This is a genomic window from Psychrobacillus sp. 05T411 (genome assembly GCF_056396485.1).
Map to the genome: position 1 here is coordinate 173,015 of NZ_JBFTLO010000001.1, position 115,343 is coordinate 288,357.

Below are 115,343 nucleotides of genomic sequence, written 5' to 3' on the forward strand. Positions count from 1 at the left end.
GAATAAATAGGTTCCTTCTTTTGTATAAATAATATAATGACCGATGGATTTTTTTATGTCTGTTGTTGAAATCACTTTTTCTCGTGTTGTACTTTCAACTTTGGTTACTGCTTCTTTATATGTATAAGTTGGTAAAGACCAAAAAAAGAGAACAATTAGCAGAATTAGGCCAATTATGTAAGTAGTGATTACTCGTTTCCATTTTATATTTCCAACAGAAAAACAAGTAAAAATAATTCCACTTATACCTAAAAGGAATACCCCTATTCCAAATTTCCCAGTATTATCAATAAAGACGTACTTACTTGCAATGTAAAGCATCCATATAGAGAGTAATACGCAAATTCCACTTATACTGTACACATATTTATTTTCCATAGATTCCCTCCATTTATAATGGTTCTACTTAGAGACTCGAAAGTCCTTCTAATAATAGGAAATAAAAAAGACCAAACGCATGCAAACGTTCAGCCTTCCATTATTTTTTATGCCCACCAAGTAACCCAGCACGTTTCCTAGCCGTACCCGCTTCCGTGTAGGAAACGGCGCGTAATATTGCATTGGATCCGTATTTACTTCGGAGGTAATCCATTGTTTTTCCCAGTTCTCGAACTTTCCATTCGTCTTCTTCAAACAGGCTTAGTTGCATGGAATACTCGGGTTCTAAATTGGTAATAGAAATCGCAAGCTTGCGAATGGGCCGATGATCGTAAAATTCATCAAAGATTTGTTCGCATACTTTGTAAATGGTCATCGTGGCATTCGTCGGCTCATCGATTGAACGGGAGCGGTTAAACCCGCCACCAAGTGCATCTTTACTGTAACTTATGGAGAGATGGACCGTTCTTCCGACCATTTCAGCTTCGCGGGCACGTCTTGCCACGTCTTCACACATTTCTAATACGACTGTCATGATTTCCTCTTTTGAACGATAATCACGAAATAGTACTTGCCCTTTGCCATAACTAATTTGTCCTTCTGCTAAAGGAGCACCAAGTTCTGACAAGTCTATTCCCCACGCATGATGATACAACTGACTTCCCATGATGCCAAACTTAGCTTCTAGTGTCGCAAGCGGTGTGCTTGCTAGTTGCCCAACACTTATAATTCCCATATTATTTAATGTTTTTTCTAAACGAGAGCCAATTCCCCACATTTTGGAGAGGGGCGTAATTGGCCATAATTTTTGGGCTACATCTTCATAGGTCCATTTCGCAAAGCCTGTTTTTTTCGCTTCCAAGTCCAGTGCAAGTTTCGCCATTAGCATATTTGGCCCCATTCCAACTGCACATGGTAATTGAAACTGGTTATACAGTCCATCTTGTATGTGCTTAATCGTTCTTTCTACGGGTCCCCATAATTTTTCGGTTCCTCCCAAATCAGCGAAGCATTCATCGACGCTATACACATGAATGGCTTCGCTCGGAACGAATTGATTTAGGTAACGTGTGATTTCCATGGAAACACGAACGAAAAACTCCATCTTCGGCTCGATTAAATGGATGGACGGATGATCAGGAATTTCAAAGAGCCGAGTTCCTGTCTTCACTCCAAATTTCTTTTTCATCATGGGAGATGCCGCAAGCACAATACTTCCTTTTTGTTCTAAATTTCCGATTACCGCAATTGGTGTGCACATAATGTCGAGCCCTGCATCCGCTGCCGCGCAGCTCGCAAAAAAGCTCCGTATATCAATGCATATAATTTTTCGATTTTTTAACCCTTCATGCATTTTTCTCTTCTCCTTCTCAAAGGAACGTTTGTTCTTATTATATGCCGAACGTTTGTTTTTATTCAAGAAGGTTTTATTGGTAATAAACCTAAATAACTGGAAAATTGAAATGTTTTTTACATAAAAAACGGCTTTGTATCGATACAAAGCCGTTTAATATCAAAGTAATTTACTTAATTCTATAGCGTCCCGAATGAATTGAATCCCTTCATCAATTTTATCTTCAAGGAAGGTTCATATAAAAAGCTTTATATATTTAACGAAGTGACAGGTGGGATTCTTGCATAACTATGTGCAAGCTGTACATTTCTGTTTTGAACAACTTGCACATTCGGCAATCGAATTATCACATTTTATTATTACTTTTACTCAGGTTGCCTATTATATATACTTACAACCAAATCAAAAAAATAATTTATACAAAACATATCCAACTATAATAACAACGATTAATATTCCTGTACCTTTCCAGCCCATACCGCCTGTTAAATCAGTTAAATTTCCATTACTTCCTCTATTGAATGCATCATTAAAAGAACCAGTTGGATTATTTTTTAATTCTGTTTGTCTTAATCGTTCTCTTTTTTCTTCAGGCGTTTCATAGTGATTATTCAAACTAAACACTCCCTAAGAAAAGTCTTTGTTATCAATATTCAATAATTTATCGCCTATACCTTCTTAAATAGCCATCTATGTAGCTAACAAAGCTGTACCATAGAGCCCGCTGACTTCAACGATCACAGTGCATCAGAGATAATCGCCGTAAATTGAGTAGCACTTATGGGGATAGTTATTGCACCAGCCTGGCCTTTTTCTAAAAAGAATGAAGTTGGTTCATAATTTGCCTATCATGTCAAAATAATCATTCTGAAGGCTTAGCATTTTTTACTAATTTGATAAATCTACAATCATTTGTTGTACAAAAACCGCCGTGCCTGTTATTGCTATTTGTAACTGTTGTTCATTGTTAACGTGGACAATGACTCTTCCATCTTTCTGCAACTCCTGACCTTGTTCCACAACAAGGGAGTAGTTTGTTTTCTTGTGCGGTTCAACATATTTTGCATAATATGCACCCATAACTCCTGAACCTGTCCCTGTAACTGGATCCTCAATTGTTCCGGAAAAGGGTGATGAAAAATGCCGCGCATGCATATCCGCATCAGATGAAAGTGCCTTCAAACTAAATGGGTGAACGGAAGACTTCGGCATTTCTTTTAATATTTGAGGGAAATCCTGATTATTAGGTTTCATTTGCTCAAAAGCTTCAAAATTAGAAATTGGAATACATAATGTCCATGCTCCAGTGCTACCATAGACAATTGGATATTGTGAATCAATATCGTTTTCTTGAATGCCAATCGACATAGCTAATGCTGCTTTAGATCCATGAAACGGAATAAATTGAGGTTCAGCATGCGCCATTTGGATTTGATAGCTTCCTTCGTTTTTTGTTACCGCTATCGATAAAATGCCAGCGAGCGTTTCGATTTTGTATAAGTCTTTTTCGACAAGCTTATTATTTTCCAGTAACGCAACAATACTGGCCATTGTCGCATGTCCACATAAAGGCATTTCATGTCCTGGCGTGAAATAACGAATTCGAAAATCAGCAATTTCTGATTTCACAGGGAATGCACACTCATTAAATCCAACTTTTTCTGCAATTTGTTGCATCATTTCCCCGGTTAATAAATCACCATTTAATACAATGCCAGCAGGATTTCCTTTACCTGGTATTTTTGTGAAAGCATCATAGTGGTACACCTCAATTAGACTCATTAAATAAACACTACCTTCTAAAATAATTTTTACACCTCTTAATAGGAGCTACTTCGAACGTAAATATTCTAAAGTGATTGCTACTCTTTCTTGTAAAAGGAAATAACCGTCTATGTTGAAGCACAAAACACAGAAACAGTTTTGTTTTGGTTAATACCAACCGGTAACGCGCAAAAGGTTGAAAGACAACTTATAGGCTATGACATAAAAAATGACGGGGATAATAATTTCTCCTTGACTTGGCAAATAGAACGACCTTTACTTGACCATTTGGAAGTGCAAGTATTAGGAGAAAATGAAATTACAAATGAACTATTGAATATAATCTCAACGCCTTAAATCTTAATCCCATACTTTGAAAGACATCCTCCTATTGCTTCGATATTTCAATCTCTTCCTTTTTTCAAACTAAAAAGTTCCCTAATAAAAGCCCCTATAATAGCGGATAGAAAAATTGTACTTATTAGGTTTATAACTTTCACAAATGCATGTGGACTATAAATGATTTGAATACACTGGATTATAACAAGTACACTAAAAATGCTACACATGATAATTATATTTCTAGGTGTTGTTTCTTTTCGCTTATTCATTAATCCTTCTCTGCCTTCACAATTAAAAAATGTGGGTTTTTCATTAATCTTTCATATTTTTCCGGTTCCTTCAATTGAAATTCTTTAGTGGGTTGAGGCTCTACTATTTTCCCTAAAGAAAAGTATCCTAGTGTTTCGTTCAGTATTTCTTGTAGTGGTCGACGATAAAATGGAACATCGATCAGTTTCCCTTGTCTTTCCCATTGATCGACAATATATTCAGTTGAAAAGTAGTCGCTATTCTTGGATAATTTTATATCCATCAATGGATGATGAGTAGAAAATAGCAATGTCCCATTCGGTTTTAATATTCGACGAAACTCGCTAAAAGGCTTACTCCAGTCTTTTATGTAATGCAGCACTAAAGAACTCACAATGAAATCAAAAGATTCATCTTCAAAAGGTAGTTTTTTCTCTAAATCGCAACATAATACTTCCGCCTTTTCTCCGATGCGCCTCTTTGTTGCCTCTACCATCTCGGGACTAATATCAGTTGCAGTGACAACAGCGCCTAAGTTAACGAATTGAGATGTATACCAACCAGCTGCACATCCAGCATCCAAAACACGCTTATCTTTTAAATCTTTCGGAAGTAACTTCATCATGGCAGGTCGTTCATATTCGGTGTTAAATAGACTTTTTGTATCCACATTATGTTCATAATCATTCGCGAGTTGGTTATAGGCTTCTTTTACTTTATCGTTCATAATTTCACCTCAAAAAGTTTAATATATTACATCAGATGTATTCTTGCAAAAATCTTGAATATTTGAATGGATATAATAACCGTCTATCAATACTCCACCTCTACTAAATAAGTAAAAACTAATTATTTCATCAGATGATGTTTCAAGATTTATCGTATGTTCCACAGAAATATCCCATTCTTCCGTACCTTCTCGCCTGCTCTTATTGATGTCTTTAATAATTTCATCAATAAGCTTTTCGTCAGTAATGTCAATTATATTAGCATTCTCGCAAGTAATAGATATCGAGCTAATCTCTGCTATTATGATGGGTTCTAGTGAATGACAAGAGCTTAATACTAGTAAAATAGGAATTAGTAGAAAGTTTTTTGACATGCAGTTCATCCTAGATATCTGGAAATTTCTCTATTCCACTTCTACTTCGACTTTTTTGAGAATACTCCTGCTTATTCTGTATTTCATTTAATTTTCTAATGAAAAAGGTCGGTGAGGAGTCTACAATTGATACGCTAGATGATTTACGCCATCTTTCACCGATATATCTACTCACCTTTCCTTTTCATTCTTTTCATACCAAGTAATAGTCGGCCCAAACCACTTGAGGTGCATCATCTACTTCATTTTCTTTCTGGTTATTTGTTTAAAAACTTGTTATGATTATTCAATCAGTGTGTGGAGATATTGGTATTAGTTTTGACTTGCCAAAAATATATGTCGCATGATACGTCTACCGTCTGAAATATTAATTTCGGAGGAAAAGTAAATGTATAAAGAAGACAGACTGCCTCAAAACGCTAAGGAAGGCATATTATTTTTATTGATTATTTCGATCATTTCAGTAAACACGATTGCACCGATTATTACAGGGTTAGAACGTGGATTCAGCAAAGAAGTTTATTTCGATACGTTAAAGATTATTCCGATTATGTGGATAATAGTTATTTTGTCAGTAAGGTTGGTTGCTGGGCCTCTAGTTGGCAAGGTGTTACCAAAATGCATAGGACATACAGATGGATTTAATGCCAGAATTTTATTAAATACTCTATTGAATGTTACGGTTTTATCCATACTTCTGACAATTATAGGAACTTGGGTCGGTACACAAAAAATAAGCCTAGAACCATTTCAAAACTTCTTTCAAGCGTGGTTTAGAAATTTCGGTGTAGCATTTTGGATTGAGTTGATGGTTGCACAGCCAATAGCAAGATTTGTAATGAAAAAATTACACTTAAGACAAGCAACTAAAGCAGAGAGTCTAATTTCGTAAAATTGTATGGCTGATTGATTTAAGAAAAATCAGTCGGCTTTTTAATGTAATGCAATCTCTGTCTAAGTTTTCCAAGCAAAGCCCTCCTAGCGAACCAACATTTTTAAGTTGTGTAATATATTTTAATAAAAGGAGGAGAGCTTAGTTGAGTAGTATAATTGCACTTATACCCGTACTTATTTTCTTTGCTTTTTGGATATTTATTATTTGGTTTGTAGTTACACTTGTAAAGTCTAGTAATGAACGCAATCTGCTCCTAAGGGAGATTTCTAGGAAACTAGATGGCCTACAGAATAATAGTAAAAAAGAATAATTCATGGGGTGATAAACATCATTCAATCTTAACTAACTATCCTATTTAGAGAGTAGCATATCACCCCTAATAGTTTTAACTCTACACTTTAAAAACTATTTAGAGCATGTGATAGTTTCTCCATTATTTCTATGTGGACGATAATATTCCAAATAATAAATATAGCAAAGCATAAAAAGTATAATACAATATACATTTTCAAGTTTTTGACCGGCCAAGAAGACTTGTAAAATAAGACTGCTATGAAAGTTGAGAGTAGATATATGTTGAGCTTCCACATGTCATTCGCTTCGTTAATTGGTAACAATATTTTTATTGCTTGAATTGGAGTTACTTGCGCATTGTATATTTCTTTTAGTACAAATCCCTTTTCAATCGTTAACTACATAGATTCCTCATTCAAATAATAATGATAACCAGTTAGGTTGAAGTTGGTTATCATCGTAAAAAGTAAAAGTACTGATACAAATGAAAAATAAATCAATAAAGGAAATAATGTTTTTTCTAATTTTGGAATGGCTACCCCTCCCAATTGACGTACTTATAGAAAAATTTTATTAATATTGATACGTACTTCACGAACGATAAGTTTCAATAATCCGCAATATAAAGCTTTCCACTATAATATGCTCTGCGAATTGACAGGTGCGATTCCTTATTGCTCACTCACATCCAAAGCTGATGGTCTCGTATAAAGGCAGCTTTAAGCTGACATTAAATAGAACTAAGCTCTTCTATTTTTCCAACGTAGAATAAAACCAATGACGATTAATATAATAATTAGTAATGGCAGAGCTTATGCCATTAAATTCATCCAATGAAAAGGTGCAGCATCAACATAGACGGCTTTTAGTTTTGTTTTTACGCATATAAAAGCTACTTAGACATCTTTTAGAAAAAGACCTTTCTATTCAACTACGAGAAGGGATCACTCTTCCCGGTTTCCTCACTATAGTTGAATAAGTAGGACCCTTAAACCTCTCCCATATAGACGATTGTTTCGTTTGGAACAAGAAGCATGCCGTCAACAGCATATTTATCAAATAAATTACCCAGCTCTGTTAGATAGAGATCATATTGTGCATCGTTTTCTTTTAAAGAATAGGAAGCAGATAGATTTCTTTCGATAAACTTGGACTTATCAAATGGTAAATTGTTTGGGAAACGATATACGGTAAAGTTGCTATAGAAATTCTGAATGCTTTCATCCATATATCCAATGCCGCCGCTGAAACCTTTGAAATCTGGACAATATCTCCGGAAAATTTGTTCATTCTCTTTTACTAACGAGCTTTCCATTATACGGGAGTTCCATATCAACATCACCTTTCCGTTATCTTTGATAATTCGCTTACACTCCAATTTGAACTTCTTTGTATCAAACCAATGAAATGCTTGCGCCACTGTGATAAAATCTACACTTTTATCACGCAGTGTTGTATTTTCCGCTGCTCCATTCACAGGATGAAAGGCAGTAAACTGCGCCAATTTCTTTTCAGATTCTTTACGCATATCCTCATTAGGTTCCACTCCGTACACGTGGCACCCAAGATCGAGCAGAACGTTCGAAAAAATGCCTGTGCCAGAACCAATATCTGCAACAAAGGAATCGTTCCCAACTCCATTCTCCAACAAAAGGCGAACCAACTCATTTGAATATCCAGGTCTTGCTTTTGCATAAATCGCAGCTTTGCCGTCAAATTTCTGGGTATTGTCCATTCTATGTTCTCCTCCACATTACATTTTTAGCCTAGCAACCAAGGAACCATGCACAATTCATTTATTTTGGATAAAATAAGGCCCACATTCGCTTTCATGTGTCATGATAAATGTCCATTTAAAATACGCATCTACTACATATATATCACCATAATCCGAGTGATATTGATTATATGGTAATTCTTCAATTGTAAGTGTTTTAGCATTTTCAAGAAGATACGCCTCATCAATAAACTGGTAAAAAATATAACACTTTTCTTTCAATAGTTTTTTAAAGACTGCTCTCGCTTCTTCTTTCTCTAAACAACCAACTTTTTCCCAGCTGCATAAATGCCAAAAAAACCGTCCATCCCGATTGAATTTTGTTCTTCAGTCGAAAGATGACTTGCAAAATTGCCACACCATTGCTCTCGCAAATAATGTCCCCACTGTGGTATTTCCTGCATCTTTAATTCTTTATATCTCAATATATTTTTCCTCATTCTCTATAATATATATCTAAATAGTATACCATTCTAATTATTAAAAAAAGACAGACTAGTAACAGTCTGCCTCATCCATCCCTTATTCAATTAAAACAAACGATTCAAATTTGCCATTTCAATTGCAGACACCGCAGCATCGTAGCCTTTATTTCCAGCTTTTGTCCCCGCACGTTCGATTGCTTGTTCAATTGTTTCTGTCGTTACAATACCGAACATAACCGGGACACCCGTTGTTAATCCAACACTTGCAATCCCTTTAGCAGTTTCATTACAAACATAATCATAATGCGTTGTAGAACCACGAATAACAGAACCTAAACCGATAATAGCATCATATTTTTTCGTTTCGGCCATTTTTTTTGCGATAAAAGGTACTTCAAACGCGCCTGGTACCCATGCAACATCGACATTATCTTCTGAAACACCGTGACGTTTCAAGCCATCTATTGCACCATCCAATAATTTACCATTAATAAATTCATTAAATCTACCTACTACTATCCCAATTTTTAAATCTGTTCCGATTAATGTTGCTTCAAATACTTTACCCATTCTTCATCTCTCCTCTTTTTCATTTTTAAGCGAATACTTTAGTCTCTTGTTTCGAACGGTAATTCACTAACGCTTCAATTGTTACAAACTTCAAATCATGTACTTCCGCAATTGTATGTAATTCTGGAACTCTTGCCATAGTACCGTCTGCACTCATAATTTCACAAATAACACCAGCTGGTTGAGCCCCACAAAGTTTGGCAAAATCGACAGCTGCTTCTGTATGCCCTGGACGCTCGAGTACGCCCTTATCTTTTGCGATAAGCGGGAACACATGCCCAGGACGACGGAAATCTGAGCTAACCGATGCAGGATTCAACAACTGTAAAATCGTTTCGGAGCGCTCAAAAGCACTAATGCCGGTTTCGGTCGTTTTGTAATCAATGCTAACCGTAAATGCCGTTTGATGATTATCTGTATTACGCGCAACCATCGGATGTAAGTCAAGTCGATCAGCTAGTTCTTGTGTGATTGGCGTGCAAATTAGCCCTCGACCATATGTTGCCATAAAGTTAATATTTTCTGGCGTCGCATAATCTGCCAATACAAGGAAATCTCCCTCATTTTCACGACTTTCATCATCTACAACGATAATGATCTTCCCTTTTTTTAAATCCTTGATTGCTTCTTCAATTGTATGGAACATATAAATTACCTCCTTTAACCTGTTAAAATCCATTTTGTCTTAAAAAGTCCATCGTAATCGGCGAATTTTCTTTCTTTCGTTCCAAATGATTGATCACATATTTGCCTAGTAAATCATTTTCAATATTGACGACATCTTGCTCTTTTTTTATGCCTAATATTGTTTCACTGAATGTAAGTGGGATGAGCGAAACAGTAAGCTGTCTCGGCTGAACATCGAAAATAGTTAAGCTAATTCCATCGATTGCCACCGAACCTTTTAGCATGCAGTATTTACTGAGTTCTTCACTAATGCCAATATCCACATATACCGCATTCTCTACTTTTCTTTTCCGAAGAATAACGCCCGTTCCATCTACATGTCCGGAAACAAAGTGACCGCCAAATCGACCGTTTGCAGGCATGGCACGCTCCAGATTAACGACATGCCCAGTTTGCAGAGAACGAATGCTTGTAGACTTCACCGTTTCCGGCATCACATCGACCGTAAATAGATTGCCTGAAAATGAAATGACTGTTAAACATACACCATTTACCGCGATACTATCACCTAAGTGAATATCTTCTACAATCTTTTTAGATTCTAATGTCAACTGCATACTATTTGGTCCGCTTTTCATCGACTTAACCTTGCCTAAATCTTCTACAATTCCCGTGAACATACAAAACACCTCTTTTCTGTTAGGAAATTTTGTTCAAAAAGAAAACCCCATAGATCGGCTCTACGGGGTTAGTTTGGGAAATTATGTTTTACGCATCGACAAATAAACCTTTTAGGGGTGTTGTTTTACCCCATAAGGAAAATAAGCTTGCTCGTACATCCTTCTCCCATCCAGACTATACTGTCGGCTTTGGAGTTGCACCAAATCCTGCCCATCTTTAAATAAAGTAAGGCTCACGGGCTTAGAATTGCTTCATCACCGTCGATTGGGAATTTCACCCGACCCCGAAGGAATACACTTTTATGAAATTTTTCAGTTTTATTGCAAAAATAAAACCCCATAGACATATCTCTACGGGGTTGATTAGGAAATTTATGTTGAAAGCATCACTAAATAAACCTTTAATGGTGGATTTCACCCCATAAGGTAATAATACTTACACATCCTTCTCCCATCCAGACTATACTGTCGGCTTTGGACTCACACCAAATCCTACCTAAAAATAAGGCTCACGGGCTTAGCAATCTCTGCATCACCGTCGATTGGGAATTTCACCCGACCCCGAAGGATTATTCATCTATAAAACGTAGTATAACACTTGGAGAATAAAAATTCACTTAAAATAACTTACACTACATTGCATTTAACAATTATTCGTTAGCTGACACTAGTTTAACCATATAAGACATTGTTTCATTTAAATTAACATTCTCATGATACTCCCAAGTTTTGTAGTTCATCGCACCACCAGGTTTAATATCAACAAGCCTTAGTCCAGTATCTTTTAATAACATTTTTAAATCTTGAGGAGAATAACATCTTAAAGATTGGCTAACTTTTTCATCTCCATCAAACCATGTATCTAGCATACGACTACCCATATAATCAAAATCATATTTTCGTAGTCTATTTCCGATCCTCATCTCTTGACCCGCAACTCTTTCCCAATACCAAGGCGTATAAATATCTATTAGTACACATCCGTCTGGTTTTAGCCAATTGCTCATTCGTTTTAATAATTTTCGTTGATCTTGATCTTCACCAATACCAAATCCATCTATATAGCAAATAACATCAAAGGACTTAGAAAGCCGGACTTCATAAAAGTCCCCTTCAATAATTTCAAAATCACCGATTAAATTATGTTCACTTTTCAGCTTTTTCATATAGTCAACTCGGGATGGTACTAACTCAACTGCAGTTACATCATACCCTTTTTTAGCAGCCGTTATGGAAAATTCTCCGCCTCCAGCACCCAACTCCAAAACAGACTGGTAAGGTTTAGATACCAAACTCTCTATTTTCGTCAATATTTCCTCATGCTCTTCGTTTGGACCTGTTAAGCCTTCTTTATATAATTGAAATTGTTTATCGTAAAAGTTCTTTACCCATTCCATATCGAACACTCCTTATTCAACATTTTTTATTCAATAAGGTCGATCGGAATGAATCAATTGTAAAGCAACATTTATTATCCTCCAATAACATGTAATTCAATACATTATAACACAGATTATTCAGAAATCTATACTAGTTAATAAAATATGCAATCCATCTTTTAACTCTTCCAAAGAAGCGTAAGCATAGGAAAGTCGAATATGATACAAATCGCTCGGATCGTATATATAACCAGGATTGATAAGTACATTTGTCTTTATTAGCTTTAAAAATAGTGCTTTATTTACAACAGGTTCATTAAATCTTAGCCATATATAAAAGCCTCCCATGGGTTTCTCCCATGTAGCAATTTGACCAAAATCTTTTTCAAGAATAGCCTCCACGAACAAGGCACGCTCTTTTAATTGCTGGCGCAAGCTTACTACATGCCTCTCATATAAATCAGTAGAAAGCCAGTGGGCGACAATTTCTTGGGAGAAGGCACTCGATCCATAATCCGTCTGCATCTTAATATCTGCCAGTCGATTAATAACAGGTTCAGGGGCAACAACCCACCCGATTCTTAGTCCGGGGCTTAATGTTTTCGACACACTTCCAACGTACAAAACTTGCCCGGTTTGATCCATAGATTTCATGGCTGGCATCGATTTCTCAAACAATAATTCATGATACACATCATCTTCAAGTATTGGTATTTGTAGTTCTGCACATATTTCCAAAAGTCTATTGCGGTCCTCAAGCGTTAGATTACTCCCAGTCGGATTATGCAAAGTCGGCATTGTATAGAAAAGGGATTGTTTTTTCCCTCTTGCAGCTTTTAACGTTTCAGCTAAGTGTTCATTCTGCTCAACGGATACCATTTGCATACCAGCTGATTGAAATGGATGAACCGAATTTAAATAAGATGGATGCTCTTGAAAAACAATTGATTGCTGCTCCAGTAACCCGACGGAGATTAATTGCAACGCTTGTAGAGCTCCTGAAACTATTAAAATGCTTTCAGGCGAAGTATGTATTCCTCGCTTCTGCAAATGACTACTTAAAATTATTCGTAGTCTTTTACTTCCTTTAGGCTCAGAATAACCGATATCTCGTGCGTTTAAAGAAATGGATTGAAGGGATCTTTCTAAAAGTTTCGTAGGTAATAATTCAGGTGAAAGTTCTCCAGTACCAAGCCTGATCATTGAGGAATCTTGCTCATATTCATTAATGAGTTGGATTGTATGATAATTTGGTTTATGAATACTTGCTTGTATGTGCTTTTGCCAATTTGGCTGTGATTTATTCAGTAATATATTCCATGAGTTATTGGATACAACGGTGCCAGCCCCTCTTTTCGATTCGAGTAAGCCATCTGCTTTTAATTCGTCCAGGACTTCAATAATTGTACTTCGATTCACTCCTAATAGCTCAGCTAACTTCCGTTGTGGAGGTAGTTTCGTTCCTACTGTCCATTCCCCTTGCTCTATACGCATTTTCATCCAGTCAACAATTTGGACATGTAGTGACAGATGTGAATGTCGATCTGGTTTCCAATTCAAAGTATCTCTCCTTAAATTGGTTGGTTCAAAAACCATCCAATTGGTTGTTTTCTTTTAGTTTTAACATAGCTAAACTAGTAATGGAAGGGAGTTTTTAAAATTGGAAGCGATATTACATGGTATTTTATTAGCATTTGGACTTATATTGCCTTTAGGCGTACAAAACGTTTTTATCTTTTCACAAGGTGCAACACAGCCAAGTTTGTTGAAGGCTTTTCCTGCTACTATCACAGCTGCGATTTGTGACACCTTACTAATTGTTCTTGCAGTATTTGGTTTGTCCGTCATCGTCTTGCAATTGGAGGGCTTGCGATTAGGGCTAATGATTGTTGGGATTATATTTCTACTGTATATGGGGTATTCCATTTGGAAATCAAAACCTGCTAATCTAGAAACGGGGAAAAGTTTAAAACCAAAGAAACAAATTGTCTTTGCAATGTCTGTTTCTTTGTTAAACCCACATGCTATTTTGGACACAGTTGGCGTTATTGGGACTAGTGCACTAAAGTACGTTGGGACAGAGCAATTGTTATTTACAACGGCTTGTATCGTTGTATCCTGGTGCTGGTTTTTGGGTTTGACAGTCGCTGGAGCCACGATGAAAAAGCTCGATGGAACGGGTAAGCTGATGACTATTTTTAATAAATGCTCCGCTGTTTTTATATGGTGCACGGCGGTATATCTGTTAATGGGTTTGCGTTAAGCTTGCGGTTTTCAAGTGTGATTTTGCAATTTAAGGTCCCTATCTTGCGATTTTGCTCCTAAGTGGTGCGAATCACATCAAAATAGTGCAGCATTTTTAAATACACAAATCCAGAAAATGGCTTAGGGCAATCAATCGATCATGGAGAGCAACCAATTCTATTCGGAAAGCAACAAAATCAGCGCGAAAGCAACCAATTCTTATAACAGTAAGTTTACTTGAAGTGAGACAGACTATTGACGCTCATCTAGTTTAGCTTTCTTATAGGCTAATGGTGTCATATGCATCGATTTTCGGAATTTATCGATGAAATAGCTTGTACTATTGAATCCTACTTGGTAGGCAACTTCTGTCACATTGGATTCTGCATCTTGTAGTAGTTCTAAACTTTTTTGAATTCGATATTCCATTACATAACTTAAGGGGCTTGTCTTCAGTATTCTTTTAAAGTATCGACAGCATTCGGCACGGCTTAACTTTCCTGCTCCTGCGATATCATTTAGCATAATTTTCTCTGCGTAATGTGAATGTATCCAGTTTAACATTTGCTTCATTCGTTCATTCTTTTTCATTTCCATCTGATCATATTCTAGTTTAAAGCCATTCATAAGTAAGTTTTTCCAGATGAACGTTATTTGTCCAGTAATTTCAATTTCATAATATGGTAACTTTCGTTGAATGTATTCGTTAACTTTTATACAAGCCTCTAAAATGTTTCTTCCCCATGTCTCTGCTGCTTCTATATTTAAATAAGGTATATTAGTAGCCTGAATATAGGGATATACATAGGTAGCCCTAAGCTCTTGTGGTAAAAGAAAATGAGGATTTATATTTAAGCAAATATATACACATCCAGATTGGTTCTTATCCTCAACCATATGGAGACAACCGCTATTTATAAATAGACCGTTGCCTTTTTGCACGACCAGTTTCTCTTCATTTATATGAAAGACTGCCTCCCCTTCTAATATCAGAACAAATTGAATCTCCTCATGCCAATGTAGCGGTATATTCCCATGAATATTTTGAGCAATAGTTGTTTCATAGCAAGCAATCGGAAGCACCACTGTATGATGTTTCGTTAAATCTTTTAAGGTTTCATCCATTTGGAAATCTTTCATTTGCATCGTATCACCTCAATATATTTATACTTTTTTATTCAGTTTAAGTATTAATAAAACATTTTTTCACTTATTATCATACTATTATTATATTTAAAAAGGTGATGAAATAATGAATAGACCTACTAGAAATACTGGATTATTTCTCGTGATAACGGGTGCGATATTTTGGGGAGTTGGTGGAACCGTTGCACAAAAGCTCTTTCAACAATTCGCTATGGAAGTCAATTGGCTCGTAACGATACGATTATTAATAGCCGGTTGTTTACTTTTACTCGTTCAATTTTTTGTAAAAGATCGTTCTCAAATATTAGGCGTTTGGAAAGACAAAAGGGCAGCTGCAAAACTCATTATTTTCGGTTTACTCGGTATGCTTGCAGGTCAATATACATATATGGCATCCATTAAGCATGGCAATGCTGCAGTGGCAACCCTATTACAATATTTAGCTCCGGTTATGATTATTGTTTACTTAATTTTACGAAGACAAGCTGTTTTAACAAGGCAAGATTTGTTAACTGTTTCCCTTGCATTAGTCGGGTGTTTTTTCCTTTTAACAAATGGCTCACTTTCTCAACTTTCAGTGCCCTCTCCTGCAATCGTTTGGGGGATTTTATCTGGATTAGCTGTAGCATTTTATACCCTATATGCAGTTCCCTTACTAAAACAATATGATTCCTTAGTCATCGTTGGCTGGGCAATGATTATCGGTGGTTTTGCATTAAGCTTCATTCACCCACCTTGGCGATTGGACTTTTCTTCTTTAACGCTGGAAGCCTACTTTTACTTAATATTCGTTACCATTTTCGGTACGATGATTGCATTTTGGTTTTATATCGAAAGTTTACAAAGTCTCTCCCCTAAAGAAACAAGCCTATTAGGAAGCTTAGAGCCACTTGCTGCTGTTTTAACAACCGTCATTTGGTTAAAAGAACCTTTTGGAGTATTTCAGTGGATAGGTACAGCTTGTATCATTGGGATGATCTTATTAATGACAATAAACAGAAAATCGCCTTAGCACCTGAAACATGGATGTTATTTATCTTTAAGGTTCTAACTCTCCAAGCTCATCATAAAATAGAAGAATTCTAACTTTTAGAAATGATAAATAGCTGAAAAAGGGGACAAGAAGATGTTTGCTGTTCATTTTTATGAAAACAAGACAAAAGTTCTAAACCAAGCGTTAAGAAGTATACCTTCAGTAGATGAAGCGATAAAAATTAAAGGGAGAAAAGGAAAAGTTATTAACGTGATCGAAATCGATGAGAGCACATATCACGTATTTATTGAGTTTGAAAAAATAGTAGATAAAAATAAAGCAAGCACGAAAGACCTTGGGAAGAAAAAAAGAAGATAAGGTCTTGAAGAATAAAACCTCCAAAAGAAAGCACACTAGATTCTAGGAGGCGAACGTCCATGTTTAAAAATAGCAAAAATAACATCAATAATAATATATATGAATGGCGGGAGTTATTTGAACTCTCGCTTTTTTATGGAGTTTTCCCTTAAACCATAGACTCCCTATCATCTTTCCCCTATAATTACGATTATAATTGCTAAAAACGAACAATGAGGTGTAGTTTATGAATAAATATGCGCAAGTTTTTCAAGGGACTGCTTTTACTAGCAAGTCACCAAAAGAAATAAAAATCTTAAAAGACTATCTTTTTTGCATTAATGACAAAGGAATGATTGAGAAAGTTATAGCGCCAACAGATGCCGACTATACAGTTTTACTAAATTCATATGAAGGAACAGAAAACTTTAACCGCTTAGCTGATGGTGAGTACCTTCTACCAGGTTTTGTCGATTTACATGTGCATGCTCCGCAATGGGCACAGTCTGGAACGGCACTAGATATTCCACTCTATAATTGGTTAAATACATATACGTTCCCAATTGAGGCAAAGTTTTCGGATTTAGAATTTGCGAAAAATGTTTATGAAGAAGTAGTAAACACGCTACTAGCAAATGGAACGACTACGGCTCTTTATTTTGCAACTGTGCATAAAGAAGCAAGTTTTATGCTAGCGGAAATTTGTGCAAACAAAGGCCAACGCGGTCTAGTGGGGAAAGTTGTCATGGATAATCCCGATCAAAATCCGGACTTTTATCGAGATGCTAGTACCGAGACTGCATTAAAAGATACAGAAGAATTTATTGTAGCTGTAAAAGAACTGGCAAAGTCCACTAAACAAGGTGTGTATCCAGTAGTTACACCTCGTTTTATCCCGAGCTGTACGGATGATGCTTTGAAAGGTTTAGGTGAACTTGCTGCTAAACATGATACCCATATTCAATCGCACTGCAGTGAAAGTGATTGGGAGCACGGCTATGTACAAGATCGATTCCAAAAGAACGATGCCTTTGCCTTGAATGATTTCGGTCTATTAGGGGATAAGTCTATAATGGCACATTGTAATTTCTTAAATGATGACGATGCACATCTGTTTGCTGAAACAGGAACTGCTGTTTGCCATTGTCCAATATCTAATGCTTACTTTGCCAATAGCGTCATTCCAATCGCCCATTTGCATGCAAAAGGTGTAGAGATTGGTTTAGGCTCTGATATTTCCGGTGGTTTTTCCCCTAGTCTTTTCGATAATGCTAGACAGGCTGTCATCTCATCTAGAATGTTAGAAGATGGTGTGAATACCAAGCTTCCTGCTAGTGAACGCGGGGTGCCAAATTCACGTATTACCATTAACGAGGCATTTTTCTTGGCAACTGCTGGCGGAGGAGAAGGTTTAAGCCTTCCAATTGGACGGTTAGCAGAAAATTATGCATGGGATGTACAAATAATCGATACGAAATTGGCGACTGCAAAATTACCTATTTTTAACGATGAGGAAGATTTGCATGATGTCTTCCAAAAAATAATGTATTTAGTTCGACCAGAAAATATTCGGGAAGTCTGGGTTCAAGGCGAAAAAGTTCATTCACGTATATAGACAAGTAGGGAGTGCTAACACAGCTAGCACTCCCTACTTGTTGTATTAATCGGAACTCAAGGAGCGTCTTGCTCCTTGAGTTCTTTTTCATTAGCAACGCTAGTTATCCTTTCTAACATCGTCGGATGACCATAACGAAACCATTTGACAAGTAATGGCGGGTTCACTTCATTTAATCCAGCCTTGGTCAGTGCCTGAAAAGTACTTACAGCTGCCTCCGGATCATTTACTAATTCCATCGCATATTGATCTGCTCTAGTCTCTTGGTATCTAGAAACATAATTTGAAGCTGGACTTGAAACGAACAATAAAAACGATGTAATAAGTAAAAATAATGGCAACGAATGAATGGCATTTAGTTGCTTTATTTTTAATACACGTCCAAAATGTTTGATGAACCAAGGCATTAGTTTTGCCGTCAACCAAAGCCCTATTAGCGTTGTTAAAAGATAGCCAGCGATTCCGAAATAGATATGTTTCTCCACATAATGCCCCATTTCATGTGCCATAATGAAGAGAATTTCATTTTCAGATAATCGGCTTAATGTCGTATCCCATAATACAATTCTTGCATTACTTCCAATCCCCGTCACATAGGCATTTAGCGCATTTGTCTTTTCCGCCATATTCACTTCATATACATGCTCTGTCGGAATCTTTGCTTGTTCTGCTACCGACAGAATTTTCGTCTCTAATTCTTTATCCGTCAGCGGATAGAAATCATTATATAATGGGTCAATGACTACCGGTTGTATGAACATAATGAATAATGTAAAAGGAATCATCAGTAGCCAAGCATGAAGCCACCATCTCTTTGTGCTTTTATTGATTAGCCAATAAAGAACGGTAACTATTAGTACAGTTTCTCCAAAGGTAATCCAAAAATCTATGACATTATCTCGCATCCATGATGAAAAAGCTTGCGTACTTATCCCGTAGTATTTGCTTAAATAATATCGGTAATAATCTATTGGAAATAATGCGATAAAAAGGAAAACAGACAGCAAAAATAAATAGACTGCATTTTGCACGATGGCCCATTTGTTTTTTAATGGAAGCCACTTTTCAAACACTTGGGAAAGTCCAGTAATCAGTATAAAAAAATAGATAAGCCATTCAAGCGGAGTAATCACAAAAAAGAGGAAATTTCTTATTTTGGAATATTCCTGACTTAAATACAGTTCTCCCTCTGTCATGAAAACTTTTGGATCCGCAACGGTACCTTTCAACTCTACTGGTATATCCCCACTTCCACTATGGAAGATATAAAGGTACATAGCTAAAGCGTATAAACCAAATAACAATAGAGCGGTTGTTCCCCATTTTTTCKCCAAATCCTTGTCCCCTCCATACACTCTTTCTTACATTAAGTGTAATCAAAAAGGACAAAGATAGAACCACTTTTTTAAAATATGCTAGAAACGACATAGAAAATTCATATATATAATATCCTAGATATGATAAGGTAAACTATCTATAACTAATGATTAGAAGGTGAAGACCATGCTAGAAGTAAGTGAAAGTAAATTAGCACAGTATGTCGTTCATAATGTAAGCGATACGCTTGTTTTAGGAGAAGAGGCATTTACTCAGCCAGAAGTATTGCTAGAAGCAGCCTTTACACAATTAGCTTTTAATAAAATGGATTTGGAGCAGCAATACGAATTTTTTCACGAAACAAATATCGGCTTAAATGAAATGTATACATATGTGACATCCATTTTCGATAATAACGATAGTTTTTTGGAACAATCAAAACATATTGCAGCACATTTACACAGTGTATCTGGGCATCCCAATATTAAAAGTGGCGACTTGTTTATTGGACTGTTCGAAAATTGTTTATTGTCTACGGAAGTAAAAAAGGTAATCGCCATCGTAAAAATAGAAGATAAAGAAATGTTTTTAGATGTGAAAAACGAACAAAACAAAATGATTGTCAATGGCGTAGACGGTATCAATGTAAAGAAACTCAATAATATGGCCATAATCGTGGATATGGGAGCGGATCAAGCACCCGCTGTCTTTATAAAAACAAAAAAGAAAGAAGATGTGATTTACTGGCAAGAGCGCTTTTTAAAAATTAAAGTCGTAGATGAACATTACCATAAAACGAATTTAGCATTAACAGAATGTAAAAAATATATATTAAAAGAAGAGAGTTTTACAAATACCGAGAAATTAGGATTTTTAAACAAAACGCTCGATTATTTTAGAAGCGAAGAAGAGTTTCAAGTACATGATTTTATTGATACTGTATTTAAAAAAGCAGATCCAGTACAAAAGGAAGTCATCGTAAACTCGGTAAAACCATACGAAACAGTAATTTCCGAAAGTGCAATCGAAAAAGTAGAAAAAACGTATAAGCGTAAAATTAAACTTGATTCCAACATTGAAATTCAAGTAAATGTTCGCGATATCGAACAAGTAGATGAACTAATTGAAGTAGGCTATGATGAAGCAACCAACCGAAAGTTTTATAAAATCTACTTCCAAGAAGAAGTATAATTAAAAAAACTAGAATCCCGCAGCCCATGTATAGGGTTGCGGGATTTTAAATAATCTGCCCTATACAAGCTCCTTCATTCAAATGTGAAGGAGCTTGTATTTTAAAAAGAATAAGGCTAGTATCCAAGCTCTGTTATTATTTTGCAAAGTGACTAATTTCATCTGTATATGGTCCTTTAACGGAAACTCTTAATAGCATAGACGTCATTTGCTCGGAAGAATATGGGTAATTATTTCGTATCCACCAAATGATACTTTCTAAATAAGCACCGGTTACATAACTTGTAAGAAGAGTAGCTGGTACGACAAGTTTTTCTTCCGTTGGTGTCGAATATTGTAAACCAAAAGCTATAAATTCTTCTAAAATATCTTTCACTTTATTTGTAAAATATGCATCGTGTTTTAAAATTAGAAATGTTTCGTAAAAAATATGATGCTCTTGAATATGATTAAATAATGCAATCATATTGATTGGTAGATCAGTAATTTCTACGTCTTCAATTAGTATTTTTTCTTTGATAATCAGAGAATCCTTTAAGCTTTGTAATACCTCTTCGGACATACTATTCATCAAAGAATTCACATCATTATAATGCTTATAAAATGTCGGACGCGTTATACCTGCCTCTTCACAAATTTCTTTCACTGATACTGTTTCTTTTGACTTAGCTAATATTTTTAGTAGCGCCTCGTATATTTTCTTTTTTGATTTTACTTGTCTTGGATCTAAATTTTCTTGCATTGCGGGCCCTCCTAAGAACTACTACCAAAGTTAACTTAACATAGATTATAGCATAGAAACCAACACTGCTTTTCAAACCTATATTTTAGAATACACAAAAATTAATATTGTGAACTAATTTACATAGTGTTAATATTATGATGACTTAATTTACACGTTGATTAATAAGTTCGAATGAGGAGATGTTAGAAAAAGAATGACTAAGTACAATCTAGAAGAATTAAAAATGCTAAACCAATGTTTATTTGCCCTGTTCATTGTTGCTAATTTTGCACTTTTGCTCTTTTTTAAACAAAGCCCTTATCCATGGTTTGCCTTACTTGGGTCCGGAATTGGCATTGCAATCATTGTTCTTTGTTGGACCGGAAGAAAATACACGCTTTTTAGTGCTTCATTGATAGCTTTCTCGATTGTTCATACGCTTATCTACAATTGGAATGAAATAACACATTAATAAATTTTCAGGAGGCTTTTATATGTCAGAACAAGAAAAGAAAAATTCACTTTTGGACAAACGTTCCTCTAGACGTACGTTTATCAAAAACTCTGGATTGACAGTTGGTGGGGTTGTATTAGGTGGAGGATTGGGCAGTCTTCTCGTAAACAAGGATACATCAACAACTATTGAAACACATACACACAATGCTACAGCATCTTCTATAAATCCAAACGAAGCGTTAATGTTCTTAACACTCGAACAATATGCTGTTGTCGAGGCTGCTGCTGAACGTATATTTCCAGAAGACGAATTAGGACCTGGCGCAAAATCATTAGGCGTTGCCATGTATATAGATCATCAATTAGCTTCTCCTTGGGGGATTAGTGCTAAAGAGTATATGACAGGTCCATTCAAAGTGGGAACTGCTATGCAGGGTTATCAAGGACGCCAAAAAAATGCGGAAATATTCATGATGGGACTAACTGCATTAGAAAACTATACAAAAACTAATTATGAAAATGCTAGTTTTAATTCGTTAACAGAAGAGCAACAAGATACAATTCTGATAGATTTTGAAAATGCTACTGGTGAAAATAAGGTTTCTATTGCCGGAATAACATCCAGTCAATTCTTTAGTATGCTGAAAAATTTAACATTAGAAGGTCTATACTCGGATCCAATGTATGGTGGCAATAAAGACATGGGTGGATGGAAACTCAAAAATTATCCAGGTCATCAAATGTCATTTAAAGCAGATATGGAGAAAGAAGAATTTATTGTATACAAACCACAAAGTTTAAGCTCTATGCATTAATTAATATAAGAATAGGAATATAGAGGTGCTAAAAATGGCTACAAGATTACCAAAAGTAGATGCAGTTGTCGTAGGTGTAGGTTGGGCTGGAGGAATCATTTCAGCAGAACTAACGAAAAAAGGTTTTAAAGTTGTTGGACTAGAACGCGGAAAAGAACGTAAGACATCCGATTTTTTAACTGGTCATGATGAACTAAAATTCGTTCAACGAAAAGAATTGATGCAAGATTTATCGAAAGATACTTTAACATTCCGAAACAAGGATTCAGAAGAAGCACTACCAATGCGTAAAATGTCTGCATTCTCTTTAGGTACAGGCGTCGGTGGTGCTGGTGTTCACTGGAACGGAGTAACTCATTTATTTTTAGACTATGACTTTCAAATTCGTACCAAAACAATCGAGCGTTATGGAGAGAGTAAAATTCCTGAGGACATGACACTTCAAGATTGGGGGATTACGGAAGAAATGATAGATCCATATTTCCAGAAGTTTGTAATGATGGCTGGAACATCGGGTGAGTCAAATCATTTTCGTCCTCGTACTTGGGATTATCCGAACCCACCTATGATGAAAACTCCGAAAATGAAGAAGTTTATTGAAACAACAGAAAAAATGGGCTTACACCCTTTCGTTAGCCCTTCTGGAAATCTTTCTCAGGCTTACGAAAATCCTGATGGTGTTAAACGTGGAGCTTGTGAGTACTGCGCTTTTTGTGACCATTTTGGTTGTGAATATGGTGCAAAATCGGATCCACTAGTAACTGTTTTACCAGTAGCACATGCGACAGGAAATTTTGAATTACGGGCACATTCTAACGTATTAGAAGTACTTCATGCAAATGGAAAAGCATCTGGGGTCCGCTATATCAATGTGCAAACTGGGGAAGAATTCATACAAGAAGCGGAAGTTGTTATTTTATCTGCATATACATTTACGAATACTAAACTTTTATTAAACTCAAAAGTTGGTAAGCCGTACGATCCTATCACACAAACTGGAGTTGTTGGTAAAAACTATGCCGATCACTTCTTAAGCATGGCTTTTGGTTTTTTTGATAACGAACAATTTAATGATTATGCTGGAGCAGGTGCACTTGGAGTTTCTTTAGATGATTATCATGGAGATTTCTTTGACCATACAGATTTAGATTTCATTCATGGAGGTTGTATTTCTTTAACACAAACTGGGACACGTCCAATAGGAAGTAATCTTGTACCACTGGGCACGCCAGGTTGGGGGAAAGAATTTAAGAAACAATCGCTTTACTACTATAACCGTCAAATGATGGTATTCTCTCAAACTGCGATGATGCCGAACCGTTATAACTATTTAAGCTTAGACCCGACTTATAAAGATGAGTTTGGCATGCCCTTACTTCGCATGACGGTTAACTACGCACAAACAGACCATAACGCACATAAATTCATGACGCAAAAATGTTTAGAAATCATGGAAAATTTAGGTGCTGATCATACAATGGCATTCGATCAAATGGGTGATTATAATATTGGTGCATTTGTTCCAGAGCATAGCATTGGCGGAACAATTATGGGTGCTGATCCTGAAACCTCTGTAGTAAATAATTATTCTCAAGTTTGGGATGTTAACAACGTGTTTGTTTTAGGAGCCTCTACTTTTGCAAACCAATCGGGAGTTAATCCAACCGGTACATTAGGTGCGCTTGCTTACCGTTCTGCAGAKGGCATTGAAAAGTATTTAAAAGAAGGCGGTTTATTAGTTTAAATAGAAAAAAGAATGCAAAGACTATTGTCTGCGCATTCTTTTTTGATTGCGAAGCAAGATTGACTTTTTTACATTTGAAACAGTTGGGTTAGGAGCTTAAAGTACCTCTATCAGCTCTAATTACTTGTCCAGTTCTAAAACGATCTTTTATATCACTCATTAACTTTTTCTAGATTAAGTTTTAAACTTTCTTTTAATTCTTGTAAAGAATCTTCTCTCGGAAAGAAATACCATATTTTTTTCTTTTCCAACTCACTATACATCTGCTTATCTTCCCCGTTTAACTGTAATTGTTCAATTGGTTTTGCTTTCATCTTTTGATACATTTTCATTAGCTCTAAATATTTTGATGGAGGAATATTTGTTTGAACATTCTCTCCGACATCTTTTATCATATTGTCCATTTTAGGTATATTACTCAAACTTGTGGCTTTATTTATAATATCTTGTATTACTTGTTTTTGTCGGGTATTGCGTCCCCTATCTCCCTCCGTATCTCTTTTTCGCATTCGAACATATGCAAGCGCTTCATTGCCTTGCAACAACATGGGGCCTTTTGTATACGTCTTCCATTTTAACGTATCAGCAAGTTGGATATCGACAGTGAACGGTACATCCACGTTAACACCGCCCACTGTATCCACGATATCTTCAAACCCTTGAAAGTCAGTGGAAACATAATAATCGATTGGAATTTCTAATAAATTTTCTAACGTATTAATTGTATAATTTATACCACCATGCGCATATGCATGATTTATTTTATCTTTCTTACCAATTTCCTCTATATCAACCATTGTGTCCCGAGGGATGTTGACCATCGATATTTTCTGAGTATGGGGGTTAACCGTTGCTACAAGTAGCATATCGGAACGTCCGTTTTTTTCTTCTTCTTTACGTTCAATACCTGCCAATAATATGGTGAACGCAGAATCCACATCTTTTATATTATCAATATTTGTCGAATCTGCATTATCCTCCTCCAAAGGGACATACATTTTGGAAGCAGCCTGTTTTGCTTCGAAGGTCAAGTAGGTTGCAAAAATGATAATACCTGCCAATAAAAACATAGATAGGGCAAGCACTATATACAAAAATTTTCTCTTTTTCGTTATTTTTTGCTTTGTTCGACGAGAAATAGTCATCTCTTTCCCTCTTTACTTAAAGAATATAATTTTACTAATTATACTGAAAATTAATTGGTGTGTATATGAGTGATTGTTCCCTTAAATCTTATATAAGATCAAATGCTATTTAACGAAAACAGTGTTAAAATTGTGCCCAATACAAGCAGACTATTCCAACAAATGGTTAATATCCGACTTGATTAGTGGATAAAATCAGGATTGCAGTTTAGTTTGAGTAGTTCTGGATCCAGTATTTCAATGCAATTCCGGGATGTTTTAATGATCCCCTGTTCACGTAATTTTTTAAGGGCACGTGCGACCTCCAGCCTTGACTCCCCAATAATCTCCCCGATTTCCGTCTGGGTAAGGTTAATCCCCACTTTGTTTAAGGAGTGCGTGTATATGTAAACGATGTTGCAAGTCTTTACGAAAGCAGAATCATAACTAAGGGTAACCGATTCGTGCATGAATAAATTGGAGTGCATAATGACATAATCCAACATCGTGATGCTTAAATCAGGATTCTCCATCAGAGCCTGATAGAAATCTTTCGGCCGGATGCGGATAGTCTTGATGTCGGTGATAGCGGTTATCGAAAAGAAGTCGACATCGATATGGAATTTGCCATTGATCGGTCTGCTTAAGGAGTAAGGGCAAATAGAACCACCACCATGGAAGCAAATCGTTTTACTGACCCCTTCAACGTGATCGACCGATAATCTAAAAATACCTTCCTCTACATAGTACAAGTATAAGGGCTCAATATTATTAGTAACGACGCTGCCTTTTTCCAGAAGATACCTCTCCCCAATCTCCAATAATAGAGGTTTAAAATCTATAAACTGATTTTCGAAAAATAGATTGTTTTCCCGCAAACTGCTCCTACCTCCCCTATAAAGTTTAGACAATTAAATGAAAGCAAGCACATTGGTAGGTAGATACTGTCTCATTTTATTCATTATACTATACCAATCTTTCTCTTAAATATCTCTTTCTGATTTTTAATCTTTGAAATAATAAAAATTTAATGTGTATCAAATGATACTGAAAACGCTTTCCTAACTTAGTAATATATAATTAATAAAGCTGATGGAGATAGCAAATGGAGAATGCTAGAGAACTTCATTGATATTGATAAACTGGCTAAATAAAAAGTATAGGAGGGATTGAGTGGCAGTAATTTCTTTATTATCACTAATCTTTGTAATTGCATTGGGAGTTTTCACAAAAAAGAATATAGGAATTATCTCGCTTGCAATGGCAATCGTACTGGGAATGATGAGCGGGGTATCAAGTAATGAGATTATAGCTGGTTTTCCTACGAGTCTATTTCTGAATTTATTTGGAATGTTTTTCTTCTTTGCGATTGCACAAAATAACGGATCTTTGGAACTGCTTTCCAAGAAACTGTTTGCAATATTTGGTCGTTATGCAGCTTTGTATCCTCTTATGGTCTTTCTAGTAAGCGCTCTCATAACGGTTGTCGACCCTGGGGGCTTGACCAGTTATGTGGTGTTGCCTGCGATTACCATGGGTGTTGGTTATCAGATGGGCTACAATCCTATTATGATAGGTGTTCTGACTATCTTTGGGGCAAACGCTACACTGATGACACAGGTAGGCGTTTTTGGGAATACGGCCAACTTAATTATCGCTGATGCTGGCTTTCCTAATTACGCCACCCAAATTCTGTTAAATGGTACGATCTTGTTCTCTATTGCTGGAATTTTGTCTTATATTGGTTTCCGCGGATGGAGAAGAAACCAACATATTGACGGAACATTGTCGTTGGAAAGAAATGCAGGACCAATTGACCTTCCACTTTTCAATGGAAAGCAAAAACTAACCTTGCTGATGCTGGTATTGATGATTCTTGCCATCATGTTTTTAAAAACACATGCGGGACTCACGGCGCTGGTATTCAGTATAATCCTGCTACTTGGTAAGGCTGCTGACGAAAAAGATGCCTTTCTTGGCGTTCCCTGGGAAACTATATTCCTATGTATTGGTATAGGGAACCTGCTTAGCGTTATAGATACATTGGGCGGGTTGACCCTTTTAGCTAGCTTATTATCGTCCATTTCTACGCAGTGGACGTTGGCACCTTTACTTGGTATCACTTCGTCGACTATGTCCTTCTTTTCACTAGCAATAGCGGGGCCAATTCCGACTTTGATTCCCACAGTCGAATCATTGAATGCGTTGAACGGTAATCCGTTCATGAATATAGAATTGATCAGCACCGTCATCAATGGCGGATTTACAGCTGCCATTAGTCCCTTGTCGCTTGGTGGTGCGATGGTTTTGGCTGCTTATGGAACACTATTTAAACCTAGTGCTGAGGAAAGAACAAAAGTCTTTACTAAGTTGTTCCTAGTGGCAATCGTGATTTCCGTGATCGCTGGAATCTTGGCAAATACCGGTATATATAGAATCACTGCAGGCTTATAATACTGCTTACTCTATTTCAAATAGCCAGCAAACTTAATTACCCAATAATTTTATTTACTTTATTAATAATCGGAAAAATAGAACAACAAGGAGGAATTGGAATGGATAGAAGTATATTAAAAGGTATGTATGATGTGCATGTACATTGTGGACCATCCACAGCGAATAGAGCAGTTGATGCTGCTGAGATGCTGAAGCTTGCGGAAGAAGTCGGTTATGCAGGATTCGTCGTAAAGGATCACTATATTCCAGCCCTTTTAGGAACGAAAATGGTTGAGAAGCATTTAGGAAACGGTACCTGTAGGGTTTACGGATGCCTAGTTCTTAATAATGCAGTTGGTGGCTTTAATGTCGATGCAGTGGATAAAGCCAGACAATTGGGCACGGCAATGGTTTACTTTCCAACTGTCTCCTCTAAAACGCATATCGACGGTCACAAAGGCTCGGGATTTGTTGGTGGTGCAGGCTCTTCGGACGTAGAAGAAGAACCAATTGTTATAGCCGATGAAAATGGAAATCTTAATCCTAAAGCTGTGGAAGTAATTAAGTATATGGCCAAGCATGATATGGTTTTAGCTACCGGACACGGTAATGAGATTGAAGTAGACGCTACAGTCAAGAAAGCTTTGGAACTGGGGATGAAACGTATCCTTGTAACGCACCCGCATTATCAAGTAGGAGCAACCATCAACGATATGAAGAGATGGGCAGAAATGGGTGCCTATATTGAGATTAACGCCTGTGTATTTAAAGATAGCGGTTCGAAAGTAGAAGCTGTAGTGGATTTATCCGTGGCGAAAGAGATGATAGATGCCTGCGGTGTGGATCGAATAATTATCGATACTGACTATGGCCAGGCAGTTAATGGCTCACCGATAGAAGGAATGTATAATTTCCTCCATGCACTGGAAAAACATTTTGGTATCACCGAAGAGGAGATTAATATCATGACCAAGAAGAATCCGAAAGAACTGTTCAATTTCCAATAATGACAGAAATAACTCAAAAAAACATATAAAACAGGAGGAAATAAAAATGACAAAAATTGATTACGGTAATCTGGATAACCTGCCTTGGCAATTTGTGAGAGAAGGCATCACAAGGAAAGTATTCGGTATGGGAGCAGAAAACATTAACGTCACAATCAATAGAGTGGAGAATGGCAATGAGAAGAACCCGCATTCACATGAACTAAATGAGCAGATTGCGCTTATCTTGGAAGGTGAATGTGACTACTACGTAGAGGGTGTTCCTTACCGCATGACTAAGGGTTCCTGGATTACTGTCCCAGCTGGTGTGGAGCATTATATTGATGTCTACGACAGCCCTGTACCAGTGCTTAACATGGATATCTTCTATCCTCTGCGAGAAGAGTACAACGAATCCTACGGTAAATTTATTGAGAACTACCGGAAGTAAATACGAACCACTGCTGATTAATTCAAAGTTTATAATTGTTATCAACAGTGGTCTAAAGGAGACTATGTATAATGAAGATGCGTAATTTGGTCAAAGAGAAGTTAGAAAAAAACGGCTATGTTTTAGGTGCATTCGTTGCTTCTGGATCACCGACTAATGTGGAAATATTAGGGCTTAATGAACTTGATTTTGTCCTCATTGATAAAGAGCATGCTCAAACCGATATGGAAACAATGGTGAATATGATACGGGCCGCGGAACTTTATGACATGGCTCCACTTGCCCGCGTTTATCATCCACATGACGGCCCTATGATGGCCAGAATGCTAGATGTTGGCATTCACGGTTTAATGATACCCATGGTGGAAACTAAAGAGCATGCTCAATATATTATTGAAAATTCGATGCTTGCTCCTCTGGGAAAAAGAGGAATAGGCGCTGGGCGCGGCCCCAGATGGGGATGGTATGAGAATTACAATAAAGGCGAAGTCAACGATAACATCTACGTCATCATGCAGTGTGAAACTAGGAAAGGCGTAGAAAATATTGAAGAGATTTGCCAAACGCCAGGTCTTGACTGTATCTTTATCGGAACTGCTGATTTATCACAAGATATGGGCTGTTTCGGCGACAACAACAACGAAGAGTTACAAGAAGCTATTGACAAAGTAATGGAAGCCTGTAAGAAACATAATATCGTAGCAGGCATCGTTACGGGATCTGCGGAAGAAGCGTCGAAACGAATTCAGCAAGGGTTCCAATTTGTAACCATAATGAACGACCTCGGATTCTTCAGAAGTCAAACTAAGCAACATATCGACACGGTTAGAAGCAGTCTGTCGGAATAACGATCAAGTGGTCTAACAGTTCCTATAACTGATAACTACTTCTTGAGTATACTCAAATTCATTTGCCCCCCCTTATTTCTTAGCTTTAAAATGTGTTAACAAAATAATAACTTTGAATGTTAATATAATACATAAGCGGATCAGTTTAATAGCTGATCCATTTTTTGTGTTCAGAGTCTATTCATATTATTCAAACCTTGTAATTCGGGTATTTGATATTTCCTCTACATTCTCTTCGACTGCGGCCACTTTTCCCCCTTCAAGACCCTGAAAAGTCGCTGCGGTAAGCATTGTGCCGATTAACTTTTCCTGTTTCTCCACCCATAGGTTACTAGGATTTAAATATACTTTTGGGAACAGTTCTGTTCTAATGTCACTTCTTAAGGTAAGAACTTCCCATTGGCTTTGCTCGAAGGTTATATCCTTAACCCCTGCTTTAAACAGGCCTTCCAAGTCGGCCAGCCATGTGTCCATCGCTTGCAGACCCTGTTCAATGTGATTTAGTGTGGTAGTCTGATACGCATCAAATTCGTAAAGTCCAACGACCGTGTCATCCCGTTTTTTCTTAGAATCGATGACTCCCATCTGTACCCCAATATCATCTAATTGGGGTACACCAACAATATCACTTACCTGTTCCATGATGCTGTTGGTCTCATCCGTCAAACTTTCGGTCAATTGGCCAATAAGTGTAAGACCGTCTTCCAGTTCGCCTTCTAGAAATTGTTCCAGTATGTAGCCTGCGGAATCTGACTCGAACGAGTGAAGGGCTACTTCCATCTGACTGAGGACTTGTTGAAAGTTGTCGGAAAACAGGCGGAAAAATTGGAGAAATGGCAATTAGAACTATGTATGTAAAAATGCAAATAAGCACTTGTCATTATAGTAGACAAGTGCTTTAAGTTCATTCATTTCTAATGATTACTTATCCTTTGAACTTTTTTAAAGTTTGTATTTTTATCAGTTACCACAATCTAATTTCTAAAGCTTATGTCCGTAGAAATATTTCCTTCCCTTTTCCCAGCTTTTAGTTGAAAGTCCATTTATATAATCAATAAAACTTTTATAGTTACCTTCACTGATAACAGTGTTATACTCCCCAGGTACTTTTTCACCAGTCCAAATTGATAATAAAGATGGAATTAATTCCATACTTAATGGCTCTTCATTATTTGCAGCAATCATAACTCTCTGCATTAATTTTTTGGCTAAGTCTCCAGGAAAAGCTAAATTTTGTTGATAGTAATAACTTTCCGTGTCATTATCAACACAATATTTATAATAAAAATCCCCAATTTCATCCACAGTTGCCTCTTCTCCATTTTGTTCTTCAAAATTAAGGAAGAAACTAATGGAATCTTTTATAATTAGAGCTGTATCACTAATATCTTCCCACTCTTCTAGCAACGCCAATAAGTATGGAACTATATGAAGAGAGAGTGATGTAATGGCTGCTGAAGCAAAAGTGTTTATCGTTTCTTCTGTGCCCTCACTAAGAAATCGAAGATTATTTGAATCCCTTAAGTCATCATGTGTTGCGACATCTAAAAATACTCTAATACATAAATTCAAGACAGCTATATCTTTGGTCTGATTCATTAATTGAATCATTAATGGTTTTTGAGAAAAATCCCCCATTTTATATAATTCTATCAAGTTAAATAAAACTTCTGATTCTGTAACAGCTTTTAAAATGTTTTCTTTGATTTCAGATTGGGAAAGAGTTGATTTTTCTCCAAACCATATACTATTCATAAGATTTACTGTTCCACTCATAAATACACCCACTTTCATTCATTTAATTATCTTTTTCCATTTTCTCGTTGCCATTTCAAAACTTTATTTTGGAAAGTAGTAACCTCGGTATGTTGTGGATTATTACCAAATATAAAAACGCCATCTTCATTCTCATGTATTTTTAATATCTTAGCGTCCTTTTTACCAAAACCCATCTCATGATAAAAATCCAAGTTCAAATCATCAATTTGCTCACGGCGAATAGTTGATTCTCCTGTTTTCTTTATATTATAATTTACATTTTCTCCTCCAAAAGCTAAACCTTGTTTATGATGACCTTTTTCAAGCTCTCCTCTTCTAACCAATGCTTGATAGTCCGCTCTTGCTTCCTTTAATTCCATTCCCTTTACTATAGTAGATTCATCAGGGTTAGGATACCAATCAGGATTATTTTCATATAATTTTTTGGCTTCATCATAATATGGACCATAAACATCTCCATTTTTAAACGTCGAAGGAATCTCCGTTTTTACTGATGACGTATTGAATGTAAAGGCATTTGGTGTACCTAATTGATAACGGGTGTTAGACAATATATCCAGCTGATTTTGTGTTTTACCTAGTGGGCTGTTCACAACGTCTTGGTAAATGGGTGTATAGACGGATGCCATTTTCTCCGCATTCACGACATTTCTTGCTTGATATAAGTCGCTGCCTTTTTTGGCGAATTTACCACCAGTACTCGCCCAGCCTGCAAAGGGAATCATCGCACCAAAAGATAGTGCGGCATTCGTTGTATCTCCTCTAACCGAATAAATAACTCCGTTTACACCATCTGCAATTTCTCCGACTCCTGGTATCAGTCCGGCTACATCTAATACAGTCTGGAAAATATCTAATCCTTTATTTTCCTTTGGTATGTCTGCTTGAACAATCTCTTGCTTATATTCTACTTTAGAAACAACTTCATAGAAAACTGTTTCGCCTACCAAATACTCTTTAATAAGCAATCCATTTTCATACTGATGGTATTTGACATTTTCCTCTACATTCTCTTCGACAGTGCTCACTTTTTTCCCTTCAAGACCTTGGAAAGTTGCTGCGGTAAGTATTGTGCCGATTAACTTTTCCTGTTTCTCCACCCATAGGTTACTAGGATTTAAATATACTTTTGGGAACAGTTCTGTTCTAATGTCACTTCTTAAGGTAAGAGCTTCCCATTGGCTTTGCTCGAAGGTTATATCTTTTACCCCTGCTTTAAACAGTGCTTCCAAATCCGCCAGCCATGTGTCCATCGCCTGCAAACTCTGTTCGATGGGATTTAATGCGGTCGTCTGGGTGCCATCGAATTCGTGAAGCCCATTGACCGTGTCAGTGCGTTTTCTTTTAGAATCAATGACTCCCATTTGTACCCCACTATCATCCAAATGTGGTAGACCAACAATATCACTGACCTGATCCAAGATACTATTCGTTTGATCCGTTAAACTTTCGGTCAGCTGGCCAATTAGCGTAAGTCCTTCTTCCAGTTCCACTTCTAGAAATTGTTCCAGTATGTAGCCTGCGGAATCTGGCTCGAACGAGTGAAGGGCTGCTTCCATCTGCACGAGGACTTGTTGAAAGTTATCGGAAAACATGCGGAAAAATTGAAGAAATGGCAGATGACATTCTCGATAAAAGGAGCGAATGGCATTTCCGCCTGCTCCTTTCAATTGTTCTTCCATATCAACTAGCCCTAATACTGACTGATAGATGGAATCTACTTCGCTTCTTAACCTGTCAAGCATCGCTATGTTGTGTTGTAACCCATCTTCAAATAGATCTACATCTAACACTTTCATAAGCGATGCCTCACCAAACTTTTAGAAACAATCACTTTTGAACGATACTCATTTTCTTCATTATACAATAATCCCCCGTACGTGAACATGCTTCTCCTCCTCTAGTAACCTATCAATAGTTATAATATTCCACTTTTACAATGGAAGGTAAAGAGAGAAGTTGCAATTTTCATAAAAACAATGCAAAGGAATTAAATAGAAGAATTTGGTTTGTAACTCTTCTACCACCGCTCCAGGAAAATAGTGGTTATTTAGATATCACTGAATATAGGTCTTAGTCACCAGAACTAATCGTGAGAATTCGACCTTTCCCGATTGTTTTAATCTATAAGAAACAGGAATATCCACTCAAGAAAATGTAAGTAGTTTAATCATTTTATCGCGACCAACCGCACTTATGAGTAAAGGTAATCTAGGTCCACTACTTTGACCTATAACTAATTGATAGACATTTTTAAATAAGTCTTTCTGTCTTTCACGCATTCTTTTTTTATCGTCTTCTTCACAAATGGCATATATTTGGTTCATAAAAGAATCTCCTGATAAGGAAGTTTCATTGTTTAATAACTCTGTTAGTTCGTTTACTTTTCTTCGTTGCTCGGTCGTCAAACTATTGTAATACACGATATTATTTTCCTGGTTTATACTTACCGATCGATGCGGATTCCAATATTTTATCCAATGAGCCACTCTGTCGCTAATCGGATTGATCTCTTCCATTGTATATTCTACTCCCGTTCGACTTAATGAAGTTTGTAATAATTCATAGTTAAAACCTATAAGCGAGAAAATACTTGCAACTTGGCTAAAACTTGGGTGCCTATCTATTCTACCGCCACAAGCCAACTCCAATGTAAGTCGAATATCTTCTTCTTTTATCAATCCCTTTGCAAATGCGGATTGATATCGTTCATATTCGGTGTAATTGCGCAATACATCTTCATCAAGTCCAATATGAAAGGAAGCATTTGGTTTGTATTTTGCAAACATAAAAAGAATAATTTCCGGTGTGTAGACTAATAGAAGATCATTTGGTGTAAGTACGTTACCAGATGAGCTAGACATTTTTTCATATGTCCCTTTTAGCCCGATAAATTCATACGCAATATAGTCAGGCGCCTCATAATCAAATATTTCTTTCGCAATGGCTTTAGAGACATTATAACTACCAGTTGCAGATGAATGATCTCGTCCCCCTGGTTCAAATATTACATCCTCCATCATCCAGCGCATTGYCCAATCGACTTTCCAATTTAGTTTTATCCTGTTTTTCTCCCCTAGTGTCTGTACTCCTTCATTACCACAAGCACACTCGTACTCAATTTGTCCGAGCTCTTCGTTAAATGCACTTATAGAGGTCGTATCTTTGTTACAGCTATCACAATATAAGGTAATCGGGAAAAATGCCTCACATTGTTCGGAAGAAAAAGGGTTGGACTTAAAACGCATGAGTATTTCGTATATTTCTTTCCTTTTTTCTAATGCAATCCTAATATATTCCGAATATCGACCAGATTGATACTCCACATTTTGATATATAAATTCGGGTTGGATGCCAAAAGCTTGTAAGGATTGTTCAAACTCCTTTTCAAAATAATGAGCGTAACTTCCTTCTCCAAAAGGGGTTGGGACATCCGAATAAGGCATACCAACAAATTTAGCATGGAATGATGGAACATTTTGGGGGACCTTTCTTAATCGATCAAAGTCATCCCAAGAAAAAATAAACCTCGTTTTTTTACCTAAGTTCTCTAATGCTTTCACTACAAAAAAAGTTGTTACGACCTCTCGAAAATTTCCAATATGGACAGAGCCAGAAGGGCTAATCCCAGAAGCACAAGTAAAAACCTCTTTCGTTGGATGTTTTTCTATTAATCTTTCCGCTATTTCATATGCCCAGTGCATATACTCCACCTCTTTTTTCTTTTTTTCATTCCACTCATTTTAAATAAAATAAAAAAACTCCCACCTCCCAAGATTTTCATCTTGAGGGCGAGAGTTTGAATTCGCGGTACCACCTCAGTTTGCTTATTGATCACTCAATAAGCCTTATCAGGTACGGCCATTATGCGATACCTTATCCCTTTAACGGAGGAAACCGTCGTAGCATCCCTAAGACTAGCTTAGTTCCATACGAAGCTCGGAGTTTTTTTTCAATAAGAATTCCCATCCCTCTTTTCACCAACCAAGGGTCTCTGTAATGCTGTATCTTATCTAATCGTCTCGTCATCGCTAATAAGTTATTGTTACTGATAATAGCAAATTCCATTTAACCAATCAACTGTTTTTTTCAAAAAGTCAAATTATTTATTTTGGACACTGGTTAAATGAGGGGTATGCTACTTTTCGCAACAACATATCACCTACTATATAGTCCATATTTTTTTATATAGTCATAGCATGAAGTTGGCAATAAATATTTCGGTTCTCCTCCCATAGCAAATTCTTCACGAATATACGTCGAGCTAATCTCCATAGCCAACCCCTTATCAACTAAATGGAAGGTTGAGCCATCGTCATTGTTCCTCAATATAGCAGAGCGACTAATAGTTGATAGCATATCTACTCCCTCTCTTGCCATGACAATGAATTTGTTTTCAGAAACTAACTCTCGCCCTTTAACCCATTCACCTTTTGCTATATCCACTAACAAATCTGCTCCCATAATGAAGTACACTTCATCATTTGGATATTTCTTTTTAAAATGTACCATTGTGTCATAGGTATATATATTCCATGCATCTTGCTTCATTTCATGATCATCTGCAACAAAACGACTGTCATCTTCTATCGCCATTTGAAGCATATTCCAACGATGTTCGTCTTCCGTTTTCATCCGTTTATCTTTTCGTTTACTTGAGCAAGGTAGGAAGATCACCTTATCTAATTTACATCGATGTGCAACTGTGCTTGCTGTCCATAAATGTACATTTGTAATAGGATCAAATGAAGATCCATAAATACCGATTTTAGCCATTGTCTTTTTCCTCCAAATCCATTGTTCGACTTTTACAAGATAATCCCAACTTTATCTTCGTACTTTTTCTTGAATTTCATGGATTCGTGCCATCTTGTTATCCCAACAAGCTTGACTCAAATCGACTGGGTACTCTTCTGGATTCATGGTACGCTTATATTCATTCCATAATAAATTTAGGTTCTCGTTTGCATAGCATTGTATTTCTTGAATTGTTGGAATTTCATAAACAACAGAACCGCTAACTATTACATCTACATGCAATTCCTTTGCTGTAAAATCAGTTACGAATTTACTAATATAGGTGTGTACCGGATGAAACATTTTCAAACGTTCTTCCTCTTGTGGATTTTCATGAGCTAAAGTTATATAATCTCCTTCTGCATGACCGTTGACGTTATTAATAATACGATATACTCGTTTACGTCCTGGTGTTGTTACTTTCTCTGGATTAGCAGAAATTTTAATGGTATCAACCATTTCTCCAGTTTTATCCTCGATTGCAACTAATTTATATACAGCACCAAGAGCGGGTTGATCATAAGCAGTAATCAATTTTGTCCCAACACCCCAAGTATCAATTCGAGCCCCTTGCGCTTTTAAGTTCATAATCGTGTATTCATCTAAATCATTAGAAGCGGAAATTTTCGCTTCTGTAAAACCAGCTTCATCTAACATTTTTCTTGCTTCTTTTGAAAGGTAGGCCATATCTCCGCTATCTAATCGAATACCTATAAAATTAATCTTGTCTCCGAATTCCTTCGCTACCCGAATTGCATTAGGCACACCAGAACGTAATGTATCGTATGTGTCTACTAAGAAAACACAATCCTTATGTGCATCTGCATATTTTGTGAAAGCTACATATTCGTCCTGATAAGCTTGCACCATTGCATGGGCATGTGTTCCAGCCACAGGGATACCAAATAATTTTCCTGCTCGCACATTACTTGTAGCAGAAAACCCTCCGATATAAGCAGCCCGAGTACCCCAAATTGCCGCATCTAATTCTTGAGCGCGTCTAGTACCGAACTCCATTGCTATCTCGTTACCAATCACTTGTTTGATCCGGGAAGCTTTAGTTGCGATCAATGTTTGGAAGTTCACTATATTTAATAAAGCTGTTTCAATCAATTGAGCTTCAGCTAATGGTGCTTCTATTTGCAAGATAGGTTCATTGGCAAATACCAATTCTCCTTCTTTCATGGAACGAATCGTTCCTGTAAATTGAAGATTAGTCAGATATTCAAGATACAACTCGGAATATTGCCCTTGCTCCCGAAGATAAGCGATATCACTCTTAGAAAATCCGAAGTTTTCGATGAATTCAATTACACGCTGTAAACCTGCGAACAGTGAATAGCCATTTCCAAATGGCAGCTTACGGAAATACATTTCAAAAACAGCTTTTTTATTGTGTATGCCATCCTTCCAATAAGTCTCCACCATATTAATTTGGTATAGGTCTGTGTGTAACATGAAACTATCATCTGCATATTTCATTTTGTTTTCCTCCTTTAATTTCTTTGATTTTTAAAGAACTTTTGCTCCGAGTGAATTTTCAAAATGCCCCAATGCCCATTCATGTCCCGCTTGATTAAAGGAAGCTACTGCATCTTCATGGATGATAATATGAAATCCTTTATTATAAGCGTCCACTGCTGTATGGAGCACACAAATATCTGTACAAACGCCAACTAAGTGAATCTCTGAAATTCCTCGTTCGCGCAATCTAATTTCTAAGTCAGTTCCTGCAAATGCTGAATATCTTTTTTTATCCATGAAGTAAACGTTATCTCTTCCTTCGTTTGCCTCGTATACATTTTTTAAAGAACCAAATAAATCCCTACCTGCTGTGTTTCTAATATTATGAGGGGGAAATAATTTCGTTTCTGGATGATATTTGTCCCCTACTTCATGTACATCCACAGCAAATACAGTAAAATCTCCATTTGCAATAAATTCCTCCGTCAACTTGGTAATTTTTGATTCCAATCTTTGACCCGGTTCTCCACAAGTTAAAGAACCGTTTGTAGCTACAAAGTCTTCCGTATAATCAATGTTAATCAGTGCACGTTTTTGCATAATTTCTTCACCTCATGTTTAATTTTGAATTAGTAATTAAAGAATTACAAATTACCGTTTTTAAAAATAATTAGGAAAGAAAGTAACTTTCCTAATGATAAATGGATTCAATAATTTCAAAGTCATTAAATGTATATAACTGGGATGGTCTGAACGAATTTCTATTCGTTTTTTTCGGCTTACCTTCCACATCTATTACTTTTTCGATAAAAGGAAGTTTTGGTGCTTTCGTAAAAAATACAGAATCATTGGAGATACGTGGATCCTCTCCCACCGTTAGGAGCACCCTTTGTAATTCAGATAATGTGAATTCTTTCGGCAGAAAATTTTTAGCTACCGTTGATTGAATCATCTCTTTTTTTATGGACTTCAACGCATCTGTAATTATTATGCGATGGTCAAAAGCTAAATCCAACTTGAATACTTCTTCGATATCGAATAATTCCACATCTGCTGCATCATCATTCGCTTGTCGCTGTCCTATATTTTGGTCAGGAACAATCGCGTAAAAGGCATTTGAAATCATCCATCCACGAGGATCGCGACCAAATTCGTCATAAACACCAAAATGCTTAATGTGCAAGCCATCTACATTTGTTTCTTCTTTCAATTCTCTCTTTGCCGCCATGTAAGCCGTTTCTTTTTTCGGGGCATCTACGAAACCACCAGGAAGCGCCCATTTTCCTCCTTCAATATTAGGATTGTTTTCACTATCTTTTTCAGCTCGTTTGATCAACATAATTTTCAGCGTCATCTCCGGAGGGGCTTTCTCAAATACTTTTTCAGATACAATCGTAAAAATAGCAATATCCGCTGTATATCCATCTGGTGTGCGATATTTAGAAGCATCATAGTTCTTCAGAAATTCCTCTTCTGTCTTATACTTTGTCATAAGTATACCTCATTCTTTTAAGTAATTTGTAATTATTGAATTACTATTTGTTTGTATAATATTCCTTCTTCGTTTATTTTGCAACCCTTTTGTTAAAAATATTTCTAAAAATTCTACTTATAAGAGGAATCTGGATACTTTCTACAATATGGTTGATCCTTGCATATGGAAGAAAATCTGTATACCATTTAAATTTATGATTATTATGCTTGGTTATTATATTTCCCACCGGAAAAATATTCCATAGATTTAAAGTAAGGAAGAAATATACCAATTAAGGATACGGTGCAAATAATAGATGCAATCAATTGATTATCCCCCTAAAAATAACAATTTTACTGTCCAAAGTATGGGATCGATACTTTTCAAAAAAACCTTGGACGACTTAGGCACTTCCTTTGACATAATCATATTTCTACTCGTGTTTCCTTTAACAATAAAAGTTTCCCTCAAACAAAAAATGTTTACGAAGACAAGATACCGTGTTAAAATATTTACATATTATAAGAATGTAATTTTTTTACTTTTAAAGTTGGTCAAGGGAAACATTTTAAACTTAGGAGGGATGAATGATGAGTTCTGACCCAAAACATAAAACAGAAGAGCAAGGTTGGTTAAAATCAAGTGATAATGTGAGTTTAGAAGAGGTTAATAGTTCGGTTAATGTTCCAGCAAAAGGTAGCTTTTGGCGCAAACTATTTGCGTTTTTAGGTCCCGGTTCCTTAGTGGCGGTTGGATATGTAGATCCAGGAAACTGGGCGACTTCTATTGCAGGTGGTGCGCGCTTTGGCTATACGCTGTTGATTGTTATTTTATTATCTAATTTAATTGCTATGCTCCTACAAGCTTTATCAGCAAAACTTGGGATCGTTACAGGGAGGGATCTTGCGCAAGCAACAAGAGATGCGACTGGCAAAAAAATGGCTTTCTTCCTTTGGATTTTAACGGAGCTTGCAATTATTGCAACAGATTTAGCAGAAGTAATCGGTTCGGCGATTGCATTAAATTTATTGTTTGGAATCCCTTTACTATTAGGGATCACTATCACTACATTCGATGTTTTGCTTTTGCTCTATTTACAAAAGAAAAGCTTTCGAATTATCGAATCTATTGTCATTGTTCTAATGGTTACTATTTTTATCGTCTTTGCATTCGAAGTGATAATATCCAAACCAGAAGTTTCCTCTTTATTTGGCGGATATGTACCTAAAATGGAGATTATAACAAATCCATCCATGCTTTTTATTTCTTTGGGTATTTTAGGAGCGACGGTAATGCCACATAATTTGTATTTACATTCTTCTATCGTCCAAACAAGAAATTATAAAAGAACAATGGCCGGAAAAAAAGAAGCATTAAAGTTTTCACTTATTGATTCCACTTTTTCTTTAACTGCCGCTTTTCTTATCAATTCTGCGATTTTAATTCTTGGAGCGGCTGCCTTTTACGGAACAAATTTAGATGTATCCGAAATCGAAGCAGCTTATGAATTATTAAGCCCTACTTTAGGTGTAGGTATTGCAAGTACATTATTTGCGGTTGCTTTACTTGCTTCCGGGCAAAATTCGACCATTACCGGAACTATGAGTGGGCAAATTGTGATGGAAGGATTTATACGATTAAAAATTTCTCCATGGCTCCGCCGTTTGATCACACGTTTATTAGCAGTCATTCCTGCCTTTATAGTCACTTGGATAGCAGGTTCTAAAGGAACAGGTGAATTATTGCTATGGAGTCAAGTTGTATTAAGCCTTGCTCTCCCATTTGCCGTTATACCTTTAGTATTATTTACAAGCGATAAAAGAAAAATGGGGGAATTCGCCAATACACTACCCGTGAAAATATTAGCATGGGCATGTACTGTTATAATTGTAATTTTGAATGTATTCTTAATCTGTTACATTATAATAACAGGGCAAGATTTAGGGTAAAAAAGTGGCATGATTTGATAATAAATCATGCCGCTTTTTTCATCGCTTGGGAATAATATATTTTTGTCGTGTAGGTACCTTTCTATAGAAACTTCTCCGTGTAGAGCCGGGCGCTTGCGCTTCTGTTCTTGTCTACTTTTCAAATGAATTCCTAACTTCGATATTTATTCTTTCGCCTTGAACTTTACTACCCCATCCAGTTCCTGACGTGCCACTTTTCCGTTTGATTCTAAATACAATAATCGAGTAAGTGTTGCCATAAAAGAACTTAAATTGAGGATGATATTTACGGTTCCGTATACCTCAAGACAGATTTGATGTGCCGTTTTACTTTCACGTGTCACGGATTGTATAACTTGTTGCAGTCGTTTTTCATGTTTTCCACCCAGTTCTTTTATTCTCGCTTGAAGATTATAAATAAGATCACCATGGCCTGGTAAGGTAATGTCTGTCTGATACTTTTCCAATTCCATCAATGATATAAAGTAATCTTTCAATGGATTTGCTTCTTCTCCTGACCATAGACCGATTACTGGACTAATCCTGTTTAACACATGATCACCAACAATCATCAGCTTCTTAGTTTTATTATAAAAGCAAAAATGATCAGGTGCGTGACCTGGCGTCCATATGGCTTCATACAATTCTTCACCTAATTTTATATGCTGATGGTTTTCAAAAAAACCATCAGGCTCAAAATCGTAAATGGGGGGATCTTCATTCATTTTATTAGGAAGTGAAACTCCCCCATGTCTAATGATTAATCTGCTTAACCGTTCCCTGCTAGGCAAATCTCGATTTTTTCTCATTTCTTCATACCCCAAATTTGAGACGATAACAGGTACCCCAACCTCCTGTTGAAACCATTTCGCAAGACCGATATGATCTTGATGAGTATGTGTCAGGACCACTTTCTCTATCACGATTCCGGAGGACAATGCTTTTTTCCATCCTTCTTTTGCTTCTATGGAATCAGTCCCCGTATCAATTACCGTATAGCCCTTTTTCCCTTCTATTAAATAGCAGTTAACCTCTTTCATTCCAGTAGGAAATTTGATCACTAGTTTATGTATACCATCTGCTACTTCTGTTAACATATCACTTCCCCCTTTGTCGTACTAAATTCAAAAGCAATCTCTGGGCAACCAGCCAACCTCCCCATTTTCTTTTTTTACAAGGATATAGCCGTCGCATTCAATATCAACGATCCATACTCTTTCTCTTTGTTTAACTGACAGAAAAGTTGTACTCAGGTCCGTCTTGGCTTGAGCTGATTCATGATCAATTAGTAGATATTCATTTTTAATCCATTGTTCTATGCCGAGATTCGTATTTTCACACAGAGTAAAGTATTTTTCTTTCCGAATTATTTTCATGTCGTAATTTGGATATGTCACAGTTCCTACTCTTTTCGTCGAATCGGTATATTCTTTTTCTACAATCATTTCATTTATTAACTCATCGGCATATGTATATGTATACGTTCCATTTTGGATAATTAGCGCATTTAATTGACCATCTTTCTTAATCTGGTTTCCACCGTCTAGTGAAATAATTTTTCTTTCAAGGTCAATGACCGGATTATGGGAACTAACTTGATTTGCTCGGTAATTAACAACTGGCCAATGACCTACAATGGCTATTTTATCAGTTTGATGCTCTTGTTTATAAAATTCTTGCGTGCTTAAAGCGAACTCTTCTGCTGTTTCCTTCCAATTTACCCTGTTTTCAATACCCGCATGAATGATAATAAAATCGTCCGTTTCATAAGCAATTGGTAATGATTCTATCCAGTCAATTTCTTCATGATAAAAATGATGATAAAAATGGGCAAGTTCTTCTAAACTTGCGAAATCGTCTAATGTTTTACGATAATTCGTTAGCATCTCATTTAAAATGGAATGCTGTTGTCTATTCATGTACGAAAGGATTCCTTTACTGCCATGAAAAACGGAACGATGGACTACATCACAGTTTCCTTTTGTTACATAGACATTAGTAGATTGTTCAGATAAGGCTCTTACAAATTGCACTACTTCTAAACTATTTGGCCCTTTTTCACATAAGTCACCGTTTATGAATAAATAATCTTCCTCTGAATAATCTACTTTTTGTAATAGATTTTTGAATAGCTTTAAATTTGCGTGTATATCTGAAATAACTATCACACGTTTTGTTTTGTCTAATTGCATTCTTCTTACTTCAATCATTAACTCCACCTCTAAATATTTTAATATTAAGACTATTATATCAAAAAAACTAGTTAAAAAAATATATTATGAAACCTGTAGAAAGAAAGTTGTTTCCTCCTAAAAATACAAAAAGTAACCAGCCAGTTCATATTTGGCCGATTACTTTTTAACTGCACGTATTGCTAAATCATTTCTGGAAGTTCCCCCAACTGCTAGATTGCTTTTGCCGTTACATAGGTTGACCTTATCAGGTATTCTCTTGATATAGTTATGATCTAATCAGTTCTTGCTCCCATGCAGGTAACATTTTGTTTAATTGTTTGTCTTCACGGTATCCTAATACGTATTCAGCTTGCATCACTGTATGGATTTCACGTGTACCTTCATAAATTACTGGTGCTTTCGAATTACGTAAATAGCGCTCAACCGGATATTCATCCGAATAGCCATTTGCGCCGTGAATTTGAACTGCATCATCTGCTGCTTGGTTGGCAAAATCACATGCTTGCCATTTTGCAAGTGATGTTTCTCGGGTATTTCGTTTTCCGGCGTTTTTCAGTTCACCAGCTCGATACACTAGCAAACTGCTCATTTGATATCCAGCTTCCATTTTAGCGATCATTTGTTGAACTAATTGATGTCTACCAATTTCTTTTCCAAATGTTTCGCGTGTATGGCAGTAACTCACGCTAGCTTCCATACATGCCATAATTTGGCCTACTGCACCCGCTGCCACAGTGAAGCGCCCATTATCAAGCGCCGCCATCGCAATTTTGAACCCTTCTCCTTCTTTGCCGAGTAGGTTCTCTTTTGGCACTTTCACATTTTCGAAAAATAGCTCGCCTGTATTGCCGGCACGAATTCCAAGTTTTCCTTTTGTTGCAATAGATGAAAACCCTTCCCATGTACGTTCTACGATAAAAGCAGAAATCCCTTTATGCTTTTCCGATTTATCCCCTGTATAGGCAAAAACTAAAAAGTGGTCTGCAACATCACATAGAGAAATCCACGCTTTTTGTCCGTTTAAAATGTAATGATCCCCATCTTTGACTGCGGTTGTTTCAAGTGCTGCCACATCAGACCCAGCTGCAGGTTCAGTTAAACCAAACGCACCAATTTTCTCCCCTTTTGCTTGAGGCACTAAGTACTTCTGTTTTTGTTCTTCTGTTCCCCATTGCAAAAGTGTCAAACTATTCAACCCGATGTGTACAGAAACCGCTGTACGGAAAGCAGTATCTCCGCGTTCTAGCTCTTCACATACAATAGCGAGCGAATTGTAGTCCATTCCGCTTCCGCCATATTGTTCTGGAATACAAACACCCATGAATCCAAGTTCTGCAAGTTTCCTATAAATAGCAGGGTCTGATTTTCCTGCACGATCCCATTGGCCAATATTAGGCATAATTTCTTTGTCGACAAATCCTCTTACCGTTTTACGTAACATATTTTGTTCTTCCGTAAATAAAAAGTTCATCCTATATCTCTCCTTTTAGTTGGTTGTTTGTGTCATACCTAATCGATTCATAATTTCCTCATTATGCTCCCCCGGATTAGGAGGATGGTATTTCATTTGAACCGGTGTCCGTGATAGCTTAAGCGGACTTCCAATCAGTTTTATGCGTCCAACTGTTGGATGATCTTGTGTGATAAACATTTTGCGTGCTTGTAGCTGTTTATCATGGACAACTTCCTCTAAATTTTGAATTGGACCACTTGGAATATTATTATTTCTACATTGTTCTTGCCAATAGGCGGTCTCTTTTGTTAATAAAATGGCTTGTAATAATGGTACTAATTGGTCCCTGTTTTTCACGCGGTTAGGATTCGTTTGAAAAAGAATGTTATTAGCGTAGTCAGGTTTTCCAAGCACATCACAAAACGCCTTAAACTGATGATCGTTTCCGACTGCAATAACCATTTCCCCATCTAACGTTTGAAATGCTTGATATGGAACAATATTTGCATGGGTATTTCCGAGCGTTTTCGGAATTTGTTCGGCCATTAAATAGTTACTTCCGATATTCACCAGTGCGCTTACCGCAGAGTCATAAAGGGAAATATCTAACTTTTGTCCTTTCCCCGATTGTACACGCTCTAATAAAGCAGCTTGAATTCCAATGCATGCATACAACCCAGTCAAAACATCTACAATTGCGACACCTGTTTTTTGTGGTCCCGATTCTTTCGTACCAGTGATACTCATTAATCCACTCATCGCCTGAATGATAAAGTCATATCCTGGAATATGTCGATCTGGTCCTGTTTCACCAAACCCTGTAATCGAGCAATACACGATACGTGGATTAAGCTCCGAAAGCACGTCATAACCTAAACCGAAACGATCCATGGTGCCTGTTTTGAAGTTATTAATTATTACATCACTTTCTTGAACTAGCTTTTTAATAATTTCTACACCAGCTTCTGACTTCAAGTCTAAAGTAATCGCCTTTTTATTGCGATTAGCACTCAAGTAGTAAGCACTTACTTCGTCTATAAATGGCGGACCCCATTTACGTGTTTCATCACTTCCTCCAGGCGACTCCACTTTGATGACCTCTGCTCCTAAGTCACCCATAATCATCGTGCAATATGGACCAGCGAGAACACGCGACAAATCTAAGACTTTGATATTGGCAAGCGCTCCCGTCATTTAAACAATCCCACCTTTCTCTAGTTAATTCAAAAAGCCAATTCAAAAAGACTACAGACTCGCTGTAAATCAAATTGAACTGGCTTATTATCTGCGGTTAAAAATCCCGATAAGAATTTTTGACAGATTAGGCAGTATTGGCTTTTCTATTTGTATGGCAAATTTGGTCATGGGAATGAACGTTGGAACGTTTCAACATGACTCGTTAATTCTTATTCTAGTACATAAATATAAGCTTGTAAACAGAATAAACGGATATTTTTAAATAATTAATAAGTTATTGTTTGTCAGCTGTATATAACTCATAATGCTTATTTAAATCTTTCAGTGCGGACATTACCGCATTTCCCGCTTTGCCTAAATAATGATTTTTTATACTCGCGAGTGGCTGATCAATTCCATCTTGTAAGCTATGCCCTCTTAACAGTTGTTGTACAAACGCACGACCATGTTCCGTAGCCAAAGTACAACTCGCCGCAACAATCACTCCGTATTTTTTATCGATTTCCGCTGTAATTGTCAGTGTTTCATATAAGTTTTGTGCGGCCATTCCCGCCGGAAGCCTTGCATGCCCTGCTATAAAAACTGTATTCATAATCTTTCATATCCCCTTTGTTAAAATAGTTCATATTAAAAGCATCTCTATGCTATAAGAATACAGTAAGCGAATATTATTTAATAGTACTTAGCGGGAATATTCTGTTTAATCATTTGATAGTAATAGTAGTAATTTAGTAATCTACTTTTCATTATTAATAATAGCTAATGTTTGATGGTCCTCCCATTTCCCATTAATTCGAACATTTTCTTTGGCAATACCTTCTTTATGAAAACCAGCTTTTTCTAACACTTTAATAGATCCCAAATTATGAGGCATCACTCCAGCTTCAATACGATGTAGCTTTAACTCATTAAATCCGAAATCTACAGCCTGTCTTACAGCTTCTGTCATATATCCTTTTCCATTCTGTCCTTTGTTTAAAGAATATCCTATCCAACAACTTTGTAAATCCCCCCGTACAACTTCAGATAATGTTACATTTCCAATTAACTGTTCATTTTCAGTAAGAAAAATACCAAAAGAATAGAAAGTATCTTGCTCCGCACGAGAAATACTTTTTTCAATTCTCTCTATTTGTCTCTCCATCGTAAAAAAAGCATCTTCTTTTAAAGGTGAATATAATTGGAAAAAGTCTCTATTTTCTATTTCTAGTTGTAGTAAATCCTCTGCATCCGAAACTTTTAATAATCTGATAAAAAATTTTCCTTTATTTTCCACATTTCTTCCTCCTCTTTAAAATAAAAAACCATCGGAAAAACCCATGATTTTAGATAACAATTTATTTTATCTTCCATAGGAAAGACTTTTTCCGTAATCGTTCCCTCGTTCACTTTAGTAATTTTAATAGTAACAAGATTTTATAATTTTCTCAATGTTACTTCTTGCTTTTCAAGAAAATTATTCGACTATAATTATTCAATCTCCTCAACATTTTGCAAATACATCGGTAACCCTTCTCCTTCTCCGTTCACAATATGACTACCTTGGTTTTACAGGTCATTCTTTTATTTTCTTGAACGTAGGCATCCTTTTTACTTTTGTTCTTTCTATAGGAACACTCACTCCAACATAACCTTTGAACATAGCAGAGTCATCAAATTCCGAAACTTTAATTGTATGAAATTTTCAGATATTTCCTAGGCAATATTTTATAGCCTTCGCAATTTCATTACTATTTTCACCTGCAATGGTACTATCTTCAGGAGTTTGTCAGGCTAATATCTTCCGCTTTTGCTTGGTCTTTAACAAATGAATAAGCAGTCGTATTAAGGAACGTTTGCAAAAACATATAACATTTTCTTGCCAATCCAACTCTTTTCCTCCATTTTTTGCTAACTGTTAGACAAACCTCCTGTTTATTTGGTTTCAAATGATTGAAATATATTCATAAATGAAGTAGTTACAAGACACTTTCAGGTCATTCATACCTTAATCCACCTGAAATATCCTCTATCTTCTCCCATTCGATAACGACAATTTCTTTCTTATTCTTCTTGATTACCTTTTCACTAATAAGTTTTTCAATTACTCGATTTAAATGCCGCATAGTTGTGCCTATTAACGAAGCTATTTCCACGCTATTTGTCGTATGAATCTCTTTTCCAAAGCTTACACCATTACGAACCGTACACAAATAACTCGCAAACCTCGTTTCTACTGAAGCTAGTAGATTAATGCGAGATGCAGTTGTACATGTTTGTAGTTTGTACGTTGTGTGTACTAAGAGTTGTCGTAAAAAAGCGATATCTTTCATTAATTTATTGTGTATGTACGTTTTATCGATAAAAATAAAGTCCGTTTCTTCCACTGCAGTTACTTGGGCTTGTATTGGCACTTTTTGGACTAATTCAATATCTCCCATGATGGAAAGGGCTGAACAAAATCTAAGCAACAATGCTTTACCCGTAATAACACTCGTAGTGATTTTTGTTCTACCGGAAACTTGTATATATAACCCCTCGATATCTTCCCCTTCTATTAGAACTACTTCGTTAAGACTATATCGTCTGATCTGAAATGGATGTTGTTCATTAGTAAAAATATTTTTCAATTCTTTCTGGTTCAAATAATAGGTTGAAAGTAGATTATCTTGCATTATTTGCATCGTAAAAGCTCCTTTTGGGACATATGTCCTTTTTATTATATCGAAAAATCTCTATTATTAAGAGAGTGAAAGGATGGAGAGCGATGAAATTTGTTTTTGATCTAGATGGGACGATTTGTTTTAGGGGACAACCTTTATGTGAAGAAATAAAGGAGGCATTACAATATTGTCGCCATATGGGACACGAAGTTATTTTTGCTTCTGCAAGACCTATTCGTGATTTACTTCCCGTTCTTCCAAAAGAAATGCATATGTATTCCATGATTGGCGGAAATGGGGCCTTTGTTGCAAAGGATGGAAAAGTTACGCATTTAACATCGTTTGATAATCAAACAAAAAAACAAATAGAAGAAATTATAAAGGAATTTCAATTATCCTTTTTAATCGATAGCGATTGGGATTATGCGTATACTGGAAGTGCGGAACATCCGATTTATCAAAACCTGGATCCCAACCAGTTAGCGAAGAATATTTCCATACATAAAATTGAACAAATGATAAAGGTTGTACTATTTCCAAACGAACGGGCGAGTGAAATATTATCTCGATTAAACCAACTTCCACTCCGAACATATATTCATGGTCAAGAAAATATTTTAGACATTAGTCCGATTGGCGTTGATAAATGGACAGGCTTGCAAAAACTTAATGTGAAAGAGCAGGACTTCATCGCTTTTGGTAACGATGCAAATGATATCCCTATGTTTCAATTTGCCAAAGAAGCGGTTTGTGTCGGTGAACATGAAGAGTTGAAAGCAGTTGCGACGAAAGTTGTGGAAAGTAATGCGAAGGCTGTCGCGAATAAGATAATTGATCTTAGTGAGCTATATGCACATAAGAAAATAATGGAAGTATAAAGTTTTTCCAACTATTTCTGCTCTGAGGTCATTTGGCAGCTTCCTTATGTATTACACTCAGCTTTCTTCTGTATTTACATATGGTTACTTGATAAAATCTACTAGAACCAAATATATTTTGTCTTAGAACAGGAGGTTTAACTTTGGAAAATTTCTTTGTATATATTTGTATTATACTCGTAGCATCCATTTTACAAACAAGTACTGGTTTTGGATTTTCGATTATAGCCACGCCTTTTTTATTAATGCTATTTAAACCTCAAGAAGCTATCCAAATCAATATTATCCTTTCGTTAATAATCTCTAGTGCTTTAATAATGAAAATCAAAAAGGATATTGATAAACATTTATTGAAAAAGTTAATTTTGGGAAGCATTATTGGTATTCCATTCGGTGGGTTAGTTTATTTATCTATTGATATCAGTACTTTTAAAGTAATCATTAGTATTACTTTATTAATATTAACCTTAATGCTAATTTTCAATATTAGATTTAAGTCAACTACCGCAAGAGATTATATAATTGGTGGACTATCCGGTCTTTTAACAATAAGTATTGGCATGCCTGGACCACCATTGTTAATATATTTTGCCGGGACAAATACTGAAAAAGAAAGAACAAGAGCCACAACACTAGCATTTTATCTATTTATATATTTCGTTAGTCTTGTTTCGCAGATGTTATTAACCGGAACAGATACGGATATTTGGTCTTCCAGTTTGTATGCCATTCCTGCTGTATTTATCGGATTGATAGTGGGACAAGTATTATTTAAACATCTTAATCAAAAAACATTTGGAATTTTTACATATATCCTTTCAGGGAGTACTGGGATTTTCTTATTATTAGATAGTATCCTATCTCATTGATATAACTGGATAATGCAGATTTAAGTCAGCACTTAAGAGTTCACCTATAAATTGTTGTTTCTACATTTATCGCAATATTAAATAACTCATTGCATTTAATATTGCAATTTACAAAAATAAAAACCGTAGACAGCTCTTTAAGAGTGTCTACAGTTTCATTATGCTAAACGCTTTTTAGCTTCTTCTATTTGAATGGCAACTTGGTCAAATCCAGTTCCACCTAGAGAGTTTCTTCTTCTAACAGCAGCAAGAGGTGATAATACATCGTAAATATCCGACTCTATTAAGCTGCTTGCTTCTTGTAAATCTTCTAGCGGAAGATCTAGTAAGAAATAGCCTCGTTGGATACATAGAAATACTAACTTACCGGTTACTTCATGTGCTTCGCGGAATGGAAGTCCTTTTGCTGCAAGGTAATCCGCAAGTTCAGTCGCATTAGAGAAGTCTTTGTGGACAGTATCGTGGAGACGTTCTTTATGAACAGTCATTGTGCCAACCATACCTTCAAATATTTTCAATGACCCTACGATCGTATGCACCGTATCGAACATACCTTCTTTGTCTTCTTGCATGTCTTTATTATAAGCAAGGGGCAAACCTTTAATAACTGTAAGTAAGCCCATTAGATTTCCATAAACACGACCCGTTTTTCCTCGGATTAATTCCGCCATATCCGGATTTTTCTTTTGTGGCATAATACTAGAGCCAGTAGAGAAGGAATCATCTAACTCAATGAAGTTAAACTCTGAACTTGACCATAAAATAATCTCTTCTGCAAATCGTGATAAATGCGCCATAAGCATAGAAGCATTACTTAAAAACTCGACGATAAAATCACGGTCACTTACCGCATCCATGCTGTTGGCATATACATTTGCAAAGCCTAAAAACTCTGCCGATAGTTTACGATCAATCGGAAAAGTAGTCCCAGCAAGTGCTCCTGCTCCAAGTGGAGAAATGTCGATACGTTTAATCGAATCCTTAAAACGATCTTTATCTCGGTCAAGCATCCAGAAATAGGCCATTAAATGATGTGCAAAAGAAATTGGCTGCGCACGTTGTAAATGCGTATATCCTGGCGCAAGTGTTTCCACATGTGTTTCTGCTTGAGCAACTAGTGTTTGTTGGAAATTCTCGATTAGCTCGATGATTTCTTCTACTCTATTTTTTAAGAATAAGTGCATGTCCGTCGCTACTTGATCGTTACGACTACGACCTGTGTGTAGTTTTCCGCCAACCGGCCCAATCAAATCAATAAGCATTTTTTCTAAGTTTAAATGAATGTCTTCATTTGCAACTAAAAATTCTAATGCATTATCTGCTGCAAGTTTTTTTAATTGCTCTAAACCACCAAGAATTTGTTGTACATCTTCTTGGGGCAAAATATTACATGCCCCAAGCATTTTCACGTGCGCAACGCTTCCTTCTAAATCTTCCATTACTAATGTTTGGTCAAAACCGATGGAAGCTCCAAATTCATCTACCCATTGTTCGGCAGATTTTTGAAATCTACCTCCCCAAAGCTTAGTCATGCTTTCACCTTCTCCGATTTCTGGTTCACCATCGCGTGAACCTTTGTTGGAAGACCCCAGAGCTCGATAAATCCAACTGCTGAAGCGTGGTTAAATTCGTCCTCTGCTGTGTAAGTCGCAAGTTTTTCGTTGTATAAAGAGTTTGGTGATTTACGTCCTTCAACAATCGCATGCCCTTTAAATAATTTCACGCGAACTGTACCATTTACATATACTTGTGTTTCTTTTAAGAATGCTTCTAGAGCTGTTCTAAGTGGAGAGAACCAAAGCCCTTCATAAATAAGTTCCGTTAGTTTTTTCTCCATTACTGGTTTGAAATGGGCTAATTCTTTTACTAAAGTAATATCTTCTAACTCTTTATGCGCTAGTAATAATGTGTGGGCACCAGGGATTTCATATACTTCACGTGATTTAATACCAACTAGACGGTTTTCTACATGGTCGATACGCCCAACTCCGTGTTTGCCTGCTAAATCATTTAATTTTAAGATTAACTCATATAGTTTATATTCCACACCATCAAGCGCAACTGGAACACCATTTTTAAATTCGATTTCAATAACATCTGGAACATCTGGCGCATTTTCTAAAGACACAGTTAAATCATAAGCGTCTTCTGGTGGTGCTGCCCAAGGATCTTCTAAAATACCACACTCGTTTGCACGGCCCCATAGATTTTGGTCGATTGAGAATGGGCTATCTAAATTGATCGGAATTGGTATATTCTTTTCTTTTGCATAAGCAATTTCTTCTTCGCGACTCCAGCTCCACTCACGAACCGGTGCAATAACTTCTAAATTAGGGTTTAGTGCATTGATCGAAACTTCGAAACGAACTTGGTCATTCCCTTTACCCGTACAACCGTGTGCTACTGCAGTTGCGCCAGTTTGTTCCGCAATTTCCACTAATTTTTTCGAAATTAAGGGACGAGATAATGCTGAAACAAGTGGATATTTATTTTCATACCAAGTATGTGCTTGTAAAGAAATTAATGCATATTCATTCGCAAACTCTTCTCTTGCATCAATCATATAACTTTCTACCGCACCAACTTGTAGCGCTTTATTTTTAACAAATTCTAAATCTTTTCCTTCACCAACGTCTAGACACACAGCTACTACGTCATATCCTTGTTCTTTTAACCATGTAATTGCAACCGATGTATCTAGTCCACCTGAATATGCTAACACGACTTTTTTATTCATTTTAAATTCCTCCGATGTATGTTTATACGTTAATTTAGTATTAATATACATAATGTAACATGGTATATGTATAAATACAACTAATAATTTATGATTATGAGAGATATTTTCATTTGACAGACAGATTAATTGATTACAAGAAGTGAAACAAAGATAATGGTAAAAAGGAGTGTGTTGTATGAGTCATTTATTTTCACCGATTACACTAAAAGGGCTAACATTAAAAAATCGTGTCGTGATGCCCCCTATGTGTCAATATTCCGTAGAAGCTAAAGATGGTACCCCGACGGATTGGCATTTTGTTCACTATGTTTCTAGAGCAGTTGGTGGTACTGGGCTTGTTATCGTTGAAATGACCGATGTGGAACCAGATGGTAGAATAACCGATTTCGATTTAGGATTATGGTCAGACGAACAAATTCCTGCTTATGAGAGAATCGTAAAAGAAGTACATAATCACGGGGCTAAAATAGGCATACAAATTGCACATGCGGGAAGAAAGGCAACAGATGCTAACCCACCTGTTAGCTCTTCTAATATCCCTGTAGCGGCAGATTGGAAAATCCCAAGAGCACTTTCCACCGAAGAAGTAAAAGAAATGGTAGTCAAATATAAAGAAGCAACAAAACGAGCAATTGCTGCTGGATTTGATACAATCGAACTTCACGGTGCACATGGCTATTTAATCCATCAATTTCATTCACCTTCTATTAACAATAGAACAGATGAGTATGGAAAAGACTTATCGAAATTTGGAGTAGAGATTATTGAGGCAGTGCGTAGTGTGATGCCGGAAGAAATGCCACTTATATTCCGTATTTCAGCGATTGAATATATGGATGAAGGCTATGATTTAGATCATTCATTAGAAATTGCTAAAAAGTATAAAGAAGCTGGAGTCGATGTATTCCATGTTTCGAGTGGCGGTGAAGGCCCTGCTGGGAAGATAAAACCTGCGAACACGCCTGGGTATCAGGTTTCATTCGCTCATTCTTTTAAAGAGGCCTTAGATGTGCCTGTCATTGCAGTTGGAATTTTGGAAGATGCGGATTTGGCAGAGCAAACAATCGCAAATGGAGATGCAGAGCTTGTTGCAGTTGGTCGTGGAATGTTGAAGGATCCGTATTGGGCACTTCATGCGGAAGAAACGATTACAGGTAATGTTACTCCACCCGAGCAGTATAAAAGAGGTTTTTAGTAGTAATATACACTAATATGCATAATGATTTAGTCCACCTCAGAACTAAGGTGGACTATTTTCGTGATGACAAACTTTACACAGATTTAGAGGAAAGTAGTTCAACAAATCGATTTCCTAGCCCGGAAGTAGAAGTTTCCCCACCTAAATCAGGCGTAAGACTTTCTTTATCTAATAAGATTTCTTTTATCGTGGATAAAATAGCTTTCCCCCATTTTTCTTCCCCAAAATAATCCATCATTTGACTGATCGACCAGATCGCAGCAATTGGATTCGCAATACCTTTTCCCGAAATAGTTGGGGCAGATCCATGGACCGGTTCAAACATGGAAGGATATTTTCGTTCTGGATTGATATTCGCACCTGTTGCTAGTCCCATTCCCCCAGTAATTGCGGCACCAATATCGGTCAAAATATCGCCAAACAAGTTAGAAGTAACAACGACCTCAAAACGTTCGGGCTCCGCTACAAAGTATAAACTTGCTGCATCGACAAGGTAGGAGTATGTTTGGACATCAGGATACTCCTTACCAACCTCCTCAAAAACTTCATCCCAGAACACCATGGAATAATTTAGTGCATTCGCCTTACTAACACTCGTCAACGTTCGATTGGATTTTCTTGCTTCTTCATAGGCATAGCGAATAATTCGCTCTGTTCCTTTCCGAGAAAAAACGCCTGTTTGCAAAACGACTTCTTCTGGTTTACCTTTGAACAACCAGTCTCCTACTCCCGCATATTCACCTTCACTGTTTTCACGAATCACAAGAAAGTCTATTTCTTTTGCTGTTTTATCTTTTAGTGGTGTAAGCCTTGGATTCAACAACGTTATCGGTCGGATATTCACATACTGATCAAACTCTTTTCTGATTCGGAGGAGTAAATCCCACAAGGAGATATGATCAGGCACCCCCGGATAACCTACAGCTCCTAAATAAATTGCATCGAATTCCTTCAGTTGTTCAATACCGTCATCTGCCATCATCTTCCCATTTTCTAGGTAGTACTCGCATCCCCATGGAAACTCTGTGAAAGAAAAAGACATATTTGCGTCTAACCGTTCAATTGCTTTTAATACTTTTACACCTTCTGCGACTACTTCTGGACCGATTCCATCTCCCGGTATAAGGGCAATCTTAAATGTTTTCATCATTTTCTCCTTCTAATATTCGCAATTTAATTAGCCTTTTTTAACTTATGAAGCGCATCTAAATTCGCAATAACTGACAACTCTTCCCCTTCTATTGCTTTTCGTAAGTTCTCTGCAATTACGACAGATGTCTTTTTAGCAGCTTCAAGACTGATGCCCCCTATATGTGGCGTCATAATAATTTCATCTACTTCAAAAAAAGGGTGGTTTTCTGCCGGCGGTTCAACCGCAAATACGTCTACTCCTGCCCGCAACAAGTTTTTGTTTTTTAATGCATTAACTAAGTCCTGCTCGTGGATAATACCGCCGCGTGCCGTATTAATAAGAACTGCGGATGGCTTCATAAGGCCTAGCAAATTCTTATCAACCAGCTCTTTCGTTTGAACTGTTAATGGGATATGCAGGCTGATTGCATCACTACGCTTGAACACTTCTTCTATAGAGGTTGTCAGTTCGACCCCTAGTGATTTTGCAAGTATTTGTCTATCTTCCGATATCGTTCGAACATATGCGAGAACATTCATCTCAAAGCCACTTTTTAATATTTTTGCTACTTTTTGGGCTATAGAACCGAATCCTACAAGTCCAAGCGTTTTCCCATTTAATTCTGCAGTATATCTCCCATCCCTAAAGGAGAAGTTTCCTTTTTTCATTTCCAAATGAAACGTACTAATATCTTTCATGACAGCAAGAAGTAAAGCTACAGCATGTTCCGCAGTCGCGTCACTATTCATTTTCGGAGCATGCAAAACTTTAATCCCTTTTTTGGTAGCATAGTCCACGTCTATATTATCCAGTCCAATACCTGCTCCTGAAATAGCTTTTACATGTTCACATTGATCTAAAATGGCAGGAGTGATTTTTGCAGGCGCTCTCAAAATAATTCCGTCTACGACATGCTGCTGCAAATAAGAAATAATGTCCTGCTCATTAAACGTTTGAAATACTTTTACATCAGCAAATTCTTTGAGCTTTTCTTCACCGATAGGATGATACATTGGTAGTATTTGAACGATATGTAAGGACATTCAATCCCTCCTTTTCAGATACATTTTAATTTCGTGTAATACCAATCTATTATTGTAAGTTTTCTACGATCGTCGTGATACCTTGACCTCCACCAATACAAAGCGTAACAAGACCATATTTCGATTTTCTACGAGCCATTTCATGGAGTAACTTCGTCATTAGTATTGCCCCTGTAGCACCAATAGGATGACCAAGAGCAATTGCACCGCCATTGACGTTTACTTTATCGATATCCATACCCGAAGCTTGAATAACGGACAACGCTTGTGCAGCAAATGCTTCGTTTAACTCAATCAGGTCAATATCATCCATAGTTAGACCACATTGTTCCAATGCTTTCTGTGTCGAAGTGACTGGTCCGATTCCCATGATATCAGGGGATACAGCACTGACTGCTTGCGCAATGATTTTTGCTTTTGGTTTCAATCCATATTCATTCATTTTATCTTCGGACATCATTAGAACGACGGATGCACAATCATTTCTTCCGCTTGAATTCGCTGCTGTGACCGACCCACCGTTCTTAAAGACAGGCCGAAGCTTTGCCATTTGCTCATCGGTAGACTTTCTTGGATGTTCGTCCACTTCAAATATCACGCTATTTTTCCTTCCTTTAATTTCAAAAGGAACGATTTCATCTTTAAATCGACCTTCATTAATGGCAGTTTCCGCAAGAAGTTGACTTCTCATGGCAAATTTATCTTGTTCTTCACGTGTAATATTATATTCTTCTGCTAGATTTTCGGCGGTGTAACCCATTGTCAATTCCCCATACTTTTCAGCAGGCTGTGAACGCGGTTGACTTTCAGTATTCGGGTCAAGTAGTAATCCATTCCCCGCTCCGATACCATATCTCCCGTTTCGAATATAATATGGTGCCGTACTCATACTTTCAGCACCTCCAGCAATGACCACATCGGATAATCCTAAACGGATTTGTTGGTCTGCATTATTGATCGCTTGCAAGCCGGAGCCACATTGTCGATGTACGGTATAACCTGGGACTGTAACTGGTAATTCTGCTCTAAGTAGCGCTAGTCTTGCTAAGTTCGACGTATCTGCACTTTGTTTTGCCTGACCTAAAATAACTTCATCTATTTTAATATCTTTATTTGTTCTTTCCAACAGTTCCCTAATAACTTTTTCTGCCAAATGATCCACTGGTACTTCTTTTAACGAACCACCCATTTTGCCAATAGCAGTTCTTACCGATTCTACAATATAAGTATCCCGCATTTCTTCACATCCCCTTATTTGCATAATCACGTTTTAGTTCGCCTGCAATGATGTTTCTTTGAATCTCAGAAGTACCTTCATAAATTTTTGTAATGCGAGCATCACGGTAATATCTTTCAATTGGATAATCTTTTATATATCCAATACCACCATGGATTTGTAATGCAATATCTGCCACTTTGTTATATACTTCAGATGCAAAAAGCTTGGCAATTGCCGCTTCTTTTACAACGCGCATTTTCTGATCTGTCATCCATGCAACCCGATATGTCATGGAACGAAGAACTTCAATTTGCATACTGATTTCAGCAAGCATATGTTGAACTGCTTGAATGTCTACAATCTTTTGACCAAATTGTTCTCGTTCATGTGCATATTCAAGTGAATGTTCTAGCAATCTGACACAGGATCCCAAGTTTCTTGCAGCTAAACCCGCGCGACCATTGGCAAGTATTTTGAGTGCATTAATATAACCCGAACCTTCTACCCCTAAAACGTTTTCCTCAGGGACTTCCATATTATCGAAAAATAGTTCCGCAGAATGAGAGCCTCTTAATCCCATTTTCTGTTCAACAGTCCCTAATATAAACCCTGGCGTATCTTTTTCCACAATAAAGGAAGTGATTCCTTTTGCGCCTTTTGAACTGTCCGTCACAGCCATCACGGTAAAGATATGTCCATCTACGGCATTTGTTATGTAATGCTTAGAACCGTTAATGACATATTTATCCCCTTTTTTAACAGCAGTCGTTTTTAAATTAGCTGCATTGGATCCAGCACTTGGCTCCGTTAATGCAAAAGCACCGACCCATTCACCAGAAGCCATCTTCGGCAAAAATTTATTTTTTTGCGCTTCTGTCCCAAGTTCTACGATTCCAACCGTTCCTATCCCCGTGTGGGCACCAATGAGCGTCGTAAAACCATTATGGGTTTTTCCGAGTTCTTCATAAATGGCACATTTTCCAACCATATCTAGTCCAAGTCCACCATATTCTTCTGGGATTCCAAGACTAAATAGACCCATTTCTTTAGACATATCTACAATTTTTTTCGGAATGTTATCTTCTTCTTCGATTATCTTTGCGACTGGTTCTACTTCTTCTCGTACGAACTTTCTAACATTTTCTCTTAAAAAGTTTATGTCCTCCGTGAATGTGAAATCCATCTCAAAATCTCCCCTTATCGATTGGTAAAATTAGCGTTTCTTTTTTCTAGGAATGCAAGTGTGCCTTCTTTTTTATCTTCTGTATTAAAAACAACTGCTTGCGATAATTTCTCAATCCACATAGCTGTCTCCAAATCAGCATCATAACCTTTATGGACAGCTAGTTTGACAAGTTTTATTGCAATCGGTCCTTTTTTCATAACGTCAGCCGCGACTTTTTTTACTGTTTCAATAAGTTCTTCTTCATCCGCTAAATAGGATACTAGACCGATTTGCTCTGCCTGTTCACCTTCTATTATTTTTCCAGTTAAAATCATATCAAGCGCTCTGCCTTTACCAATAATTCTGGAGAGCCTTTGCGTGCCACCAGCTCCGGGGATAATCCCTAGATTTAGTTCCGGTAATCCAAACTTTGCTTTTTTAGTAGCTACACGAATATCACAAGCTAACGCCAATTCGCACCCACCGCCAAGGGCATACCCTGTTACAGCTGCAATAGTCACTTTCGAACAACTTTCAATTTTAGAGTATAATCCTTGCATACCAGGAATAAGTGCTTCCAGCGCTTGTCGATCATGAAGCTGCTGAATATCCGCTCCTGCAGCAAATGATTTCCCGCCGGCACCTTGTACAACAATTACTCGTATTTCATTGTCCGATTCGGCATCAGCAAAAGCTGCTTCGATTTCCAATAGTGTTTTTGCATCTAATGCATTTCTCGTTTCCGGACGGTTAAGCGTGAGCCACATAATCCCTTTTTCTTTTTCTATTAGAAGATTGCTAAAATTCTCCATCTAGACACCCCTTACCTATAATCGTAAAAGCCTTGCCCGCTTTTTTTACCGAGTCGCCCCGCTTTAACATATTTAACGATTAGTGGACAAGGACGGTATTTCTCCCCTAAAGTCGCATATAAATATTCCATATTACGTAATCTCGTATCTAAACCTACTAAATCCGCCAGTTCTAGCGGGCCCATCGGATGGTTAAGACCTAATTTCATCGCCTTGTCGATATCTTCTACAGATGCGACGCCTTCCATCAGCATATTCATCGCCTCGTTGCCAATTAAACAGTTCATCCTAGAAGTGACGAAACCAGGAAACTCATTCACTTCCACTGCTTCTTTTTTCATGGATTCGGAAATACCTTTCACAAATTCAACCGTTTCATCGGACGTATCAAGCCCTCGTACCACTTCTATCAACTTCATCTTATGGACTGGATTGAAAAAATGCATGGCGATAACTTTGTCTGGCCGAAGTGTTTGGGCACCGATTTCAGTAGGGCTCATCGTAGAAGTATTTGTCGCTAATATCGCTTCCGGCTTACAAATCCGATCAAGCTTCTGGAACACTTCTATTTTTAAGTCTATTCTTTCAAGCACTGCCTCTATAACCAAATCCGCGTCCCTTGCCGCCATTTCTAAATTGGCCTCATAGATTAAATTCTCTTTTGCCTGTTCATATTTTTCTTCCTTTAGAAAACCTCCACGAAAACTTGAATCTAGTAATTCATCAATATCCTTTTTCGACTTTGCCAATATCGCATCATCCAGATCATTCAAATACACTTTAAATCCGGATATTGCACTCGTATAGGCGATTCCTTTCCCCATCACACCAGAACCAACAACTGTTATTTGCTTCACAGGCTACTCTCCTCCATTAAACATTACTCTTTATTCATAGATAAATTCCGCTTCCGTTATTTCCTGTAGTTGAGCTAATGATAAATCGGACAATATTTCAACGAGTTTCATTTGATTTTCTTCAAACTTAAATACCGCATGTTCCGTTACTACAAGATCCGCTTTTCTAATACCACTTGTCGGGAAAGTGAGTGCTTTTACAAGTTTTGCTTCACCCGTTTTAGAGGAATGGGAAGTCGCAACAATAATTTGCTTTGCACCGGCAACTAAATCCATTGCACCACCAACCCCTAAAATTGTTTGTCCAGGAACTGCCCAATTGGCAATTTCTCCTGTTTGGTCCACTTGTAAAGCACCTAGAACTGCGACATCGATATGACCTCCTCGTATCATGGCAAAAGAACTTGCACTATCAAATAAGGAAGCGCCAATTTCCATCGTAATAGGAGCCTTACTCGCACTTATTAAATCCATATTTACTTGCTCAGAAGGTGGAGTCGGTCCCATGCCAAGCAAACCATTTTCCGACTGTAATATAAGATGTTTGTCTCCCAAATAATCTGGGATGAGTGTTGGAATGCCAACACCCAAATTTACAAATTGTCCTTCTTTTAGCTCCTGAACGATGCGTTTTGCAATTTTCACACGATCAGACTGATTCAACGAAAACCCCACCTTTTTTAACATATTTACTCATCACAATATAATCCACGTAAATATGCGGCGTTACAATCTCCGTTGGCAATAGTGTTCCGTTTTCCACAATTTCATCTACTTCCGCAATAACGATCTTACTAGCAGTAGCCATAACCGGATTAAAATTCCTTCCCGTATGGTCATATATTAAATTGCCCAGTTGATCCGCTTTATGTGCCTTGATCAGAGAAACGTCCCCTTTAATCGCCTTTTGTAAAAGATATCGTTCCCCGTCGATTACTTTTTCTTCTTTGCCTTCTGCCAATTTAGTACCGACGGCTGTTTTCGTATAAAATCCTCCTATTCCCGCGCCTCCACATCTCACCGCTTCCGCCAAAGTACCTTGTGGAATAAGCTCTATTTCCAGTTTCCCTTCAGACCACGCTTTAACCGCATCTCGATTAGTCGTAAAGTAGGAACCAATTGCTTTCTTTAAAATGTTTTTGTTCAAAAGCTTTCCTAACCCTTTGCCTACTTCACCCAAGTTATTGCTTACAACAGTTAACCCTTTCTTGGAAGATGCCGCTAATCCATCAATTAGTGTTAGTGGGGTCCCGGACATACCGAAACCACCAACCAATAACTTATCTCCATCCTTTATAAACTGTAAAAACTCCTTATCTTTTAATAGTTTTACCAACTGAATTCTCCTTCCCTTCAAACTGCTATTCCAATAGAATCTAAAAACTTCTTTATTAATGAAGTCATTAATTATAGTGTATTGACTTCTAAAGAAGTTGATGACTTATCATTTTGTTGCTCCTGCTTCTTTTTATCTGGGAAAAGTAAGCTGAATATTATGCCGAATGCAGCTGCAATAAAGAATGTTGTAAAACGAGATGTAGCAATCGCATCTAAAGGAGTGGAGATCCAGATAACAGTACTAACAAATCCAGTGATGATTGTTGCGATAACGCCAATACCCGAATATCGTTTCCAGAAAAATGTTAAGATAATCGCAGGCGACAGAGTGCAACCCACTCCAGCCCACGCCCAACTGACAACGAGGAAAACTAAAGACTTGGATGTCAAAGCAATAATCAAACCAACTATACCTGCCACAATGATTGTAAGACGTGAGATAAGAACAAGCCTTTTTTCAGTTAGATTCCAGTTCAATGCATGTCGGATAATATCTTCACTGACTGAACTTGTAATAACGAGTAACTGTGAGTCCGCTGTAGAAATAATTGCAGCGAGTATCCCGGCGAGTAAAATACCTGCAATCCAAGGTGGCATTAAGTCCAGAATCATAAAAGGCAAAATCATTTCAACATCATCGAAGACTTGGCCTTGGTACAAAGTAAGTGCAGTAAGCCCTATCATGAATGCTCCACCGTATGCCAATATCGTCCAAGTAATTGCAACGAAGCTTCCCTCTTTCGCTTCCTTCTTACTTCTTAAAGCCATAAAACGAGCGCTTAGTTGCGGTTGTCCACCAAGAAAACCGAAAAACCAAGCAAAATTATTAAAAAGTAACAGCCCTAAAGAGAAACCAATTGCACCACCAGTCCATGAGTCCATGGATGGTCCAGCCGCTACTAATGCCTGACTAATAGACAAATCGGCAGCCGAAATATGATAAAGCGCTATAATTGGTAATACAACTAAAGTAACAAGCATCATGAGCGCTTGAATCATATCCGTCCAAACTACCGTTACAAACCCACCAACAAATGCAAGTGTAATGACGACTACAACACTTAGAATGGCTCCAATAACCGGAGGAATATGGAAGACAGTAAATAATGTTTTACCAGCACCAGCAATCTGAGCCCCAAAATAAAACATCATAAAACTAAAAATAAGGATGGAGGATAGCCAAAGAATAATTTTCCCATGCTTACCGAAACGGTATGCCAAATATCCAGGTAACGTTAACGCACCGGTTTCCTCTGCTTCTTTCATAAATCGTTTAGCTAAAAATAACCAAGCAAAGACAATTCCAGTTGCAATCCCTATGGCTACCCAAACTCCTGATAAGCCTGTAGCAAAGACAAAGCCCGTGTATCCTAGTAGAAGCCAAGCAGACTCCCCCGTGGCACGCTCAGAAAATGCCAACGCCCAGCCTGGTAATTGCTTTCCTCCCAAAAGAAAATCCGCATGATTTTTCGTACGTCGACTTACCATGTATCCAACGACAAGCATAATCACTAAATACAATATGAACTCTACCATTATGATTGTTTGCAATTAACCTTCCCCCTTTTTTGGTTCATTACAGTACGCACATCCATTAGTTACACAATTGCATTTTCTAAAACTAAATCATTATCTGCAAAACGCTCAATACGAAGTGGTGTAAGATCTAGCGTTTCGTATTTCCCTTTACAAATGAGCTCAGAAAGTCCAAGCCCTACCCCAGGAGCTTGCTGCATTCCGTGCCCGCTGAATCCAAGTGCAACAAAATAACCTTTCATTAATGGATGTTCACCGATTATGGCATTTTGATCCACTGTATTATAGTCATACAATCCAGCCCATCCAGATTCCAATTTGAGTCTTTCGAAATTCGGAATTCGGTGCGCTAAAATTGGCCACAAGTAATCGAATGACGAACGTTTCCAATTAAAATCGTATCCAGGTTTTACATCGTCCGAATATCCCGCTGCTATCTTATCTCCTTCGTGACGGAAATAGACACCTGTTGGATCTATTGTAAGCGGTAACATTTTTTCTAACTTTTTAGTCGAATCAAAAATATATATTTGACGCTTCAAAGGAACAACCGGCAATGCTAATCCAATTGCTTCCCCTAACTCGGCACCCCAAGCTCCGGCACAGTTAATAACAATTGATGCAGAGTAAATCGTTCCATCCGCTAATTGAACCCCAGTCATTCTTCCTGCCTCTGCTTTCAACGATGAAACCTCGGCCGTAATATACTCTACTCCTAATGACCGGGCATTTTTACGATAAGCTTGCATGACTGAATACGGATCTAGATAACCATCCTCTTTGCAGAATAATCCTCCGGCAAGATCACTAATTTCTAACTCGGGAATTATTTTCAATAAATCACCTGTAGAAAGTATTTCAGATGGAACACCAAGCCTATTTTGCAACGAAAGCTGCTTAGTGAAATTAGGTAACATTTTTTCATTTGCTAAAAACAAATAGCCTGGTTGTTTGAAATCGATTTCCGCTTTTTCCCCGTCAAGAGCCATTTCATCTGCAAAATTTTTATAGACATCTAAACTAAATCGACTTAATTGAATATTAATAGACGTAGAATATAATTGACGAAAACCACCTGCGCTTCTAGCAGTAGATGAATATTTATATGTTGGGTCTTTTTCAAAAACTATTATGTCCCCTTCAAAACCGTTCTTGCGCAAGTAATATGCTGTACTAGAACCCATTACTCCTCCGCCAACGATAATAATATCTGCTTTTTTCATCTTACTTTTCTCCCCCATCATTAATAATCTTATGTCTTGTATAAGAATTATATTTACTAAAAATCCAACATAAGAATCGCCCCTTAACTTTTTAATTACCTTTCCTCTATTTTAGTAGAAAGATTTTCATTGAAAATATTCATTGTGCATATAATTCTGATACAATAAAAAGTAGTAAGGATTCAGAAAATACAGAAATCTCATTTAAAACATAACAATATCAAGGAGTGAATGTATTGCAATTCTCTGGGCACTTTGCACAATCAGTCGTGGAACAAGTTTCTTCTATATTGGATATCCCTATCAGTATTACGGATCAAGCCGGAAAGATTATTGGTAGTACAGACAATAAGCGCATAGGTTCATATCATATGGTAACTCCGGAAGTAACCAAGTCAGGAAAAATGATGTTTTTTTCAAAAGAACAAACTACGGGACTTGTAAATGTCTTACCTGGAATTGCTGCTCCACTAAGTTTTCAACAACAAACGATTGGTGTGCTGGGTCTGATAGGGGAGCCCGCAACAGTTGAGCGCTATGTACAATTCGTACAATCTCATATCGAAATGCTTCTAATAGAAAATTTTCGCTCCAAATCGGTCATTTCCAAAATGGAAACGATTCAAAGTTTCATTCAACTGCTTCTTAGCTATAAAGAAGGACAAGATAGTAAAGAAATTCAAGGCTATTGCGAAATGCATGGATTTTCACTTGGTTTAACTAGACGTTGTATTTTATTGGACATTTCCATCACGACTAACCCGCCTTCTTCCATCCACCAAATGAAAACATTTACACAAACGGAACAAGAATTTTTCTTATGTTTAACAAATCTATTTGTTGAACATGAACAAGATATCGTTTTACCAATGCATTCCGGTCAATGGCTTATCTTAAAACACCTAAATTCAGAAGATATAAAAGCAGTAAAAAGCAAGCTAGATTATGCAACGGATTCTTTACAAGGATTTTTACAAAAAAGAGATTTAGACAAACATTTTATGATGTCTTATGGTGACTGCTTCACCACAATTGCTGGAATCCACCAGTCCTATGAACAAGCGAGAAAGGCACTAGCTATTGCAAGAAGAAATAAATTTCAACAGTCGATAGTCTCCATCGATGACTGGAATTTACTATCGTTAGCTTTAGTAGAAGAAATAAACCTACCTTCCAAGAAAACACTTGATAATTACATTGAAAAACTTAGCAAACATGCGAACGGATCAGCACTCATCGAAAGTTTCCTCGTCTATTGCGAAGAACAGCTGAACATGAGTCAAGCATCCAAAAAACTTTATATTCATCGCAACACACTAATATATCGGATTCAGCAACTTCAACAATTACTAAATATCGATCTCCAATCATTCAAACAATGCACACTTCTTTATTTGGCTTTGAAACAGTATGAATATAACCAATTGTGAGACTCTTCTCTTAACCGATATAGCAAATGTTAATTTTGAATGGAATGAAGAGAACGAAATGGGGATAATGCGACGTAAGTAAACGCAATAAATCCAATAAATGGATAATGGCAACTAATCGGGCATTGAAAGCAACCAATTCTAGCCGAAAAGCAACTAAATCAACTCAAAAGCAACCAGATCCGCCCGAGAGCAACCAAATTGTCAATCAAAGCAACCAGTTCTTAAAATAGCAAGTATACTCGGAGTGAGACAGCGATGATGAAGAAACGCTATCCCAATATCTCGTACAAAAAAACTGCCCACCCTTGAAAAAGCAAGGATAGGCAGTTTTTTTATGCTTATTAGTTGTTATCAATTTGTGCTCTTTGCAATTTACCACTGTAATCGACATAAACGGACTTCCACTCTGTATAAACATCCAGTGCAGCTACACCAGAATCTCTATGTCCATTTCCAGTCCCTTTAGTTCCCCCAAATGGAAGATGAATTTCAGCACCAGTTGTTCCAGCATTAATATACACAATACCGGTATCTAGATCCCGCATTGCTTGGAAGGCACGATTAACATCAGCAGTAAAGATGGAACTTGATAAACCAAACTCTACACTATTATTAACTTCAATTGCCTCTTCTAAACTAGTAACAGAAATAATAGAGACAACTGGTCCAAAGATTTCTTCTTTCGCAATTCGCATTTCTGGAGTCACATCCGTGAAAATAGTCGGAGCATAAAAGTTTCCACCATCTAACCCATTATCGGAAACTATATGTCCACCGACAAGTAAACGAGCGCCTTCCTCTTGACCAATTTGCACATACTCATGAATTCTTTCAAGAGAAGAACGATTAATAACAGGACCCACTTTCACCGACTCGTCCGCACCATCGCCTAGTGTCAATTCTCCAATACGTTCTACAAGTTTTTGTTCAAGACTCGCTTTCACCTCTTGATGAACAATGATTCTGCTCGTAGCTGTGCACCTTTGACCACTTGTACCAAATGCCCCCCATAAAATACTATCCACTGCAAGATCTAAATCAGCATCTGCTAATACTGTCACCGCATTTTTACCGCCCATTTCAAGAGATGTTCGTTTTAATAACTCACCAGCACGTGCATTGATAGCACTACCGACTTCATTCGAACCAGTAAAAGAGATCAGATCTATACCTGGATGTTCGACCATAGCATTTCCTACAACACTTCCTGAACCGTTAACAAGGTTTAGTAGGCCATTTGGTAGACCCGCCTCTTCATAAATTTTAGTAAACTCATAAGCGGTCATTGGGGTTTCCGTTGCCGGTTTCCAAACAACTGCATTTCCAGTTACAAGTGCTGGCAGTGACTTCCAGGAGGCAATCGCAATTGGGAAATTCCAAGGTGTGATTAAACCCGCTACCCCAACTGGTACTCGCATACTCATGGCAAATTTATTGCGAAGCTCCGATGGAACGGTATCACCAAATTGACGACGACCTTCCCCTGCCATATAAAAGGCCATATCAATCGCTTCTTGCACTTCTCCTCTTCCCTCTTCAATCACTTTGCCCATTTCACTTGTTAATACTTGTGCAATTTCTTCTTTACGTTCTTTTAAAAGGAATGCAACTTTATATAAAAACTCTGCTCGTTCAGGGGCAGGAACTAGACGCCATTCTTTTTGTGCCTTCTTAGCTGCTTGAACCGCACGATCTACATCTTCTTTCGTCGATTGTGTCACTTCTCCAAGTACTTCTCCATTTGCAGGGTTTAAAATCTCTACATATTTCCCTGAAGATGATTCGCTCCACTCGCCGTCAATGTAATTTAGATATTTTTTCATATAAATTCCTCCCATTTTTAGAAAACTATTTTGTACCCTACCACTTATAAATTTTCTTTAATTCTATTGATAGCTTCAAATAATCTTTCATTTGGAACGGATAAAGATAGACGGAAATAGCCCTCACCAGAAGGACCAAAAGCATTTCCAGGTGTAAGGATAACGCCAGTTTTTTCGAGCACCTTCGTAACAAATTCAGAAGATGTGTAACCTTCTGGGACTTGCGCCCATATGAAGAAGCTTCCTTTAGGTGGATGGACCTTTATTCCAATAGACGCTAAGCCCTCTATCGTTGCGTCCATCCTTTCTTTATATATGCTATTATGTTCGGCAATACAACTTTGATCACTGTTTAGCGCAAAAGCTGCCGCCTTTTGAACCGCTGTAAATTGACCGGTATCTGTATTACTTTTGAGTATAGTAAGCGCTTTAATAATTTCTTTATTTCCAACAACGTATCCGATTCGCAGTCCGGTCATATTATATGTTTTGGAAAATGAACCAAACTCAACCGCAACATCTTTTGCCCCCGCCACTTGGAGAATACTTGGGGCTGTATAACCCGAAAAGGTAACCATATTATAAGCAGAATCATGTGCGATCGGGATGCCGTGTTTTATGGAAAATGCAACAGCTCGGTTGAAGAATTCTATGTCAACAGTAGCTGAAGTTGGATTTCCTGGATAATTTAGAAACATAAGTTTCGATTGTTCCAAGATATGCTGAGGAATTAAACTAAAATCCGGTTCGAAATTGTTTTCCTTTAACAAAGGCATATCATAATACTGACCATTTGCTAGTAAAGTAGCCATTCTGTATACAGGATAGCTCGGATCTGGTATTAATACGTAATCACCAGGATCAATGAGTGCAGGGATTAAATGCGCAATCCCTTCCTTGGATCCTATTAGCGCCAAAATTTCCGTTTCAGGATCAAGATCTACATTGTATTGTCTTGAATAAAAATCGGCTACCGCTTGCCTATATTCTACACACCCTATAAAACTAGGATATTTAAAATTACTCGGCTCTTTCAGTTCTTCCGCTAATTTATCCACGATATGGGGAGGTGTCGGAAGATCAGGATCACCGATTCCCAGATCGATAACATCAACTCCCGCCTTCATCATTGCAGCTTTTTTCTTATTGATTTCTGCAAACAAATAAGGTGGAATTTGCCCCATTCGATTCGATTGATAATTCACAAAGTCACCTACCTTTTTTGAATTTTCATCTAACTAACTGTATTCCTACTTCCAATTTACAGATTTCCAACGACCAATACTATAGTTGTATTGCACAAAGATCCGCTCAAAAACATAAGGAAATTTCATATATATTGTACATATAGGAAAACATGACTCATAAAACATCACTTCTACTTAAAAGATTTTTGAAATAACAAAAAACTACTATTTGCTAAAATCATGGAGGTAGGTATCATGATCACAATTACTACAAATGAAATCAGCTCCGTCATTGGATTAAATGGAACAAAGACATTAAAAATATATTGCATGAATTTCCAAAGAATGATGAATATAACTACTGATAATAAAAAAAGCATTAGTTTAGCTGTAATATCTCTCATTTCCCCCCTCTTTTCGTTAACAAAGTACAGATGCTATTTGTCGCAGTTGAAGAGAACATTAAAGCAGTGCAACACTATCCTGTTTAGACGATGAAACCTGTTTGCCCTTCGTCATTTCAACGGAACAGAATACTATTTCTGAAAAAAACAAAAAAGAAAATTGCCACACCTGGTAATAGGTTATGCACACTAACTGCAAAAAAATGATAACTTATCTTATATATAATTTCTGGATGCAATTTAAATTTCCCTTCCTCAACACTCACTTAAAGTAACTTCACCAACACAGTAAAAAGCGGATTTTAGTTACACTTCACCTGTCATTACGTTATAATAGCAGCGTATATTAAAAAAGACTGCTCGGTGCGACAACACCAAACAGTCTTGTAATAAAATAGTATCGCTTCAAAGGCGATCAGCAATTAGGACGAGTAAACCTTCCCATGCTTGCTAGGCTTCAGGGGCGGTTTACTTTTTTTCTTTGGAAAAAGTAAGAATGTAAACAACTCGTTTATTACGTATTTGTCTACATTCTTAAAATGTTTATATTTGAAAGTCAATTAACCGATAAGGGTTTTAATTATTTCCTTTGTAATTGATGGAATGATCTCAGTTGAGTATTCAATTTCCATACGTTCATATCGTTTGTGCGCATCATAACCATACGGTCCAATATTAATAGCAGGTACATTTATCTCTTTTATGTCCTCATAATTTACGTAATGCTTTGTACCCMAAGCAGGATTATTATTAATCACTGATTGGATAGATTTTTCATCATCTTTCAAAGCAACACAACTCATGTCGCAAATATAAGGGAAATAATTTTTAGAAACAATTGGGTATTTGTATTGCGGTTGCACGGTTTCTATAGCCTGATCTAAAGCGGAGATCAGATTTTCTTCGTTTTGATTTTTACCTGTAAGGTCCAAGCAAGGTGAATAAAGGGATGAATAAAGCAAAATAATTGCTGGACTTTGATCTTTCATCCATTTCCATTCCTCTTCCACAACCCTAGCTGCGAACATTCTCGTATCTAAGCTATCGTCTAGTAGTAAATTCGCTTTAAATTTATTCATATGTTCTACAAAAACATTCCCATGTTCTTCTTTTAATGATTTCGTCATTTCTTCGTACAAAATTACTCTTGATTTCCATGGTAATTGCTTGAAAGGTTGCTCACTTAGTTTACAAAAACTTTCATATCGTTCATTTAAAGTTTTGATAGCGTTTTCAAAAGCGGTTACTGCTTGTTCCGTAAGTTTGGTTAAAACCTCTTGAGGAGACCATGAATGCACGAATAGATTAAAATATACATAAGCCGAAAGTGCAGTTTGCACTGTATAGTTAGGTTTTAAATCCATTTGCTTTAAAGAAATTGGAGGAGCAGGTGTTTCACCTAAATGGCGATCACATAATTCCGGATTATAGCTAATTTGTCTTGTTAATTCCGCTGCAATATAATTTGGATCTAATCCCTCGAAGGCAGAACCAACATGTGTTTCCGCTCCAGTAATGAAAAAAGAAGGAAGTAATTTACCAACAGTTCCCTTATAAATATAACGATTCACATCCCCGTCATATAAAGGAGAAACAAAATCCGAATTTATTAGTCCTATATATTCGAAATTACGCTCTTCTTTCCATTTTTTCAAATCTTTAAGTCCTGATAAAACACCTTTGGAACTTACCTCTTCGTCACATTCAGAAAAGAAAACTAGATTTCCAGCTAATTCCTCTGGGTGTTCAGAGAAATATTTTAGCAGTGACATATGGCTAGCTACACCACTTTTCATGTCTAATACACCTCTACCAAAATACCATTCTCCTGAGTCTAGCTGTTTTTTTACTAAATGTGGGAGTTGTTCATCTTGTAATTTTATCATTAGCTCTTCTGGATTACATGCAACATTTTTTAAATTTGTATAATCATCGATACCAACTGTATCTAGATGCCCCATTAGGATAACTGTTTTTTTGTTACTTTTCTCCTTTGTGCCTTCTACAAATGCCAAGACATTATATCTTTCCAATTGGTCTTCACTTGTTTTTGAAAGTATTACTTGGTCAGGTTTTTGGAGAAAATAAGGCATCTCAGCAATCATTTTATATATTTTCTTAGCCGCATCGATTTCGCCTGACGTTTCTACAATACTTTCCACTTTTACAAGTTCTTCCGTCAATTTTAATACTTCATTTTTTATAGAAATCATAATTCATACTCCTTTTCTGGACACTTTACATACTAGACTTATTATATCATTAAGAGAAGGCTTTCTTTTTTAATTTTCTGCCTACTCCTCCCGTATCTAATCTTTTCTCAAGGTAATTGAGTAATAGAGTGAATATTAATACTAATGCTAAATAATAGAAACCTACAACTAAGTAAGTCTCAAATGGCATATAGTTTTCAGCTGAGGCTGTTAGTGCATGACTGAATAGCTCTGTAACAGCAATATATGCAACAAGAGAAGAATCTTTAAGACCGATGATAAATTGATTACCTAATGCAGGAATCGCTCGTTTGAAAGCTTGAGGCAAAATTATCGTACTCATTGTTAAAGGTGCAGTCATTCCAAGCGATCGTGCTGCCTCGTTTTGACCTCTATCAACAGATTGGATTGCCCCTCTGAAAATTTCTGCTAAATATGCACCAGAATGAATCCCTAATGCAACCGCACCAGCGATAAAATCACTTAAAACAATAACACTGGAAATTCCGTAATACAGAAACATGATTAATACTATTAATGGAAGACCACGAACTATAAAGATATAGAAATCAGCTAGTTTCACAAGTATCCAAATATTCGATACTTTAAAGAAGGCAAATACTAATCCTATTACAGTTGCAATTACTAAAGAAACAGCTGTTATAGATATCGTTATAGTAGTTGCTTCTAAAAAAGCAATTCCATGTTTTTGGATAATGGACACAATACTTTCGATGAATTTCATTGTAAGTTATCTCCTTTACAAAGGGATCATATAGTTACTCTTTTAGTCCTCCATTATATTTACACCAAACCATTTCATACTTATTTTTTCGTAAGTACCATCTTCTATAATTTCAGCAATCGCTTCATTAATCTTATCTAATAAAGCTTGATGATCTTTATTAATTGCTACAGCAATTTCTTCTCTATTTAGAACACCATCTACCGTTTTTATTTTCATTCCCTGTTCCTTGATAGCGGAGACTCCCACAATTTTATCAGTAATGACTGCATCGATACGTCCTGGTATTAAATCTTGTAAAGCAAATATTTCACTTGGGTATCCTTTCACTTCGTTCGATAATGTTTCTGCTACTTCTTTATGTGTGCTTGCTTGCATTACACCAACTGACTTCTCACCCAAATCATCCTTGGATTTAACGGTGTCGTTTGTTTCTGCGACGAAAATTTGTGCACCGGAAATGTAATATGGGTCAGAAAAGTCAACTTGTTTTAATCGTTCTTCTGTAGCAGTCATACTTCCTATGATTACATCATATTTATTTCCTTTTAACCCTTGAAGTATTGTTTCCCAAGGATTTGTTACCGGATTTGGTTCGAGCCCAATACGTTTTGCAATTTCGGTTCCAATTTCAACATCAAAGCCAACAAGTTTGTCATTATCCTTATAGTTTAATGGTTTAAGTAACCCACTCATCGCAAAAGTTAGTTTTCCATCATGCACTAATTTCAAGTCCTCTTCACTATCTTTCACGTCAGCACTTGCATTCGATGAATCTTCCTTGATACCGCATCCTGCTAATAACAAAATAAGAGTTGTGCATAATATCATTACAGCGAATAAAGAATTCTTTTTCATCATTTTTCCTCCATCTCAATATTTACAAACTATTTGTTATTTCTTATAAAACTTTCGATAGAAATGCCTTTGTTCGTTCATGTTGAGGTTTACTGAATAATTGGGTTGGGCAGGCCTCCTCGATGATATAGCCTTCATCCATAAAAATTACACGATCCCCTACCTCACGCGCAAACCCCATTTCATGCGTAACAACAACCATTGTCATTCCTTCTTTGGCAAGTTCTTTCATCACATTTAGAACTTCTCCAACCATTTCAGGATCGAGTGCAGAAGTCGGTTCATCGAAAAGCATTACTTTTGGTTCCATTGCAAGTGATCTAGCTATTGCAATCCTTTGTTTTTGCCCTCCGGAAAGCGAGTCAGGATAAGCTTCTGCTTTATCAACTAAGCCCAACTTTTCAAGAAGACCATATGCTATCTCTTCTGCTTCTTTTCTGCTTTTTTTTCGTATTTTCATAGGGGCAATAATAATATTCTCTAAAACTGTCTTGTGGGGGAATAGATTGAACTGCTGAAAAATCATCCCGATATCTTCTCGTACTTTATTAATATTAATTTTTTTATCTGTAAGATTAATTTCATTTAATAGAATGGTTCCAGAAGTTGTCTCTTCTAATTTGTTTAAACAACGCAAAAATGTTGATTTTCCTGATCCAGAAGGTCCTATGACAACAACTACTTCTTTTGGATTTATTTCCACATTTATATCTTTTAGTACTTCTAAATCCCCAAAAGATTTTTTCAAGTTCTTCACTTTTATCACGTGAGACACCACCTTACTTTTAATATCAATGACTCCCCATTAACAGGCTATATAGATGCGTTAATGGGGAGAAAACCTTATGACTTTATTTTTTCTATTTCTTTACTCTTTTTTAAATACGATCTCCATGTAATTGCCCATTTTTCAGGGTTTTCAAAGAAATCTTGCTCATCTACTCGGTGAATAGTGCTATTATAAGGTGCATTTTTTACTATTTCAGGATTTTCATAGGCTTCATTTGCAATATGTGTTAATGAAGCAATGTACTCATCTAAATCTGATTTAGATGTTGACTCTGTTGGTTCAAGCGTAAACGGCTCAGGTACCACATATGGATGATGGCTGGTCCAATACTGGTGTGCGAAATCAGCCATTCTCCTTGAGATATCATCAGTTGTTACCCCTGTTTCTCTCGCCAACTGTTCCCAGCTATACCGCACTTGCTCCAATCGTTGACCATTAATATATGGAGCACTCGCACCACGAATTTTTTGAATATGATGATACAGGTAATTGTTATTCAAGACAGCGATTTCAGCTACATCTTTTAATCCTTCTGCACCAAGTGAACGAATCCAGGCATATGCACGGACGACCATTTGAGGCACTCCCTGAAATGAACGAACTTTTCCAATGCTGTGCTTCATATCACTATTTAAGATATATTGATCTCCTTGTTTTTCAACAATAGGACCAGGCAAAAACTCTTTTAATTTTGTAACTACACCTAGCGCCCCTGTTGCAGGGCCACCGCATGCGTGTGGTGTAGAGAATGTTTTATGAAGATTGAAGAAACACATATCAAATCCTGCCTCTTTGGCTCTCGTAATTCCTAACAAACCGTTTGCATTCGCTTGATCGTAATAGCAAATACCTCCTGCATCTCGAACTACTTTTGTAAATTCTTTAATACGCGTATTGTAAATACCTGTATCCTCAGGATTCGCAACGACAAAACCTGCTGTACGCTCAGACACAACTTCTTTTAACTTTTCAAGATCAGGAAAGCCATCTTTATCGGGATATAGTGTAATAATTTTATATCCTTTTACAGCTGCAGTTGCAGCTTGAGATGGGTGTGAAAAGATAGTTGTTATAATTTCGTCTCGTTGCTCGCCTTCCCCATTACTTTCATGGTAAGCACGAACAATGGAAGCCATCGTAAACAATGACTGAGTCCCACTTCCCGGCTGAAATGAAAAGTGATTCATACCAGAAATTTCTCTCATGCATAGATCCAATTTATGTGTTACTTCTAAAAGACCCTGCACTGTACTAACGTCTTGTAGTGGATGAAGCTCTGTCATTTTAGGAGATGATGCGATTTCTTCATTCACTTTAGGTGAATATTTCATTGTACAAGTACCTTGACCTATCTCAACGTTAAAAGCTGCTCCTAGTGTTTCCTGAGAAAGTCTTAGGTAATGTCGAAGAACTCTATTTTGCGAAATTTCAGGTAGTTTAGGTGCCGACTTTCTTATTAATGATGCAGGTAGAGCCGATATCCCATCACCTACACAATCTACAATTTCACACTCAACCTCCGGAAGCGTGACACCTCTTTCACCACTGTTATGAAGTTCAAAAATAACCGGTTCATCCCATTTTGCCTGATGAAAATTTCGCACTTTATGTTCACGATTTATTTTTTGCATCGTCAATCATCCTTTTCTATTTATTTCCCTTTGAATTTAAGCACTGTTTAATATTTGAAACGAGGTAGTCTATATCATCTTTTGTATGAATTTCTGTAATACAGAATAGAGCACTTTGTTGTAATTCAGGAAAATCTTCCGAAAGGTCCTTCCCTCCAAAAATTCCGTTATCAAGCAAATACTTATTAATCTCTTTAACTGACTTTCCTGTATAAGAGAAGTCAACAACGAATTCTTTAAAACTAGTAGACTCAAATCGTGATGCAACGACATTTKGAATACTACCTATCTGTTGCATTGCATATTGAGATTTTTGCATTATAGATTTACCTAGTTCATACATTCCATCTGGTCCCATTAGGGATAAATAAACTCCCGCAGTAATTCCCCAAAGCGCTGTCTGTGTACCAACAGATTCTTTTCCTTTTTCTCTTTGTGCAAAGGAAGTTCGATCATAGTAGACATCTCCAAACCCATATTCACCTTCTACAACTGTAGGTGCAATTCCAAATAATCTGGATGGGTATTCTTGCACAAATTTGATATCATCGTGGGTTGCAATGAACCCTGATTGACCACCACCATAGTTCATATGCATTCCTAGTGGTTGAAGGTCACCACAAACAATATCAGCACCATAGTGACTAGGTGGTTCGACAATACCTAGAGAGCTTGGATCCACTCCAACAATTGTTATAGCTCCTTGTTTTTTTGCGAGTTTACTAATTTGTTGACCTTGTGTTTCTAAAAATCCTAAGTAGGAAGGATTTTCAAAGTAGACAGCAGCTGTATTAGACGAAAGCTTTTTTTCCAAATTTTCCAGATCAATTTGTCCAGAGTCTTCTTTATAGTCAATCAAATGGACATTTAAATTTGGTGAGCAATAGTTTTTAATTACTTTTAACCTATCAGGAGATATTGTTTTAGGTAGTAATACATCCGTTCGATTTGTAATTCTACCTGCCATGCGAATCGATGTAGAAGCTGCTTGCGCCCAGTCAAAGGTCGGTACATTGACAACATCCATATCAACTAATTCAGCCATTAAACTCTGATACTCAAAAAGTGCCTGATATCGACCATGGTCTTCATATGGATCTCCAGCATAACCAGTTAAAAATTCGGCACGAGAATTGATTTCATCACAAATTGCAGGGACAAAATGATTCCAACAACCAGCACCTAAAAAGTTCAAATACTCAGTCGTACTAACATTTTTTGACATCAACCTATTCATATATCTGCGAAGTTCATGCTCTGAAAGCGCTTTCGGAATATCCATGTCTTCACGGTAATGCAGCTCCTCTGGAATCCCAGCAAATAGCTCCTCAACTTTCTTTACTCCAATATCTTTTAACATTTGCTCTTTGATTTCAGGTACTGTATTTGGAATATAAGGATGTGCAACTTTTTTCAATTCTTTCATAACAATTTCCTCCTCATTTATTATGCTAGGCCTCCGCCATCAACTGTAAGAACTGTTCCCGTCACCCAAGAAGCCATATCACTAGCCAAGAACAGTACACCTTTCCCGATATCTAATGGGGTTCCAATTCTATTTAGTGGTCTATCAACTGCAGAAGATGCTAAAAAAGTATCCTCATCATGTTTTAATTGTTTTGCTTCATCTCTTAAGAGAGGTGTGTCTGTATCCCCTGGACAAATACAATTCACTCGAATATTTTGTGGCCCATGATCAATAGCCATTGCTTTTGTTAAATTCACAACACCTGCTTTTGCCGCACAGTAGGACGCTGCCAAGTCTCCACCTTTCAATCCCCATCCTGACCCAGTATTAACGATACTTCCCCCACCGTTTTTATCCATGATAGGAATAATATATTTTGATAGAAGAAATGCCCCTTTTAAAGAAACATTTAATACTAAATCCCAATCTTCTTCTGTATGATCGACTACCGTTTTTCGGCGAATGACTCCTGCATTATTAAAAAGTACATCAATTTTACCGAAGTCATCTTCAATTTTTTTAGCAGTTGCTTTGCAGTCTTCCGAAGATGTTACGTTGCATTTGTAAAATTTTGCGTTTACGTCTTTACTATTTATATCTGCAGCAACTTTTTTTCCTTGCTCTTCGTTAATGTCTATTAAGGCTACTGAAGCCCCAAGTTCCGCAAATAAATTTGCAGTAGCTAAACCTATCCCAGATGCAGCACCTGTAATAGCTACTACTTTATTTTTTATCCCTAATAAGTCTTCGTAATTCAAATTCAGTCCTCCCCTTTCTACGTAAATAATATTGCAATTTGTATGCCAACTTTTAAATTTAAAAAATATATATTAAACAAAGAAGATTGCTAACTCGTAGAAATAATCACCTGAATAATTAGTGACATAGATGACAAAAGGTTCGCTATTTTGTCATCTATGTCATTTCTATTAAACTTTTGAGATTATGCTAGCTCTCCACCATCAATTGGAATATGTTGTCCTGTAATATACTTCGCTTCTGAAGATGCTAAGAAAGCAAATAATCCAGCAACCTCTTCAGGTTGAGCATGTCGTTTTAATGGAATTTTCTCATTTACCTGCTCTAATGCTTCTGGGGTATATTCCGCAATTTGCATTGGAGTAAGTACATACCCTGGACAAACTGTATTCACACGAATTGTTGGTGCTAATTCCAATGCCATAGTTCGTGCTAAAAGATTCACACCAGCTTTAGATGCATTGTAATCCGCATAATTGGGGTGACCAACTAAACCATTAGTAGAAGCTGTCATTAAAATAACTCCATTTTCTTGTTTAATCATTCTTTTTGCTGCTTCTTGTGCAGCATAAAATATACCATTCAGATTAACTCCAATTACTTTATTCCATTGTTCCGGAGTGATATCAAGAAAACTAGATCGTACACTTATGCCGGCATTAGCAATAAGAATATCTATAGCGCCATTCAAGTGATCAATCTTTAAAAATGCATCACGTACGCTTTCGTAATTACTTACATCAGCAACGATTCCATGTTTAATATTCGGATACTCACTCAATATTCTATCTAACGATTCTTTATTGTTATCAATAATAGTGACAATAGCTTCTTCATCTGCAAATCGAAGAGCAGTAGCCAAACCAATTCCACTCGCGCCTCCCGTTATAACAACACTTTTATTTCTTAGACTTTCTTGATAATTGCTCATGTTTGAATCCACCTTTCGTATTTCAGCATATTATTTTGTTTAAAGATTACATTGTTAGTAATTTCCTCATCTACTTCCTCCATAATTATTCAAGGTACAAATATTTTTGCACCGCTGAATTTTCTGAAACTGTATATACATATCAACTATGCAATTTCTATGCCAACAAGAGTAGATGAACTACAAGGCTGATGATAAATAGGAAATAAGTCAAAATCAAAAGGGATAACAGTAAAATCCTTATGACACTATTGACAAAAGACATGACATGACATAATCATTATTTTATCGTTGATAATTCCGAATTTTATGAATACAATTAATTTTTAATGGAGATAAATTTATAGGGGTGATTTAGTGATTTTACTAAGTTCAATTTCAAAAGTGATTCAAGCATTTTCAGGACTTCTACAAGTCGATATTGCCTGTTTTGATAAAGCGGGGCGTTTAATAGCCGCTACCGAGGATTATATTAACCAAAAAGGAATGAAGGTACATGCTCCTTTTTTTGATAAAATATACGGAAATCACATCACTCTACTTCATCAGCCAGGTGATATGAAAATGTGTGAAGGATGCCATTTTTTTAATAATTGCCCTTCGAAAGCAGAACTTATTCAAGATATGATGTTAAATGGTGAAAAGTTTGGATATCTTTCATTCGTTAGTCTATCCCATCAAAATAAAAGTGTGTTAATTGAACAAAAAGACTTCTACACTGAATGGTTAACTCGTTTAAAAGATATCATTATATCCATTTTGAGGGATTCTAATGAATTTAAAAGCAACCTATCTCCTATTTATACTTCAGGTAACTATATTTTTGGAAACAGTCAAGCATTTAAACATATTACAGAATTAGTGAAGAAAATACGAAATAGTACATCTACAATACTCATTACAGGTGAGACCGGTACTGGGAAAAGTATGTTGGCAAAGTATATTCATGAAAATAGCACAGTGAGTAGCGGACCCCTAGTAGAAATAAACTGTGCAAGTATACCAGAGAGTTTATTTGAAAGTGAATTATTTGGTTACGATAGCGGTGCGTTTACAAACGCTAAAAAGGGTGGCAAAAAAGGCTATTTTGAATCTGCGGATAACGGAACATTATTCTTAGATGAAATTGCAGAGCTTCCCATCCACTTACAATCTAAGCTATTGAAAGTTTTACAAGATGGGATAATCCAACGGGTTGGCGGAACTAGTATCAAAAAGGTTAATGCAAGGATAATCGCCGCTACAAATCAACCACTGGAAGAATTAATACAAGAAAAAAAGTTTAGATCAGACCTATTTTATCGTTTAAACGTGATTCCAATTACGATACCACCTTTAAGAGAAAGGCTATTAGATTTGCCTTTACTAGTAGAAGAAATGAAAGAAAACTTGAGACATAGATCCGGTAAACATTTTAACTCATGTACTAATGGTTTTATGGAAGTGCTATCTAGCTACCACTGGCCAGGTAATTTAAGAGAACTTGAAAACGTTATCGAATATAGTATGAATTTTGAATCAGAAAATCATTTAAGTGAACAATCACTTCCCCCATACCTTTTAGCATGTTGCACAGATGTTCAGAGCCCACCAAAGAATGTAGATTTAGTAGATGCAGAAAGAGAGATAATAACCCAAAAACTTAATGTCTATGGGTCCGATTACAATGGAAAGCAACAGGTTGCAAAGGATTTAGGAGTTAGTATTCGAACACTTTATCGAAAGTTGGAAAAGCATCAAATTCTGTCCTGATTAACTTTATCTCATAATATTAGCGTCAATTGAATGGCATAAAGCTATAAGTATTTCTCAATAGTTCTGCTGGTATTATGCCATTCAATATTTCCACTCTCAATTGCTATACAATAGAATATTTATTCAAGAAGATATTTTAGAGGATCAGATGATGATGAAAGAATTCATTGATCCGTCCACAAGTGAAGAGATGTAACCAAGAAAGCGAAAAAATAGAACAACTTTAGTGGTCATGTGAATGCGGTGTCCTGTTGGCGCACCTTTTCAGTATGCCTTTAGACATGGGCTCTAGTATCCCGGTGCTTAACGCGCAGAGAAAGAAGCTAGGACATAACTAACCTGCCCTTTATAAAAAGCCAAATTATTTTTAATTTATGTAAGCAATAAAAATCGAAAACCCAATTTTTACGAAACAATAAATTTGAGTTTCAAGGATAGTTCGTTTTTTTATTTACTGAATTCTTTTAGTCCCAACTTCACTGATTTAATACATTGTAAACCTGAACTGATTGAAGAATTACTGACCAAAAACACTAAATCCAAGCTATTCTATTGGTGAAATTTGTAAAAGTGTAAGTCGGATAACCATTTAAGTTTCTTGCATAGAACACTGCAGTTGCCGTCTTAAAAAATAAATATATTAATCCCCAAACTTTAAAACCTAGAGTAGCGATAAGAAGAAATGCTAAAGGTAAAATCAGTATGGATGATAATAAAAGTAAGTGTGATTTTGTTTTATTATTAATTGTTACCGAAGTTAAAATAACAAGTGGGAGTAATTATTAATGTTAAAAATCACTGCATGAAACAACTATAACCTATCATAAAATAAATCGGTCGCTATCATCACTCTAGATATAAACAAAATTATTTTCTTAATCTCATTAAATTACTACCATTAACATCCGTTGTAAATCCGAACTTTTCATAGTAGCCAACTAATCTATCAGGACAGTAAAGTTCCAGCCTATCGACTTCTCGAACAAGCGGATGTTCCAAGATGTAGTTCATTAAAATCGTACCTATTCCATTATTTCTGAAATTTTCTTGAGCCATCACATCAAATATAAACGCCCTATATATAGTGTCAGTAATTACTCTAGCAAATCCTACTAATTCTTCCGTTTCATTATTAATCAAACCTATCACTACACTACTGTTGTTCACCATTTTTCTAATTTCCGGAAGCTCACGATGCTGCGTCCACCATTCGTTTTTAAATAATCTTTGTAATTCTATTAATTGATTTTCGTCTAACTTCTCTACAATTCCATAATTCATCTTAGAGTAGCTCCTTTAAATCGGTTTTACTATGACTTTACTACTTTTCCGAAGTCAGTCTATTTAAAATGATTCGCATGGAACTCAACTTTTTTGTGCGAAACGCATTTTACACAAAGACCAATTCAATGTAATGTTTTGAATTTCATCAGATATATCCCATGAATTATCGACCAATCGTAACTCCACATTTCCTGCAATCATTTTGTTATACGCGATTTAGACATATAGTAAGCACTTACAGTGAATAACTGATTGATCTCGCCTGTTGCAATCATAGCTTCCATATCATGTAAATCAACCAAATGTACATCAATAAATTCTGTAGGATCTAGTTCTTGATCAAAGGCCTCAAATGCATCAACGATTAAAAAAGTAATTACTTTATTCGTTTGTGTTGCCGGATTAACATAAAACTCCCCTAATAATATAGGCTTCTCTTCTGAAATAAATCCCGCTTCTTCTCTTATCTCTCTTAATATAGCGTCTTCATACGTTTCATCTTCCTCAGGTTTACCAGCAGGTATTTCTAAAAAGAATTCTTGTGCAGCATATCTATACTGTTTTACTAGGACAATCTTTTTCTCTTTTGTGAGAACGATTGCATTGACCCAATCTGCATATTCGTTGACGTAATAATTCTCTATTATTTGCCCATCCGGCAGTTCACAATCATCTCTCCTCAAATTTCCAAATGGTGTTTTAAAGACATAGCTTGAATCAAGTGTTTTCCATCTGTTCATCTAATATTCTCCTAACGATTTATACTACTTTGTTTATAATTAGCCGCAACAACAGCCACTGAATTTTTAAACACCGACTTTGGAATACCGTTCTACTCTGCTAAAAAAATTCATACAAACCTTCATCAAAATACGTAAACTCTTCTGATGTTATAGTTTGAAGTCCATAGCCTTTATAAAATGCATCGATCATTTCTTGACTGTTTCGAATAGACCGGGTAGCTAGTGCAATATCATAACGTGGATCTCCATATGCAGCTGCAGCCAAATCAATCAACATATGTACCTTTCCATTTAAAACGAGCACATTATCAATTGTACAATCACCATGAATAAGCGTTTGTTTAGAAGGTATAGGTTTTTGCTTTTTTAATTTCTCAAGTAATGCTTGATCACCATCTACATCATAGTTTTGCAAATTATATGTAGCAACCTCTAATTGTTGATCTAACCAAGGTGTTTCTGTAACCCATGAAGCAGGTGGTTGTGTTTCGTGTAATTGCTTTAAGAGCACACCGAAACTTTCCATTATTTCAAGTTTTCCTGAATCGTGCAAAGTTTGTTGGAGAGCTTCCCTTAATGGAATTCCATTTTCCCGACTCATGAGTAAATAGCTCTCATCTGTCGTTTCAGTAAATTGATAGAAAATAGGAATTGGCAAGTTTGTAACTTCATTTAGGTAGTTCATTGCATCTGCTTCCTTTTTCAGCCAATCCCGATAAGGTGACTTTTTTGCAATCTTGCAAACAAATTGTCCGTTATCAGTATGTAAGAATATTACTTCTGAAGTTGCCCCTTGCCTTTTGGGAAATGAAAATGACTGTACTTTACTTAATATTGGTTCAAAAAATGCTGAAATCGTCGGATTTATATGTTGATTCATAGGTAGCTCCTTTCAGTTTTAATTGTCCCTGTGCCCGATCAATTTTAATTTGTTCGGGTCACAGGGACAAAAGCACAAAAAATTGGGCTTCTACATATGATGCAAAGAATGTGCCTACATCACATTACTATTGGAAAAAGGCAGGTTGAGATATGGATTCTTCTATCGACTACACTTCCCCATCCACCCAGTTCACTTTTGATGTAAATAATAATCTTTTCTTTAAAAAAGACAATTTTAACTTTATGAATATTTTAGGAGTCGGGCAGCTTAACACACTGGACGGTTTATCATTAATCGATATTTTTCTTAGCACAAACAATAATATTGAACCACATTACCATCCAAATGCTTCCGAACTAGTATATTGTATTTCTGGCGCAATGGCAGTTTCCATCTTGAATCCATTTACCAAGCAATATCAACATTACACAATTACACCTGGTCAAGTAGCCAATATTCCACAAGGCTGGTGGCATTATCAAATGGCTACAGAAGAACGGACGCATGTACTTGCAATTTTTAATGCGTCAACACCTGAAGTAATCCTAGGTTCCGACATAATAAAATTAACACCATCGAACATTATGGCACACACTTACTGTATGGACGAAAATCAATGGAACGAAGCGATTGAACCTGTTCAAGCATCAACCTATATTGGACCACCAAAAAATTGCCACAAAGCAACCGGAAGTAACATGCAGTATTATCCAAACTATATACATCCTAATGTTAATCAGTGGTATCCAATTCAACCGTACACTCCGTATAACCACCCGACTTGTTAGCGTGTTACCCCTGAATTTTCTCTGGTTCACTAACCAAAAAATCGCTAAAATAATAAACAAAAGCTAAATAAAGCGGATAACTAACGAACTGTGCCAACAAGATTAGTCCTGTTACAGGAGCTGGTGTATCACCTCGATTTGTAATGGGAAATAGATTGGCGAATATGTATAAAAAGACTATTAAATAAGGTATCCAAAGAATGGCTGTCCAATATTTCGAATTTCTATTCCGCAGCCATTTTTTATTGAAAAAATAGACCAAATAAGTGAGTAGCACGAAGCCGGCGATATGTAAAACGCTAGTCAACAGGTTTACCGAGCCCGGTTCCCACCCACTGATACGCCAAATTCGATAAAAATTTAACTGTAATTCGATAGAAATGAATAATATAAATGCATAGAAAGCACTTACTAAATTCAGCGTCCAAAAATAATTCAATATGAAGAACTCCTTCCATATGTAGTAATATTCTCCATGTTATTAGGAAATCCTCCACCGAACGAGTTAATTTAACAAAAAAAGACTGCTTGATAAAAGAAATATCAATACAGTCCAAAAGCTTCTTAAATTGTTTCCCCTAATAATTGCTCTAAATCCTCTTTTGTAAATAAATAGTACTCATTACAAAAATGGCATTGGGCTTCTGCTTTCCCATCTTCTTCAATCATATCTTGTATTTCCTCTTGTCCTAAACTAATAATTGCATTTGCAATTCGATCTCTTGAACATTGACACTGAAAGTGAATCGGCATTCTTTCGAGAATACTTACATTGCCTGCACCAAGCACTTCCTCTAACATCTCTTCAGGTGTAAGTCCATTTTCTACCATCGAAGTAATCGAAGGGAGCTGTTGTAAACGATTTTCTATAATTTGAATCGTTTCATCTGAGGTTCCTGGCAATAATTGAAGGATAAAACCACCTGCCGCTTGAATCGTATAGTCCTCGTTTACCAGGACCCCCACACCAACGGATGAAGGCGTTTGTTCCGAATTCATAATATAAGAAGTAATATCTTCTCCAATTTCTCCCGTTTCAATAGGAACTTGTCCAACGAATGGCTGGTTCATCCCTACGTCCTTCGAAACAGAAAGAGTCCCGCTAGTTCCAACCGCACGCTTGATATCCAAATTACCTGACTCTGTCATTTCAAAATGGGTTTGCGGGTAAGATACATAGCCACGCACTTCCCCTTTTGCGTTTGCGTCGACAAGAATCGTTCCAATGGGACCTCCTCCATCAATTTTAATCGTTAATTTTTCTTCCCCTTTCATCATAGCGCCAAGGATGGCCCCTGCAGTCATAGAACGCCCAAGAGCTACTGATGAAGTAGGAAGCGTTTCATGACGGCGCTGTGCTTCACTAACTGTTTCGGTTGAGCGTATGGCATATGCTCTAACTTGATCTTGCAGTGCAATTGCTTTTACTACATAATCATTCATATTTATTCTCCTTTCACAAACAATTTAACGAAAAGCTTAACGATCTACATGCAAATACGATAATCTGTATTTCTTCAGAAGTAAACAGATTAAACTTCGCCAAAAAAGTCAATCTATTCACATTAAATTTGCATAGATATAACGATTCATTTTCGCTTTTTTTTTTAAATATGCTTATCATTTGTGACAATTTTATGAACTTATCGATTTTTGTCATCATGCGACAAAATTTGCATTTTATTTGGTTTACAATATAAAAGTTGGTTTGGAAACCACAGAAAAAACGGATATCTATTCGAGATTTAAAATATTGTTTGGAGGAAATACCGTGTTTAGTTACTTAGATGAAAAAGCTCTATTATTTCAAATTGCACTAAAAAGAAAAATCATGTACAAAAAAGCAAAAGACCATGGATTTACACACCCTACTGTCGTATCATGTAGCCAAGAACTAGACATATTACTAAATAAGTATCAAAAAATAGCCTCATAGAATTACTTTAAAAACCGATTTACCTTCCTTAATTGGAAGATAGTCGGTTTTATTTTGGATAAATATTTAACTAACGGGAAATCTAATTCCTGAGGTGACAATATGGCAAAAATTCTTCAGGCATTGCTTATCTTCTGGTTATTTTCACCATCCATTATTAATGCTGAAACGGACATATCAAGTGTAAAAGTTGCCTTTGAGAGGGACGGTTATTTATGGCTTAAAGACGATAACAAAGAAGTGAAAATCACGAACGAGAAAGCTACTTACAATTATCCTCCCGAGTGGTCATTTGATGGTAAAATGATTTTATACCAAAAGGAAGTACCTGGAAATATAATCAATTCCAACAAAACATCAAATGAATTATGGGTTTATACAATTCAAACGAAAACACATAAAAAAATCTTTTATGATGGCTATAATCCAAAATGGTCGCCAACCACAAATATCGTTGCTTTTACGGATGGTGGCGTATTAAATATATCGAATTTAAAGAGCTTCAATAACGTCGCCTTAGGGATAGATGATTATGAATGGCATCCGAACGGAAAAGGATTCATCACTTCATCAGGTGCTGTTCTCCGGCCAGATGGATGGACAAATCCAGTGATATATTCAATTGCTTTAGCAGTTAATTATATGAATATTAAAGACTTGACGAAAAATGTGAAAAAGCTGTTTGTCATTCCAAAAGAGATTGGTACGGACACAGTGAAAATCATTTCGATAAACGCTAATTCATTTCATTATTCGCCAAATGGCCAATGGATATCTTTTAGGGTGTCACCTACTGCCTCATGGGCTATGGATAGCGATATGCTTTGCATTCTTTCCTCCGATGGAAAACAATTTAATGTCATCGATGAGATGGCTTTAGGATTTGATTCAAAATGGGCATTTAACAGAAACTATCTTGGTTATATTGCAGGCGGTGGAAGGATTGTATATGGGTTTAATAACAAAAACTTAAACGTTACGGAACTTCCTTCTTTTCTTACCTTGGATCTTACACCTGAAAAGTACGCAGATATGGGTTTTTCATGGGTGAATGATGATTCATTCATTGTTTCTAGGGTACCAGAAACAGAATGGTCCAATGCCCCTACAAAACGTCCACAACCTTCTTTATATCTTGTTCCACTGTCTGGAAATGAACAAGTAAAGATAACTGCACCACCTAAAGGAAAAGGGGATTATCAACCAATATACCTACCTACTATTAACCAAATTACATGGTCGAGACAAATAGAGTACCTAGATAATACGTCCGAATTATGGAAAGCGGACCCAAACGGCAACAACGCGAAAGTTTGGATAGAAAATATCGGTGTATATAGTTTTTTTCCAGAAAAATAAAATAACGCACTTCTATACAATCGGCTTTTTAAGTTAGCCATAGTGTGTATAGTAGTGCGTTAATCTGTTATACAACGATAGCAAAGTTCGAAGCAAATGTCTGCTCTTTCTCAATTTGGATTGCTTGTAACTTCTGTACTTCGATTTTTCTTTGATTTGCACATTCCATATTATTCAGTTTGACAATATAATTTTTATCTATAAGGGATGCTAAAAAATCTGCATCTTTAAGCGAACTATTTAAACCAAAAGCTCCTGTTGGTGTCATCGTATGCACAGCGTCGCCGATCAAAGCAACACCGTTTTCCCCCCAACTTTCACTTGTAGAACTAAAAACATCTAATAACACAAAATCTTTCCATGATTGAATAGTATTATGGACCGTTTCTTCCAACTCTGGAAATGCTTCCACTAGTTGTTCAATAAAAGGAGTAAACGGTTGTTTGCGTAACTGTGGAAATGATCCTTCTACAATATTCCACCCTATTTGGATAAAACCTTTTGCTTGGGTAAACAAAGACAATTGCTTATCACCTATTAATGCCATTCTGATCGAAGGTTCCCAATTGTCAGGAGCTGGAATTCTCGCCCAAAGCAGGTCAAATCCATGTTTTCTAATCGTTGTATCAATTTCCGCTTTTTTTCGTACAGTTGAATACCGACCATCTGCACCAACAACGAGCTGACAGTCAATGACCATTTCTTCTCCATCATGGACCGCTCGAACCCCATTATAGTTGCCAGATTCATCCTTTAACAATTCGACCACTTTCGTATTCATCATCGAGCGATATGCTGGATATTCTTCTGCTGCTTCTAACAAGACAGATAACAAATGGATTTGTGGAACATGTATGCCTAAATGTCCTATTTGCGGATCTGGTAAAATAGTTTTAAAAGCTTTCCCACCATGCCAATATTCTAGTTTTTCCATACGGAGTAAACCTTGTTTTTCTATTTTCTCAAAAAGTCCATGCTCTTTTAAAATCGTCTCGCCTTCTTCATTTAAATGTTCACCGCGAAACGCCTTACCTACGGCCGCATGTTGTTCTAGTAGTATGACCGAAACATTTTTCTTTGCAAGTAAATACGCAAGCAATGCCCCTCCTGGTCCAGCTCCTACAATACATACATCTACTTTAAAATTCACTTAACAATCCTCCTGCTATGGAATATCAACCATTTTATCGTCAATTTATCCATTAAAACGTATAGCTTACCTATCGTAAGTTAGTATATAATTACAATCTACATTAGTCAAATGACAGACAATAGGAAAAAGCCGCACCTTATTTATTACAGGGCGACTTATACTATTCTATCATAACTATTTATAAATATCTCTGTCCCAAAATCGTTGTTGCGCAATAGCTTGGAGGAACATTTTATCGAAATCATCATTGTCTGAAGCAGATACAATTCCAGGTCCGGCTTTTGCAATTGATGCATCGAAAAATGGCACTCCTGTTGTCGCAACACCAATCGGTTTATAATGTTTGAACGCTTCGTCAATGAAATAAATTAAATCTGAATTAAATTTCCCTTGATTTTCAGCCGTTCCTCCTACTACATATATAGCGTCGAATAGTACAGGGGCTGTCGTGAGGAAGGTTTCATTCACTCGTACCTTAAAGCGATCTTTACTTCTAATTATTCCAAATTTCTCCCCAACAATCGTAAACTGCACACCATAGCGTCTTAGCGTTTTGACTACTGATTCCACTTCATCCACATCGAATCCATTACCAATGAGCACAGCAACTTTCAATGTTTGAGGGACTCTTCTTGTATTTGCTTGACTCAGTGCAGGGGAAGAAGCTGTTACTTGAGACTGCTGGCCAGTTGGTTTATTCACACCTAAATTGTCTGCCACAATACTTGCCATTTCTAAGTCGACATGCGCGAACATATCCACTACTTGCTGTCTAACATTTCGATCATTGACTTTCCCTACTTCGAAAGAGAATGCATTTATAATATGTTGTTTTTCTGGAGGAGACATGCTATTCCAAAAAAGCCTTGCTTGCGAAAAATGATCTTTGAATGACTCACTTCTTGCCTGTATAACTCGCCCTTCTACTTTTTGGTCGTAGTGGACAAAGCCACCTTCTTTTGCAGTACTAGTAGAAGGTGTGTTGTTTGCTAAGGAATTTTTGTGGTAGCTAACTTGCCCCACATTGATCGACTGGCGACTAAATCCATTTCGCTGATTATTATGGAATGGACAAATAGGACGATTAATAGGGATTTCTGTAAAGTTTGGTCCACCAAGTCGTAATAGCTGAGTGTCAATATAAGAAAACAGCCTACCCTGCAAAAGTGGATCATTCGTGAAGTCAATCCCAGGCACTAGATTTCCTGGGTGGAATGCCACTTGCTCAGTTTCTGCGAAAACATTGTCAACATTTCGATTTAAGGTCATCTTGCCGATTATTTTAACAGGCACTATTTCTTCTGGCCATATTTTCGTAGCATCTAAAATGTCAAAGTCAAAGATGAATTCATCCGCTTCGTTGATCATTTGCACACCTAGTTCATATTCGGCAAAATCACCATTTTCAATGGATTCCCATAAATCACGACGCTGGAAATCAGGATCTTTCCCGGCAATCTTTTGGGCTTCATCCCAAACAAGCGAATGGACTCCTAGAAGCGGTTTCCAATGAAATTTCACAAATCTGGCTATCCCTTGGGCATTGACAAGTCGAAAAGTATGAACGCCAAAACCTTCCATCACACGATAGTTTTTCGGGATCGTGCGATCAGACATATGCCACATAATCATAGCCGCTGATTCTTGATTGTTAGCAACAAAATCCCAAAAAGTATCATGTGCAGAGGCTGCTTGCGGCATCTCATTATGTGGCTCTGGTTTCACCGCATGTATAAGATCCGGAAACTTTAATGCATCTTGGATAAAAAATATAGGAATATTATTGCCAACAAGATCATAATTTCCTTCTTCGGTGTAAAATTTCACCGCAAATCCGCGAACATCTCGCACAGTGTCAGAAGAACCTGAACTTCCAACAACATTTGAAAATCTCGTAAAGACAGGTGTCTTAGTTCCGGCTTTTTGCAGAAATCCTGCTTTTGTATATTCCGTCATCGATTCATACAATTCGAATTCCCCGTGTGCAGCGTACCCTCTTGCATGCACAACTCTTTCTGGTATTCGTTCATGGTCGAAATGCGTAATTTTTTCTCTGAAATGAAAATCCTCCATAAGCGTCGGTCCACGAACACCAGCCTTTAGTGATTCTTCGTCGTTCGACACTTTTAAGCTTTGATTGGTCGTCATCTTTTTCCCATCATTATTCACTCGAAACTGTTCTAACTGAATATCCTTACTATTTGCACCCACTTTAGGTTTATCGTTTTCCGGCGTTTTATCCACTAAATCCCCTTTCTTGTATAGTTGTTTCATTCATTAAGCTCCATCTATACTATATGTAAGGAAGGTGGTACTTATTAATAAAATGATTAGTTGCTATTTTTGATTAAAAAAACGTTTACCTAATGTTTCAACAGTCTTAGGAAATACTGCATAAAGTTTGCTCGTAAATCGCATATACCCAGGCAAATCCACTTCTCGAACTGGGTGCTCGATTGCTTTCACGATAGCTTGGACCACTTTTTCTGGAGACAAAAGATGTTTGTTTAACTTTTCTCTATAGCTACCAGTTTGGTCAGCTAAGTCTAGAAACGGAGTATCGATTGGTCCAGGATTGATCGTCGAAACAATAATGCCGAATTGCTTTAGTTCCATTCGCACAGCATTTGCAAATCCAACAATGGCATGTTTGGTAGCTGCATAGACAGACGCTTTTGGAGTCGCAACCTTTCCTGCTTGTGAAGCAATAAAAATAATATGCCCAGTCCTTCTTTTTTTCATTTTCGATGCAAAAAATTTAGTCAGTTTCATCGGTGCAAGTACATTCACTTGCATCATTTGATCCATTGCTCTTTCTTCTAAATCCGTCACATATGCAAACGTTCCTACACCAGCACATAGGATTAGTATGTCAGGTGTGCCCATTTCTTGGAACAATTCGTCAAACGATTGGTCTACAGTTAAGTCGGCCTGTATTGTATGTATACCTACCCGTTTTAATTCTTCTAATGCTTGCTCATTTCTTCCAGTTGCCCATACTTCATGTCCTTGTGCGTGAAGTTTTTTGGCAAGCAAAAGCCCGACGCCACTCGTAGCGCCGGTAATACATATTTTCTTAAGCTTGCTCATACAACAAAATCCCTTTCTCATTTCGACGCTCCGTTATAAAGCCGTTTTCCATTAAATAATCGACTTGCCCAATTGTTTCGGAAAGCGTTAAACCTAATTCTTTTTCGTATACTTTTGGAAATAGCTCTTGCGTAAGTTCAAAAATTGTTTTCTCTCCATTTTTCATCATATCTAAAACTTTAATCGCTCGTTCTTTTTGCTTTTCAAGTCTAATTGTTATTAGATCATATACATTGTAGACTTCGTCGCCATGCCCACTATATACTTTCTCTACTAGTAGTTCTTGAATTCGCTTTAAGGAGGCATTGTATTGTAACATTGATTTAGTCCGTTTTCCTTTATTTAACGGTGGTTCAATTAGTGGGTTGGAGGATACCTTCTCTATGATTAAATCCCCACCGATTAAAACTCTTTCCTTCTCGTTCCAAAAGGATAGATGACTTTGCGCATGACCTAAAGTTTCCAGCACAGTAAATTCAGGATGCCCAGGTATCACATCACCATCTTTTAAGATTGTTTCTAATGGACGATTCCCTATAAAATGAAGCGGCCTTTTCATCTTTTCGACCCAATGTAAATAACTTTCTGGTACTCCTTCTTCTAGTAAACATTGCAAATAAAATTCATCATGAAAACGGAAGAAATCTTCATCTTTTGTTACCCAAGGTTGATTATATGCATGACCTAGTGTCGTAGCTTTGTCAAAAGCCTCTACCCAACCAGAATGATCTGGATGATGATGTGTTAAAAGCACTTGCTCGATATCTGTTGGTGCATAGCCCGCTTTTTTTATCCCTGCCAAAAGTGCAACCCGTGCTTCTTCCGTTTTTGGTCCTACATCTATTAACGTTAATGTATCCCCTTTTAATAAATAACTATTAACATCCCCTACTGCAAACGGAGTTGGTACATTAATTTTATGTATCATAACTCTAATCCCCTTTTATGAATGACTGTTCATTACATTGTACAGCTTTTTCCATGAGACGTCACGAAAATGAAGTTGACTTTTTATCCGAACACACATATAATTTCAGTAATTCAGAATATAAAAGCCAAGATGAAGAATAGTACATTTATGATGGAGTACTAGAGAGTGAAATGATCCGCTGCAAGTTTCACCTCCCGCTCATAAATCGAACCTACTTCGGAGCTACTATGTAAACATAGTCGTGCCTCCCGCGATAAGGAGGAGTAAGTTGTGCCGATTTTTTTCGGCAAATTTAGGTGGTACCGCGGAGACAAGCGTTTTCGTCCTTATTTATAGGGACGGGAGCGCTTTTTTATATGACCAAAAGGAGTGAATTGTACATGTCGAAGATCGTATTTATCGGAGCCGGAGCAATGGCGGAAGCAATTATTAATGGCTTAACAAAAGAGGAGAAAGTTCTTCCAACGCAAATTCATGTGACCAATAAATCAGATATCGATCAACTGGAGCATTTGAAACAAACCTATAACGTACAAATCGTGTGCGAAGAGAAAAAAGCAATAACCGAGGCAGACATCATCGTTTTGGCAATGAAACCAAAAGATGCCATTGATGCATTTGAAGAAATTGCAACTTATTTAAATGAAGGAGCTACGATCATTTCCGTGATTGCAGGTGTATCCATCCAAACAATCGCCACCCATCTAGGAACTCGTCCTATTGCCCGGGTTATGCCAAATACTTCGGCAGCTGTTGGATTAAGTGCGTCGGCTGTTAGCTGGAATGACCTTGTTTCTGAAGAATCTAAACTGGAAATTATCGACATTTTAGAAGCAATTGGTTCCGTAAAAGTAGTGGACGAAGAAGATTTACATGTAGTGACGGCACTTGCTGGTAGCGGCCCTGCTTATTTATACTATTTTGCGGAACAGTTTGAAGCAGCAGCGGTAGAGCACGGATTATCTTCTGGAGATGCACGACAATTATTCATCCAAACGATGGAAGGTGCGGCTCAAATGCTGAAAAAAGGCGACGTCGAACCATCGGAACTTCGAAGAAAAGTAACAAGCCCGGGCGGCACAACAGAAGCAGGTGTTGAACAACTTGTGCAGCATAAAGTAAATGAAGCGATATTTGCATGTATTGATGCGGCACAAAACAAATCCCGTGTACTTGGAAAGCAGTACGAATAAAAGTGGAATAAATTGTCTAAGGGAAACCAATAGGTATGGAAGAGCAACCAAGTGAGATCTTGAAGCAACCATTTCTTCCATTAAAGCAACCAAACATCCAGAAAGGCGTGCACTATCGAATGGATAATTCCTATTTTGTCGGTTGGGGTACACTTTTCCTTTTATCACTGATAATTGGACCAATTGCAACGCTTTTTTTAGTCCTAATTGAAAAAAATAAAAAGATTCCGAGTGGAACTACTCCCTCGGAATCATCTTTAATTGACCATTTGACCAATCATACTCAGCAAAATCAGCCGCAACATAAATCGGAAAATCATAATGCTTTACTTGAGCAATCATGTCTTTAATATCAGATGGCATAAATCTTGCACTTATATGATTGACTATTAAGTGCTTTGCCTCAGCTTCTTTACATACATTTGCTGCATCAACTATAGTCGAATGACCATACAAACCTGCCAATTCTTTCGTTTCTTGATCGAATGTGCCTTCATGCACGACAATATCAGCTTGCTTACTTAACAGTATAGCGTTCTCGCAAAACTTGGTATCACCTAGAATGGTCACTTGGAATCCTTCTTTTGGCTCCCCAGTTACATCGACGCTTTTCACAATGCTTCCATCGGCTAACTCTACGTCATGTCCTTCTTTTAATTGCTTTAACAACGGTCCCCTTGGTACTCCTAACGCATCTGTGTTTTCAATCAAAAGTTCAGGAGGAAGAGCTTTTTGAGTCACCTTATAACCAAAACAAGGGATGACATGCTCTAGCAATTTTGCTTCAACGATAAACTGATTATCTTCAAAAATAATGCCTTCTTCGATTTCGATAATGTCAAGTGCATATTTGATATGCGTTTTCGATGTAGAAAGCGTCAATTCGATCCATGCTTTAATACCAGCTGGTCCGTAAATTGTTAAGGCTTCATCTCCACCTAAAAAGGATCGGGAGCCAAGCAAACCAGGCAGCCCATATATATGATCTCCATGTAAATGCGTAATAAATAACTTTTCTAATTTACGCGGTTTTAGCGTAGTATGTAGGATTTGATGTTGCGTTGCCTCTCCACAATCAAACATCCAAAATGTTCCCCGTTCATCGAGTAATTTTAATACAGTGGCAGTCGTATTGCGTTGTTTGGAAGGCATTCCTGCACCTGTACCTAAAAATAATAATTGCATCCATTCACCTGCTTTCATCATCAACCGAAAAAATCGTAACGAATACCCACTTTGAATCAAATGTGGCTTTCTTTTAACTTTTATTCCTTTAATAGTACCTTTTCGAAACATGTCTTGCAACAGATTACCGTAAGAAAAACGACTGGGGGATTACTATATACATAAAGTATAGTTTGGCATCTAAACTGGTAAAGGCTACTACAAAGTCAATTAGTTTAACTTTTGCAGTAGCCTATTTCAAATTCTAAATTCAATCATTTAGATGACAATTCACTTTCTGTTACCCATTTATGATTCGTCACTTTTTCCCCACCAGTCGTTGGCGTGTAATCAACCATATAAACCGTCGTTTTTTCAGCTGAATCTATTTCCGCAGTTGCACCTTGCATCCCTTCCATATGATTAGCTTCTAAAGTAACTTTTGATCCTGGTTCTAAGGTTTTATCATCTGCATCTTTGATTTCTTCTTGAATAACCCATTTATGATTTGTCACTTTTTCTCCAGCTGTAGTCGGTGTATAGGATATCGTATAAACTGTTGTATCGTAGGCACCCACAATTGTTGCTACTGCTCCCTTCATCCCTACCATATGATCCGTTTCGATAATTGCTTGACTTCCTACTGGGTAAGTAGGACTTTCTGCAACTTTCAAACCTTCCGGTACTTCCCCTGAACTAGAATGATTCATCGTCGAATGATCCATGTTCATGTTTTCTTCGGTGCTTGAATTCATATCTTTTTTTTCGTTGTCAGTCGTATTTGATCCACAAGCTGTTAATGTAAATACTGCAAACAAACTTACAATACTAATGACTAATTCTTTTTTCATCGTAATCCTCCCTAATTTTGTTTTACTCACTAGAACCTCGTGACTTTAGTCATGAACGGTTTAGTAACCCTTTTTCTATTCTAAATGCACAGGCTATGCAAGTCATTTATGTAATTTACAAACTTGCTTCTTTTTGTTCATTGCCATTCATTTTCATCTTCTCAACCATACGACTAGGGGGTATATTTTTGTGAGAAAAAGAGWGCTAAAAAAGCACCCTATACCACATCGTATCCTTGATCATCTATTGTTTCTTTAATTTCGTTCAGTGTTACTTTATCCTTATCAAACGATACATCTACTTTTCCAGATTCTAAATGCACTTTTACTTGTTCCACACCATTTAATTTTCCAACACTACCTTCAACAGAACTTACACAGTGACCGCACGACATTCCTTGTACATTCAATGTTATATTTTCCATCTGTATCACTACTCCTTTTATTTTCTCATTAATTTTTGAATGGTTACTAGTAATTCGTCTAGTACCTCATCGTCGCCTTCCGCTAATCTATCTACTACGCAACCTTTTAAATGCCCTTGTAAAAGAACTTTTGCTACGCTGTTTAAAGCAGATTGGGTAGCAGAAAGTTGGGTAATTATATCGTCACAATAGACGTCTTTATCTACCATTCCCTTTATACCGCGGACTTGACCTTCTATTCGGTTTAAGCGGTTTGTTAAATCCTTTTTTACATGTTCAGGATGATGACTTTTCCGACAAGACATGTCAGTTGGGACTGTATTATCTTCTGTAATATTGTCCAAGTATCTAACCTCCTATTCCTTTTTATAATACAGTACCCTAGTAGGGTATGTAAAGTTAAATGAATTTGTTTATTTTTTTTCGTGATCATCTAAAAAGTCTTTACTAAAACTCGTTTTAGATTCTAACGAAGGCTTCTTTTTTACTTTAATTCCTCGTTTAATTGTATCTTTTCCGAACTTAGTTTGTAACTGTTCGACAAGTTTTAAAATAGGTTCTTCTTTTGCATGCGCTTCAAAATTAAAGATAGATAGCTGTTCCACCGATTCACCTTTATCGTATACATTGTTTACCGTAACTCCGAGTAATCGGATTGGTTCCTCTTTCCAAGTAGCATGGAACAATGTGGTCGCAAGTCGGAAAATTTCTTTTTCTTCAAATAGTCGATTCGTGACAGTTTTGCTTCTAGTTTTATTCTTCCAATTAGCGTCTCGAATATGAATCGTGATCGAGCGACCAGCCAAATTTTTTGACTCAAGTCTAGCTGCTACTTTTTTCGAAAGTAGGCGTAGTACTTTTTCAATTTCCTCCACATCTGTTACGTCATACGGAAGCGTAGTAGAGTTTCCAACACTTTTGGTATCGAAAACCGATTCTGGATCCACTCTTCTTTGATCGATTCCATTTGCACGCTCGGAAAGTCGTACTCCTACTTTTCCCAGTTTCTCTTTTAACAGTCCAGGAGATGCATTGGCCAAGTCTCCTATTGTATGTATACCGAATTCTGCAAACTTTTTGGATGTGCTTTCTCCAACCCCATGCATTTCGATAACTGGAAGTGGCCAAAGTTTTTCTGCCACTTCTCGTTTACGCAAAACGGTAATTCCCATTGGTTTTTTCATATTTGATGCGGTTTTTGCCAAAAACTTATTCGGAGCTATTCCAATGGAGCTTGGCAAATCCAGTTCTCGAATTATTCGCAGTTGAATGGATTCCGCAAAAGCAACCGCATCTTGTCCCATTTCTACGTCACTCACGTCCATATATCCTTCGTCAATGGACACCGGTTCCACAAATGGGGTATACGAACGCAGTATATCAAACATCGCTTTCGATGCAGCACGATACCGTTCAAAATTCGGTGGCAATAAAATCAGCTCCGGACATTTTCTTTTTGCCTCCCAAACAGACATTGTGGTATACACACCTTTAGCACGTGCTTCATATGAACAAGTAACTAAAATTCCACGTCTTTGTTTGGGATCTCCTGCAACTGCAATCGCTTTACCTTTTAATGAAGGATCATGTGCTTGTTCGACAGAAGCATAGAAACTATTCATATCTAGATGAAATATTATTCTCGGCTTACGCTGCACAGACCTCACCTCCACTTTGTATTACTCTATTATAGCAATATTTACGATATCTGAACCATTGAGAGAGACGTTTTCCATTTGGATCTTATTCAATATAGTGTCTAATTGCTTTCGTCAACGGGCTGGTTGCTTTGATTTATTAATTGGTTGCTCTAGTCTATTGAATGATTGCTTTAACTTCACTATCAGTTGCCATTTTCCGTTTTTTAGCAATTTTTTCGTATAAAAAGAGGTAGCTATTAATAGCTACCTTGTTCTTCCTTCTTCACATTTTCCAAATACGATTGAATATCTTTAATTCCTTCTAAAGAACGAACTAAAATAGACGGATCGACGATGGTAATCATTCGGTTTTCTAAATTGGCAACCGCCGTAAAATATTGCGTCTTTGTATAATTTACAAGACCGATTTGCTTTAAATCATCGGTTGCAATATCTAGAATCTCTTTTGCTTCTTTCACTAGAATACCGATGGACATATCTTGTGTATGCATTGTCACAACACGAGCATTCTCATAATTTACACCACTACAATGATATAAGATTTCTTCGAAGTCGATAATTGGAACTAGTTCTCCACGAATCTTCATTAGTCCGATTAAATAATTCGGTAAATGTGGAATTGGATTAACTTGTTCCAATTTTTCGATCGATACGACATGTTCAATTGGAACCGCGTATTCTTCATTTCCGCATTGAAAAACAACTACTTTTTCACTAGACAATAAACAGCGCCTCCTGTTACATTATTCTGCTGCTACTTTTACAATCTCTACAAGTAAATCAGCTAATTTTTCGAGCTCTACTACTGGCATGCGTTCATTTGTCGTATGAATTTCCTCATAACCTACGGATAATATAACCGTTGGAATCCCAAATCCAGCAATGACATTTGCATCACTGCCTCCGCCGCTTCTTTTTATATCGGCAGTTCGACCGATTTTTTCAACTGCTTTTTTCGCTACTTGTACTACTTCGTGGTCTTCTTCAAAATGGAAGCCAGGATACATTAATTCCGTTTCCGTTTTAGCTGTACCGCCTAGTTTTTCTGCTATTTCTGAGAAAGTAGCTACCATATGTGCCACTTGTGCTGCTAACTTTTCTTGATTGAGAGAACGTGCTTCCGATAAAATATGCACTTCATCGCATACGATATTCGTTGCTTGGCCACCTTCAAAGCGACCAATATTGGCAGTCGTTTCTGCATCAATACGACCTAATTTCATCGCAGAAATTGCCTTAGAAGCTAATGTAATAGCAGAAATCCCCTTTTCAGGTGCAACTCCTGCATGTGCTGTTTTTCCAGTAATTGTCGTCCACAGTTTAGACTGGAACGGAGCGGCAGTTACGATCCCGCCTACAGGACCATCACTATCAATTGCATAGCCGTATTTAGCTGTAAGTAGGGAAGAGTCCAATTCTTTTGCTCCAACTAGACCACTTTCTTCTCCAGCTGTAATCACGACTTGGATGTCACCGTGTGGTATCTCCTGCTCGTTCACACGACGAATAGCTTCAAACAATGCAGCAATACCCGCTTTATCATCCGCTCCTAAAATAGTAGTGCCATCTGAGTAAATATAGCCATCTTCTTTTAGAATAGGTTGGATACCTTTCCCTGGAACAACTGTATCCATATGAACAGTGAAATAAATGGCATCCACATCTGCTTTAGTTCCTTTTAAAGTGGCTATTAAGTTCCCTGCGCCATGTCCCGTTCTTTCTGCAGAATCGTCTTCGATAACAGAAAAACCTAATTGCTCTAATTTATTTGTTAAAATTGGCGCGATTACTTGTTCATGCTTTGTTTCGGAATCTATTTTTACTAATTCAAAAAATTCTTCTAATAGACGGTTCATCTTGTGGAGACTCCTTTATAATGGAATATTTCCATGTTTTTTATTTGGTCTTGTTTCTTTTTTATTGCGCATCATATCTAATGCTTGTATTAACTTAATACGTGTTTCACGAGGATCGATGACATCGTCTACCATCCCCATCGAAGCTGCTACATACGGGTTTGCGAATTTTTCACGGTATTCTTCAATTTTCTCTGCACGTACTTTTTCAGGGTCTTCGCTATTTGCAATTTCACGTGCAAAAATAATATTCGCCGCTCCCTGTGGCCCCATTACTGCAATTTCCGCATTTGGCCATGCAAACACTACATCTGCACCGATTGATTTGGAGTTTAATGCAACATAAGCCCCGCCGTATGCTTTTCGTAAAATAACCGTCATTTTTGGAACTGTTGCTTCCGAATAGGCAAATAAAATCTTCGCCCCGTGACGAATAATTCCGCCGTGCTCTTGCTTAATACCTGGGAAGAAGCCGGTCACATCTTCAAATGTAATGATTGGAATATTAAAGGCATCACAAAAACGAATGAAGCGAGCTGCTTTATCACTTGAGTCGATATCCAGTCCGCCCGCCATTACTTTTGGCTGGTTACAAACGAGTCCAACAACTTCCCCTTTAATACGTGCTAAACCAATAACAATATTTTTAGCAAACTCTTTTTGTACTTCTAAAAAAGAATCGGCGTCGACTACTTGTTCAATCACTTTGCGAATATCGTAAGGACGAACTGCTTCAAATGGCACGATATCTGCTAAATCTGGACGGTCATCATTTTCTGCTACTACATCTGCAATCTCCGGTTTTTCTTCGAAGTTTTGAGGTAGATAACTTAGTAGTAAACGAACACTTTCTAGCACTTCTTCCTCCGTTTTACCACGGAAGTGGGCGTTTCCACTAATGGTGTTATGTACTTTTGATCCGCCTAAGTCTTCTGCAGAAATCTTTTCACCGGTAACTGTTTCAATTACTTTTGGTCCTGTGATAAACATTTGACTCGTCTCATCCGTCATAAAAACGAAATCGGTAATTGCAGGTGAATACACTGCTCCCCCAGCACAAGGTCCTAAAATAACTGAAATTTGTGGAATAACTCCGGAGTAAATCGCATTTCGATAAAAAATTTGTCCGTATCCATCCAGGGAAACAACCCCTTCTTGAATACGAGCACCGCCCGAATCATTTAAGCCGATAAACGGCGCACCATTTTTAGCAGCTAAATCCATCACGTTTGCTATTTTCATCGCATGCATTTCACCAAGAGCACCTCCAAACACAGTGAAATCCTGCGAAAACAGATAAATTGGTCTACCATTCACTTTCCCATACCCTGTGACCACCCCGTCACCAGGTCCTTCTTGCTTGTCCATCCCAAAGTCAGCGGTACGATGTTGTATAAATGGATTTAACTCGACAAATGATCCTTTATCCACAAGTAACTCAATTCGTTCACGGGCAGTAAGCTTCCCTTTTTCATGTTGCTTTTCGATACGCTCGTCTCCGCCACCTAATTCGATTTTGCGCTTACGGTCATATAAATCATTGATTTTCTCATAAATATCCATATGCTTACTTCGCTCCCCCTGTTTTATCACAAAGCTCATATAAAACCCCGCCAGACGATTTTGGATGAATGAATGCCACTTGCGCTCCACCCGCACCAACTTTTGGCGTTTCTTGAATGAGCCTTACCCCTTTTTCTTTCAGCTCATTTAAACGTTCTTGAATATTTGTTACACCGAAGGCAACATGATGGATGCCTTCTCCTTTTTTCTCAATGAAAGTATGAACCGCACTAGTTTCGTCGATAGGTTGAAGTAATTCTAGTTTTACATTACCACTATCGATAAAAGCAACTCGCACTTTTTCAGAAGGAACTTCTTCAATATGTATTAGTTTCAAACCTAATATTTCTGTGTAATACGGAAGGGAATCTTCAATATTTTTTACAGCAATTCCAATATGATCGACTTTTTCCATTGTTGCACACCCCTTACTGTTTGACTATTCTCTATTCTATTGTACAGATTTCCAAAAAAAATGGCTACCTCTTGTCATTTTTTTCGTTTTTGTTAAAATAGTAGTACATACTAAAGGAGAGAATTTCATGCGCAATCAAAAATTCCGTAAAATTGTTGTCTACTTAATGATTTTTGTAATGGTTATGTCTTCCTTATTATTCGGATTAAGCTTCGTCCTGCAATAAAGGATAAAAAACAGCGGAAGCTTGCGTGCTTCCGCTGTTTTTTCAATATATATTCTACTTTAATTTCAATTGCATACAAAATGGATACATAAAAATAAAGACGGGTACTAGTACCTTCAACGAAAAACCTTTCATTCGGAGCACAAATTACCCCCCCCCCAAAAAACTAATATCTCTTATACAATCTAACCCCTATAAATACTATCACATGTACCAGGTGCTGGTTCATAAAAACAATGTTGTTTATATTGACCTGTAAAAGGTTGATCGTACCATGTTGGTGGGCAGGGACCATATGGATTAAAATACCAAAGCGCATATTTTGCAGGGTGGTCTCGCCAATAATCCAAAGCCTGTTTGGCTAGTTTTTTTTCTACACCTCTTGCTCTTTCATAAAATAAATTACCTTTCTGAACAGCTTCAAAAGAATAATTTCCTCCCTGAACATGATAGATGACATCCGGAATTGACCTTAAATCTCTGAAGTCTGTACAATCGGCTTGCACGCGATTAACTATTACATTCCCAACGTATAACATTCCTTGCTTTCCTTCAGCTTCCGCTTCAGCCCTCATCATTCTGGCCATTAAGTCAATATCTGAATCTTTGTATCTTATTCTTGGCATTTTTTCACCTCACCTATATTGTATGAAAGAAACTTAATTTGGAGTCATTCTTTTTAAAATATCCTTAATTCTCCATATGTTTACCACTATTTAAAAAAGTGTTTGATTATACGAAACAATACATCTATGGTGAATGGGTTGATTTCAATAGATCAAACATGATAGAAGTTCCGAGGATTTAACGCTAGAAATGACCTTCCCATTGTGTGATGCAGCTGATTCAACTTTTCTTTGACTCATTCATATAATGTAAGGAGAGGAGGCGTAACTGAATGGATCGGTTTATTCTTTTAATGTTGGCTAGTATTTTAGCTGGTTTTGCATTATTAAAGGTTCCATTAACAGGTACTTTCTTGGAAAGTCTTGAGCCATTTACTAACATAATTGGTATTTTAGCTATTTTAGTATTCTCTTTTGTCCTAATTTTTAAAGGAATAGTAGCACTACTGAGTAAATGAAAATCAAAAAGACCCAGATTTCCCTCTGAGTCTTTTTGATTTTCACGAACATACATACCCTATTCAGTAATTGTTTAGTTTACTTTCGGAATAATTCACATTATTATTTATTGTGTGGGTGACCATCTACTATTTCTTCCCATAAATAATTTGGTACAGTTGCAACCCATAACGTATCTCCCATCATATCCACATCCCAAACGATACTATCATTCGCTTCAAACACTTTTTCAGATTTGCTTTCATCTTCCGTACGGATGGAATAGATAGCTTCTCTTCTATGGGTGTATCCGAATAATTTCTCCCCTTTTTTAATAAAACCAACTACCATTTCATCCATTTCAATTTTTCTCCAATTTTTCTCTTGAAGGTCTCGGGTCCAAATACCACTTCGTGTGCTAATGAATAGCCTATTATTAATCACCTTCATATCCATCGGTAGATCATTACTATTCGGAATTGCGATTTCGTTCCAACCATCAGTTGTCTTTTGCAGAAGCTTTCTTTCTTCTGTGAGTTCTAACAAATCACCTTTATCCGATATTTGAATCACATGAAACGGGCTAGGAACAATAGCTTTTTCCCAACTTTCCCCTTGATCTGCTGTATAAAAAATAGTGCCATTTGATAGTACGGCTATGTGATTGTTGATGGAATAATCGATGGTCTCAATCGGATGGTCTAATGAAAGAATTTTCCTTCCTTTACTTTGGGATGTTATACCTGCCCATAATTCTTTTTCTGTAGCTACAAATAATTGATCACTCTTACCCAACCAAGCTTGTGTCACATAATTATTAACCCGTAGTTTTGTCCATTTTTCCCCATTGTTATGACTCCATTCAATGAAAGGTTGCTTGGTTGTACTAAATTGGGTTGGCTTTTTGTCTCCCCATATAACTAATTTTTCGGCTCCAGAGACAACGCCTGTAATCGCCATCCCTTTTTTAGTTAGGTTTTCGATACCAATATGTTTGGATAGTAATCCTCCACCGTATGGTAATTTATGAATGGCACTGACTATATCTCCGTTTCTAGCATTGAATGAAATCCGCGTAAATCGGTTTTCTTGATCATTTCCAATTACTGTTAGAGTGGGTCTACCATCAATGTTATCCAGCGTAAAATGATATCCTGTTGCCCAATCTTTTCCTTTTTTTAGCCCATATTTATCCTTTGCTAGTTGGAGAACATCCGGGCTATCCAATTTGATCTCATCGTATTGAATTGTAGCAACCTGAGATTGCTCGAACGATTCAAACACGGTAATTTTCTTTTCTGAGATACCAATTAGTAAATGCTCATCTGTACCTGGAACCATAAAATGTACAAACCAACTAAAGCGTTCCCCTGATTCTCCCCTCGAGCCACCCATCGTTTCATCCACACTGTTTGCGCTTGTAAGTGTTGCGTTTGCATTCCATTCTTTGGCTCGCTGGAATCCTATATCAATCGCTTCTTTAAGGGTAGTTTCCTCATCCGCAGCGTTTATTTCATAACCATTCAAATTAACAAAAACAAAAAAAATTACGAACAAATAGGAGATTTTTTTCAAGAAATTCAAAATGAGCACCATCCCATAGCTAAATTGACATAATAACTAAAAAATTTATATGTCTATTTAGAATGGAGTAAATACCTCGATATATCCCCTTTTTAATCAGCTGCCCAAATCTTTGCGGGATTTATGATTTCTGTAAATTTAAAGACCGTGTAGGCTGTCATTTTATTACTTATTTAGTAATTGACTTAAAATGTTCAAAAGTGATTGTCATTTAAGAATGATATAATGGAACTTTGTTAATCAATTAGGTTATATTAGTTTAAGTGTTTAAATAAGGAGCTATCAAATCAAATGAATAACCAATCACAAAAGACCTTATGGGCGCAAGTAGTTAAAACAGGGATCATCAAGTCAAATCTAATTCCGATGGTCGCAGGATTAATGCTCGCTTTATTTACATATCAATACAGCTTTGCAGATAATATTTGGAATATAGTTTTTGCATTTTTAGGAACCGCAGCCGTTATTGCAGCGGCTGGTTCGTTCAATAACATTTACGATCGCGATATTGACGCCATAATGGCCCGTACAAAAGTTCGCCCAACTGTAACAGGCGCAATTTCGATTAAGAAAGTATTAATAGTTGCCATTTTATTATTAGTAATTGGACTAATATTATTGTATTTGGCTTCTCCTTTAGCATCTTTACTTGGGTTTTTAGGCGTATTTTTCTACGTAGTGCCTTATACAATGTGGACAAAACGCTATACCATTTGGAATACGGAAGTTGGAAGTATCTCGGGTGCCATGCCTCCTTTAATCGGTTGGGCAGCGGTCGCTCCAAATATTTGGCATCCTGCATGTTGGGCGTTATTTTTAATAATGGTCATATGGCAAATGCCTCACTTTTATGCTATTGCCATTCGTAAGAAAGATGATTATGCTGCAGCAAAAATTCCGATGCTACCTGTTGTAAAAGATCGAAAACGGACCTATATCCAAACTAACTTTTATTTAATTTTATTGGTGCTATCTAGCTTTTTATTTTTACCGCTAAGTTTAGGTCTAACTTTGGTTTCACTTGTCTTGGGTCTATTTTGGTTGGGGTTAAGCTTATTCGGCTCGCGCAGTATGGATATAAAAGACTGGTCCAATAAAATGTTTGTATTCTCCTTAGTGCATATGATTGTTATTTACTTTACGGTCATTATTTACTCTGCAATCGGCCTAATTTTACAAGCATTTTAATGACAGGTAGGCTTGAACACCATATTATCTGAAAACAACTAGAAAAAGTAAAATAACGCAATAAGTAAAAACGTTATTTAGCAAATAAAAATACCAAATCATCATGTGATTTGGTATTTTTATTGTTATAAAGCGACTCCCTCTTTTAAAACTAGGAGAATACTGCAATTTTACGTGCGATAGATTCTGTTAAACGAGATGCAACTTTTGGAACAGCCCATTTAATAATTGGCGTTAACATGGCACCTGATAATCCGCCTGCATGCACTTCCACTGTACAGGTCATTGTCGTTTTACCATCAACTTCTGCTGCTGTAAAGTGACCGCTTCCTGTAAAATTATCGGTTAAACCTTTTAGTTCAAACGTAATATTGGAAGGTTCATTCCATTCGGTAATATCTACCTGTGCTTGTATTGTTTTTTTAATACCTTTCACGTTACCTTCAAATGTCCAAATAGATTGCTTGTCATTGATGATTTCATGTTCTTTGTAGGCCGGTACTGTCGTTGCCCATCTTTCAAGATCACTGACATAATCCCAAACCGCTTGTACATCTACTGGAATTTCTACTGTATGTGTTCCTGTTGCCATGATGATCCCCACTTTCACTACGAATAAATTTACTTTACTACAAAGATATTATTACATACTCAGGAAAAACTTACATTACCCATTATACATAACTTTCCTGCTATTCATCACTTGATTATTTGAAAAACCGAAACTTTTAATCCTCATCTATCTGTTTTTTGGGTTGAATAAGGAATGTATTTTAAATCCAATTTCACTTATTGTGCTTAGTACTAAAAATACTAATAGCAGATACTACACATAGCAGAAACAGCAATAATAATCTTAACCAATCCATTGTAAGCCAAAATTCGCCGCCATTTACAATATCGGGACTTAAACCATACTCGTCAACAAAAATACCTAAATTCCAAAATAATCTAAGCGAAATAAGTAAGGAAAAGAAACTTAATAAAAATACCGTAATCGAAAAAACCCGTTTTCTCATTATATAATTCTCCTTTACGACAATTTTTTACTCAAGTTCCACTAACTAGCCTCGTTAGAAGAAAAAGCGTTGCCAAACAACATAAATCCAACCTTTACTCTATTTATCTGAAGACGTGGTAAAATGAGGTTAGTATTGATTATATCTATTGATTTTTCCAAAAGGTAGGTCTACCCATATGATATATTTAAAAAGCTTCAAACTTAGCCCTCATACAGTCAAGAATCCAAATGCCTATCCATACAATGTGTTTAGAAAAATGACCGGAGAAGTGTTTGTCTTTAATAACATTACAGTTTTGTATGGTAACAACGGTTCCGGCAAGTCGACGCTGTTAAATTTAATAGCAAACAAGCTGAATGTTACAGGGTCTGAGGAAATTACAAATAATAGCTTTAACAAATACCCGTTAGAATACATATCCGATTGTTCATACGACCTAGGTGAAAATATGAGTGACGGGGAGTCAGATCGAATACCGCACAATAGTTTGTACATCAAAAGTGAAGATATTTTATATGAGATCAAGAAGATTCAGCAGGAGGCAGTTCTTAAGGAAGGTTACTTGTACCAACACTCTAAATTGGGGTATGCTAAAGAACATTTGGAAAAGTTGAAACATTCTTCGGAGATGCACAAACAAATCGAGATTATGAAGTTTTCCAATGAGAAGTATTCTAATGGAGAGACATCCATTCAAATATTTGATGAGCATCTTGTTCCAAATGGATTATATCTGCTCGATGAACCTGAAACTTCTCTTTCACCTACAAACCAAATTCAGTTGGCGGAAGAAATCAATAAACTAGCCAGGTTCTTTAACTGTCAGTTTATTATAGCGACACACTCTCCATTTATGTTGGGGACACTAGATGCAAAGATTTATAATCTTGACGCTCCCCTTTTGAGAACATATTTATGGACTGAACTTGAAAATGTAAAATTTTTCTACGACTTTTTCAAAAATCGTAAGAATGAATTTGAATAATCTACAGAAATATCTTTGGGCACTTCAGAACGCATATCATAAAACAGGCATACCAAAAGCGAACAACCAAAGAAGCTGGCACAAAACATTCTTATAAAGAGGATAATTGAACAATTATCTTTACGTATTTATTGTTCAGATTTACATCTCTTCATCTATATTTTGTACCAGCTTTATTTCATTTTCATATCAAATTCGCTCAGCCTGTGTATTGTATCAACTGAGTGATAACTAAAGTAACAATTCCAATTCCTGAAAATACAAGGAATAGTGGTATGTAGAAACGAATCCATTTTTGCCAAGATACGCCGGCGATAACAAGTGCAGCCATAAAGTAACCAGAAGTCGGGAATAGAATATGGGCAAAGCCATCTCCGAGCTGGAAGGCAAGCACAGCTGTCTGTCTGGTCACACCGATAATGTCTGCAAGCGGCCCCATAATCGGCATGGTTACTAAGGCTTGTCCACTTCCGGACGGGATAATAAAGTTAATAGTCAGCTGTACCAGATACATTCCTACTGCACCAAGGACAGATGGCATCTCTCCCACCAGTGAGCCCAAGCTGTAAACAATCGTATCCATAATTTGACCGTCTTCCAGCACAACAGCAACAGAACGGGCAAGACCAATAATAATCGCTCCCATGAGCACATCACGGAATCCTTCCGTAAAGGCATTAGAAATCTGGGTAGCGTTCAGTCCGGCAATCAGTCCAACTACGATTCCCATAAAGATAAACAGACCGGCCATCTCTACCATGAACCATCCAAGTTGTAGCACACCATACACTAACATTCCAAGGAAAAGAAGAGCAACAACCGAAGCATATTTTTGTCTTGTGTTCATACTTTTCGCTTGAATTTTTTCTTTCTGCTTGTAAAGTTCTCTTTTTTCTTGGTCATCTTCATAAACATAGCTGTTTAAAGGATTCTTCTGCACCTTTTTTGCATAGCGCATGATGAAAAAGATTCCAACCGAAATACAAACAATAAAAAGAATTAGACGCAATTCCAATCCCGAAAAAACCGGAATACCTACAATTTTTTGCGATAATCCGACGTTGATCGGGTTTAAAACTCCTGTAGTAAAGCCGACTACCGTACCGACAAGTGCAATCGCGGCAGCCACAATGGAATCGTATCCTAAGGCAATGATTAATGGCATAATAACAGGTATGTATACTAGCGAAAGTTCAGGGGTTCCGATTAAAGTTGCTCCAATCGCAAATACCGTGGTTAAAATTGGAATAAGTAATATACTCTTTTTCGCAAAACGGTTGGCCAGCCTATCCACAACTATCTCAATTATTCCAGTTGTCTTCAGCACCATAAACATACCGCCGATAATAAACGTGAAAAATACAATTTCCCCAGCATCAATCAGTCCACGCGGAATAACAGTAAGGAAATCTACTATACCAATTGGTGCAGATTCTACATATGAAAATGAGTTCGGATCAATCGCTGTTCTTCCGTCAGGACCTGGCACACGTTCAAATTGACCAGCTGGAATAAAGTAAGTCGAAATGGCCGCAAGTGCACTGAATGTAAATAGGATGACATAAATATGCGGAAGTTGAAACTTCTTCTTTTTTATATTTTTTTCCTTTTCCATTTGAAACCTCCAGTAAGTTTATTTATACAGACCAATGGATTGATTATTTTATTATCAACCATTTTAAAGTAGTAGCCTGTATTAAATGCCTATTATACAAGCTTATCACGCTTGTGTCGCTAGACCTTATAGCCAATTAAATGTAGTGCCATTGTTAATGACATACAATGAAAAATTTCGATTTGTTAACACTGCACAACCAACTGTCCATTATTATCTGTGAATTACGTGAATTCAAGCTTTTAAAATAATTTAGCGTTAAAAAATGCTGACTCTTTCAGATTATATTAATCTGAAAGAGTCAGCCTATCCAAGATTTCAATTCCAGCTTGGTTAAATGGCTCTAACACTTTTGGATAACACATGGAGATATAATCCACTGTTTTTAAATTTTTTAGATTCTGGAAACCTTCAACAGATACTACATCAAATAAACTATCCTCACCATCACAATCTGGTTTTAGGATATGATAAATTTCATTACCCCCATCAAAACAAAGGTATTCAATCTTTTCCAAGTCATTTATTTCTAAAGTTAACGCTTCTAAATATTCCTTGATTTCAACAATTGGTCCTTCTCCTGAATACCATACAAAACTATTTGTATACTTATTTTTTAAGTTTGTTAATTCCTCTAAAAATAGTGGCTCTTTATCTAATAAAGCTTCGATTACTACTAATTTAAAATTAAAATCTTTAAACATCCCACTTTTGTCCATTATTCTTCCTCCAATTTTATTTTTGTTCTATATTTTTAGGGTAACCTGTTCTATTTTTCAATAATAATTATTTCAAATATTGGTGTTAACAACAATAATCTTGTTGAATCAGGAATACAGACGCCGAATGTAGATGGCATAATTGAAAGGTTGATAACAACATCTTCACCTAATTACCCCACCTTCTCCTGTTCATCTTTATGGAACTGAACTGTCGTATAGTTGAAGTGACATATTGCACAAAAGTACAGTTTAATTTACTTTTACAGTGCCTTATGTTCGAGATTTCTTAAACACGCGCCTACTGCAATTGCTACACTAATAAGTCCAGATACTAAAGTGATCGAGAAAAAAATCTTACCGCCAAATGTTGGTGAATCAAAAATAAAGCCAGTAAATAATAAAATCATACAACCGATTATTCCCCAAAAACCAACAGACCATTTAGGCTTATTTTTTAATAGATAATAACCAACCACACTCAAAATGTAGAAAATACTAAACATCATAATAGCAGGAAATAGTGGTTGATATTTAGCTGCAAAAACAAAATAATCAAGCTGACTAATATCATGCCCATTGGAAATCTCTATATTAAATAAATTAGAAAAGGGTGTGGAATACCTCCATTCCCAAGTGACACCAGTTATAGTACTTCCTTCATACCAAGCTATACATGTCGATACTGCTAAAGTAAAGATTCCAACGATAAGTTGTAACACATACTTAAACATTTTTCCCCTCCCATTAAAATCTATTTATTACCATTAAGTATCACATTAAACGCTTTTTAAAATTCTTTACCCCACTCATCATCTAAAATTACACCGTTTTCAGCGATATATTCCAAATATACCGAACCCTGCTGTGATATATTTTCATTTTTTAAGAAAGATATGAACTTATCAAGCATCATTTCGTCCTCATCGTTCTTTTTTCGTGGAATAGTGATCCGAATGGCAGGCTTAATATCAAACTCTTTATAACTTCTAGGATTAAGAGGGTCAATACTTAATTCTTGCCCAATTTTTTCATTGATAATGGAGACGAAAAAGTTAGTTGTTTCACTAAAATTCTCATTAATAAAAGGACGTATTTCATTTTCTAAATCATCCTCCCATTTGTCAACAATGTATGTGTCCACCATTTGTTCCGTTACTTCATCATAATAAACAAAAAATTGCGTGTTACTTCTCTTCTCTCTAGCCATTGCAGCATATTCAAAATTAAAGTTCCCCATATTGTCATACAAAGTATCATATATCTCAAAGTTATCATTAAATTCCTCTTCTAAATACTGTTCTGCTTGAATTTTTATCTTTTCTTCTTCCTCTTTAGCTGGCTTCATTTCTAATAGAAAAACAACTACAAGTATTCCAATTACTAACAAGATAATTCCTAAAACACCAAGTATGATTTTAAGAAATTTATTCAAAAAGACTCCTCCTAATACAATTAGTTAGGAACAAGCATAATATTATCAAAGTCGCTTTATTCACGAAATTCGCACATCTCTTTTATGATTAACGATGTATAAATGAATAGGTTCCTGAACTTTTCTGGATAGGTGTTATTTATAGATGCCTTTATTTTTACTGTTTAATTGGTTTTCTTATGCAAACTTTATTAAAGTAAGGTTTAGATAAGTCAAAAAGGCTTAAGCCCGATTAAGTAAGGACTTAAACCTATTTTATTTATTGATATAAAAAACGCTCTAGTATTTTTGAAATTACTTAATCTTTTTAGGCGTAAACTCTGTGATAATGAACGCTAGCATGGAAAAGTACGTATTACCCGTGGCATTAATATAACCAGCCTTAGATTTCAAATATTTGGAAGGCCCAGCTTTTTTTATTTTCATGGGAGTTCAATATGAAGTAAGGTTTTTAATTTAATGGTCCATATAAATTTATAAATTCTCCAGTGTATGCGTCCATCACAATAGTTGATTCTTGACCATTGTATTTAATTGTTACTTCCCACAGCATTTTATTCGTTATTTCATTCCAATACCCGTTCTTTTGAATAAGATGCACACTAATATTCTCAGGTGGAATTTCCTCTAAACCATTGAAAGATATTGAATTCCTCCACTCTTCTGGGGGATTTAGCAAATATTTTTCTGCATTATTTACTGCTTCGCCTGTACTAATAATAGGAGACTGATAAAAGTATAAAAAAAGGATTACCAGCGTAACTCCTAAACCTATTAGTATTTTTTTCAAATGAGTACCTCCATACACTAAAACCAACGCTTTATTTACTCTGAGGGGCAACTTCTTGAAGTAAAACAACCCTTAGTTTAAATGAAAACATTCACAAACTAACCACTTAATTCCCCATACTTTTTACCTTTTTCATCACTTCTGCCAATTGATGAGCATCGGGATTTTCTTCTACTTGTAATTTTTCAACTATGTTATGATAATCCTCTTCATTTCGATTCTGACTTAATTTATAAGCCGCTTGTACTTCTTGCACTTTTATCTTAAAGCCAACAATCCCTTTTAGTTGACTTTCTAATAGCTGAGGCGATAATTTATCCCATAATACTGGGTTTTCACGCTGCTTTTCATACTTCTCTAGAAGCTTTGAGAGATCTTGTTTTAACTCTTCTTCATCTAATATACTTGCTTGGCCATATACATGTACTGCTTGGTAATTCCATGTGGGAACATTTTCATGCTCGTACCATGAGGAAGAAATATAAGCATGTGGTCCTTGAAATATGACTAGAACATCGTCACATGTTTCAAATGTTCTCCATTGAGGATTCCCATATGCCATATGTCCAGTTATATAATAATCCTCTCCTTGTTTATGAAGCCCTAATGGAAGGTGGGAAGCAATGGGTTTCCCTTTTTTAGTGGTAACTATTGTAGCAAATGAGTTCCCCTGAATAAATTTTATAATTTCATTGATATCAGTGACTTTAAAATATTTTGGAATATACATAATGGCGTGCTCCTTTTTATATAAAATTATTTACTGCACCTTTAGGAAAAGTTCTTATTCCATTCAGGAAAATGATTATGAACCTAGGAGTAATACTTGTAAGCTTAGACCGATATAAAGCAGACCTAAAATTTTTTGTCCCCACCTATTCATTCCAGTCCCCCGCTTGATTAATTGTCCAATTGTTCCAGTAAAGACGGCTAAAATCGTTGTATAAATAACAGTTAAAACAACAAAAATTACACCTAAAATTAAAAATTGCGTTACGATTGTACCGCTCTCTGCATTAACAAATTGCGGAAATAAAGCTAAAAAGAAAAGTGCTGTTTTCGGATTCAAGGCTTCTACCAATATTCCTTGCCTGTAAACTTTAAGTAGTGACTCCTGTACAACATCAGGCATTTTTATGGATGATGCTTTTGCCAATAATGCCCGAATACCCATATATAACAAATACGCTGCTCCGGCGATTTTAACAATAGTAAAAGCAGCCGTAGAAGTCATAAGAATAGCTGAAAATCCAACAGCTGCTAATAAGACATGAATGAAATCACCTGTCGCAATGCCTAGACCGGTTATAATCCCTGTTTTGGTCCCCTCCTGTGCCGATCGAGTGATCATTAACAAGACAGCAGGACCTGGGATCAAAAACAATCCGAAGACAACTAGAATAAATGCGCTCAACTCAGCAATATTTAGCATCGAATCCCCCCTAACATTTTTTGATTTTTTTAAAATTTTATAGATATCGGTTAGTCAACATAGTAATATAAGAATTGACATATAAAAAGGTACAATTTAAATAATATAGACATGTCAGAGGTGATTTTTAATGAAAAATATTATTTTTGCTCTAGACGATCACTCTCCTAAATACAAACAGATATATGAGCGATTTAAATTATTAATTGAGCACGGGGACCTACCGGAAAACGAACAATTACCTTCCATACGGCAACTGGCTGATTCCCTGCAGGTCAGTCGCAATACGACATTAATGGCCTATGATCAGCTTGTGGCAGAAGGCTATATTCGGGGAGAAGGAAGAAAAGGTTACTTTGTTAATGAATTAGAGCCTCATTTATTTCAAGAGGAAGTCATTACTATTACTAGCAAGCAAACGGAGCCGGTGACATCATTTTTCGTTGATTTTAAAGCAGGGGCTGTAGATCAAACAAACTTCCCACTAAAAGCTTGGAGAAGAATTACTAATTCAATACTGACCTTACCAGAGAGTTTTCTATATGGGGATCCTTTTGGGGAAATGTGTTTGCGTAAACAAATTGCTGACTATTTACTCCAATCTCGCGGAGTAAAGACAGATCCAAATGCAATTATCATCGGGAGTAGCACACAGCAAATGTTAATTAATCTTGGACAAATCCTAAAGGATGATTTCCCAAGCGTAATCTTGGAGGACCCAGGATATGATGGAGCGAAAGAAGCATTTTTATTCCATCGTTTTACACT

Annotated in this window: 113 protein-coding genes, 2 pseudogenes, 2 riboswitches and 2 other annotated features (2 of these 119 running past the window's edge); of the genes and pseudogenes, 29 read left to right on the forward strand and 86 right to left on the reverse strand. The window is 36.8% G+C overall.

The features are described 5' to 3' along the window. The 6 genes from AC1DFT_RS00855 to AC1DFT_RS00880 form a co-directional block, all read right to left on the reverse strand. Window positions 1-378, reverse strand: the 5' portion of a protein-coding gene (locus tag AC1DFT_RS00855; protein WP_477916729.1) for a hypothetical protein. Its footprint begins 60 nt before the window's first position; the window shows 378 of its 438 coding nt (coding positions 1-378); its start codon is at window positions 376-378; its stop codon lies off the left edge, out of view. Between the two features lie 100 nt (window positions 379-478). After that, on the reverse strand, window positions 479-1,732 hold the full coding sequence (locus AC1DFT_RS00860; RefSeq protein ID WP_477916730.1) for a Y-family DNA polymerase: 1,254 nt from the start codon (window positions 1,730-1,732) through the stop codon (window positions 479-481). Between the two features lie 402 nt (window positions 1,733-2,134). Further along, window positions 2,135-2,347 carry a DUF6366 family protein gene (locus AC1DFT_RS00865; protein WP_477916732.1) on the reverse strand — a complete coding sequence of 71 codons (213 nt, stop codon included), beginning with the start codon at window positions 2,345-2,347 and terminating at the stop codon, window positions 2,135-2,137. Between the two features lie 273 nt (window positions 2,348-2,620). Beyond that, entirely contained in the window at window positions 2,621-3,514 is an 894-nt protein-coding gene (locus tag AC1DFT_RS00870; RefSeq protein ID WP_477916734.1) for a PhzF family phenazine biosynthesis isomerase, read from the reverse strand. 592 nt (window positions 3,515-4,106) lie between these two features. Further along, a complete protein-coding gene (locus tag AC1DFT_RS00875; RefSeq protein ID WP_477916736.1) occupies window positions 4,107-4,814 on the reverse strand; it encodes a class I SAM-dependent methyltransferase in 708 nt (235 codons plus the stop codon). Window positions 4,815-4,832: 18 nt separating this feature from the next. Beyond that, window positions 4,833-5,189 (reverse strand): hypothetical protein, encoded by a 357-nt coding sequence (locus AC1DFT_RS00880; protein ID WP_477916738.1) that lies wholly within the window; start codon window positions 5,187-5,189, stop codon window positions 4,833-4,835. Window positions 5,190-5,577: 388 nt separating this feature from the next. On the opposite strand from AC1DFT_RS00880, the gene AC1DFT_RS00885 reads away from it, so the two are divergent. Both AC1DFT_RS00885 and AC1DFT_RS00890 read left to right on the forward strand, forming a co-directional pair. Beyond that, window positions 5,578-6,081 (forward strand): DUF2798 domain-containing protein, encoded by a 504-nt coding sequence (locus AC1DFT_RS00885; RefSeq protein ID WP_477916739.1) that lies wholly within the window; start codon window positions 5,578-5,580, stop codon window positions 6,079-6,081. Between the two features lie 145 nt (window positions 6,082-6,226). Further along, window positions 6,227-6,394: a hypothetical protein gene (locus AC1DFT_RS00890; protein WP_477916741.1), complete on the forward strand. Its 168-nt coding sequence runs from the start codon at window positions 6,227-6,229 to the stop codon at window positions 6,392-6,394. 972 nt (window positions 6,395-7,366) lie between these two features. Here AC1DFT_RS00890 and AC1DFT_RS00895 read toward each other — a convergent pair. From AC1DFT_RS00895 to AC1DFT_RS00930, 8 genes and pseudogenes are all read right to left on the reverse strand, one after another. Beyond that, window positions 7,367-8,113 carry a class I SAM-dependent methyltransferase gene (locus AC1DFT_RS00895; RefSeq protein WP_477916743.1) on the reverse strand — a complete coding sequence of 249 codons (747 nt, stop codon included), beginning with the start codon at window positions 8,111-8,113 and terminating at the stop codon, window positions 7,367-7,369. A gap of 57 nt (window positions 8,114-8,170) precedes the next feature. After that, window positions 8,171-8,398: pseudogene (locus AC1DFT_RS00900) on the reverse strand (DUF4275 family protein); the annotation flags it as partial. Between the two features lie 14 nt (window positions 8,399-8,412). Beyond that, the gene (locus AC1DFT_RS00905) at window positions 8,413-8,580 is read right to left on the reverse strand and encodes a DUF4275 family protein (protein ID WP_477916745.1); all 168 of its coding nucleotides are present in this window, start codon (window positions 8,578-8,580) and stop codon (window positions 8,413-8,415) included. A gap of 105 nt (window positions 8,581-8,685) precedes the next feature. Next, entirely contained in the window at window positions 8,686-9,150 is a 465-nt protein-coding gene (gene ribH / locus AC1DFT_RS00910) for a 6,7-dimethyl-8-ribityllumazine synthase (RefSeq protein ID WP_477916747.1), read from the reverse strand. A 34-nt stretch (window positions 9,151-9,184) separates the two neighbouring features. Further along, window positions 9,185-9,796, reverse strand: a pseudogene (ribB, locus tag AC1DFT_RS00915) (3,4-dihydroxy-2-butanone-4-phosphate synthase); the annotation flags it as partial. Between the two features lie 22 nt (window positions 9,797-9,818). Further along, on the reverse strand, window positions 9,819-10,457 hold the full coding sequence (gene ribE / locus AC1DFT_RS00920) for a riboflavin synthase (RefSeq protein ID WP_477916748.1): 639 nt from the start codon (window positions 10,455-10,457) through the stop codon (window positions 9,819-9,821). A 154-nt stretch (window positions 10,458-10,611) separates the two neighbouring features. Next, a riboswitch (FMN riboswitch) is annotated at window positions 10,612-10,753 on the reverse strand. 143 nt (window positions 10,754-10,896) lie between these two features. Then, window positions 10,897-11,030: riboswitch (FMN riboswitch) on the reverse strand. A 77-nt stretch (window positions 11,031-11,107) separates the two neighbouring features. After that, complete coding sequence (locus AC1DFT_RS00925; RefSeq protein WP_477916750.1) at window positions 11,108-11,854, reverse strand: SAM-dependent methyltransferase; 747 nt, start codon at window positions 11,852-11,854, stop codon at window positions 11,108-11,110. A 120-nt stretch (window positions 11,855-11,974) separates the two neighbouring features. Then, window positions 11,975-13,396 (reverse strand): aminotransferase-like domain-containing protein, encoded by a 1,422-nt coding sequence (locus AC1DFT_RS00930; RefSeq protein WP_477916752.1) that lies wholly within the window; start codon window positions 13,394-13,396, stop codon window positions 11,975-11,977. Between the two features lie 100 nt (window positions 13,397-13,496). On the opposite strand from AC1DFT_RS00930, the gene AC1DFT_RS00935 reads away from it, so the two are divergent. Next, window positions 13,497-14,099, forward strand: a complete 603-nt coding sequence (locus tag AC1DFT_RS00935; RefSeq protein ID WP_477916754.1) for a LysE/ArgO family amino acid transporter — start codon at window positions 13,497-13,499, stop codon at window positions 14,097-14,099. Between the two features lie 233 nt (window positions 14,100-14,332). On the opposite strand, the gene AC1DFT_RS00940 is transcribed toward AC1DFT_RS00935, so the two are convergent. Further along, the gene (locus AC1DFT_RS00940; RefSeq protein ID WP_477916756.1) at window positions 14,333-15,226 is read right to left on the reverse strand and encodes an AraC family transcriptional regulator; all 894 of its coding nucleotides are present in this window, start codon (window positions 15,224-15,226) and stop codon (window positions 14,333-14,335) included. A 106-nt stretch (window positions 15,227-15,332) separates the two neighbouring features. Here AC1DFT_RS00940 and AC1DFT_RS00945 point away from each other — a divergent pair, with 106 nt between their 5' ends. The 3 genes from AC1DFT_RS00945 (at window position 15,333) to guaD (ending at window position 18,171) form a co-directional block, all read left to right on the forward strand. Beyond that, the gene (locus AC1DFT_RS00945; protein WP_477916758.1) at window positions 15,333-16,238 is read left to right on the forward strand and encodes a DMT family transporter; all 906 of its coding nucleotides are present in this window, start codon (window positions 15,333-15,335) and stop codon (window positions 16,236-16,238) included. Window positions 16,239-16,352: 114 nt separating this feature from the next. Then, window positions 16,353-16,577, forward strand: coding sequence for a hypothetical protein (locus AC1DFT_RS00950; protein ID WP_477916760.1), 225 nt, complete (start codon window positions 16,353-16,355; stop codon window positions 16,575-16,577). A 226-nt stretch (window positions 16,578-16,803) separates the two neighbouring features. Continuing rightward, on the forward strand, window positions 16,804-18,171 hold the full coding sequence (gene guaD, locus AC1DFT_RS00955) for a guanine deaminase (RefSeq protein ID WP_477916762.1): 1,368 nt from the start codon (window positions 16,804-16,806) through the stop codon (window positions 18,169-18,171). Window positions 18,172-18,227: 56 nt separating this feature from the next. Here guaD and AC1DFT_RS00960 read toward each other — a convergent pair whose 3' ends face one another. Continuing rightward, on the reverse strand, window positions 18,228-19,505 hold the full coding sequence (locus AC1DFT_RS00960; RefSeq protein WP_477916764.1) for a M48 family metallopeptidase: 1,278 nt from the start codon (window positions 19,503-19,505) through the stop codon (window positions 18,228-18,230). Window positions 19,506-19,674: 169 nt separating this feature from the next. Between AC1DFT_RS00960 and AC1DFT_RS00965 the strand changes: the two genes are divergently transcribed. After that, window positions 19,675-20,679 (forward strand): nucleoid-associated protein, encoded by a 1,005-nt coding sequence (locus AC1DFT_RS00965; RefSeq protein WP_477916766.1) that lies wholly within the window; start codon window positions 19,675-19,677, stop codon window positions 20,677-20,679. Window positions 20,680-20,815: 136 nt separating this feature from the next. Here the strand turns inward: AC1DFT_RS00965 and AC1DFT_RS00970 are convergent, their stop codons facing one another. Further along, the gene (locus tag AC1DFT_RS00970) at window positions 20,816-21,421 is read right to left on the reverse strand and encodes a TetR/AcrR family transcriptional regulator (protein WP_477916767.1); all 606 of its coding nucleotides are present in this window, start codon (window positions 21,419-21,421) and stop codon (window positions 20,816-20,818) included. Between the two features lie 196 nt (window positions 21,422-21,617). On the opposite strand from AC1DFT_RS00970, the gene AC1DFT_RS00975 reads away from it, so the two are divergent. Genes AC1DFT_RS00975 through AC1DFT_RS00985 form a run of 3 tightly spaced genes read left to right on the forward strand, consistent with a single transcriptional unit; the run spans window position 21,618 to window position 24,418 of the window. Then, a complete protein-coding gene (locus AC1DFT_RS00975; RefSeq protein ID WP_477916769.1) occupies window positions 21,618-21,875 on the forward strand; it encodes a hypothetical protein in 258 nt (85 codons plus the stop codon). A gap of 22 nt (window positions 21,876-21,897) precedes the next feature. Beyond that, the gene (locus tag AC1DFT_RS00980; protein ID WP_477916771.1) at window positions 21,898-22,674 is read left to right on the forward strand and encodes a gluconate 2-dehydrogenase subunit 3 family protein; all 777 of its coding nucleotides are present in this window, start codon (window positions 21,898-21,900) and stop codon (window positions 22,672-22,674) included. A gap of 34 nt (window positions 22,675-22,708) precedes the next feature. Next, a complete protein-coding gene (locus AC1DFT_RS00985) occupies window positions 22,709-24,418 on the forward strand; it encodes a GMC family oxidoreductase (RefSeq protein ID WP_477916773.1) in 1,710 nt (569 codons plus the stop codon). A gap of 152 nt (window positions 24,419-24,570) precedes the next feature. Here AC1DFT_RS00985 and AC1DFT_RS00990 read toward each other — a convergent pair whose 3' ends face one another. Beyond that, window positions 24,571-25,563: an LCP family protein gene (locus AC1DFT_RS00990; RefSeq protein ID WP_477916775.1), complete on the reverse strand. Its 993-nt coding sequence runs from the start codon at window positions 25,561-25,563 to the stop codon at window positions 24,571-24,573. Window positions 25,564-25,745: 182 nt separating this feature from the next. Next, window positions 25,746-26,420 (reverse strand): Crp/Fnr family transcriptional regulator, encoded by a 675-nt coding sequence (locus AC1DFT_RS00995; RefSeq protein ID WP_477916776.1) that lies wholly within the window; start codon window positions 26,418-26,420, stop codon window positions 25,746-25,748. A 295-nt stretch (window positions 26,421-26,715) separates the two neighbouring features. Between AC1DFT_RS00995 and AC1DFT_RS01000 the strand changes: the two genes are divergently transcribed. The 4 genes from AC1DFT_RS01000 to AC1DFT_RS01015 all read left to right on the forward strand — a co-directional run bounded on the left by AC1DFT_RS01000 (window position 26,716) and on the right by AC1DFT_RS01015 (window position 30,263). Then, window positions 26,716-27,996, forward strand: a complete 1,281-nt coding sequence (locus tag AC1DFT_RS01000; protein ID WP_477916778.1) for an SLC13 family permease — start codon at window positions 26,716-26,718, stop codon at window positions 27,994-27,996. 101 nt (window positions 27,997-28,097) lie between these two features. Next, entirely contained in the window at window positions 28,098-28,985 is an 888-nt protein-coding gene (locus tag AC1DFT_RS01005; protein ID WP_477916780.1) for a DUF6282 family protein, read from the forward strand. Between the two features lie 46 nt (window positions 28,986-29,031). Continuing rightward, window positions 29,032-29,415 carry a cupin domain-containing protein gene (locus tag AC1DFT_RS01010; protein WP_477916782.1) on the forward strand — a complete coding sequence of 128 codons (384 nt, stop codon included), beginning with the start codon at window positions 29,032-29,034 and terminating at the stop codon, window positions 29,413-29,415. Between the two features lie 71 nt (window positions 29,416-29,486). Beyond that, a complete protein-coding gene (locus tag AC1DFT_RS01015; RefSeq protein WP_477916784.1) occupies window positions 29,487-30,263 on the forward strand; it encodes an HpcH/HpaI aldolase family protein in 777 nt (258 codons plus the stop codon). Window positions 30,264-30,449: 186 nt separating this feature from the next. Here the strand turns inward: AC1DFT_RS01015 and AC1DFT_RS01020 are convergent, their stop codons facing one another. From AC1DFT_RS01020 to AC1DFT_RS01055, 8 genes are all read right to left on the reverse strand, one after another. After that, window positions 30,450-31,103, reverse strand: coding sequence for a T7SS effector LXG polymorphic toxin (locus AC1DFT_RS01020; RefSeq protein ID WP_477916786.1), 654 nt, complete (start codon window positions 31,101-31,103; stop codon window positions 30,450-30,452). 141 nt (window positions 31,104-31,244) lie between these two features. Beyond that, complete coding sequence (gene imm47 / locus AC1DFT_RS01025) at window positions 31,245-32,039, reverse strand: Imm47 family immunity protein (RefSeq protein WP_477916788.1); 795 nt, start codon at window positions 32,037-32,039, stop codon at window positions 31,245-31,247. 26 nt (window positions 32,040-32,065) lie between these two features. Further along, on the reverse strand, window positions 32,066-33,841 hold the full coding sequence (locus tag AC1DFT_RS01030; RefSeq protein ID WP_477916789.1) for a ribonuclease YeeF family protein: 1,776 nt from the start codon (window positions 33,839-33,841) through the stop codon (window positions 32,066-32,068). Between the two features lie 348 nt (window positions 33,842-34,189). After that, entirely contained in the window at window positions 34,190-35,746 is a 1,557-nt protein-coding gene (gene lysS, locus AC1DFT_RS01035) for a lysine--tRNA ligase (protein WP_477916791.1), read from the reverse strand. A gap of 80 nt (window positions 35,747-35,826) precedes the next feature. Next, window positions 35,827-36,080: a binding site (T-box leader), on the reverse strand. A 120-nt stretch (window positions 36,081-36,200) separates the two neighbouring features. Next, window positions 36,201-36,818: a nicotinate-nucleotide adenylyltransferase gene (gene nadD, locus AC1DFT_RS01040; protein ID WP_477916793.1), complete on the reverse strand. Its 618-nt coding sequence runs from the start codon at window positions 36,816-36,818 to the stop codon at window positions 36,201-36,203. 51 nt (window positions 36,819-36,869) lie between these two features. Next, window positions 36,870-38,321, reverse strand: a complete 1,452-nt coding sequence (locus tag AC1DFT_RS01045; RefSeq protein ID WP_477916795.1) for a nicotinate phosphoribosyltransferase — start codon at window positions 38,319-38,321, stop codon at window positions 36,870-36,872. A 30-nt stretch (window positions 38,322-38,351) separates the two neighbouring features. Continuing rightward, a complete protein-coding gene (locus AC1DFT_RS01050) occupies window positions 38,352-38,903 on the reverse strand; it encodes a cysteine hydrolase family protein (RefSeq protein ID WP_477916797.1) in 552 nt (183 codons plus the stop codon). 91 nt (window positions 38,904-38,994) lie between these two features. After that, window positions 38,995-39,795, reverse strand: coding sequence for an NUDIX domain-containing protein (locus AC1DFT_RS01055; protein WP_477916798.1), 801 nt, complete (start codon window positions 39,793-39,795; stop codon window positions 38,995-38,997). A gap of 572 nt (window positions 39,796-40,367) precedes the next feature. Here AC1DFT_RS01055 and AC1DFT_RS01060 point away from each other — a divergent pair. Continuing rightward, window positions 40,368-41,726, forward strand: coding sequence for an Nramp family divalent metal transporter (locus tag AC1DFT_RS01060; RefSeq protein WP_477916968.1), 1,359 nt, complete (start codon window positions 40,368-40,370; stop codon window positions 41,724-41,726). Between the two features lie 164 nt (window positions 41,727-41,890). Here AC1DFT_RS01060 and AC1DFT_RS01065 read toward each other — a convergent pair whose 3' ends face one another. From AC1DFT_RS01065 to AC1DFT_RS01095, 7 genes are all read right to left on the reverse strand, one after another. After that, window positions 41,891-42,823, reverse strand: coding sequence for an MBL fold metallo-hydrolase (locus AC1DFT_RS01065; protein WP_477916800.1), 933 nt, complete (start codon window positions 42,821-42,823; stop codon window positions 41,891-41,893). Between the two features lie 27 nt (window positions 42,824-42,850). After that, window positions 42,851-43,936 carry a metallophosphoesterase gene (locus tag AC1DFT_RS01070; protein ID WP_477916802.1) on the reverse strand — a complete coding sequence of 362 codons (1,086 nt, stop codon included), beginning with the start codon at window positions 43,934-43,936 and terminating at the stop codon, window positions 42,851-42,853. Between the two features lie 250 nt (window positions 43,937-44,186). Next, window positions 44,187-45,392, reverse strand: coding sequence for an acyl-CoA dehydrogenase family protein (locus AC1DFT_RS01075; RefSeq protein WP_477916804.1), 1,206 nt, complete (start codon window positions 45,390-45,392; stop codon window positions 44,187-44,189). 15 nt (window positions 45,393-45,407) lie between these two features. Next, complete coding sequence (locus tag AC1DFT_RS01080) at window positions 45,408-46,568, reverse strand: CaiB/BaiF CoA transferase family protein (RefSeq protein WP_477916805.1); 1,161 nt, start codon at window positions 46,566-46,568, stop codon at window positions 45,408-45,410. A 277-nt stretch (window positions 46,569-46,845) separates the two neighbouring features. Beyond that, on the reverse strand, window positions 46,846-47,163 hold the full coding sequence (locus AC1DFT_RS01085) for a DUF3870 domain-containing protein (RefSeq protein ID WP_477916807.1): 318 nt from the start codon (window positions 47,161-47,163) through the stop codon (window positions 46,846-46,848). 144 nt (window positions 47,164-47,307) lie between these two features. After that, window positions 47,308-47,847 (reverse strand): GNAT family N-acetyltransferase, encoded by a 540-nt coding sequence (locus AC1DFT_RS01090; protein ID WP_477916809.1) that lies wholly within the window; start codon window positions 47,845-47,847, stop codon window positions 47,308-47,310. Between the two features lie 700 nt (window positions 47,848-48,547). Continuing rightward, window positions 48,548-49,234: a Crp/Fnr family transcriptional regulator gene (locus tag AC1DFT_RS01095; protein ID WP_477916811.1), complete on the reverse strand. Its 687-nt coding sequence runs from the start codon at window positions 49,232-49,234 to the stop codon at window positions 48,548-48,550. An 83-nt stretch (window positions 49,235-49,317) separates the two neighbouring features. On the opposite strand from AC1DFT_RS01095, the gene AC1DFT_RS01100 reads away from it, so the two are divergent. Beyond that, a complete protein-coding gene (locus AC1DFT_RS01100) occupies window positions 49,318-50,091 on the forward strand; it encodes an HAD-IIB family hydrolase (protein ID WP_477916812.1) in 774 nt (257 codons plus the stop codon). A 143-nt stretch (window positions 50,092-50,234) separates the two neighbouring features. After that, window positions 50,235-50,960: a sulfite exporter TauE/SafE family protein gene (locus AC1DFT_RS01105; protein WP_477916813.1), complete on the forward strand. Its 726-nt coding sequence runs from the start codon at window positions 50,235-50,237 to the stop codon at window positions 50,958-50,960. A 158-nt stretch (window positions 50,961-51,118) separates the two neighbouring features. Here AC1DFT_RS01105 and argH read toward each other — a convergent pair whose 3' ends face one another. Further along, on the reverse strand, window positions 51,119-52,492 hold the full coding sequence (gene argH / locus AC1DFT_RS01110; RefSeq protein WP_477916814.1) for an argininosuccinate lyase: 1,374 nt from the start codon (window positions 52,490-52,492) through the stop codon (window positions 51,119-51,121). Beyond that, entirely contained in the window at window positions 52,489-53,697 is a 1,209-nt protein-coding gene (locus AC1DFT_RS01115) for an argininosuccinate synthase (protein ID WP_477916816.1), read from the reverse strand. The genes argH and AC1DFT_RS01115 overlap by 4 nt, the downstream gene beginning before the upstream one ends. A gap of 178 nt (window positions 53,698-53,875) precedes the next feature. Between AC1DFT_RS01115 and AC1DFT_RS01120 the strand changes: the two genes are divergently transcribed. Continuing rightward, complete coding sequence (locus AC1DFT_RS01120; protein ID WP_477916818.1) at window positions 53,876-54,895, forward strand: NADH:flavin oxidoreductase/NADH oxidase; 1,020 nt, start codon at window positions 53,876-53,878, stop codon at window positions 54,893-54,895. Between the two features lie 76 nt (window positions 54,896-54,971). Here the strand turns inward: AC1DFT_RS01120 and AC1DFT_RS01125 are convergent, their stop codons facing one another. The 10 genes from AC1DFT_RS01125 to AC1DFT_RS01170 all read right to left on the reverse strand — a co-directional run bounded on the left by AC1DFT_RS01125 (window position 54,972) and on the right by AC1DFT_RS01170 (window position 65,223). Further along, window positions 54,972-56,045, reverse strand: coding sequence for a tartrate dehydrogenase (locus AC1DFT_RS01125; protein WP_477916820.1), 1,074 nt, complete (start codon window positions 56,043-56,045; stop codon window positions 54,972-54,974). A 26-nt stretch (window positions 56,046-56,071) separates the two neighbouring features. After that, window positions 56,072-57,073 carry a hydroxyacid dehydrogenase gene (locus tag AC1DFT_RS01130; RefSeq protein ID WP_477916822.1) on the reverse strand — a complete coding sequence of 334 codons (1,002 nt, stop codon included), beginning with the start codon at window positions 57,071-57,073 and terminating at the stop codon, window positions 56,072-56,074. Between the two features lie 49 nt (window positions 57,074-57,122). Further along, window positions 57,123-58,310: a thiolase family protein gene (locus tag AC1DFT_RS01135; RefSeq protein WP_477916823.1), complete on the reverse strand. Its 1,188-nt coding sequence runs from the start codon at window positions 58,308-58,310 to the stop codon at window positions 57,123-57,125. Between the two features lie 4 nt (window positions 58,311-58,314). Beyond that, on the reverse strand, window positions 58,315-59,475 hold the full coding sequence (locus AC1DFT_RS01140) for an acyl-CoA dehydrogenase family protein (protein ID WP_477916825.1): 1,161 nt from the start codon (window positions 59,473-59,475) through the stop codon (window positions 58,315-58,317). Window positions 59,476-59,489: 14 nt separating this feature from the next. After that, a complete protein-coding gene (locus tag AC1DFT_RS01145) occupies window positions 59,490-60,269 on the reverse strand; it encodes an enoyl-CoA hydratase/isomerase family protein (RefSeq protein ID WP_477916827.1) in 780 nt (259 codons plus the stop codon). Window positions 60,270-60,280: 11 nt separating this feature from the next. After that, complete coding sequence (locus AC1DFT_RS01150; RefSeq protein WP_477916829.1) at window positions 60,281-61,126, reverse strand: 3-hydroxyacyl-CoA dehydrogenase; 846 nt, start codon at window positions 61,124-61,126, stop codon at window positions 60,281-60,283. Window positions 61,127-61,156: 30 nt separating this feature from the next. After that, window positions 61,157-61,789: a 3-oxoacid CoA-transferase subunit B gene (locus AC1DFT_RS01155; protein ID WP_477916830.1), complete on the reverse strand. Its 633-nt coding sequence runs from the start codon at window positions 61,787-61,789 to the stop codon at window positions 61,157-61,159. Next, complete coding sequence (locus tag AC1DFT_RS01160; RefSeq protein ID WP_477916831.1) at window positions 61,776-62,462, reverse strand: CoA transferase subunit A; 687 nt, start codon at window positions 62,460-62,462, stop codon at window positions 61,776-61,778. Before AC1DFT_RS01160 ends, AC1DFT_RS01155 begins: the two co-directional genes overlap by 14 nt. Window positions 62,463-62,533: 71 nt before the next feature. After that, on the reverse strand, window positions 62,534-64,015 hold the full coding sequence (locus AC1DFT_RS01165) for a sodium/proline symporter (RefSeq protein WP_477916833.1): 1,482 nt from the start codon (window positions 64,013-64,015) through the stop codon (window positions 62,534-62,536). A 47-nt stretch (window positions 64,016-64,062) separates the two neighbouring features. Further along, window positions 64,063-65,223, reverse strand: a complete 1,161-nt coding sequence (locus tag AC1DFT_RS01170; protein ID WP_477916835.1) for an NAD(P)/FAD-dependent oxidoreductase — start codon at window positions 65,221-65,223, stop codon at window positions 64,063-64,065. A gap of 236 nt (window positions 65,224-65,459) precedes the next feature. Between AC1DFT_RS01170 and AC1DFT_RS01175 the strand changes: the two genes are divergently transcribed. Further along, on the forward strand, window positions 65,460-66,653 hold the full coding sequence (locus tag AC1DFT_RS01175) for a sugar diacid recognition domain-containing protein (RefSeq protein ID WP_477916836.1): 1,194 nt from the start codon (window positions 65,460-65,462) through the stop codon (window positions 66,651-66,653). A 344-nt stretch (window positions 66,654-66,997) separates the two neighbouring features. Here AC1DFT_RS01175 and AC1DFT_RS01180 read toward each other — a convergent pair whose 3' ends face one another. The 11 genes from AC1DFT_RS01180 to AC1DFT_RS01230 form a co-directional block, all read right to left on the reverse strand. Beyond that, complete coding sequence (locus AC1DFT_RS01180) at window positions 66,998-68,479, reverse strand: aldehyde dehydrogenase family protein (RefSeq protein WP_477916837.1); 1,482 nt, start codon at window positions 68,477-68,479, stop codon at window positions 66,998-67,000. A 44-nt stretch (window positions 68,480-68,523) separates the two neighbouring features. Continuing rightward, entirely contained in the window at window positions 68,524-69,684 is a 1,161-nt protein-coding gene (locus AC1DFT_RS01185) for an LL-diaminopimelate aminotransferase (RefSeq protein WP_477916838.1), read from the reverse strand. Between the two features lie 173 nt (window positions 69,685-69,857). After that, complete coding sequence (locus tag AC1DFT_RS01190) at window positions 69,858-70,070, reverse strand: hypothetical protein (RefSeq protein ID WP_477916840.1); 213 nt, start codon at window positions 70,068-70,070, stop codon at window positions 69,858-69,860. Between the two features lie 560 nt (window positions 70,071-70,630). After that, complete coding sequence (locus AC1DFT_RS01195) at window positions 70,631-72,283, reverse strand: M20/M25/M40 family metallo-hydrolase (RefSeq protein ID WP_477916842.1); 1,653 nt, start codon at window positions 72,281-72,283, stop codon at window positions 70,631-70,633. 49 nt (window positions 72,284-72,332) lie between these two features. Continuing rightward, window positions 72,333-73,028: an amino acid ABC transporter permease gene (locus tag AC1DFT_RS01200; RefSeq protein WP_477916843.1), complete on the reverse strand. Its 696-nt coding sequence runs from the start codon at window positions 73,026-73,028 to the stop codon at window positions 72,333-72,335. A 42-nt stretch (window positions 73,029-73,070) separates the two neighbouring features. Further along, a complete protein-coding gene (locus tag AC1DFT_RS01205; RefSeq protein WP_477916845.1) occupies window positions 73,071-73,886 on the reverse strand; it encodes a transporter substrate-binding domain-containing protein in 816 nt (271 codons plus the stop codon). A 43-nt stretch (window positions 73,887-73,929) separates the two neighbouring features. Further along, window positions 73,930-74,652, reverse strand: a complete 723-nt coding sequence (locus tag AC1DFT_RS01210; protein ID WP_477916847.1) for an amino acid ABC transporter ATP-binding protein — start codon at window positions 74,650-74,652, stop codon at window positions 73,930-73,932. 77 nt (window positions 74,653-74,729) lie between these two features. After that, complete coding sequence (gcvPB, locus tag AC1DFT_RS01215; RefSeq protein WP_477916848.1) at window positions 74,730-76,307, reverse strand: aminomethyl-transferring glycine dehydrogenase subunit GcvPB; 1,578 nt, start codon at window positions 76,305-76,307, stop codon at window positions 74,730-74,732. A 16-nt stretch (window positions 76,308-76,323) separates the two neighbouring features. Then, window positions 76,324-77,724: an aminomethyl-transferring glycine dehydrogenase subunit GcvPA gene (gene gcvPA / locus AC1DFT_RS01220; protein WP_477916969.1), complete on the reverse strand. Its 1,401-nt coding sequence runs from the start codon at window positions 77,722-77,724 to the stop codon at window positions 76,324-76,326. A 29-nt stretch (window positions 77,725-77,753) separates the two neighbouring features. Continuing rightward, window positions 77,754-78,533 (reverse strand): SDR family NAD(P)-dependent oxidoreductase, encoded by a 780-nt coding sequence (locus tag AC1DFT_RS01225; RefSeq protein ID WP_477916850.1) that lies wholly within the window; start codon window positions 78,531-78,533, stop codon window positions 77,754-77,756. A gap of 185 nt (window positions 78,534-78,718) precedes the next feature. After that, on the reverse strand, window positions 78,719-79,465 hold the full coding sequence (locus AC1DFT_RS01230) for an SDR family NAD(P)-dependent oxidoreductase (RefSeq protein WP_477916851.1): 747 nt from the start codon (window positions 79,463-79,465) through the stop codon (window positions 78,719-78,721). Between the two features lie 357 nt (window positions 79,466-79,822). On the opposite strand from AC1DFT_RS01230, the gene AC1DFT_RS01235 reads away from it, so the two are divergent. Continuing rightward, window positions 79,823-81,217, forward strand: coding sequence for a sigma-54 interaction domain-containing protein (locus AC1DFT_RS01235; protein WP_477916853.1), 1,395 nt, complete (start codon window positions 79,823-79,825; stop codon window positions 81,215-81,217). A gap of 870 nt (window positions 81,218-82,087) precedes the next feature. On the opposite strand, the gene AC1DFT_RS01240 is transcribed toward AC1DFT_RS01235, so the two are convergent. The 3 genes from AC1DFT_RS01240 to AC1DFT_RS01250 all read right to left on the reverse strand — a co-directional run bounded on the left by AC1DFT_RS01240 (window position 82,088) and on the right by AC1DFT_RS01250 (window position 84,127). Beyond that, window positions 82,088-82,501 (reverse strand): GNAT family N-acetyltransferase, encoded by a 414-nt coding sequence (locus tag AC1DFT_RS01240; RefSeq protein WP_477916855.1) that lies wholly within the window; start codon window positions 82,499-82,501, stop codon window positions 82,088-82,090. Window positions 82,502-82,701: 200 nt separating this feature from the next. After that, complete coding sequence (locus tag AC1DFT_RS01245) at window positions 82,702-83,244, reverse strand: NUDIX hydrolase (protein WP_477916857.1); 543 nt, start codon at window positions 83,242-83,244, stop codon at window positions 82,702-82,704. A gap of 100 nt (window positions 83,245-83,344) precedes the next feature. Next, window positions 83,345-84,127, reverse strand: a complete 783-nt coding sequence (locus tag AC1DFT_RS01250; RefSeq protein WP_477916859.1) for an aminoglycoside phosphotransferase family protein — start codon at window positions 84,125-84,127, stop codon at window positions 83,345-83,347. Between the two features lie 152 nt (window positions 84,128-84,279). Between AC1DFT_RS01250 and AC1DFT_RS01255 the strand changes: the two genes are divergently transcribed. Further along, on the forward strand, window positions 84,280-84,918 hold the full coding sequence (locus tag AC1DFT_RS01255; RefSeq protein WP_477916861.1) for a cupin domain-containing protein: 639 nt from the start codon (window positions 84,280-84,282) through the stop codon (window positions 84,916-84,918). A gap of 4 nt (window positions 84,919-84,922) precedes the next feature. Here AC1DFT_RS01255 and AC1DFT_RS01260 read toward each other — a convergent pair whose 3' ends face one another. Both AC1DFT_RS01260 and hslO read right to left on the reverse strand, forming a co-directional pair. Beyond that, window positions 84,923-85,357: a hypothetical protein gene (locus tag AC1DFT_RS01260; RefSeq protein ID WP_477916862.1), complete on the reverse strand. Its 435-nt coding sequence runs from the start codon at window positions 85,355-85,357 to the stop codon at window positions 84,923-84,925. Between the two features lie 125 nt (window positions 85,358-85,482). Continuing rightward, the gene (gene hslO / locus AC1DFT_RS01265; RefSeq protein WP_477916863.1) at window positions 85,483-86,361 is read right to left on the reverse strand and encodes an Hsp33 family molecular chaperone HslO; all 879 of its coding nucleotides are present in this window, start codon (window positions 86,359-86,361) and stop codon (window positions 85,483-85,485) included. 328 nt (window positions 86,362-86,689) lie between these two features. Between hslO and AC1DFT_RS01270 the strand changes: the two genes are divergently transcribed. Then, window positions 86,690-86,854, forward strand: a complete 165-nt coding sequence (locus tag AC1DFT_RS01270) for a Spo0E family sporulation regulatory protein-aspartic acid phosphatase (protein ID WP_477916865.1) — start codon at window positions 86,690-86,692, stop codon at window positions 86,852-86,854. A gap of 102 nt (window positions 86,855-86,956) precedes the next feature. Continuing rightward, window positions 86,957-88,213, forward strand: a complete 1,257-nt coding sequence (locus tag AC1DFT_RS01275) for a TolB family protein (protein ID WP_477916866.1) — start codon at window positions 86,957-86,959, stop codon at window positions 88,211-88,213. 67 nt (window positions 88,214-88,280) lie between these two features. On the opposite strand, the gene AC1DFT_RS01280 is transcribed toward AC1DFT_RS01275, so the two are convergent. From AC1DFT_RS01280 to AC1DFT_RS01295, 4 genes are all read right to left on the reverse strand, one after another. Next, window positions 88,281-89,363, reverse strand: coding sequence for an FAD-dependent monooxygenase (locus AC1DFT_RS01280; RefSeq protein WP_477916868.1), 1,083 nt, complete (start codon window positions 89,361-89,363; stop codon window positions 88,281-88,283). 177 nt (window positions 89,364-89,540) lie between these two features. Beyond that, on the reverse strand, window positions 89,541-91,640 hold the full coding sequence (locus AC1DFT_RS01285) for a catalase (protein ID WP_477916870.1): 2,100 nt from the start codon (window positions 91,638-91,640) through the stop codon (window positions 89,541-89,543). Between the two features lie 63 nt (window positions 91,641-91,703). Further along, window positions 91,704-92,456, reverse strand: a complete 753-nt coding sequence (locus tag AC1DFT_RS01290) for an SDR family NAD(P)-dependent oxidoreductase (protein ID WP_477916872.1) — start codon at window positions 92,454-92,456, stop codon at window positions 91,704-91,706. Continuing rightward, on the reverse strand, window positions 92,443-93,384 hold the full coding sequence (locus AC1DFT_RS01295; RefSeq protein WP_477916874.1) for an MBL fold metallo-hydrolase: 942 nt from the start codon (window positions 93,382-93,384) through the stop codon (window positions 92,443-92,445). Before AC1DFT_RS01295 ends, AC1DFT_RS01290 begins: the two co-directional genes overlap by 14 nt. Window positions 93,385-93,504: 120 nt before the next feature. Then, window positions 93,505-93,718: a binding site (T-box leader), on the forward strand. Window positions 93,719-93,767: 49 nt separating this feature from the next. Between AC1DFT_RS01295 and proC the strand changes: the two genes are divergently transcribed. Beyond that, window positions 93,768-94,580: a pyrroline-5-carboxylate reductase gene (gene proC / locus AC1DFT_RS01300; RefSeq protein ID WP_477916876.1), complete on the forward strand. Its 813-nt coding sequence runs from the start codon at window positions 93,768-93,770 to the stop codon at window positions 94,578-94,580. A gap of 237 nt (window positions 94,581-94,817) precedes the next feature. On the opposite strand, the gene rnz is transcribed toward proC, so the two are convergent. From rnz to mce, 9 genes are all read right to left on the reverse strand, one after another. Further along, window positions 94,818-95,765, reverse strand: coding sequence for a ribonuclease Z (gene rnz / locus AC1DFT_RS01305; protein ID WP_477916878.1), 948 nt, complete (start codon window positions 95,763-95,765; stop codon window positions 94,818-94,820). A gap of 254 nt (window positions 95,766-96,019) precedes the next feature. Then, window positions 96,020-96,595 carry a YdhK family protein gene (locus tag AC1DFT_RS01310; protein ID WP_477916879.1) on the reverse strand — a complete coding sequence of 192 codons (576 nt, stop codon included), beginning with the start codon at window positions 96,593-96,595 and terminating at the stop codon, window positions 96,020-96,022. A 218-nt stretch (window positions 96,596-96,813) separates the two neighbouring features. After that, complete coding sequence (copZ, locus tag AC1DFT_RS01315; RefSeq protein WP_477916881.1) at window positions 96,814-97,020, reverse strand: copper chaperone CopZ; 207 nt, start codon at window positions 97,018-97,020, stop codon at window positions 96,814-96,816. 17 nt (window positions 97,021-97,037) lie between these two features. Next, window positions 97,038-97,325, reverse strand: a complete 288-nt coding sequence (locus AC1DFT_RS01320; RefSeq protein ID WP_477916971.1) for a metal-sensing transcriptional repressor — start codon at window positions 97,323-97,325, stop codon at window positions 97,038-97,040. Between the two features lie 108 nt (window positions 97,326-97,433). After that, on the reverse strand, window positions 97,434-98,678 hold the full coding sequence (locus AC1DFT_RS01325; protein WP_477916883.1) for a DNA polymerase IV: 1,245 nt from the start codon (window positions 98,676-98,678) through the stop codon (window positions 97,434-97,436). A 239-nt stretch (window positions 98,679-98,917) separates the two neighbouring features. Continuing rightward, the gene (locus tag AC1DFT_RS01330; RefSeq protein ID WP_477916884.1) at window positions 98,918-99,403 is read right to left on the reverse strand and encodes a chemotaxis protein CheW; all 486 of its coding nucleotides are present in this window, start codon (window positions 99,401-99,403) and stop codon (window positions 98,918-98,920) included. A 21-nt stretch (window positions 99,404-99,424) separates the two neighbouring features. Next, complete coding sequence (locus tag AC1DFT_RS01335; RefSeq protein ID WP_477916886.1) at window positions 99,425-100,537, reverse strand: M20/M25/M40 family metallo-hydrolase; 1,113 nt, start codon at window positions 100,535-100,537, stop codon at window positions 99,425-99,427. Between the two features lie 15 nt (window positions 100,538-100,552). Continuing rightward, window positions 100,553-102,100 carry an acyl-CoA carboxylase subunit beta gene (locus AC1DFT_RS01340; RefSeq protein WP_477916973.1) on the reverse strand — a complete coding sequence of 516 codons (1,548 nt, stop codon included), beginning with the start codon at window positions 102,098-102,100 and terminating at the stop codon, window positions 100,553-100,555. Between the two features lie 4 nt (window positions 102,101-102,104). Next, window positions 102,105-102,515 (reverse strand): methylmalonyl-CoA epimerase, encoded by a 411-nt coding sequence (gene mce, locus AC1DFT_RS01345; protein ID WP_477916888.1) that lies wholly within the window; start codon window positions 102,513-102,515, stop codon window positions 102,105-102,107. 127 nt (window positions 102,516-102,642) lie between these two features. Here mce and prli42 point away from each other — a divergent pair, with 127 nt between their 5' ends. Continuing rightward, window positions 102,643-102,741, forward strand: coding sequence for a stressosome-associated protein Prli42 (prli42, locus tag AC1DFT_RS01350; RefSeq protein WP_402827344.1), 99 nt, complete (start codon window positions 102,643-102,645; stop codon window positions 102,739-102,741). Window positions 102,742-102,926: 185 nt separating this feature from the next. Here prli42 and AC1DFT_RS01355 read toward each other — a convergent pair whose 3' ends face one another. Then, complete coding sequence (locus AC1DFT_RS01355) at window positions 102,927-103,367, reverse strand: cell wall hydrolase (RefSeq protein ID WP_477916891.1); 441 nt, start codon at window positions 103,365-103,367, stop codon at window positions 102,927-102,929. 272 nt (window positions 103,368-103,639) lie between these two features. Between AC1DFT_RS01355 and AC1DFT_RS01360 the strand changes: the two genes are divergently transcribed. Beyond that, window positions 103,640-103,825, forward strand: coding sequence for a hypothetical protein (locus AC1DFT_RS01360; protein ID WP_477916893.1), 186 nt, complete (start codon window positions 103,640-103,642; stop codon window positions 103,823-103,825). Window positions 103,826-103,928: 103 nt separating this feature from the next. On the opposite strand, the gene AC1DFT_RS01365 is transcribed toward AC1DFT_RS01360, so the two are convergent. Then, complete coding sequence (locus tag AC1DFT_RS01365; RefSeq protein WP_477916895.1) at window positions 103,929-105,389, reverse strand: WD40/YVTN/BNR-like repeat-containing protein; 1,461 nt, start codon at window positions 105,387-105,389, stop codon at window positions 103,929-103,931. Window positions 105,390-105,680: 291 nt separating this feature from the next. Here AC1DFT_RS01365 and cyoE point away from each other — a divergent pair, with 291 nt between their 5' ends. Continuing rightward, the gene (gene cyoE / locus AC1DFT_RS01370; protein ID WP_477916897.1) at window positions 105,681-106,577 is read left to right on the forward strand and encodes a heme o synthase; all 897 of its coding nucleotides are present in this window, start codon (window positions 105,681-105,683) and stop codon (window positions 106,575-106,577) included. Between the two features lie 151 nt (window positions 106,578-106,728). Here the strand turns inward: cyoE and AC1DFT_RS01375 are convergent, their stop codons facing one another. Both AC1DFT_RS01375 and AC1DFT_RS01380 read right to left on the reverse strand, forming a co-directional pair. After that, window positions 106,729-107,169, reverse strand: coding sequence for a CoxG family protein (locus AC1DFT_RS01375; protein WP_477916898.1), 441 nt, complete (start codon window positions 107,167-107,169; stop codon window positions 106,729-106,731). A 193-nt stretch (window positions 107,170-107,362) separates the two neighbouring features. Beyond that, a complete protein-coding gene (locus AC1DFT_RS01380) occupies window positions 107,363-107,596 on the reverse strand; it encodes a hypothetical protein (RefSeq protein WP_477916900.1) in 234 nt (77 codons plus the stop codon). 178 nt (window positions 107,597-107,774) lie between these two features. Between AC1DFT_RS01380 and AC1DFT_RS01385 the strand changes: the two genes are divergently transcribed. After that, the gene (locus AC1DFT_RS01385; protein WP_477916901.1) at window positions 107,775-108,584 is read left to right on the forward strand and encodes an AAA family ATPase; all 810 of its coding nucleotides are present in this window, start codon (window positions 107,775-107,777) and stop codon (window positions 108,582-108,584) included. A 199-nt stretch (window positions 108,585-108,783) separates the two neighbouring features. On the opposite strand, the gene AC1DFT_RS01390 is transcribed toward AC1DFT_RS01385, so the two are convergent. From AC1DFT_RS01390 to AC1DFT_RS01420, 7 genes are all read right to left on the reverse strand, one after another. Further along, on the reverse strand, window positions 108,784-110,199 hold the full coding sequence (locus AC1DFT_RS01390) for a YfcC family protein (RefSeq protein ID WP_477916903.1): 1,416 nt from the start codon (window positions 110,197-110,199) through the stop codon (window positions 108,784-108,786). Between the two features lie 287 nt (window positions 110,200-110,486). After that, window positions 110,487-110,918 (reverse strand): DUF6892 domain-containing protein, encoded by a 432-nt coding sequence (locus tag AC1DFT_RS01395; protein WP_477916905.1) that lies wholly within the window; start codon window positions 110,916-110,918, stop codon window positions 110,487-110,489. 263 nt (window positions 110,919-111,181) lie between these two features. Continuing rightward, a complete protein-coding gene (locus AC1DFT_RS01400; protein WP_477916906.1) occupies window positions 111,182-111,652 on the reverse strand; it encodes a YjdJ family protein in 471 nt (156 codons plus the stop codon). 56 nt (window positions 111,653-111,708) lie between these two features. Beyond that, the gene (locus AC1DFT_RS01405; RefSeq protein WP_477916908.1) at window positions 111,709-112,353 is read right to left on the reverse strand and encodes a hypothetical protein; all 645 of its coding nucleotides are present in this window, start codon (window positions 112,351-112,353) and stop codon (window positions 111,709-111,711) included. 451 nt (window positions 112,354-112,804) lie between these two features. Further along, window positions 112,805-113,143 (reverse strand): PepSY domain-containing protein, encoded by a 339-nt coding sequence (locus AC1DFT_RS01410; RefSeq protein WP_477916909.1) that lies wholly within the window; start codon window positions 113,141-113,143, stop codon window positions 112,805-112,807. A gap of 106 nt (window positions 113,144-113,249) precedes the next feature. Beyond that, window positions 113,250-113,873, reverse strand: a complete 624-nt coding sequence (locus tag AC1DFT_RS01415) for an FMN-binding negative transcriptional regulator (protein ID WP_477916911.1) — start codon at window positions 113,871-113,873, stop codon at window positions 113,250-113,252. Between the two features lie 75 nt (window positions 113,874-113,948). After that, complete coding sequence (locus tag AC1DFT_RS01420; RefSeq protein ID WP_477916913.1) at window positions 113,949-114,575, reverse strand: LysE family translocator; 627 nt, start codon at window positions 114,573-114,575, stop codon at window positions 113,949-113,951. Window positions 114,576-114,705: 130 nt separating this feature from the next. Here AC1DFT_RS01420 and pdxR point away from each other — a divergent pair, with 130 nt between their 5' ends. Next, window positions 114,706-115,343: the 5' end (the start) of a MocR-like pyridoxine biosynthesis transcription factor PdxR gene (pdxR, locus tag AC1DFT_RS01425; RefSeq protein WP_477916914.1), read on the forward strand. 745 nt of this gene lie beyond the right edge of the window; only the first 638 of its 1,383 coding nucleotides appear in the window; the start codon lies at window positions 114,706-114,708; its stop codon lies beyond the right edge, outside the window.

Bases quoted from the DNA above. Each gene is read 5' to 3' on its own strand.
- AC1DFT_RS00860 (WP_477916730.1), bottom strand. From the start codon at position 1,732: ATGCATGAAGGGTTAAAAAATCGAAAAATTATATGCATTGATATACGG.
- AC1DFT_RS00870 (WP_477916734.1), bottom strand. From the start codon at position 3,514: ATGAGTCTAATTGAGGTGTACCACTATGATGCTTTCACAAAAATACCA.
- AC1DFT_RS00875 (WP_477916736.1), bottom strand. From the start codon at position 4,814: ATGAACGATAAAGTAAAAGAAGCCTATAACCAACTCGCGAATGATTAT.
- AC1DFT_RS00880 (WP_477916738.1), bottom strand. From the start codon at position 5,189: ATGTCAAAAAACTTTCTACTAATTCCTATTTTACTAGTATTAAGCTCT.
- AC1DFT_RS00885 (WP_477916739.1), top strand. From the start codon at position 5,578: ATGTATAAAGAAGACAGACTGCCTCAAAACGCTAAGGAAGGCATATTA.
- AC1DFT_RS00895 (WP_477916743.1), bottom strand. From the start codon at position 8,113: ATGGACAATACCCAGAAATTTGACGGCAAAGCTGCGATTTATGCAAAA.
- ribH (WP_477916747.1), bottom strand. From the start codon at position 9,150: ATGGGTAAAGTATTTGAAGCAACATTAATCGGAACAGATTTAAAAATT.
- ribE (WP_477916748.1), bottom strand. From the start codon at position 10,457: ATGTTCACGGGAATTGTAGAAGATTTAGGCAAGGTTAAGTCGATGAAA.
- AC1DFT_RS00925 (WP_477916750.1), bottom strand. From the start codon at position 11,854: ATGGAATGGGTAAAGAACTTTTACGATAAACAATTTCAATTATATAAA.
- AC1DFT_RS00940 (WP_477916756.1), bottom strand. From the start codon at position 15,226: ATGCAAATGAAAGATTTCCAAATGGATGAAACCTTAAAAGATTTAACG.
- AC1DFT_RS00945 (WP_477916758.1), top strand. From the start codon at position 15,333: ATGAATAGACCTACTAGAAATACTGGATTATTTCTCGTGATAACGGGT.
- AC1DFT_RS00950 (WP_477916760.1), top strand. From the start codon at position 16,353: ATGTTTGCTGTTCATTTTTATGAAAACAAGACAAAAGTTCTAAACCAA.
- guaD (WP_477916762.1), top strand. From the start codon at position 16,804: ATGAATAAATATGCGCAAGTTTTTCAAGGGACTGCTTTTACTAGCAAG.
- AC1DFT_RS00965 (WP_477916766.1), top strand. From the start codon at position 19,675: ATGCTAGAAGTAAGTGAAAGTAAATTAGCACAGTATGTCGTTCATAAT.
- AC1DFT_RS00970 (WP_477916767.1), bottom strand. From the start codon at position 21,421: ATGCAAGAAAATTTAGATCCAAGACAAGTAAAATCAAAAAAGAAAATA.
- AC1DFT_RS00975 (WP_477916769.1), top strand. From the start codon at position 21,618: ATGACTAAGTACAATCTAGAAGAATTAAAAATGCTAAACCAATGTTTA.
- AC1DFT_RS00980 (WP_477916771.1), top strand. From the start codon at position 21,898: ATGTCAGAACAAGAAAAGAAAAATTCACTTTTGGACAAACGTTCCTCT.
- AC1DFT_RS00990 (WP_477916775.1), bottom strand. From the start codon at position 25,563: ATGACTATTTCTCGTCGAACAAAGCAAAAAATAACGAAAAAGAGAAAA.
- AC1DFT_RS01005 (WP_477916780.1), top strand. From the start codon at position 28,098: ATGGATAGAAGTATATTAAAAGGTATGTATGATGTGCATGTACATTGT.
- AC1DFT_RS01010 (WP_477916782.1), top strand. From the start codon at position 29,032: ATGACAAAAATTGATTACGGTAATCTGGATAACCTGCCTTGGCAATTT.
- AC1DFT_RS01015 (WP_477916784.1), top strand. From the start codon at position 29,487: ATGAAGATGCGTAATTTGGTCAAAGAGAAGTTAGAAAAAAACGGCTAT.
- imm47 (WP_477916788.1), bottom strand. From the start codon at position 32,039: ATGAGTGGAACAGTAAATCTTATGAATAGTATATGGTTTGGAGAAAAA.
- AC1DFT_RS01030 (WP_477916789.1), bottom strand. From the start codon at position 33,841: ATGAAAGTGTTAGATGTAGATCTATTTGAAGATGGGTTACAACACAAC.
- nadD (WP_477916793.1), bottom strand. From the start codon at position 36,818: ATGGCTAAAATCGGTATTTATGGATCTTCATTTGATCCTATTACAAAT.
- AC1DFT_RS01045 (WP_477916795.1), bottom strand. From the start codon at position 38,321: ATGAAATATGCAGATGATAGTTTCATGTTACACACAGACCTATACCAA.
- AC1DFT_RS01050 (WP_477916797.1), bottom strand. From the start codon at position 38,903: ATGCAAAAACGTGCACTGATTAACATTGATTATACGGAAGACTTTGTA.
- AC1DFT_RS01055 (WP_477916798.1), bottom strand. From the start codon at position 39,795: ATGACAAAGTATAAGACAGAAGAGGAATTTCTGAAGAACTATGATGCT.
- AC1DFT_RS01060 (WP_477916968.1), top strand. From the start codon at position 40,368: ATGAGTTCTGACCCAAAACATAAAACAGAAGAGCAAGGTTGGTTAAAA.
- AC1DFT_RS01065 (WP_477916800.1), bottom strand. From the start codon at position 42,823: ATGTTAACAGAAGTAGCAGATGGTATACATAAACTAGTGATCAAATTT.
- AC1DFT_RS01070 (WP_477916802.1), bottom strand. From the start codon at position 43,936: ATGATTGAAGTAAGAAGAATGCAATTAGACAAAACAAAACGTGTGATA.
- AC1DFT_RS01075 (WP_477916804.1), bottom strand. From the start codon at position 45,392: ATGAACTTTTTATTTACGGAAGAACAAAATATGTTACGTAAAACGGTA.
- AC1DFT_RS01080 (WP_477916805.1), bottom strand. From the start codon at position 46,568: ATGACGGGAGCGCTTGCCAATATCAAAGTCTTAGATTTGTCGCGTGTT.
- AC1DFT_RS01085 (WP_477916807.1), bottom strand. From the start codon at position 47,163: ATGAATACAGTTTTTATAGCAGGGCATGCAAGGCTTCCGGCGGGAATG.
- AC1DFT_RS01095 (WP_477916811.1), bottom strand. From the start codon at position 49,234: ATGCAAATAATGCAAGATAATCTACTTTCAACCTATTATTTGAACCAG.
- AC1DFT_RS01100 (WP_477916812.1), top strand. From the start codon at position 49,318: ATGAAATTTGTTTTTGATCTAGATGGGACGATTTGTTTTAGGGGACAA.
- argH (WP_477916814.1), bottom strand. From the start codon at position 52,492: ATGACTAAGCTTTGGGGAGGTAGATTTCAAAAATCTGCCGAACAATGG.
- AC1DFT_RS01115 (WP_477916816.1), bottom strand. From the start codon at position 53,697: ATGAATAAAAAAGTCGTGTTAGCATATTCAGGTGGACTAGATACATCG.
- AC1DFT_RS01120 (WP_477916818.1), top strand. From the start codon at position 53,876: ATGAGTCATTTATTTTCACCGATTACACTAAAAGGGCTAACATTAAAA.
- AC1DFT_RS01125 (WP_477916820.1), bottom strand. From the start codon at position 56,045: ATGAAAACATTTAAGATTGCCCTTATACCGGGAGATGGAATCGGTCCA.
- AC1DFT_RS01130 (WP_477916822.1), bottom strand. From the start codon at position 57,073: ATGTCCTTACATATCGTTCAAATACTACCAATGTATCATCCTATCGGT.
- AC1DFT_RS01135 (WP_477916823.1), bottom strand. From the start codon at position 58,310: ATGCGGGATACTTATATTGTAGAATCGGTAAGAACTGCTATTGGCAAA.
- AC1DFT_RS01140 (WP_477916825.1), bottom strand. From the start codon at position 59,475: ATGGATTTCACATTCACGGAGGACATAAACTTTTTAAGAGAAAATGTT.
- AC1DFT_RS01145 (WP_477916827.1), bottom strand. From the start codon at position 60,269: ATGGAGAATTTTAGCAATCTTCTAATAGAAAAAGAAAAAGGGATTATG.
- AC1DFT_RS01170 (WP_477916835.1), bottom strand. From the start codon at position 65,223: ATGAAAAAAGCAGATATTATTATCGTTGGCGGAGGAGTAATGGGTTCT.
- AC1DFT_RS01180 (WP_477916837.1), bottom strand. From the start codon at position 68,479: ATGAAAAAATATCTAAATTACATTGACGGCGAGTGGAGCGAATCATCT.
- AC1DFT_RS01190 (WP_477916840.1), bottom strand. From the start codon at position 70,070: ATGAGAGATATTACAGCTAAACTAATGCTTTTTTTATTATCAGTAGTT.
- AC1DFT_RS01200 (WP_477916843.1), bottom strand. From the start codon at position 73,028: ATGAAATTCATCGAAAGTATTGTGTCCATTATCCAAAAACATGGAATT.
- AC1DFT_RS01205 (WP_477916845.1), bottom strand. From the start codon at position 73,886: ATGAAAAAGAATTCTTTATTCGCTGTAATGATATTATGCACAACTCTT.
- gcvPB (WP_477916848.1), bottom strand. From the start codon at position 76,307: ATGCAAAAAATAAATCGTGAACATAAAGTGCGAAATTTTCATCAGGCA.
- AC1DFT_RS01230 (WP_477916851.1), bottom strand. From the start codon at position 79,465: ATGAGCAATTATCAAGAAAGTCTAAGAAATAAAAGTGTTGTTATAACG.
- AC1DFT_RS01240 (WP_477916855.1), bottom strand. From the start codon at position 82,501: ATGAATTATGGAATTGTAGAGAAGTTAGACGAAAATCAATTAATAGAA.
- AC1DFT_RS01245 (WP_477916857.1), bottom strand. From the start codon at position 83,244: ATGAACAGATGGAAAACACTTGATTCAAGCTATGTCTTTAAAACACCA.
- AC1DFT_RS01250 (WP_477916859.1), bottom strand. From the start codon at position 84,127: ATGAATCAACATATAAATCCGACGATTTCAGCATTTTTTGAACCAATA.
- AC1DFT_RS01255 (WP_477916861.1), top strand. From the start codon at position 84,280: ATGGATTCTTCTATCGACTACACTTCCCCATCCACCCAGTTCACTTTT.
- hslO (WP_477916863.1), bottom strand. From the start codon at position 86,361: ATGAATGATTATGTAGTAAAAGCAATTGCACTGCAAGATCAAGTTAGA.
- AC1DFT_RS01275 (WP_477916866.1), top strand. From the start codon at position 86,957: ATGGCAAAAATTCTTCAGGCATTGCTTATCTTCTGGTTATTTTCACCA.
- AC1DFT_RS01285 (WP_477916870.1), bottom strand. From the start codon at position 91,640: ATGAAACAACTATACAAGAAAGGGGATTTAGTGGATAAAACGCCGGAA.
- AC1DFT_RS01290 (WP_477916872.1), bottom strand. From the start codon at position 92,456: ATGAGCAAGCTTAAGAAAATATGTATTACCGGCGCTACGAGTGGCGTC.
- AC1DFT_RS01295 (WP_477916874.1), bottom strand. From the start codon at position 93,384: ATGATACATAAAATTAATGTACCAACTCCGTTTGCAGTAGGGGATGTT.
- proC (WP_477916876.1), top strand. From the start codon at position 93,768: ATGTCGAAGATCGTATTTATCGGAGCCGGAGCAATGGCGGAAGCAATT.
- rnz (WP_477916878.1), bottom strand. From the start codon at position 95,765: ATGCAATTATTATTTTTAGGTACAGGTGCAGGAATGCCTTCCAAACAA.
- AC1DFT_RS01310 (WP_477916879.1), bottom strand. From the start codon at position 96,595: ATGAAAAAAGAATTAGTCATTAGTATTGTAAGTTTGTTTGCAGTATTT.
- copZ (WP_477916881.1), bottom strand. From the start codon at position 97,020: ATGGAAAATATAACATTGAATGTACAAGGAATGTCGTGCGGTCACTGT.
- AC1DFT_RS01320 (WP_477916971.1), bottom strand. From the start codon at position 97,325: ATGTCTTGTCGGAAAAGTCATCATCCTGAACATGTAAAAAAGGATTTA.
- AC1DFT_RS01335 (WP_477916886.1), bottom strand. From the start codon at position 100,537: ATGAACCGTCTATTAGAAGAATTTTTTGAATTAGTAAAAATAGATTCC.
- AC1DFT_RS01340 (WP_477916973.1), bottom strand. From the start codon at position 102,100: ATGGATATTTATGAGAAAATCAATGATTTATATGACCGTAAGCGCAAA.
- mce (WP_477916888.1), bottom strand. From the start codon at position 102,515: ATGGAAAAAGTCGATCATATTGGAATTGCTGTAAAAAATATTGAAGAT.
- prli42 (WP_402827344.1), top strand. From the start codon at position 102,643: ATGCGCAATCAAAAATTCCGTAAAATTGTTGTCTACTTAATGATTTTT.
- AC1DFT_RS01355 (WP_477916891.1), bottom strand. From the start codon at position 103,367: ATGCCAAGAATAAGATACAAAGATTCAGATATTGACTTAATGGCCAGA.
- AC1DFT_RS01360 (WP_477916893.1), top strand. From the start codon at position 103,640: ATGGATCGGTTTATTCTTTTAATGTTGGCTAGTATTTTAGCTGGTTTT.
- cyoE (WP_477916897.1), top strand. From the start codon at position 105,681: ATGAATAACCAATCACAAAAGACCTTATGGGCGCAAGTAGTTAAAACA.
- AC1DFT_RS01375 (WP_477916898.1), bottom strand. From the start codon at position 107,169: ATGGCAACAGGAACACATACAGTAGAAATTCCAGTAGATGTACAAGCG.
- AC1DFT_RS01380 (WP_477916900.1), bottom strand. From the start codon at position 107,596: ATGAGAAAACGGGTTTTTTCGATTACGGTATTTTTATTAAGTTTCTTT.
- AC1DFT_RS01385 (WP_477916901.1), top strand. From the start codon at position 107,775: ATGATATATTTAAAAAGCTTCAAACTTAGCCCTCATACAGTCAAGAAT.
- AC1DFT_RS01390 (WP_477916903.1), bottom strand. From the start codon at position 110,199: ATGGAAAAGGAAAAAAATATAAAAAAGAAGAAGTTTCAACTTCCGCAT.
- AC1DFT_RS01395 (WP_477916905.1), bottom strand. From the start codon at position 110,918: ATGGACAAAAGTGGGATGTTTAAAGATTTTAATTTTAAATTAGTAGTA.
- AC1DFT_RS01400 (WP_477916906.1), bottom strand. From the start codon at position 111,652: ATGTTTAAGTATGTGTTACAACTTATCGTTGGAATCTTTACTTTAGCA.
- AC1DFT_RS01415 (WP_477916911.1), bottom strand. From the start codon at position 113,873: ATGTATATTCCAAAATATTTTAAAGTCACTGATATCAATGAAATTATA.
- AC1DFT_RS01420 (WP_477916913.1), bottom strand. From the start codon at position 114,575: ATGCTAAATATTGCTGAGTTGAGCGCATTTATTCTAGTTGTCTTCGGA.